We start from the raw sequence: 102,982 nt of genomic DNA on the forward strand, positions 1-102,982 counted from the left end.
ATTATATAAATCAGTAAATTAAAATAACATTCTAGTTTTAAAAAACATTAGAAATGTAAAAGATCTTTCAGAAACCTGACATGGTTAAAGATCAACCACTCCGATGTTTATCCACACTACTAAGTGAAAGATTCATTTTGAACCCCATTTGGCAAGCATTTTATCCACCATAAACCCCTGTTTATTTATCCACTAAATTAATATTTCAATTAATTACCTTTATGTCCTGTGGATAACCCTGAGTTTGATCCCTTTTCTCGCAAGGAGATCATTTCTTAACCAGTCGTCATTTGGTGATAACTTCTGATAAAATCATTTTTTTGATCATGCCTTTTATTATGAAACCAGAACCACAAACACAACAAGAGCTGTTAGAGCGCGCGTATGCCATCGCCGGAATGACCTTTAAAGAGCTCGCTGACGAAGCTGAGATGGTGATGCCAAACGACCTTAAGCGTGATAAAGGCTGGGTTGGGCAGCTATTGGAATGGCACTTGGGTGCACCTGCAGGCAGTAAGCCAGAACAAGATTTTGCCAAGCTCGGTATCGAGCTAAAAAGCATTCCGATTAGCTACTCTGGCAAGCCACTCGAAACCACCTTTGTGTGTGTTGCTCCTTTGATGGGTGTGCAAGGTATAACTTGGGAAACCAGCCACGTTCGAAACAAGCTGTCTAAGGTGTTGTGGATCCCTGTCGAGGGAGAAAGAGAGATCCCGCTAGCAGAGAGGCATGTAGGATCCCCATTATTATGGACACCTAGCCAAGCTGAAGACGAACTCTTGAAGCGAGATTGGGAAGAACTGATGGAGTTGATCGTTTTAGGCAATGTTGAACAGATAACAGCAAGACACGGTGAAGCACTGCATTTACGTCCGAAGGCTGCTAACAGTCGTGTGTTAACGGAAGCTTACGGTGCAAGCGGAAAACCTATCAAAACTAAACCACGTGGTTTCTATCTGCGAACTCAATTCACCCATAAATTACTGACAACACATTACGCATAGAGCGTTTAATCGAGCCTCGATAGCCAAAACTATCAGTGCGTTAAAAAACAGTCTGGAATTAGAATCAATATCTCGCTACCAACGCCTCTTAATGAGGTTTGAGCGCCAGTTCAATATCACAGTAGCTTTGGCTTGGCTCATTACCAAACTCATCATAGGCGTTGTGTAAGCGAAGATACGCCTTTTCAAAGCCGAGCCGGAGTAACTCCTCTTTCACTTGCTCCAAGGATCCAAAGTGAAGCGGCTCGCCGTCTTGCTTTACCGGTTCTAGCTTATGTTTGTACTCCACCGCCAATAGATATTCTGAAATATCAGAACAGCCAATAACGTACACTTTGGGTGTTTGATAAGAGTCTTTGTGCTCTCCATGTAACCACATGTCTAACTGATGCTTTTGCATAACCGGCCTCCCTTGCTCTCTATAGCTTAGTAGAACTCTATTTCTTTACTAGGGCACGTTGATTTTTCTCGATTAAAAAAACAAAAAAGAGAAGCCAATGCTTCTCTTTTTTGTCCAGTTCTAGTTCAAAAGCGCTCACTTTTGACACCTAACTATCACCGTCAATGATTTAGGGGGTTGAAAGGTGCGATCAACCCCGAAAGATTACGTCGGTATTCGCGCGCTAAGAACACGACGAAGATGACGAACGCGACGTTCAATGGTGACAACTTCAGGCTCAGAGAAACCAATTGGACGACCATCGGCTTCAAGGCCAATATCTCTTAGCAAATGAGTGTTGTGCCAAGGTAGGTCTAGTGAACTACGACGTACTTTTCGCTGCCATTCCCGCTCTTCACGACGAAGATCGGCACGGATAAGGACTGTTGCTAATTTTAAATATACTGAGTGACGCATAATAACTCTCCAGTTGTTGAATCAACTGAGGAAAAATAGCGTGTTAGATAGTATGAGGGCTTCTCACTTAGCTGCTATTTTTCCGCAGCCAAATAAGGGTACGGATCTATTAGTTAGGTTTATCTTGGGTGTTTCGATCGGCTATGGCTGATGTGAGTGACATATCAGTCACCATGTCAGTACACGGCTCAAACGACGCGCAAATATGCTGTATAAAATCGAAATGTTTCATTTGCGCCTCCAAGCTAACTAAAAAATCCAAAAAAAATGGGGAAGTAAAAGCAGACAAGTCTTTGTTAAATCGTTGCTTTAACGGTTAAAGTCTAACCAAGTGAGTATATTATTCAACCGCTAATTGATTAACATTTTTAAAACAATGCATTCGCCTAAAATATCAGTTGCATATTCATTTACATATAACATATTCACTATGCTTATATAAAATCACAGCATATCTCTCTTAGGGTCTAACTAGAAAACAACGGACTACCCTTCAGAAACAAAAAAGCCACGTAGATACGTGGCCTTTAATTTACGGTGACTGAATAAAGTCATGTAGAGAAGAGTCTAAACAACACCTTCAGAGATTAGGCTGTGTTTATTCAGCAAGCGGTACATCGTCGCTCGTGATACACCGAGCTCCTTAGCCGCCAATGAAACCTGACCACCGTAAGATTCCAATACAATCAGTAACGCATCGCGCTCTGAGCGCTCTCGAATACTCTTCAAGCTTCGGCGTTCATCATTCTGTTTTGGTAAATCCAGTTGGTGATCCTCAATGATCACAGCATCAGACATCAACACAACACGCTTAATCTGATTCATCAGCTCACGCACATTTCCAGGCCAATGGTATCGATTCATCGAACGGATAGCATCGTCTGAGAAGCTCTTCGCTTGAGCATTAAACTCTTTCGAGTACTCACGCAGAAAATGATTCGCCAGTACTGAAATATCGCTCACACGTTCTTTTAAGCTTGGAACATGAATACGCAGAACATTGATATAGTGATAAAGCTCTTCATTGAAGTCGCCCTCGATCAACGCCTTCTCGATATCAGAGGAGTTCGCGGCCAGAATACGCACATCGACAGATTTAGGTCCATTCGCAGTTTCAATCTTACCTTCTTGTAGAAAGCGCAACAGGTTCAGTTGTTGATTGCGTGGCATCGCTAAAACATCATTAAGCAAGATGGTTCCGCCATCGGCTTCTTCCAACATACAAGGCGCAGTCGCTGACTGTGCTGATATGCCAAACACCTCGGCCTCTATTCTCATTTCAGACAAGGCACGACAGTTAACCGTTAAAAATGGTTTCTGTGCTCGCGACGAATTTTGATGAATCGAGCGTGCAATCGTCTCTTTACCAGCCCCACTCTCGCCATAAATCAAGATACTGACATCAGTCGGCCCAATACGCTTTACTTGGTCTCTCAAGCGCTTCACAGCCACAGAGTCGCCCAGCAGGCCCATATTGTTGTTAATGCCGTAGTTTGGCCATACTTTCTGCTCAAGCTTGAGCATACCCAACTGGTGACCAATAGTACTCAGTAGCTGAGCATCAGGGATTGGTGCCGTGAAAAAGTCGATACAGAAGTTGACGATAAACTGGCAGATCGTATCAGAGCTTAATTGAGATTCACGGATAAAGGCGAGCCATCTCACCTGCTTGTTATTGCTCACAAGGTTAGCAATACCGTTGAGACTGAACTCATCATGACTAAGATCGACAATACCAATACATGGGCCAATATCAGCAATCAAGGCATCGGCTTTTCGTAAATCTGCACACTGGGTACACTGCCAACCCACTTGTTCTAACACTGATAACCAGGGTTCGTACGCACCACCAACGACGATAAGAGAACCTGGTAAGGAATCCATCTTAAATTGAGTTCCCATCCTTCTTCCTTATTCTATTTTTATTTAAATCAGACTAATACGAGTCACTGCTTCATCGTTCGACAAAATGCCGCGAGAGCGTATTCAGCGCAGAGACGTATAGTAGTGAGACTATCTTAGATTTTATGTCTCAATAGTAAGACTATGTCAGAAATAACGATTTTTCGAATCAAGAGTGCGGTACAGACTAGGTTTTGAAGCCCCAAAACAGAAAAAGCCACCCGAAGGTGGCTTTTTAATTACATAGGCTGTTACGCCCTATAAGCGAGAATTACGCCTGTGGGCGCATTGCCGGGAACAAGATCACGTCACGGATTGTGTGCGTGTTTGTAAATAGCATTGCTAGACGGTCGATACCGATACCTTGACCCGCTGTTGGCGGTAGGCCGTGCTCTAGTGCAGTAATGTAGTCTGCATCGTAGTACATCGCTTCGTCATCACCCGCGTCTTTCGCGTTAACTTGCGCTTTGAAACGCTCGTCTTGGTCTTGTGCATCGTTAAGCTCAGAGAAACCATTCGCAACTTCACGGCCACCGATGAAGAACTCAAAACGGTCTGTGAAGAACGGGTTGTCATCGCTACGACGAGCTAGAGGAGAGATGTCCGCTGGGTAGCCAGTGATGAACGTTGGTTGAATTAGCTGAGGCTCAGCCGTTTCACCAAAGATCTCTTCTAGAAGCTGACCACATGTCCAGAACGTTTCTACGTCTACGTGTACAGATTTTGCGATAGCAACCATCTTTTCACGGTCTTGTAGGTCTGCTTCTGTTAGCGCTTGAATCTCAGCGTGCTCAGGGTTGTAGTGTTTGATTGCATCGAACATGCTCATGCGAGCGTAAGTGCCACCGAACTCAACCGTTTCGTCACCGTAAGGCATAGAAGTAGAACCAAGAACGTCCATTGCTGCCGTGCTTAGCATCTCTTCTGTCAGATCCATAAGGTCTTTGTAGTCAGAGTACGCTTGGTAGAATTCCATCATTGTGAATTCTGGGTTGTGACGTGGAGATAGACCTTCGTTACGGAAGTTACGGTTGATCTCGAATACACGGTCAAAACCACCCACCACTAGACGCTTAAGGTAAAGCTCTGGTGCAACACGTAGGTACATGTCGATGTCTAGTGCATTGTGATGAGTGATGAACGGACGTGCAGTTGCGCCACCCGGGATCACGTGCATCATTGGCGTTTCAACTTCTAGGTAGCCTTTCGCGCTCATGAAGTTACGGATTGAAGATACAAGCTTAGAACGCACGATGAATGCATTACGAGAATCTTCGTTCACGATTAGGTCAACGTAACGCTGACGGTAACGCATCTCTTGGTCAGTTAGACCGTGGAACTTCTCTGGTAGAGGACGAAGTGCTTTAGTCAGCAATTCAAACTCTTCCATGTTCACGTAAAGGTCGCCTTTACCTGATTTGTGAAGCGCACCTTTAACACCGATGATGTCACCGATATCTAGGCCTTGGTACTTCTCTTTCAGTACTTTTTGAACGTCTTTCGCTGCGTATGCTTGGATACGACCAGAAGTTTCTTGAATCGCAAGGAATGGACCACGCTTCGCCATAACACGACCAGCGATCGCAACGATGTGGTTAAGCTCTTCTAGCTCTTCCTTAGTCTTCTCACCGAATTCCGCTTGAAGATCGCCAGCTAGGTGCTCACGACGGAAGTCATTTGGGTGACCGTTAGCTTTGCAGTTTTGGCGGATGTGATCCAGCTTGCTGCGGCGCTCAGCGATTAGTTTGTTCTCTTCAGGTGAAGAAGCTTCTTGTGCGTTTTCGTTTTGAACAGCATCAGTCATTAGAGATGTACCCTGCTTTTAAAATTTGGACCGCTATATTTTTGTAAATATAGGCATTTTTACCAATATTATTGGTAAAGCTTAATAGTTGATAAAGCTTACAGACCTGATTTCAGGCTAGCTTCAATAAACTTGTCTAAGTCACCGTCAAGAACCGCTTGAGTATTACGGTTTTCGATGCCGGTGCGTAAATCTTTGATTCGAGAATCATCCAGCACGTAAGAGCGGATTTGACTTCCCCAACCGATGTCTGATTTCGTCTCTTCGCTCGCTTGTTTTTCAGCATTTTGTTTTTGAATCTCAAGTTCAAAAAGCTTAGCACGTAGCTGCTTCATCGCTTGATCTTTGTTCTTATGCTGCGAACGGTCATTCTGACACTGAACCACAGTGTTAGTCGGAACGTGAGTAATACGTACCGCTGATTCCGTGGTGTTTACGTGCTGACCACCAGCACCAGAGGCACGGTATACGTCAATACGTAGGTCAGAAGGATTAATGTCGATCGTAATGTTGTCATCAATCTCAGGATAGATAAACGCAGATGCAAATGAAGTATGACGACGACCACTTGAATCAAATGGTGACTTACGAACTAGACGGTGAACACCAGTCTCTGTGCGTAACCAACCGTAAGCATACTCACCAGAAATACGTACCGTTGCGCCTTTAAGGCCAGCAACATCACCATCCGACACTTCGATAACTTCAGTCTTGAAGCCTTTCGAATCTGCCCAACGTAAGTACATGCGCAACATCATTGAAGTCCAGTCTTGAGCTTCTGTACCGCCCGAACCTGACTGTAAATCGATGTAGCAATCTGATGCATCGTGATCACCAGAGAACATACGACGGAATTCCAGCTTCTCTAGCTTAGCTTCAAGCTCGGCCAGTTCTGGTTCAATTTCATCGAACGTTTCTTGATCTTCTTCTTCAACCGCAAGCTCTAATAGGCCATCAACATCCTCAACACCTTGGTCAAGTTGGTCGATCGTTTCTACTACCGCTTCCAATGCAGAACGTTCTTTACCTAGCGCTTGAGCACGCTCAGGTTCGTTCCATACATCCGGTTGTTCTAATTCTGCGTTTACTTCTTCTAGACGCTCTTTCTTAGCGTCATAGTCAAAGATACCCCCTCAGGATATTTGTGCGCTCAGACACATCCTGCAGACGGTTTTTTATAGGATTGATTTCAAACATTTTAGCTCATCATTTATGAGTAGAATTTAACCGAAGAATTGTACTCAAAAGTGTGACGGAGATACAGAATTTTTTAGAGTGGTGAACCAAGATTCAACAACTTAATGGGATATAAAATTGACAGGCATAAAAAACACGTAAATTTTGTAAGGGCAGGAAGGAAAACAAGCCCTGTTTTTGAACAGAGCTTGTTGAATTTGGCACTATATGATGAGCATTATTGAGCCCAAAATCACTATTTGGCTTCGATATGATCAATCATCAGCTGCAACGATTGGTTGCCGCGAAATTCGTTGATATCGAGCTTAAATGCAAGATGAACGGTTTTTACTGATGCATCAGGCCAGCGACGTAGGTCGACGTTAAAGGCAATACCGTCAATCATCACATTGGTTGGGTGGCCTTTGTAGAGCGGCTCAAGCATCAGCTTAAGGTGCTTTTCACCCACCAGCTTTTGGTGCAGCACTTTAAACTCACCATCGAAGATTGGCTCAGGGAAAGCTTGTCCCCACGGGCCACCTGAACGCAGCGTTTCAGCGGTGTGCATCGAGAACTCTTCTGGTAACAGCTCACCATCAGACAAGATAATGCCCTTCAGTGCTGTTTCTCCAAGTTCATTCTTCACCACATCATTGAACAGCTTGCTGAAGCGTTCAAAGTCCTTTTCCATGATGGTTAAACCAGCCGCCATTGCGTGGCCACCAAATTTAAGAATCAAGCCAGGGTTTTGAGTATCAATTCGGTCCAATGCATCACGCATGTGCAGACCCGGAATTGAACGACATGAACCTTTGATACTGCCTTCGCCGCCATCTGCAAACGCAATCACTGGGCGGTGGTATTTGTCTTTGATACGCGAAGCCAAAATACCAATCACACCTTGGTGCCAATCACGTTGGAATAGTGCCAAGCCAGAAGGTAGGTCGCCTTTACCAAATTCAAGGCGCTCACAAAAAGCCATCGCTTCTTGCTTCATACCCTCTTCGATCTCTTTACGTGTTTGGTTCAAGCCATCTAACTCACTCGCCATTCGACGAGCCGCATGGATGTTGTTACTCATTAGCAGCTCAACACCAAAAGACATGTCGTCTAATCGACCAGCTGCATTGATACGAGGACCAAGAGCAAAGCCAAAGTCAGACGCCACCAAACGCTTAGCGTCTCGCTTAGCAATTTCGATCAAGGCTTGAATGCCCGGACGAGCTTTACCCGCACGAATACGTTGCAAACCTTGATGAACTAAAATTCGGTTGTTTTCATCGAGTGGAACCACGTCGGCAACCGTACCCAGCGCCACAAGGTCAATCAGTTCCATCAACTTAGGTTCTGTCATGCCGCGCTCTGCAAACCAACCCAACTTACGCATGTGAACACACAATGCCATCATCAGATAAAAAGCGACACCAACACCCGCTAGGGCTTTCGAAGGAAAAGCACAGCTCTCAAGGTTTGGGTTAACCATAGCATCGACCATTGGCAGTTCATTGCCCGGCAAGTGATGATCGGTAACCAGAACCTCTAGCCCTTTCTCTTTAGCAAAGCGAACACCTTCAATTGAAGATACACCGTTGTCGACCGTCATGATCACTTCAGCACCAAGCTCGATTGCCTGTTCAACAACCTCAGGGCTCAAGCCATAACCATCTTCAAAACGGTTTGGTACCAGATAGTCGACGTTAGAGCTGCCGAGCATACGTAACGCTAAAACAGACAGCGCCGAGCTGGTCGCGCCATCGGCATCAAAGTCACCAACAATGATGATGCGTTTTTGCTGCTGAATAGCTTTGAACAACAGCTCAACCGCAGCATCAATGCCGCCCAGTTTTTGATAAGAGTGCAAGCCTTTCGCTGCTGTCTCTAGTTGGTCGGCACTGTCGATTCCACGACTCACATAAATGCGCTTTAACAAGTCAGGTAAGTGAGCAGGTAAGACTGAAATGTCGACCTCAGGACGGCGTTGGATCTCTATCATATAAAAATGGGCCCGATATCAATCAGGCCACTCCTTAAATCAAAAACATGGGGGATAAATTGGCAATACAGAAAACGAGATTATTGCTCTAAACGTTGAAGAAGTTGTGCTGGCGGTAAGTAACCACTCACCAACTCACCACTTGCTAGCACGATAGCCGGTGTGCCATTGATGCCAAGCTCACGACCCAGTTGGTATTGTTTAGCAATGATCTGCTTTTGCTCTGCTAGGTCTTTACCAGACGCTGGCATTTGACGGTTTACTTTAGCGTCATGCATCGCTGTTTTTGGATCATCTGACGCCCAGATTGCTGCCATTTGATCGGCAACTTGCCCTGTCGCACCTTGGCGTGGGTAAGCCATGTAACGAACGGTGATACCCAAATCGTTGTAGCCTTGCATTTGGCTGTGCAGACGAACACAGTAGCCGCACGTAATGTCAGTAAATACCGTCACAACATACTTTTCGTTATCGGCTTTGTATTCAATAACCGTATCCGACATCGCTGCCACTTTTTCAGCATTCAGCGGAGCTTGACGCTCAGCCAAAACATCACTGAACTTTCCGTTTTCATCCAAAGAGTAAAGTGTACCGGCTAGAAAGTGATCGCCCTCTGGAGAAGAAAAGATAATGCCGCTGTTGGTTTGAACTTCTAACAAACCATCGATATCCGAAGGAACAATCTTATCGACCTTAATACCGATTTTTTCAAAACGCTTAGTTAACGCAGCTGTATCAATAGCTTGAGCTGGAGCAGCTTCTACGGCTGTTGATGTTGTTTCTACTTTCGCTTCTGATGCATTACATGCAGTAATCATAAGAGGAAGCGCTAGTAGAGGAAGACGGCGTAATACGCTCATTAAGTTCACCTTAAAAATAAATGGATTTAAGCACGTGGGTGATGCTGCGCATGAATTTGCTTGAGCCTTTCAGTCGCCACGTGAGTATAAATTTGGGTAGTCGATAAGTCACTATGCCCAAGTAACATCTGTACGACCCTGAGATCTGCGCCATAGTTCAGTAAATGCGTCGCAAAAGCGTGTCTCAATACGTGTGGTGACAACAATTCTGTGTCGATACCAGCGACGACCGAGTAGTGCTTAATACGATACCAGAACGTCTGACGGGTCATTTGCTTGGCGCGTTTACTCGGAAAAACCACATCAGAACTGTTTTCGCCAAGTAGATGTGGACGACCCTGTTCAATAAAAGTCTCTATCCAATCCACCGCATTTTCGCCCATTGGTACTAAGCGCTCTTTGCCACCCTTACCAATAACACGCACCACGCCCTGTCTTAGGCTGATGTTTTCCATCGTCAAGCTAACCAGTTCTGTCACACGCAAACCGGTTGCATAGAGTAACTCAAGCATCGCCTTATCGCGAAGCTCAATCGGATCGTTCGGATCTGGCGCATCGAGCAAAGCATCAACCTGTTCTTCGCTCAAATCTTTCGGCAAGCGTTGCGGCAGCTTCGGACTGATCAACAAGGCACTTGGATCATCGCCTCTGATTTTCTCGCGGTGCAAATATTGGAACAAGCGACGAATCGCCGACAACATACGGGCACGAGAGGTCTGCTTAAAATCGGCGTCGGCTAACCAGCCTTGATAATCCTGTAAACCTGAAAGGCTAATGAAGTCGAGGCGGTAATTGTTCTTTTCCATCCACGCTAATAACTTGGACAAATCGGTACGGTACGAGACAAGCGTATTCTCCGATAATCCTCGCTCCATCCACATAGCATCTAAAAACTGCTCAACGAGACCGTGGTCTGCGCTCTGCCCTTGAGGCGACTGCATAGTGTTACTCACAATATTGGAAACTGTTTTGAGAGTATGCCAGAGCAAATATGAATGCCATAAAAATTACGACTTGAGCGGATAATCGCTGCAATCGAAGTCGATTTATGGTTAGAATTCGCCATCTGAAATTAAAATCGAACGTTTGCTATGAAAATTGGATTATTTTACGGCTCAACCACCTGCTACACAGAAATGGCAGCAGAGAAAATTCGCGGCATTATTGGTGAAGACCTAGTTGATATCCATAACGTGAAAGAAAGCCCTCTTTCATTGATGGCGGACTACGACCTTTTATTGCTGGGCATCTCGACTTGGGACTTCGGTGAAATCCAAGAAGATTGGAATGAACTGTGGGAAGACATCGCAACCACGCCTATGAAAGGCAAGGTTGTGGCTCTGTTTGGTTTGGGTGACCAAGAAGGCTACGGCGAATGGTTCCTAGATGCGATGGGTCTATTGCATGATGAACTGAAAACCGCGGGTGCAGAGTTTGTTGGCTTCTGGCCAAACGATGACAGCTACGAGTTCGAAGCGTCTAAAGCGTTAACCGAAGACAAATCTCAATTCGTTGGTTTGGCGCTTGATGAAGATTCACAATACGAGCTAAGCGACGACCGTATCGCAAGCTGGGTTGAGCAAGTACTGGTTGAGTACAGCGAAAAGCTATAACCAAACAGAAGTACTCCCGGCTAAGTAGCTAACCAAGTAACTAGCTGGATATAAAAAGACCACAGAATACAAAAAGGCCTCATTACTGCGAAGTAATGAGGCCTTTTCTATTTCATCTCGAAGGACAATCTAATCTCAACGGAAGATTAAACAGTCTCTTCAGCCATCTCTTGTTCTGTTGACTTGCCAACAAAGAACATACAGATGATTGCAGCCGTTGTTGGAAGCAACCAACCCATACCGATCTCAAACAGTGGCAGCATCTTAAGTGCAGACACGTCTACACCCGCTACTTTAGCGCCATCAATAAGAGCAAACAGCAGTGACACTAATACCACTACGCGGTAAGCCGCTTTTGGATTAGGGAAACGGCTACGTAAGAATGTCAGAGCAACCAACGCGATAGCGACTGGGTACAGTGCAAACAGTACTGGAACAGACAGAGAAATCAGTTGAGAAAGACCAACGTTCGCAACGGTTGCACAAGCTACACCATTGATGATTACCCAAGTCTTGTAAGACAGAGGCGTTAGCGAGCTGAAGTAATCAGAACATGCTGACACAAGGCCAATCGCCGTAGTTAGACATGCTAATAGTACGATCACAGAAAGCACTAGCTGACCAGAAGGACCAAACAACGATTGAACGTATAGGCTTAAAATAGCACCGCCATTGTCTGCACCAGCTGCGACTGTTGCACTTGTTGCGCCTAGGAAAAATAGAGAGATGTAAACAAACGCCAGACCCGCTGCGGCAATACAACCCGCGCTAATTAGGTACTTAGTCGTCGCTGCACGGTCAGTAATGCCCTTGCTACGAATCGCATCAACAATCAGCATACCAAACATCAAAGAAGCAAAAGTATCCATGGTGTTGTAGCCTTCAAGGAAACCTTTGGTTAGTGGTTGAGTGATGTACTCACCGTGAGCCGCAAGAATATCGCCTTGAGGGTTAACGAATACAGCAATCGCCAGCACAACCAAACCAACGAACAGTGCAGGTGTTAGCACCTTACCAATGACGTCAATAAGCTTACCTTGCGACCATGAGAAGAACATCGCTACTGCAAAAAATGCAATCGAAAAGAGAGTTAGGTGAGCTTGAGAGGCATCGATGAAGAACGGTTTCACCGCCATCTCATAGGCAACAAGGCCAGTACGCGGTGCAGCAAATGCAGGACCGATAATGATAAAGATCAGTACAGCCATGATGGTTGCTGCTTTCTTAGGAAGATCTTTAGTTAAGTGACCCCAAGAGCCACCAGCCACTGCGACCGCGACGATAGTGATTAACGGCAGACCAACGGCAGTCAGCAGAAAACCAGACATCGCTGGAAGGAAGTGATCACCGGCTAATTGGCCAGCTAGAGGTGGGAAGATGATGTTACCCGCACCCAAGAAAAATGCAAAAAGCATAAAGCCCAATGCCATTATATCTGTTAGTTTTAGACTCTGTTTCACAGATAATCCTTAATTATATTTATGAATTTATGTTGTGCTTACATGAATGTTACAGCTCAAAGCTGCCAATCAATCTATAAAATAGTCGCGCATAATGACGAAACAACTGGCTAGCTGCAAGTCACCACACAAAAACACCATATAAATTTGCATATGAGAACAAAAAGCAGTGGATTCCACTAGCTATAGAAAAATAGCCACAATTATAAACTAACCATAATGCACAACAATATTCTTCCAAGCAGAACATTGATTCATACAAGCGGTTAACATTAGAGCTAATCACTTAAAATATCTCGATACTCAGAACATTAATGAAAGACAAAACAGTGCAAACTAAAAGCTTTAATTTTAAGCAATTCTCAATTTACGGCGGGAAAAGCGGTATGCCAGTCAGTACCGATGGCGTATTACTTGGCGCTTGGGTAAGCCTGCCACAAAGATCATGTGTACTCGATATTGGAACCGGGACAGGTCTGCTGGCTTTGATGGCTGCGCAGCGTTTTGAAGATGCTTCAATCTCTGCGATAGATATTGATCAACACGCTATTGATGCTGCCACTGTCAATATTGAGCAGTCGCCTTGGCAAAATCGTATCTCCCTTGATCACGGCAGCGTGTTAACAACCGACTTTCCACAAAGGTTTGATGCGATCATCTGTAACCCGCCCTACTTCAACTCTGGAGAACAGGCGCAGCAAAGCCAAAGAGCCACCGCCAGGCACACCGACAGCTTGGATCATTTAGCGCTTGCCCAGCGTTGTTTCGAGATAACAACCGACGCCGCGACTGCCAGTTTCATCCTACCGACGCCTGAGGGGGAAGGTTTTATCAAGCTTGCCGAGCAATGTGGTTGGTATCTAGCAAAACGCCTTGATGTAAAAACAACAGATAAAAAGCCAGCTAGCCGAATTTTATTCGAGTTATCTAAAGATCCTGCTTGCGAGCAAGATTTGCAGCGCGAATCGCTTACAATTCACCATCAAGGTGGTTATAGCGAAGCATTTATTGCGCTCACTAAAGATTTTTATCTCAAGATGTAGCAAATACCATGTGATCCTAATCACTAATGCTTCTATAATGTCCGACTACTCTTTTTTATCGTCTGCTTTTTGAGGCAGAAACATTTATTGCTTGTGGAGAAACAACAGTGATCAGAACCTTTGCAGAACTCGATCTAAACCAAGAGCTGCTTAAAGCAATTGACGAAATGGGCTACGAACGTCCAACACAGATACAAGCTGAAGCAATCCCACAAGCGTTAGATGGAAGAGACGTTTTGGCTTCTGCGCCAACAGGTACTGGTAAAACAGCATCATTTGTATTGCCAGCACTGCAATACCTACTGGATTTCCCACGTAAGAAATCTGGCCCTGCACGTATGCTTATCCTGACGCCAACGCGTGAGCTAGCAATGCAGATCACCGAACAAGCACGTGAGCTTGCTAAATACACCAGCCTAAATATCTTCACGATCACGGGCGGTGTGATGTACCAAGAGCACGCAGATATCTTAAGTACCACTCAAGATATCGTAGTAGCAACACCTGGCCGCTTGATGGAATACATTGAAGGCGAGCGTTTTGACTGTCGCGCGATTGAATGGCTGGTTCTAGATGAAGCCGACCGCATGCTAGACATGGGCTTTGGTCCTGTTGTTGACCGTCTGTCTGCAGAGTGTCGCTGGCGTAAACAAACTTTACTTTTCTCAGCAACGCTAGAAGGTAAAGGCATTGAAGGCTTCACCGAGGATCTACTTAAAAACCCAGCGGAGATCGATGCGAAATCATCACTTCGTGAGCGTAAGAAGATCACTCAGTGGTACCACCGCGCAGATACAGCAGAGCACAAGCTGAACATCCTAAAGCACATCATCACCGAGCAAGCTGAGCGCAGCATCGTGTTCTTGAAGACACGTGATCGTCTTGGTGATCTACGAGCTCAACTTGAAAGCGCGCAAATCCCATGTGCGTGGATCCAAGGTGAAATGCCTCAAGATCGTCGTAACAACGCGATTGCTCGCTTCCGTGACGGTTCTGTAAACGTACTGCTAGCGACTGATGTTGCAGCTCGTGGTATCGACCTTCCAGACGTAAGCCACGTAATCAACTACGACATGCCACGTACGGCTGACGTATACCTACACCGCATTGGCCGTACTGCTCGTGCTGGTAAAAAAGGTAACGCGGTTTCTATCATTGAAGCGCACGATCAACTGATGATTGAGCGTGTGGCTCGTTACACAGACGAACCAATCAAAGAACGCTTCATCGAAGGCATGCGCCCTACGCATAAGAAAGCGGCCGTGACTAAGAAAAAGAAGCCGAAGAAAGAAGATAAGAAAGCGGTAGAGAAACAAAAAATAGCGAAAAAGAAAAAAATCGCGAAGAAAAAGAAAGCAGCAAAGAAGAAATAATCTAACTGCTTCAACGATTCAATAAAAAGCCCCATGCAGTTCGCTGCATGGGGCTTTTCTCTATCTGGTTGGCATCTCGCAATAGAGCGTGACGACCATTAATCAATAACGTCTAGTTTTGCTCTTCACGTTTGAAGACAAGCTCTTTCGCGTTCGACTCTTCTTCAACGAAGTAGTAACCCGCTGTATCAAACTGAGTGAGTGCCTCAACCGAGTCGATCTTGTTCTCGATAATGTAGCGAGCCATCATGCCACGCGCTTTCTTCGCGTAGAAACTGATCACCTTGTACTGACCGTTCTTGCAGTCTTTGAATACAGGGGTAATCACTTGGCCATCCAAGCTCTTCGGCTTCACAGCTTTAAAGTATTCGTTAGATGCTAGGTTGATCAACACATTGTCGCCTTGAGCATTCAACGCTTCATTCAGCTTGTCTGTAATGATGTTGCCCCAGAACTGGTACAAGTTAGTACCACGAGCATTCGCCAAGCGTGTGCCCATCTCTAGACGGTAAGGCTGCATCAAATCTAACGGCTTAAGCAAGCCATATAACCCAGAAAGCATGCGCAGGTGATTTTGTGCGTAGTCAAAATCTTCATCCGATAGCGTCTCAGCATCTAAGCCAGTGTATACATCGCCCTTAAAGGCTAGGATGGCTTGGCGTGCGTTGTCTTGGGTAAAGGTCTCGCTCCACTGCTCAAAGCGCGCTACGTTCAACCCTGCGATCTTATCGCTCACCTTCATCAGTGCAGAAATATCGACTGGCGTCAGTTTACGGCACTCTTCAATCAGTTCAGCAGAGTGTTCAACAAACTCAGGCTGACTAAAGCGTTCAGTCGCTAATGGTGATTCGTAATCAAGTGTTTTGGCTGGAGAAACGACAACTAACATAACTTTACCCTAATCGGTTATCTAACTGGATGCTGCTAGAGTATAGAAAAAACATCAACTTGTCTTTATGACTCTTCCTATTACTTTGATAGGGAGAATGAGCTTCGATAGGGAGAATGAGCTTCGATAGACAGAATGAGACAAATGACAGGCAAACAAAAAGGCTAAGGTCGAAACCTTAGCCTTTCTAATCACTTTAGGATGAGCCGTTTATCGCTCCAACAAGATTACTTCTTGTTGTTGTCCCAAATACCGTCTTCCAGCTGAGACTTAAGCTCTGGGAAGTCATTCGAATCGAATGTTGGTACTTTACCCGCGTCTAATTGACGGTTGTAGTCTTTCGCTAGCTTAATCACGATGCCCGATAGCAAGATGATCGCTACCAAGTTCACAATCGCCATTAGACCCATCGATACGTCAGCCAATGCCCATACCGTTGGCAGTGTCGCGAGAGAGCCGAACATAACCATACCCAGTACAACGATACGGAACAGCACTAGGCCCTTCTTGTTGTTGTGCTCAAGGAAGATAAGGTTCGTTTCAGCGTACGAGTAGTTTGCAATGATTGAAGTGAAAGCGAAGAAGAAAATCGCTACCGCTACAAAAATGCCGCCCCATTCGCCCACTTGTGCTGTTAGTGCACGTTGCGTTAGTTCGATACCCGTTACTTCACCGTGTGGTACATACTCACCAGACATCAGGATGATTGCGACTGTTGCTGAACAGATAACAATGGTATCCATGAACACGCCTAGCATTTGCACGTAACCTTGTGATGCTGGGTGCGGTGGGTAAGGCGTAGCAGAAGCTGCTGCGTTTGGCGCAGAACCCATACCCGCTTCGTTCGAGAACAAACCACGTTTGATGCCGTTAATCATCGCTTGTGCGATTGCGTAACCTAGGCCACCCGCTGCTGCTTCTTGCAGACCGAATGCACTCTTGAAGATAAGAGCCAGTACTTCAGGCACTTTCTCGATGTTCGCGAACATCACGTACATAGCGATCGCTAGGTAAGCCAATGCCATGATTGGAACGATGATTTCTGCTGTGCGTGCAATCTTACGGATACCACCGAAGATAACGAACGCAGAGATGATTACGATACCAACACCAACGTAGCTACGCTCAAGGTCGAATGCCGTATTCATTGCGCTTGCAATCGCGTTCGCTTGAACCGCGTTGAATACAAGACCAAATGCAATGATGAGGAAGATAGAGAATAGAACCCCCATCCAACGCATGCCTAGGCCTTTCTCCATGTAGTATGCAGGGCCGCCGCGGTAGTTACCGTCGTTATCACGCGTTTTGTATAGCTGTGCCAGTGTGCTTTCTGCAAACGATGTTGCCATACCTAGCATTGCGATTAGCCACATCCAGAAGATAGCACCAGGGCCACCAGCGGTTAGTGCTACAGCAACACCTGCCATGTTACCCGTACCTACACGAGCAGCGAGACTAGTACAAAGAGCTTGGAAAGAAGAGATACCAGCACTATCTGCTTTACGGCTGTTTCTAAGAACAGAGAACATGTGGCCGAAATGGCGGAATTGAATGAAGCCTAGTCGTACAGTGAAGTAGATACCCACACCAACCAGTAAGTAAACTAAGATAGATCCCCAAAGGAGATCGTTCATCAAATTGATTAAGTCTGTCACGTGAACCTCGTAATTGAGTTTAAGCACCGATCATGCTTCCTAGCCTTCCTCTTAATCGCCTATGCCTCTGTCAATGTTGTGTCGGCACTCTTGTTATATTCTTGCGGCGATTGAGACTGTAAATGTCGCTTCATGCATCCATTTTACGTATCAGTGTATTTTTTGACGGGCGGATAATGCAGCGAGACGGCCTAAAAATCAATATGCAGATACACTCATATTAAAATGACATTTCACTAATAACACACCTTTTGTTAACACAACTTTCAACAATGCAGCCCAATAAAAGTCACATTATCGGGACATAATATCAACAACAGCCACGGCACTACTCCAACAAGAACACCATCCTATAAAAATGACGTCAGCCTAGGTTTTACAAGGTATAGTGAAGATCTTCGTTTTTTTCTAGGCCAATGAGATCCCTATACCGCACGGCACCATGTGCACTTCAATGCATTGTAGTCAAAAGGCTATTCCATTCGCACAATGAATTAACATTCAATAACCCCCAATTTAATCGTTTACTTAGGTTTGTTTGCCTGTTTTTTATACATAATAATTCTCACAATGTGTGAGCATGCATAAGAAAATAGAACAAAAGCTTCATGGATTTGATACAAATGAGAAACAAATCAAAGTTATTGTGAACCTAAATATGATATTTATTGGTTCGTAAGAACTAGTCCCACGGAAGGAGATATGGCTTATGGATAGCTTTCAATTCGATGAAGTATCAGAACTAGAAATGCCTCGTGTAACTCAAAAATCACGCTCGAAACCACTCAAGCGTAAGTGGCGTGAAATCGAAGCCATCAACGATCGTAGGCAGCTTGAGAAAGAGCTGAGAGAGATGAACCTAGGTCTTGATTTTAGCCTTGACGATATAAAACTTTAATCAGCACGATAAGAAATCAGATAGCAAAAGGCACCTATATAGGTGCCTTTTTTATTTTTTGAGGTAGTTAATCCGCTCAAAGCGCCATTTGGAAACCAACCCTCTAATATAGAGGACACCTAAAATAGGTGCACCTCAACATTACAACGGGCTAAACACACTCTTGTTCATTTTGTCGAACCCGAGCCGCGAGTTGGCGATATTGATCGGCGATGGTCTCTCCAAAAACAGGGTCATCTTCCGGTTGAAGCCATTGAGACTCCACTTCTTGCCAATCTTTCACCGTGAACGCCTCAACAATCATGGGTAGCACATGCTTCTCTTCATATTCCATGTGCTTTCGCTGAGCCTTAACAAACGCTTCAAGCTGCTCAATAAAGACTTGCTGAGGAACCACCGCATCTTGAAGGATCATATCGACCAAACCTAAAAAGTCCGCCGTTTTCTCAGAAAGCAATTGATGCTCTAACTCCAAGTCTTCAATCGCTTGCTCGCTGCCATATTGCTTAAGATAGTAGCGATAAATGACGTCTTCTTTAGGGTGATGCACTTTGTCTGAATGGTTCATAAGGTAATGAACCACCTCTGCGATCAGGCTATAGTTTATTTCTCGCTCCTGTTTCAGAAACTCTAACTTACTGTTGAGTATCGCGAGTAAACGAGCCATATAGCCATGCTCTCGTCTTATCCTTTCAATCATCATAGTATTGCACTCCATTACACCTACTATTTATAAGTGTATACGAATATGCTGATTTATGATTTGACCCTGCTCAGAAAACCACCAACCTACACTTCTGTTGGTAAACGCCAGTCAATAGGTTGTTGATCCATAGAAGAAAGCAGCTTGTTGGTTGTAGAGAAATGCTGACAACCGAAGAATCCACGGCGTGCCGATAATGGCGATGGGTGAGGTGCAACCAACACATGATGCTTGTCGTCATCAATCGCTTGACCTTTCTTCTGGGCGTGTGCGCCCCACAACAAAAAGATGATCGGTTCAGAGCGCTGATTGAGCTCAGCAATAATGGCATCGGTAAAGGTTTCCCAGCCACACTTAGCATGTGAGTGTGCTTTTGCCTCTTCGACTGTAAGGACTGTGTTCAACATCAACACCCCTTGCGATGCCCAAGAATCGAGATAACCATGACTAGGAATCTCAAAGCCCTCTATATCTTGTGCAAGCTCTTTGTACATATTGCGTAGAGAAGGTGGGATTTTCACACCAGGAAGCACTGAGAATGCTAAGCCGTGAGCTTGGTTAGCACCGTGATAAGGATCTTGCCCTAAGATAACCACTCGCACGGATTCGAAAGGCGTCATATCAAAGGCACTGAACACCTGTTCTTGTGGCGGGTAGACGGTTTTACCACTATTACGTTGCTGTTCAACAAACGCGAGGACACTCTGAAAGTACTCTTTATCACGTTCATCATTAATAATGGATTCCCAAGTCTTTGGTGCGCTCATCGTTTTACTTCCCAATCATCAAGGTTTCTAGCGGCTTTCGCCAGACAAAAAAATAGCTGTATCGGCTAACTGTCCTAAATAAGGCTCTAGTTATACCTCATACAGCTATCAATAAACATGATGTGTAGGGTTCACTTGTTGATGAATCATAATAATCAGTTCAAGTTGTGCTTATCTCGATTAACCACTTTTCTGCTGTGTACGATGGTGGCCGTGGTTATGCACGTGACGGTTTGGTGTAGGTAAACGGCGTGCGACAGCAATAGTTGAAGTTTGGGTGATTGAATACATAAAGGCACCTCCTCTAAGACATCGTGAACTACATATTCACTTTAATACTATGAAAGAAAGGTGCCAATTTTTAGAAATAGACGGAAATAAATTTCCCCCTCTATTATTACGCTTGTTCGCTCGCTAGCGTTGCTGAGCGATGAAACATTCTAAGTTGTTGAATTTCCTCTTTCCAGATCGTCGAATCAATGGTTTCCAAGATAAGAGGGATACCATTAAAGCGAGAATCAGAGGCAATATACTCAAAACAATCCCAGCCAATTTCGCCTTTTCCTAAAGAATGGTGTCGATCGACTCGGCTCGCGAACTCAGCTTTTGAATCATTGATGTGCATTGCTCTTAGATAGTGCATACCCACGATGCGGTCGAACTCAGCAAAAGTATGCTCACACGCCTCTTTTGTACGTAAGTCATAGCCAGCAGTAAACGTATGGCAGGTGTCTAAGCACACACCCACACGTGACTTATCTTCTACCTGCTCGATAATCTCGGCTAGATGTTCAAACTTCCAACCCAGATTAGTGCCCTGCCCAGACGTATTCTCGATCACTGCGATTACGTCAGGTACCGCTTGATGAGCTAGGTTGATCGATTCAGCGATCTTCGCCAAACATTCGCTTTCTGAGATTTTCTTTAAATGACTCCCAGGATGAAAATTCAAAAGCGTTAGTCCAAGTTGATTACAACGCTCCATTTCATCAATAAAAGCCGCGCGTGATTTCTCTAGCTTCTCTTCTTCTGGCGCTCCTAGGTTAATCAGGTAGGAGTCATGAGGAAGAATGTGCTCAGCACCGTAGCCCAACATTTTGCAATTGGCTTTAAAGGCACTAATGGTTTTCGCTTCTAGTGGTTTTGCCGCCCACTGTCTCTGGTTCTTGGTAAACAGTGCAAACGCATTGGCACCTATTTCACGTGCACGCATAGGCGCCTGATCAACACCACCAGCAGCCGACACATGAGCGCCAATAAACTTAATATTTGTTTCCGGTTTTGAGGATGAATTATTGTTTGTCATTAAATCACTTTACACTTTCAGAATGCTTAATAAATAAAGGGTCGTATCGGTTGTAGTTCAATAAAAACACAACAAATGTAGTAAACTTACAACAAATATGACTGTTAAATATTTTTTATACTTTAAAATATTTTGTAATTACTTTGTTTTTAAAGGTTTTATTGATTTACCTCAATATAATCACCTTTGTAAAAATATGGTTTTTGGTTGTTTTTTGACTTAAATCAATGTTAACCTTACTAATATTAGGTATATATTACCCAGCTCAATAAAAATCGAAAGTTAACACCATAATCAAACCACATTCAGTGGACTAGGAGATAGTTATGATCCAAGGTATTCAAATTACTAAAGCAGCAAACGATGACCTACTAAACTCAATCTGGCTACTAGATAGCGAGAAGAATGAAGCTCGTTGTGTTGTTGCTACTGCAGGTTTCGAAGCTGACCAAGTTATCTCAGCTGCAGACCTAGGCGAGTACGAAAGCCGTGAAGTTGCAATCGAAGCAGCACCACGCATCGAAGGTGGCCAACACCTAAACGTTAACGTTCTTAAGCGTGAAACGCTAGAAGATGCAGTTGCTCACCCAGAGAACTACCCACAGCTAACTATCCGTGTATCGGGTTACGCTGTACGTTTCAACTCTCTAACAACTGAACAGCAACGTGACGTTATCGCACGTACGTTCACTGAGTCTCTATAATTTTTAGAGCTTAAATTAGAATACAAAAACGGCGCTCATTGAGCGCCGTTTTTATTTGTTCGAAAAACAAATGGACGTTACGGTTGAACTCGACGAAGCACAGCTTTTAGCGCTTCAAAATCGTTATCAAGATCTTCAGACAACAATTCCATCGCCGCGTGTTTTGCTAGCGGGCCAGGCAGTTCGATATCAGAACCTAGGATGTCATCAACCACTTCTTTGAATTTCGCTGGGTGTGCTGTACACAGGAACAAGCCAGTTTCGTTCTCTTGCAGTTGCTCTTCCAGTAGACGGTAAGCAATCGCACCATGTGGTTCACATAGGTAACCTTGTGCTTTTAGGTCGCGAACTGACTCAGCGCTCTGCTCGTCAGATACTTTACCTTTGCCTAGTGTATCTAAGCCCCAACCTTTCAGTTGGCAAAGCTCTTCGATACGAGGCCAGTTGTTTGGTTGGCTTACGTCCATCGCGTTCGATGTTGTCGCAACAGTCGGTTTTGGATCCCATTGACCTGTTTCTAGGTAACGAGGAACAGTGTCATTTTCGTTAGTTGCTGCGATAAAACGCTTAACAGGTAGACCTAGCGCTTTAGCCAATAGACCAGCCGTTAGGTTACCAAAGTTACCACTTGGTACAGAGATAACGAGGTTTTCACGTTGCTCTTTAGTCAGCTGAGAAGCCGCCTCAAAGTAGTAACAGATCTGAGCCATTAAACGGCTGATGTTGATCGAGTTTGCCGAATTAAGACCGATCTCTTTACGCAGTTCAGCGTCATCAAATGAGTCTTTAACTAGAGCCTGACACGCATCAAAGTCACCATCAATCGCCACAGTGTGGATGTTCTTGCCAAGCGTACAGAACAGCTTCTCTTGCAGTGGGCTGATCTTGCCTTTCGGGTAAAGAATCACAACATTGATGTCTTCCATGCCGTAGAAAGCATGCGCAACCGCCGCACCAGTATCACCTGATGTTGCCGTTAAGATAGTGATTTGACCACCATCAGAAACAGCTGCTAAAGATTGAGCCATAAAGCGGCCACCGAAATCTTTAAACGCCAGTGTTGGACCGTGGAAAAGCTCAAGCGCGTAAACGCCGTCTTTTACTTGGTTGATTGGTGCAGGGAATTGGAACGCTGCATCCACCATTTGGTCGATCTGTTCTTTTGGTAATTCATCACCAATCAATGCTGACAGAATCTTTGAGCTACGAGGGACAAAGTCCTCTGCTAGCAGCGCATCGATATCATCAAACTTTGGCAGTTCAGATGGGAAAAATAGACCTTGATTACGGCCTAAGCCTTGACGAACGGCTTGGCCAAAAGAGACTTGTTCATCATTTTCTTTGATGTTGTACAGTTTCATAACTCACTTCCTGTAACGATCGAACCCTGCTTATCTAGGCGACAAACGTGAACGAATCCTTCTTCATTTTGTACGTAATTTTGTTCTAACCAGCGTGCAACACGCTCGGCGACATCTTGTTCTTTGCAAATGCTAAATAGAGTTGGACCACTACCAGAAATACCAGTAGCCAGTGCCCCAGCTGACAGCGCGTATTTACGAGCATCAGCAAACCCTGGAAGCAGTTTCTCACGATATGGTTCAGCGATCACGTCTTTGATCATCTTCGCCGCCAGTTCAGGTTGACCTGAATGACACGCGTGGATAAAGCCCGCTAAGTGACGACCATGAGCAATAATATCCTGACGACGATATTGAGATGGTAGGATCTCTCTCGCTTCAGCCGTTGAAACCTTAATACCCGGATAAGCCATTACCCAGTACCAGTCGTCAAAACACGGTACTTCTTGGCTGATGATGCCTAGCTCTTCAAGCATGAGCTGCACACCACCAAGGTAACATGGCGCAACGTTATCGTAGTGGATACCACCTGAAATCTTGCCTTCCATTTCACCCATCAGAGCAAGCAGTTCAGTTTCATTCAGGGGCTGACCGTGAAAACGGTTTAGCGCATCCAGTGCCGCGACGATTGAACAGGCACTAGAACCCAAACCTGAACCGATAGGCATGTTCTTTTCTAGCGTCATTTCCAAAGGCTTTAGCGTAACGCCTTTTTTATCAAGCTCTCTCGAAAACACAACCCAGCAGTCGTAGACAATGTTTTCTTTGGTTTCAGTTGGCAGCTTAGAAACAAAACTGCCTGCTGTTTTTAGTGAGAATGATTCATCACCTGCTTTAACCATAACTCGGTCACCTAGCAGCGTGCCATCCACTGGAGACACAGCTGCCCCCAGCACATCAAACCCTACACTGACATTGCCGATTGATGCAGGCGCATAAACAACAACATCCATATCACTTGAACTCATTCCTAAACTCCTAATTTCCAACCAAGAGTACGCATCACATCAGAGAATACGCCAGCTGCTGTTACTTCAGTACCCGCGCCGTAGCCACGCAGTACTAGAGGGATTGGTTGGTAGTAACGGCTGTAGAATGCTAATGCGTTCTCGCCATCTTTAATCTTGAACATTGGATCGTCGCCATCAACAGCAGCGATACGAACCTTACACTTGCCTTCAGCGATTTCGCCAACATAACGAAGTACTTTGCCTTCTTCAGCGGCGATAGCTGACTGCTCTTTGAAGTAAGCATCCGCTTCTGGCAAGCGAGCCATAAACTCTTCAACCGTACCTGAATCATCAAAACCCGGTGGCAGAGCTTGGTCTACTTCAACATCTTCAAGTTCAAGCGCCATACCTGCTTCACGAGCAAGAATAAGCAGCTTACGCGCCACATCCATACCAGATAGATCATCACGAGGATCCGGTTCTGTGAAGCCGTTATCTTTTGCAATGTTGGTTGCTTGGCTCAGTGTCATACCTTCATCAAGCTTGCCGAAGATGTAAGACAGTGAACCCGAAAGAATGCCGTTGAACTTCTCCAGTTCATCACCTGCAGAGATAAGGTTCTGTAGGTTTTCGATGACCGGTAGACCTGCACCTACTGTTGTCTCGTACATCAGCTTACGACGTGAGTTGCGTGCAACTTCACGAAGCTGATGGTAGTAAGCCATGCTTGCTGTGTTTGCTTTCTTGTTTGGTGTTACTACGTGGAAACCAGCCGCTAGGAAATCAGCGTACTGCGCCGCAATACCTTCGCTAGACGTACAATCAACCAATACTGGGTTGATGATGTGGTTACGTTGAACCAAAGCCGCTAAACGCGCTAGGCTGAACTCTTCAGTCGCACTCGACATACGGTCACGCCACTGCTCTAACGGTAGACCATCGCTGTCTAGCAACAAACCTTTACTGTTTGCTAAACCACATACGCGAATCACGATGCCTTTTTCAGCCAGTTTGCCTTGCTGACGTTGGATCTGGTCAACAAGCTCGCCACCAACACCGCCGACACCCACAACGAATACATCTAGGAAGTGCTTAGAGTTAAATAGGTTCTCGTGACACGCTTTGATTGCTTCAGAGATTTTGTCTTCAGGGATAACCGCTGAAATAGCGCGCTCTGAAGAACCTTGAGCAATAGCAACAATGTTGACGTTCACTTCAGCTAAAGAAGAGAAGAACTGAGATGCTACGCCACGTGAAGTGCGCATACCGTCACCCACCAGCGTTACAATCGCAACGTCATCCATGAACTCAACCGGCTCTAACAGGCCATCTTTAAGTTCAAGTTCAAACGCGTCTGACAACACTTGTTTCGCTTTCACCTTATCAGCCGATTCAATACAGAAGCTGATGCTGTACTCAGAAGAAGATTGAGTAATAAGGACAATAGAAACGCCAGCAGAAGACATCGCGCCGAATACACGACTCGCCATACCTACCATGCCCTTCATGCCTGGGCCTGATACGTTAACCATGGTTAGGTCACTTAGCGTCGTAATACCTTTGATTGCTAGGTTATCTTCGCCAGTGTCTTGGCCAATCAAAGTACCTGCGCCTTGTGGGTTGAAGCTGTTTTTGATCAGACAAGGAATGTGGAATTGCGCAATAGGAGCAATGGTTTTCGGGTGTAGAACCGAAGCACCAAAGTAAGAAAGCTCCATCGCTTCTTGGTAGCTAAGCGATTTAAGAAGACGAGCGTCATGCACCAAACGTGGGTCACAGTTGTAAACACCGTCTACATCTGTCCAGATTTCACAGCAATCAGCACGTAGACACGCCGCTAACACAGCCGCTGAGTAGTCAGAACCATTACGACCTAGTGTGACTAGCTCACCTTTTTCATTACCCGCAGTAAAGCCAGGCATGATGTTAACGTGACCTTTAGGAAGTGGAGATTGTTGGAAGTTCTGAGTAGAGACATCCACATCGACCATAGCTTCAAGGTGATCGCCTTTAGCGTATAGGTATTGGACAGGGTCAATCAGGCTTGCTGGTTGGCCTTTCGCTTCCAGTACCGCTTTCATTAACTGGATAGAGATTCGCTCACCTTTACTGATGATGCGAGCATTAACGTGGTTCGGGCACATACCAAGTAGGTTGATGCCATTCACGAACTGCTTTAGCTGAGCAAGAGAGGTATCCACCTGCTCTTGAAACGCGGCACCATCGATAGAAGGCACGACCGCTTTGATCTCTGCAAACAGTGTGTTAAATGAAGATTCGATCTCTGTAATCTGTGCGTCAGCTTCACCATTTTTCAGTGCAGCTTCAATAACAGCGACCAACTTATTGGTTGTTTTTCCTGGAGCCGATAGTACAACGGCTAGCTCTTCTTGCTGGGCATTATTAGCGATGATATCAGCCGCTCGTAAAAAACGATCTGCATCAGCTAATGATGAACCTCCAAACTTTAAAACGCGCATCCCTTTCTCCATAAGTCATAAAAATGGTACAAAAAAAGGCCTGTATCTTGTTGGATACAGGCCTTTTTTTTAAAATCCGTTACTTAGCAGCCTGCCCCAACAATGTTAATGTCGGTAATAATAATGGTTGTGGTCATTACTAGGTGGCTTACGTGCTGCATATCAAATTCTCTGCTTGTGCTTTACTCTACGTGTATCAATTTTTACCACTGGACGTCAATGAAAAGTTGCGTTTTTTTTACATTCGCACCGTTTTTCAGAGCAAACCGTCATTTAAGGGATAAAACACCCTGTATAAACCTTCACTTAAGATACTGGATTTACTCATTGAACAGGCAAGAGTGATCAATTGCATATATAGTCATAACAAAATGCTATATCGATTGTGCAGCGAACGTACAAGTTCTGTGCTTTAATTGAACGATAACGTTCGAAGAACAATAATAATGACATCAGGAGTGGGAAATGAAGAGATTACTTATTCTTTTGGCTTTTGCTATGCCTGTTGTTTGTTCAGCGAATAGCTTGCCTCTACTACCCAGCCAGATCGATAGTTCTTCTCATAAATTCTTTATCTCCACACAAAACGCGTCGAGTGAAAGCTTCGATACTTGGAAGATAGACAGCGGCTACTCTTATAGCTTGTTTTCAGATGTGGATCTTTACGTCGGTACACGTATCAATAGTGCGGCACTGAAACAGGAAAGTGGATTCTTGAGTGGTGTCAGTTATCAGTTCTCAGAAAGAGTCTCTTTTAACAGTTCTCTACACACCTATAAAGACGAGACCGAAGACAATGAGAAATCGGTAGCCGCAGAGGTTTCCAGCCGAGTGCAACTAACAGATAACCTAGATTTGCATGCCACCCTTGATTATGAAGAGTGGCAGCAAGGTGTTGAAGTGGGACTAGGGTTTCGCTTTTAGTCTCTTTAGCTTGTTCTTTATTAACAGATTAGTGCGGATTGAGATCCAAACTTTTAGTACATCACAAACCATTCCCCGTTCTAATCTATCAACGGCATTCAATTTGAGTCAGTTACGATTCAATTAACAGCTCAGATGAAATTAACACGCCATTCCAATCGGCATAAATATAGTCACCAGGCTGAATCAGTTGATTATGTATAGAGAGTGTCACATTCACTTGGCCGACACCGCGTTTCTCTGTTTTGAATGGCGATGCACCTAACGCCTGAACGCCAAGGTCCATTTGCGACATCATGCCTACATCACGCACCGCACCGTTTACAATCACGCCTTCCCAACCGTTTTCTATCGCGAGAATAGCGAGTTGATCGCCAAGCAGCGCCTTCTGGCATGAGCCATTTCCGTCAACGACAAGCACTTTGCCACAGCCGTCGGTCTCTAAAACCTCGCGAACCTTGGAATTATCGTGATAACAACGAACTGTTACAATTTTTCCAAAGAACGCACCACGTTGGCCGAAGTTCTGCAATGGCATGTTCAGTAGGGTGACTTCGCTTTCAAACTCATCACACAAGTCGGGTGTTATATCGTGCATATATCCTCCGTGAGTAAGGCGTTACCAGTTATGTCAGGCTAGCCTCTATGCTTTTATATGTTATTAAAATTAATCCTTTGTTTTCATTGTTCTATGCTCAATTTATTACTCAATAAAGGTTGATTGAGCATATTTATCTACTAGACTCTTAAGACAGCTTTCAGCTTCCTTGGTTCATAATCCGGTCTTTAGCAGGCAAGATGTGCGAAGCATCTCGAATAATCATTCTTGTTTTGGTGCTAAATAGTCACCATAACATTGGTTAAGTTGTAGCCATACTATTAAAGTTTGTTGCGATACGGCAATTGATGTAAATCAACAAAGTGAATGGAATTAACATTCTCGCGTTGTTAGCATGCTGTTAACATTATAGAATCCACTCCAATCACTAAAAGAATGATTGAAAGGCGTACTGGATCTACGTTATTGGGCAATACTTCAAGGAAGGCAGATAGCTGGAAGTAAGTGTTTTTTTGAAAACTTTAAGTTATCATCAAAAATACATTACCTGTATGTTATGTTTTTGCCTAGAATTTATTCTATTAGCACAGTTTCGTCACAAATTTAGGTACCGCCAAATGCAAACCCCGCAGATTCTTATCGTTGAAGATGAGCAAGTAACTCGTAACACTCTAAAGAGTATTTTTGAAGCAGAGGGATATGCTGTTTTTGAGGCTAGCGACGGTGAAGAGATGCACCAAGTGCTATCTGACAACCAAGTTAACCTTGTAATTATGGACATCAACCTTCCAGGTAAGAATGGCCTACTACTTGCACGTGAACTACGTGAGCAAGCAAACGTAGCGCTTATGTTCTTAACTGGTCGCGATAATGAAGTTGATAAGATCCTTGGCCTAGAGATCGGCGCTGATGACTACATCACTAAGCCTTTCAACCCTCGTGAACTGACTATCCGTGCACGCAACCTTCTGAACCGTTCTATGAGCACAAGCTCTGTTCAAGAAGAGAAGCGTAGCGTTGAGAAGTACGAGTTCAACGGTTGGGTACTAGATATCAACAGTCGTTCTCTGGTTAGCCCAGATGGCGAAGGCTACAAGCTACCTCGTTCAGAGTTCCGTGCTCTACTTCACTTCTGTGAGAACCCAGGTAAGATCCAAACACGTGCAGACCTTCTTAAGAAGATGACTGGCCGTGAGCTTAAGCCACACGATCGTACTGTAGACGTAACAATCCGTCGTATTCGTAAGCACTTTGAATCTGTTTCTGGTACGCCAGAAATCATCGCAACGATTCACGGTGAAGGCTACCGCTTTTGTGGTGACCTAGAAGACTAATTCGATTCGCGCTTCTTACCATTTAGCACTACTCACCAGTAAGTGTTATTAACAATAGAAGCGTCATCAATAGTTATTAAAAAGGGAGAATGCCAACGCATTCTCCCTTTTTTATTGTTCTTAATTGGATAAGGTTTTAGTAAACCGTATCCACCTTAACGTCTTTCTCTACTAACCACTTCACGGTTTCGCCATCTTTAAGTTCAACCGCTACATCAACAGGCTTGTCGCTGTCGATCTCTAGCTGCCATACAAACGCGACTTCCCATTGAGTTTCACTGTGTGTTCTTAAATCAAGATCGTCAGCCGTTACCAACAAGGTGTCTGCACCCTGTTTAACCGTAACACTCTCAACCGCAAGCGTTGCTGGCAGTTGTGAATCTGACTCTAGGTAGATAGAACCATGCAGGGTCTTATCTTGAGTCTCGCCAATCGTTGGCATCTTGTTGTGCCAAAGGTTGCTTTTCATGGTAACTGTTACTGCAGATACTTCGACTTGATTATCTTGCTGCCATTCTACTTGTGGCGCAGAACAACCCGCTAATGCCACTACACATGCGGCGAATGCTAATTTTTTCATTATTCTTCTACCTTTGATTTAACCAACTCTTTAAAACTTCAATGTCATTCTGGTATTCGTTATTTATCTCATCAACCCAATCTGAAATGTTCTCCCACCACGCAGGCAAATCTGGAGATTGAGCTTTCTGGGCAACTTGTTGGATGCGTTTCAGACCAATAGAACCTGCAGCACCTTTAATCTTATGTGCCTCAGAAACGATACTGGCTTTATCTTTCGCGACCATGTTGGAGTTCAATATTTCCATATACTCCGGCATCATATCTTCGAACATCGCGATGCTATCCAAAACCGGTTTCGGTCCAACAATATCAACATAAGACTCTAGCATATCAATATCAAGCAAAGTGGTATCAATTTCTGAAAGAACAGGCTTACTCGCGTCGACTTTATCAATGCTCTCAACCTTATCGGTGCCCGCTACCTTCTCAATTACCTCTGGTGCATCTTCGATAAGTTCACTGATGACATCTTGGATAGCTCGAACCGACAAAGGTTTACTGATCGCTTCGTCCATGCCTTTCTGGAAGTACTCTTGCTTGTTGTTTAATACGTTCGCAGTTAACGCCACCAAAGGCGGTAGCTGGCTGTATTTCTCGCGGTAGTATTGAGCAATATCGAAACCCGTCATATCTGGCAGTTGGATATCCAACAACACCAAATCATAGTCTTCAGGATTGAAAGCAATTTGCGCCTCTTTACCCGTCATCACGACTGTCACTTCATGGCCAAGGCTTTCAAGTAGAGAGCGAGCCACTGTGATATTGAGTTCAATGTCTTCGACCATAAAGATCTTAAGATTCGACTGTTTTCTTGGCGTTTTGATCAGAGCCTGAGTATCGTGATTCACTGGAACTCGAATCGAAACCGTAAAGGTACTGCCAAAGCCCTCTTCACTGATGACTTCAATGTGGCCATCCATCATATTAATTAGCTGTTGAGAGACAGCGAGACCAATACCCGTGCCGACAGCGTGCAAGTTGTCCGTGCCCGATTTCACCTGATAGTACATCGCGAAGATCTTCTCGATTTCACTTTCAGGGATACCAATACCAGTATCTTCCACTTCCATCGTAATGTTGGCAAAGTCACCATCAATGTCGGCGCTGACTGTCATCACCACTCCACCATCTTTGGTGAACTTCATCGCGTTACTAACAAGGTTCCACAGTACCTGTCTAAGACGAGTACCATCCACCTCAACAGCAGCTGGAAGATCAGACAATCTTTCTAGATCGAACCTTAACCCTTTCTGCTCAGCCATCAACGCAGAGATACTTTCGATCTCGACAACGAAATCTTCAAAGTTAATAGGCGTAGGGAAGAGTTCAAGCTTACGGCGGTCGAACTTATCCATATCAATAATATCGTTGAAGATATTACCCAGTGTCACCGCGCTCACCTTGATGGTTTGCATCTGCTTGCGCTGTTCGGTGGTCAGTTGGCTATCAAGCAGCATGCGGCTCAAGCCAATGATGCCGTTGAGCGGCGTTCTTAACTCGTGGCTAATAGTTGAGATAAAGGTGGTCTTATCGCGGCTGGCTTTTTCTAACGACTCTTGATGCTCTTTACGTTCAGTAATATCGCGGCCAAAACCAACCAAGCCCAAGTGACGACCATCTTTGCTGTAGAAAGGCACTTTACGCAGTTCGAAGTAACTCTTGCGGCCATCTGGGTATTCAAGCCATTGGTCATAAGTCAGTGCTTGGTTGTCAGCAAATACTTTCTTATCGGTTTCAACAACTTGCTGAGCGACCTCTTTACTGTAAACATCCCAAGGAGTTAAACCAACTAGCTCTTTTTCTGTTTTACCAGTGAGCTCTTCAACCGCACGGTTACAACCAGAGAACACACCATCTTCATTACGGTAGTAAATAAGGTCAGGCGAGGCATCGATAAACGAGCGTAACAGTGCAGTACGTTCTGCGAGTTCAAGCTGAGTACGCTCGCGCTGGAACACCTCGTTTTCGAGATCTTGCATTGCTTCTGCGCGCGCTTCTTCCGCTTTTTCACGCTCTTCAATTTCTTGATTAAGCTTCTCGATATTGAGCTGCATTTTATTGTTGAGTTCTTGGTCTCGCTCACGCATGTCGCCAAGTTTAGAGACCAATTTCGCTAACCTTTGACGTGATTCTTCCAACTGGTCCACGACCACTGACAGAAAATAAACCGCCCAAGGCGTGATCACTAAACCGAAGAAAACTGAACGGACAATGTCGATGTCATCAACATTGCCTTTGAGTGCAAGGGTGATACCGACTTGCACAACAACAGCGAGGGCAACAAGCGCTAGGGCGAGTAAGATAGAAAAGCGGACAATCCCCAGTTTTACGAGTAGATCCACGTAATACTGGGCAAGATTTTTCATGGGTTTCATTTAGCGCTCCATGCGATAAGACTAGCAACATTCTACCCTGTTTGAAGATGGGAGGTAAGCTAGCTACATCACACGCAGCAAGTGTTCAGCGGTAATTTCGAAGGTTAATTAACCAATACAAATACTAACTAAGCAAAAATAGCCGGGGATAATCAAATTGCCAATTTTATAGCGTTAGCGAATTGAGTATGGATGCACCATTGAACGGTTGCGACCGTCTGATTTCGCTTGATACAACGCACTATCAGCCAAGGCAACAGCCGATTCCATTTCATCATCAGGTGTAGGAATGTAAGAGATAATACCAATACTCACCGTGATGAATTCAGAGACTGTCGACTTCTCATGCGCAAGTTCCAATTTTAGGACTTCATCATGAATACGCTGCGCCACCAGCTGAGCACCTTCGGTCGTTGTATTTGGCAGAATAAAGCCGAACTCTTCACCACCATAACGAGCCACACAATCAGATGAACGATTCAACACCTGCTTAAATGCCTGAGAAACCTGAATCAAAGCATCATCGCCTTGTTGGTGTCCGTAAAAGTCGTTGTAGCCTTTAAAGAAGTCGATATCACATAGCATGATCGTCAGTGGCAGCTTCTCACGCACATGATAATGCCACAGTGTAGAGAGCTGTTCATCGAAACGACGTCGGTTAGACACTTTAGTCAGGCTATCCATAAAGCTGAGGCGTTCAAGTTCAAGGTTGGCTTCTTCAAGCTTTTGTTCTGCTAGATAACGCTCTGTAATATCACGCGCCATGATCAACACACCATTAGTGCTCGATGCTGGATCTCTAAACGGTGATTTGACTACATCATACCAAGTAAATGTTCCATCACTTGAGACCACTTTGTCGATATAACGCAGTGATTTACTTTGATGAAGCACTTGATGATCGGTTTCTGATATTCGCGTATAGATGCTATGTGGCACCACATCTTGTAAACGTTTACCGATCAAGTCACTGACTTCAGAGATACCCAGCGCAGCCACAAATGGTTTATTACACGCTTGATAAACCATGTTTTCATTAAAGATACCAATCGAGTCTGGGCTGGCCTCCAGGAGGTTTTGCAAGATGGTGTCACGCTGCGCAAGTGCCACTTCGGTATCTTTTCGCTTCTCCATCTCGCCACGCAGTTTCTGCTGCATGTCATGCCAATCGGTCACATCATGACTAATAGAGAGCGTGCCGATGGTTTCTCCATCTTGGGAAAGCAGCACACTTTGGTAGGTTTCAAGCAAGCAGCTTTTTCCATCTTGATCTGTAGTCCAAGAGCGTTCACTTACACGACCTTTTAATACTCCACCAGAAACACTCAGGGTGCCCTCTTCAGCACGACCATGCCAAAACTTTTTAAACGAGCGATTACTCGTCACTAACTGACCTTTCTGATCTTTCACGTAGATCAGCTCAGACAAAGAATCCAAAGCGGTACGAGCAACATTCAGTTCTCGAACTTCTTGGGACAGTTCTTCGTTAGTGTTTTTATAAGGTGAGGCGTGAATCATCCAAGCCTGCTTATTTCTAAAATGGATCTTACGACCGATCAAGTTGATCTTGAACGACTCAAATTCAGAAAGCGCCCACAGGGAGACCTGCTCGAAGGCTCGAGAGTTGATGTGGTTGGTTAAGTAGTGACGAAAGCTGTTCTCGCTTTCCACAGTAGGAAAGCGAAAATTAACACCGATTTGGCGGATACCAAGCAACTGCATGGCTTGGCGATTGGCATAGAGTATTTCGCCACTTCGAACATCAACAAAGTAGAGTGGCGACGGGGTAGCAAGTAGAAGCGTTTCGATATGCGACTGATAACGAGAATAGAGATGCCAGCAGATGAGAGCAATCAGCAATACAACAACGATATAAATACCGTAGCCATACGCCCTGTCCCACAACCAAGTCATTACCAGTTCCATTTACTCTCAATCTATACCATAAAATCTGTTAGGGAAATGTTACCACTATTTATTGGTTTTATCTGCTGTTACCTACAGTCACCCATTTCTATTAATTGGCCGCGTTTAAAACAGGCAACGTGTACTCGAATGCACAGCCCGTTTTGATGCCTTGAGCACCGGTTTTATCCAACGAACGACCTATTTCAGTCATCGCTAACCAGCGGTTCTCACACCATAAAGGAGAAAGTAAGGTTGGGCGTCTCGCCGCTGAAGAAACACGGTGATAAACCACGTCCGCAGGCGTGCGTTGAATGATCTCACTCGCGATATCGATGTACTCTTCAAGGCTTGGGGCTTCTAGCTTTCCTGCCTTCCACGCCTTAGCCATGGTACTGCCCTCTACTATATGAAGGCCGTGCAGCTTAATACCATCGGTGCCAACGGCTAATACCTTGTCTAAGGTTTCAAGGTTATCCGCTTTAGTTTCTTTTGGTAGACCAACAATCAGGTGAGTACACACCTTGATACCTAAAGCGCGTGCGCGTTGGGTGATCGTTTCATACACCGCAAAATCGTGGCCGCGGTTAATTCGCTTGAGGGTTTTATCATTGGCGGTTTGCAGGCCAAGCTCGAGCCAAATCTCATAGCCTTGTTTAACGTAGCCCGCTAACAGATCCAACACCGCATCAGGCACACAGTCTGGTCGCGTACCAACACAAAGGCCGACGATCTCTGCACCGGGTGCTTTTAGCGCCTCTTCATACATATTCTTGAGCACTTGCACCTCAGCATAAGTGCTGGTGTACGCCTGAAAGTAAGCCAGGTACTTCTTGGCACGAGCAATCTCACCCGCACGATCTTTTAGCTGGTCAGCAATACTTTGAATTTGAGTTTGTTCATCGGCAAAGGAAGCCACGTTACAAAACGTGCAACCTCCACGGCCAATTGTCCCGTCTCGGTTTGGGCAGCTGAAACCACCATGAAGCGTCAGCTTGTGAACCTTCTCGCCATAACGGCGTTGAAGGTCTTGGCCGATAGTATTGACCAACTCGTGTAATTGCATATTTTCAAAGCACTCAAGTAAATAAGAATGAATATCAGTCTTTTTTGAAAAAAAATTACATCCCTGCAAAATTCGACCAATTAGTTTACTCAAGGCTTTTTGCGAGCAACCTAACAAATATCAATAAACATGCAAAAAATCGGCTCTATTTGCCTAATGTTGCACATTTGTTAGGCATTAAATTCAAAATAAAACGAAAAAAATGGTCTACATGGGTCAACTTTCATTGCAATTCGCCTAGACAAAATTGTAGGATACTTACACATATTGGCTATTTTTGAGTATTTACTTACAACGAAAACTTGCTAATAAGTCGGTGATATCTAACTCCCACCTATATAAACCACTAGTTTGTGGTTAAAAATAAACAGGTATCACTAAGGATTGTTTTTCTCGCAATACTTTTCCTGCGAGATACGGAAAGGATTCAAACCGCCAGCATAGGCAGGTTTAGACCCATAAATATAAAAGGACAAGGCTGACTTTATACAAATAAGTTGCGCCTAGATTTAACTGGAAGGATGTATCTATGGTAGATCAAGAGCAGAACTCACAGGGTCTGTATACTCCTGAATTGGAGCATGACGCTTGTGGTATCGGTTTTGTTGCGCATCTAAAGAATCGCAAATCTCATGATGTAGTAACTCAAGCACTCGATATGCTTGCACGTATGGAACACCGTGGCGGCCAAGGCTGCGATCCGTGTTCTGGTGATGGTGCAGGTATCCTGCTACAGAAGCCGCACGAATTCTTACTAGAAGAAGCCGTAAAGCTTGGAATTAAGCTGCCATCTTTTGAAAAATATGGTGTTGGTGTTGTACTTTTCCCTAAAGATGAACACAAACGTGCACAGTGTCGTGACATTCTAGAACGCAATGCACAACGCCTTGAGTTAGAAGTTATCGGTTACCGTGAACTTCCAACGGACAATTCAATGATTGGTGCTGACCCACTAAGCACTGAACCTCAATTTGAACACGTATTTATTTCTGGCGGCCCTGGTATCACACCAGAAGAGCTTGAGCGTAAACTGTATGTTCTACGTAACTACACGGTTCGTGTATGCCTAGAAAGCGTTTCAAATATCGGTGATGACTTCTACATCAACTCTATGTCTTACAAGACATTGGTGTACAAAGGTCAGCTAACAACTGAACAAGTTCCTCAGTACTTCCTAGATCTGCAAAACCCAACCATGGTGACAGCTCTAGCACTAGTACACTCTCGCTTCTCTACCAATACATTCCCACGTTGGCGTCTAGCTCAGCCTTTCCGTTACATCGCGCACAATGGCGAAATCAATACGGTTCGCGGCAACCTGAACTGGATGAAAGCACGTGAAGCAATCCTAGAATCGGATCTGTTTACACAAGCTGAAATCGACATGCTGCTTCCTATCTGTCAGGAAGGTAGTTCGGATTCATCAAACTTCGATATGGCACTTGAGCTACTTGTTCTTTCAGGTCGTACTCTGCCACACGCGTTGATGATGATGATCCCGGAAGCATGGCAAGAAAACAAAAACATGGATCCAACTCGTCGTGCGTTCTACCAGTACCACGCGAACGTAATGGAACCATGGGATGGCCCAGCATCAGTATGTTTCACCGATGGTGTTCAAGTAGGTGCAACACTTGACCGTAACGGTCTGCGTCCTTCTCGCTACACAGTAACTAAAGACGACTTCCTAGTAATGGCGTCTGAGTCTGGTGTTGTTGAGATTGCACCTGAAAACGTTGAGTACCGTGGTCGTCTACAACCAGGTCGTATCTTCGTTGCTGACCTTGAGCAAGGCCGCATCATTTCTGATGAAGAAGTGAAAGACAGCATTGCTAAAGCACAACCTTACGAAAAGTGGGTTGAAGAGAACCTTCTGAGCCTGAAAAAGCTACCGGATGCGAGCAACGAATTTAGCCAACCTTCTCCAGAGAAACTACTACACAAACAACAATCGTTTGGCGTGAGTTCTGAAGAAGTAAACGAAATCATTCTACCTCTTGCGAAAACAGGCTACGAGCCACTTTCTGCAATGGGTGCTGACTGGCCGCTAGCGATTCTTTCTCACCAATCGCAGCACCTTTCAAACTACTTCAAACAGTTGTTTGCACAAGTAACTAACCCGCCGATCGACCCGATTCGTGAGCGCATGGTTATGTCTCTGAACACTTACCTAGGTAAAGACCAGAACTTACTTGCTGAAACACCTGAGCACTGTCAAAAAGTAGAACTTGAGTCTCCAGTACTGTCTAACTCTGAGTTAGAAAAACTGCGTGCAATCGATAACGAGCACCTTCAGGCGAAGACGCTGGATATCGTATTCCAAGCAAATGGCGACCAAGGTAAGTTAGAGCGCGCACTTAAGCGTATCTGCCAATACGCAGAAGACGCAGTGATTGATGGCTACTCTATCATCCTACTGACAGACCGTGCGGTTAACTCTAACCATGCCGCTATTCCAGCAATGCTGGCGGTTGGCGCGGTTCACCACCACCTAATCCGTAAAGGTCTACGTGCTAAGTGTGACATCGTTGTTGAAACGGGCGACGCTCGTGAGACACACCACTTTGCAACGCTTATCGGTTATGGTGCAAACGCAGTTAACCCATACCTAGTGATTGAAACGATTGTTGAACTGCAACGTACTAAGAAGCTAGATCCAAACGTACACCCACGTGAGTTATTCGATAACTACCGTAAAGGTGTTAACGGCGGTCTACTTAAGATCTTCTCTAAGATGGGGATCTCTACGCTGCAGTCTTACCACGGTGCACAAATCTTTGAAGCACTTGGTGTTAGCAAATCAGTGGTTGAAAAATACTTCACAGGTACTGTTTCTCGTATCCAAGGTCTAACGATCGACGATATCGCGCGAGAAGTATTGGTTCGTCACCGTGTTGGTTACCCAGCTCGTGAAATTCCAGCTCAGATCCTTGATGTTGGTGGTGTTTACCAGTGGAAACAACGTGGTGAGAAACACTTATTCAACCCAGAAACTATTTCTCTACTTCAAGAATCGACGCGTAACAAAGATTACGGTCAGTTCAAGAAGTACGCAAAAGCAGTTGATGACCAAGGCGACAACGCAGCAACGCTACGTAGCCAACTGGACTTCATCAAGAACCCTGCAGGCTCTATTCCTCTAGCAGAAGTAGAACCAATCGAGAACATTCTTAAGCGTTTCGCAACCGGCGCAATGAGCTTTGGTTCAATCTCGCATGAGGCTCACTCAACACTGGCTGTTGCGATGAACCGCATTGGCGCGAAATCAAACTCAGGTGAAGGTGGTGAAGATCCAGCACGTTTCGAACGTAAAGAAAACGGCGACTGGGAACGTTCAGCAATCAAACAGGTGGCTTCTGGTCGCTTTGGTGTAACGTCTTACTACCTATCTAACGCTGATGAGCTACAAATCAAGATGGCTCAAGGTGCGAAACCGGGCGAAGGTGGTCAACTACCTGGTGATAAGGTTGATGACTGGATCGGCGCAACGCGTCACTCGACTCCGGGCGTAGGTCTTATCTCGCCACCGCCACACCACGATATCTACTCAATCGAAGATTTGGCTCAGCTGATCTACGATCTGAAAAACGCGAACCGTAACGGTCGTGTCAACGTGAAGCTAGTATCAGAAGCTGGCGTAGGTACGATTGCATCGGGTGTAGCGAAAGCGAAAGCTGACGTGGTACTTATCGCAGGTTTTGATGGTGGTACGGGTGCATCTCCGATGTCTTCTATCCGTCATACCGGTCTGCCTTGGGAGCTGGGTCTAGCGGAAACGCACCAAACACTACTGAAAAACGGCCTACGTAACCGTATCGTTGTTCAATCTGATGGTCAGATGAAAACACCACGTGATCTTGCAGTAGCAACGTTACTTGGCGCTGAAGAATGGGGCGTAGCAACAGCAGCTCTAGTGGTTGAAGGCTGTATCATGATGCGTAAGTGTCACAAGAATACATGTCCTGTTGGTATCGCTACACAGAACAAGACTCTGCGTGAACGTTTCGACGGCCGCGTAGAAGACGTAGTCACTTTCTTCCAATACATGGCTGAAGGTCTGCGTGAAGTAATGGCTGAACTTGGCTTCCGCTCTATCGATGAGATGGTTGGTCAATCGCACAAACTTAAAGTTCGTGATGACATCGGCCACTGGAAGTACAAGAACCTAGATCTAACACCTGTACTGCACATTGAGCAGGCACGTGAAGAAGATGGTATCTACAACCAGACGCAACAAAACCACAACCTAGAAGACGTTCTAGACCGCAAGTTGATTCAAGCTGCGATTCCAGCTCTTGAGAAAGGCGAAGCCGTGAATGCGAGCTTCCCTATCATCAACACGGACCGCTCTGCTGGTACCATGCTGTCGAACGAAATCTCGAAGGTTTACAAAGACCAAGGTTTACCACAACCAATGAACGTTAAGTTCCACGGTAGTGCTGGCCAATCTTTCGGTGCGTTCCTTGCGAAAGGCGTTAAGTTCGAAGTAGAAGGCGACGCGAACGATTACTGGGGTAAAGGTCTGTCTGGCGGTACTTTGGTACTGTACCCAGATGCGAAATCTTCTATCGTTGCTGAAGATAACATCGTGGTTGGTAACGTATGTTTCTACGGTGCGACCTCAGGTGAATCTTTCATTCGCGGTATGGCAGGCGAACGTTTCTGTGTTCGTAACTCAGGTGCGAAGGTTGTTGTTGAGGGCGTTGGTGACCACGGTTGTGAATACATGACTGGTGGTGTTGCCATTATCCTTGGTTCAACAGGTCGTAACTTTGCTGCGGGCATGAGTGGCGGTGTTGCTTATGTTTGGGACAAAGCGGGTGACTTCGAAACCAAGCTCAACCCTGAACTTGTAGACCTAGATCCAATTGAACAAGAAGATAAAGATCTTCTACTGGATATGCTAACTAAGCATGTTGAATTCACAGGAAGTGAAGTTGCTCAATCTTTCCTAGACAACTTTGAAGCAAGTGTTGCATCGCTAGTTAAAGTAATGCCACGCGACTACAAAGCTGTTCTTGAAAAGCGTAAAGCTGAAGCACAACAGGCACAAACGGAAGAAGTGGAGGCAGTATAATGGGTAAGCCTACTGGATTTTTAGAACACGGTCGTGAGCTTCCAAAGAAGCTCGACCCGTCAGTTCGAATTGAAGACAACAAAGAGTTCGTACTTAACGAAGAGTTTGGTGAAAAGATCAATACTCAAGCCTCTCGTTGTATGGACTGTGGCGTACCTTTCTGTCACAACGGCTGTCCGATTGGTAACATCATCCCAGAATTCAATGATGCGGTTTACCGTGACAGCTGGGAAGAGGCTTGGAATATCCTAAGCTCTACCAACAACTTCCCTGAGTTTACCGGTCGTGTTTGTCCTGCTCCTTGTGAAAGTGCCTGTGTTCTTGGTATCAACCAAGACCCAATCACTATCTGTAATATCGAGAAAACGATTGTTGAAACTGCGTACCGTGAAGGGTACGCAAAACCTAAAACACCACGCTCTCGCACAGGTAAAACTGTCGCAGTTATCGGTTCAGGTCCTGCTGGCTTAGCCGCAGCGGAGCAGCTAAACAGCGCTGGTCACTCGGTAACGGTATTTGAACGTGACGAGAAAGTCGGTGGTCTACTTCGCTTCGGTATCCCAGACTTCAAACTGGGTATGGACGTGATTGATCGTAAGATCAACCTAATGGCTGAAGCGGGCGTTGAGTTTAAAGTTAACCAACACATCGGTGTTGATGTTAACGCTCAGCAGCTACGCCAAGAGTTTGATGTGGTATTGCTAACGGGTGGTTCTACGGTTCCACGTGACTTGCCAATCCCTGGTCGTGAGTTGAAAGGCGTTCACTTTGCCATGGAATTCCTTGGTCAAAACAACCGCCGTGCTAACAACCTAGATCTTAAAACAGAAGAGATTCACGCTAAAGATAAGCACGTTGTGGTTATCGGTGGTGGTGATACTGGTTCTGACTGTGTGGGCACATCAAACCGTCATAAGGCAGCGAGCATTACTCAGGTTGAGATCATGCCGATCCCACCAGAGAAGCGCCCTGCAAACATGCCTTGGCCTCAATACCCAATGATCATGAAAACCACCACTTCTCACGAAGAAGGTTGTGAACGTCACTGGAACATCTTAACCAAAGAGTTCATCGGTAACGAGCAAGGTCAAGTGACGGGTCTACGTATTGCTGACATCGTTTGGCAAGATGCGAAACCAGGTGAGCGTCCAGGCTTTGATGAAGTCGCGAACTCTGAACGTGTTATTCCTTGTGACATGGCATTCCTAGCAATGGGCTTCTTACACCCGGAGCCAACCGGCGTGCTTGCTCAACTAGACATTAAACTGGACGAGCGCGGTAACGTCGCTTCTGAAGGTTTTGCAACGAACCAGAAAGGCGTTTTCGCTGCTGGTGATATGCGTACTGGTCAATCTCTAGTTGTACGTTGTATTAATGAAGGTCGTGAATGTGCAATTGCCATTGATGACTTCTTAATGGGTAACTCAAACTTAGAAGCGAAAGCTGATTCACTCATGCTTTCCGCATAATATTTCTCGGGCTAACGTCAATTACGTTAGCCTAGAGGAAAAGCAATACCCTTCCTAACTTTTATATTTGGCTAGCACTCGATGCTAGCCTTTTTTCTATCTGGCCTTTGTCGTTTTCAAAATCATCCTGTTGTATATGTTAAATCTCGTTAACATTCACCTTATATATCTCATTGATATCCATCGACTATTTTAGATTATTAAGTGGCTAATCGCGTTTATGCATGATAATTAACCATGAACTTGACCTTAAACACAATTAGCTATACGTTGTAAAGCTGATGAAAATAAAATCAATCGGTTTTGTTAACACAACCAATAACGTTTTAACTGGCTAAAGCAAACTATCAGTTTATAAAAAACAACAAGTATATGAATAGTTAGTCATTTACTGTCTGGATGACAGAGAAGCAAAAGGGAGAATTGCAATGGCTCTATATGATCCTAGTCTTGAAAAAGACAACTGTGGATTTGGTTTAATAGCGCAAATGGAAGGCCAACCTAGTCATAAGTTGGTAAGAACTGCTATTTCAGCCCTAGATCGCATGACACACCGTGGTGGTATCGCCGCGGATGGTAAAACCGGAGATGGCTGTGGCTTATTACTACAGAAGCCAGACTCTTACCTCAGAATTATCGCAGAAGAGAATAACTTCAACCTCGGCAAGCAATACGCTGTCGGCATGATTTTCTTCAGCCAAGATCCAATCAAAGCGCAATCCGCGCAAGACATCGTCAATAAAGAGCTCGCTCAAGAGACCTTAACGGTTGCAGGTTGGCGCGTAGTACCGACCAACACCGACGTATTAGGTCCGATTGCCAAAGATTCAGTTCCCAATATTCAGCAAGTGTTTATCTCGGCCCCCGCGGGTTGGCGTGAACGCGATATTGAACGACGCCTTTATATCGCTCGTCGCAGAATTGAAAAACAGATCACCGAAGACAAAGATTTCTATATTTGTAGCCTTTCGACACAAGTCATGGTTTACAAAGGTCTGTGTATGCCGGCCGATCTTCCGCGATTTTACCTCGATCTTGCAGACTTACGCATGGAATCGGCGATATGTCTGTTCCACCAGCGTTTCTCAACCAATACTCAGCCACGTTGGCCACTGGCTCAACCATTCCGCTATTTAGCGCACAATGGTGAGATCAATACCATTGAAGGTAACCGACAATGGGCTAAGGCTCGTGCCTATAAATTCTCTTCGCCGTTGCTGCCAGATTTACAAACCGCCGCACCCTTTGTGAATGAGACAGGCTCAGATTCATCAAGCCTAGATAACATGCTCGACCTGTTCCTTGCCGGTGGTATGGATGTGTTCCGAGCGATGCGCATGCTTGTGCCGCCCGCTTGGCAAAACCACCCAGATATGGACCCAGATCTACGTGCATTCTACGACTTCAACTCCAAGCACATGGAACCGTGGGATGGCCCTGCAGGTATCGTACTTTCTGATGGTCGTTACGCTGCGTGTAACCTCGATAGAAATGGCCTGCGTCCAGCGCGTTATGTGATTACCAAAGACAATCTAATCACGCTCGCATCAGAAGTCGGTATCTGGAACTACGCACCGGATGAAGTCGCAGAGAAAGGCCGTGTTGGCCCGGGCGAACTGTTGGTAATAGATACTCGCCGCGGCAAGCTATGGCAATCTAATGAGATCGACAATGACCTCAAAGGCCGCCACCCATATAAAGAGTGGATGGAAAAGAACGTTCACAAGTTAACGCCATTTTCTGCGCTGCAAGATGACCAAGTGGGTAAGCGTAGCTTTGACGATGATACGCTCAAGACCTACCAAAAACAGTTTGCGATGAGCAACGAAGAGTCCGACCAAGTGCTGCGTGTGCTTGGTGATATGGGGCAAGAAGCAGTAGGCTCAATGGGCGATGATACGCCAATGGCTGTGCTCTCTTCAAAAGAACGCTTGGTCACTGATTACTTCCGTCAAAAGTTTGCACAAGTCACCAACCCACCGATTGATCCATTGCGTGAAAAACACGTGATGTCTTTGGCGACCAGTATTGGGAAAGAGATGAACGTGTTCTGTGAAACAGACGGTCACGCCTATCGTGTCACGTTTGATTCACCAGTACTGCTTTACTCAGACATGCAGCAGCTTCTGCAGTTGAGTCAAAAACATTATCGTCATGTCATTCTCAGCATGCACTACGACCCGAATAACCAAGATCTAGAACAAGCAATCAAAGCAGTATGTGATAGCGCCGAACAAGAAGTCAGCGAAGGTGCGGTTTTAGTTGTGCTGTCGGACAAAGGTTTAGAGAAAGGAAAACTACCGATCCCTGCAGCCATGTTGGTTGGTGCGGTGCAAACAAGGCTTGCTGATACCAACCTGCGTTGTGATGCCAACATCGTTGTTGAGACAGCAACAGCTCGTGACCCACACCAGTTCGCAGTGCTACTTGGCTTCGGTGCGACTGCGGTTTACCCGTACCTTGCTTATGAAGCATTAGGTAAAATGTTGGATGATGGCTCTTTAGATAAAGATTATCGTGCCGCAATGCAAAATTACCAAAACGGCATCAACAAAGGTCTGTACAAGATCATGTCGAAGATGGGAATTTCAACCATTGCCTCTTATCGCTGTTCACAGCTTTTCGAAGCCGTTGGCCTTCATTCCGATGTTGTTGAGCTCTGTTTCCGCGGAGTTACCACTCGAATCCAAGGCGCAAGCTTTAGCGATTTCCAGCAAGATATCTATAACTTATCTCGTAAAGCCTGGACTAAGCGTAAGCCAATCGAGCACGGTGGTTTACTCAAATACGTACACGGCGGCGAATATCACGCCTATAACCCTGATGTGGTTGGCACTCTGCAAACTGCAGTAAAAACAGGTGAGACATCGGATTATCTCTCTTTTGCTAAGCAAGTAAATACTCGTCCAGCTGCGATGTTACGCGACTTAATGAGCCTCAAAAAAGCCGATCAGCCTCTACCACTAGAGCAAGTCGAGCCTAACAGCGATCTGTTTAAACGCTTCGACTCTGCGGCAATGTCGATCGGTGCTTTGAGCCCAGAAGCGCATGAAGCATTAGCAATGGCGATGAACCGCTTGGGTGGTTACTCAAACTCTGGTGAAGGTGGTGAAGACCCTCGACGCTTTGGTACTGACCGTAACTCTCGTATCAAGCAGATAGCTTCCGGTCGTTTTGGTGTGACGCCACATTACTTAACCAATGCGGATGTTTTGCAGATCAAGGTCGCGCAAGGTGCGAAGCCTGGAGAAGGTGGTCAACTGCCCGGCCATAAAGTTACCGCAGAAATCGCTAAGCTGAGATATTCAGTTCAAGGGGTGACACTGATCTCCCCTCCTCCACATCACGATATTTATTCTATCGAGGATCTAGCGCAGCTGATTTTCGACCTTAAACAAGTGAACCCTAAAGCCTTGGTTTCAGTAAAGTTAGTATCGGAACCGGGTGTAGGCACGATTGCAACTGGTGTAGCGAAAGCCTATGCCGATCTGATCACCATTTCTGGCTACGATGGCGGTACCGCGGCAAGCCCTCTAACCTCGGTAAAATACGCAGGTTGCCCTTGGGAGCTTGGCTTAGCAGAAACTCAACAAGCACTGGTTGCTAACGGGCTTCGTCATAAGATCCGCCTGCAAGTCGATGGTGGTTTAAAAACTGGCCTTGATGTGATTAAAGGTGCGATTCTCGGTGCAGAAAGCTTTGGTTTTGGTACCGCGCCAATGGTCGCTATGGGTTGTAAGTTCTTACGAATTTGTCACCTAAACAACTGTGCGACGGGTGTTGCGACTCAAGATGAAACACTACGCCGCGAATACTTCAAAGGCCTGCCAGACATGGTGGTGAACTACTTTACAGGCCTAGCCGATGAAGTTCGCCAATACCTTGCAGAACTCGGCGTAGAAAAACTCACGGACCTGATTGGTCGTACTGACTTACTTGAAGCCGTTCAAGGCCTCACCGCGAAACAGAACAAGCTCGATCTCTCTTCAATACTCGAAGCTCCGGTATCTCCAGAAGGTCACCCTCTGTTTTGGACCGAGCCAAACGCACCATTTGATAAGGCTCAGCTCAACCAGCAGATCCTTGATGATGCCATTGATGCGATTGAGAAACGTCAATCCACCAGCCTTTACTACAACGTAATCAACACCGATCGCTCGGTTGGCGCTCGTATCTCTGGCGAAATCGCGAAACGCTACGGTAACCAAGGCATGGCGGGCTCACCAATTAAGTTGTACCTCGATGGTACAGCAGGCCAATCTTTTGCGGTTTGGAACGCCGGTGGCGTCGAGTTATACCTAACGGGCGATGCCAATGACTATGTTGGCAAAGGCATGGCTGGCGGCAAAGTGGTTATCAAGCCTCACCAAGGCACTGCATTTGTTTGTAACGAAGCGACCATCATCGGTAACACCTGTTTGTATGGTGCAACCGGAGGCAAGCTATTTGCAGCAGGAACTGCCGGCGAGCGATTTGGCGTGCGTAACTCAGGCACGGTTGCTGTGATTGAAGGCGCTGGTGACAACGCCTGTGAATACATGACCGGCGGTATTGTTGCCATTCTTGGCGCAACTGGCGTCAACTTCGGTGCGGGTATGACAGGTGGCTTCGCTTATGTCATGGATAAGAACGAAGACTTCCAAGGTCGAGTAAATAACGAGTCGGTCGAGGCACTTTCTCTGTCTGACTTATTTATCCACCAAGAACATCTGCGTGGCTTAATTGCAGAGCACTTAGAAGAGACTGGCTCAGTACACGCTGAAGCTATTCTGGCGAACTTTGATGAATGGATTCCGAAGTTCTACCTAGTGAAGCCGAAGACGGCGGACCTTAATACCTTGCTCGGTCATCAAAGCCGCAGCTCTGCTGAACTTCGTGTTCAAGCGCAATAATTGGAAGGAGCCAATAATGAGCCAGAATGTATACCAATTTATTGATGTGAATCGCGTAGATCCAGCGAAGAAACCAATCAAAATTCGTAAGATTGAGTTTGTAGAGATCTACGAACCTTTCACGAAGCAACAAGCTAAGGCGCAAGCTGACCGCTGCTTAGATTGCGGTAACCCTTACTGTGAATGGAAGTGCCCAGTCCACAACTACATCCCTCAATGGCTCAAGCTTGCCAATGAAGGGCGCATTATCGAAGCGGCTGAACTTTCCCACCAAACCAACAGCTTGCCTGAGGTTTGCGGACGAGTTTGTCCTCAAGACCGTTTGTGTGAAGGCTCTTGTACCCTCAACGACGATTTCGGCGCAGTAACCATCGGCAACATTGAAAAATACATCAATGACAAAGCGTTTGAGATGGGTTGGAAGCCAGACATGTCGCATGTCGAATGGACCGATAAAAAGGTCGCAATCATTGGCGCAGGCCCCGCTGGCCTTGCTGCTGCTGATATCTTAGTTCGAAACGGTGTGAAAGCCGTAGTATTTGACCGCTATCCGGAGATCGGTGGCCTGCTCACGTTTGGTATCCCATCGTTCAAACTAGAGAAAGGCATCATGGAAAACCGTCGCCGTATCTTTAGTGGTATGGGTGTCGAATTTAAGATGAATACCGAAGTCGGTAAAGACGTTCAACTACAACAACTGGTCGATGACTATGATGCTGTTTTCTTAGGTGTCGGTACCTATAAAAACATGCGTGCAGGTTTAGACAACGAAGATGCACCGGGCGTTTATGATGCTCTACCCTTCCTTATTTCCAATACCTACAAGGTCATGGAACTGGATAACCCAACGCCGTTTATCGACATGAAGGGTAAAAAAGTGATCGTGCTCGGTGGTGGTGATACCGCGATGGACTGCGTCCGAACCTCGATTCGCCAACACGCAGCTAATGTTGTCTGTGCTTATCGCCGAGATGAAGCGAATATGCCGGGCTCTCGCCGTGAGGTGAAGAATGCGCGTGAAGAGGGGGTGAAGTTCAAGTTCAACCTACAACCTATCGGCTTAGAGCTTAACAGCGCTGGTCATGTGGTTGGTGTGAAATTCGTGAAAACCGCTTTGGGTGAGCCTGATGAAGCAGGCCGTCGTCGTCCAGAACCTGTCGAAGGCAGTGAGCATGTTCTTGAGGCTGATGCCGTAATTATGGCATTTGGTTTCCAACCTCATACGATGGAATGGCTAGAACCTTTCGGTGTGGAGCTCGATCAGTGGGGTCGCATCAAGGCTCCTAACAAACAAGAGTTTCAATACCAAACCACCAACAGCAAGATATTTGCAGGTGGCGATGCGGTTCGAGGATCTGACTTAGTGGTGACCGCTATCGATGAAGGCCGTAAAGCCGCAGAAGGGATCTTGGACTACCTAGAAGTGTGACTAATCTAAGGTTTCCTTTATTACTCAGGCCGTTACTATAAAAAAGGGATCCAATGATGGATCCTTTTTTGAATTAGATACGTTTATCACAAGCATATCGAAAAATACGTAAAACAATCGCAAACAAGCCAATACCTATAACTAAAATTAAAACAACGCCATAGGAAACATTATGAAAAAAGCAGCTCTCCTCTCGTTATCACTTTTAACGTTAACCGCTTGCAGCCAAGGAATCACGGACATGAAAGACAGAACTTCATCACCTTGTGGAGACAAACCAAACTGCGTATCAACTCAAGATGATCGTGAGCAACATGCATTGGCCGCGTTTGAGTTGTCAGATTCAGCGAGCTTAGATGCGATTGAGCAGGTTGCGCTAACCTTACCGGGATCAAAAACCGCGAGTAAAACAGAAGATTATCTGCGTGTTGAATGTACTTCGCGCATCATGCGTTTTGTCGATGACTTAGAACTTAAAATCACGGATGGCAAACTGATCGTGCGTTCAGAGTCTCGTACTGGCCATTCTGATTTTGGCGTAAACCGAAAACGAGCTGAACAACTTCGTGCTAGCTTGAAAAGCGAAGGCCTAATCAAATAGATAAAAGAATACGCAGATAAATCGCTACTATTCGGATGAGAAGTGCCTCTGGGCAGTCGCTCGACACTTCTTATCCATGCTACAATTTCGCTCTACTGTTTAAATATTATTTATTAAGAGACTACACATGAAAATCGGCATCATTGGCGCAATGGAGCAAGAAGTTGCGATCCTAAAAGCAGCAATTTCAGACATTACTGAAGTTAATAAAGGCGGTTGTACCTTTTTCTCTGGTCAGCTAAATGGTGTTGACGTTGTTTTGCTTCAATCTGGCATTGGTAAAGTAGCAGCGGCTGTTGGTACTTCAATCCTACTAAGCGAATACCAACCAGATGCCGTTCTGAACACGGGCTCTGCTGGCGGTTTTGATTCAACACTGAACCTTGGCGATGTGGTTATCTCAACTGAAGTTCGACACCACGATGCAGACGTTACAGCTTTCGGTTACGAAATCGGCCAAATGGCAGGTCAACCTGCAGCGTTCAAAGCTGACGACAAACTGATGGCTGTTGCTGAACAAGCACTAGCACAAATGGAAGACAAGCATGCCGTTCGCGGTCTTATCTGTACTGGCGACGCATTTGTTTGCACAGCAGAACGCCAAGAGTTCATCCGCAAGCACTTCCCATCTGTTGTTGCTGTAGAGATGGAAGCATCGGCTATCGCTCAAGCTTGTCACCAATTCCAAGTACCATTCGTGGTTGTTCGTGCAATCTCTGATGTTGCAGACAAAGAATCACCAATGAGCTTCGAAGAGTTCCTGCCACTAGCAGCGCAAAGCTCTTCTGAAATGGTTATCAAGATGGTTGCCCTACTAAAGTAAGCGACTAGACATGCAAACACTGTTTGATCAGGTATTTGCAAATGGCGTGCTCCTTGTGATGTGGGGAGCACTGCTTTTTCATTTAATTTTACCTATCCCCCATGTCGCACACCCCACGACCTTATGGCATAAGTTTGCTGAGCTTTTAGCAAGCAAGGTTAATAACAACCACAACTATTCCCAAAGTTTAATCTCAGGCACATTAGCCTGGGGGTTAATGGTACTGCCAACTCTGGTTATTCTATTGGCACTGCAACCATTGGTTTGGCAATCTCAACTGTTTGAATTGGCACTGTTATTACTCGCGATTGATTGGCGCAATAATGAAAAGCTGGCTAACCAACTGATCAAAGTACTTGGCCGAGAAGATAAAGCGGCCGCTCGTCAGTTACTGGCTCCGATTGTCAATCGTCAAACCGAATCACTTTCGTCACTTGGCCTCGGCAAAGCCGCCACAGAAACCATAATCATGGGTTACGCTCGTAACGTAGTTTGTGTGTTGTTCTGGTACGCCATTGGTGGTGGAATCGCTGCGTTAATGTATCGCCTTGTGGTCGAGTTAGCTCGAGCTTGGTCGCCAAGTCGCAAGCAATTTTCTCCGTTCGGCTCAACGGCGATCAAGATAGTCGCGATTCTCGAATTTATACCGATGCGTTTGTTTGCTTTGATGATCGTATGTGGTGATAAAGCAACGCACACATTTAAGATGATGCTAGTCCAAAGTCGCTCTTGGCCACTACCCGGCCCAGCCTGGTTAATCACGGCTGTTGGCAACAAGCTGGAGTTATCATTAGGTGGTCCTGCGATTTACGACAACACTAAAGCCATTCGCGCAAAATTAGGCGGAAGAATCGCACCGTCAGCTCTGCATCTATCTCAGGTTCAGAAACTACTCTTTGGTCGCATCGCTATCTGGATCTTTTTACAAAGCCTAGCCTTACTATTTATTCACCAAGGGATTTAGAGTGGAATCTTCAGCACTTGTTACAAGCCTTACTATTTTGTCTTCCAGCTTATGGCTGCCTTTATCATTTGCAGAAGAAGTACCACTGACTCAAGAACAAGTACAGCCGGCTCAACGCGTGGTCAGCCTTGCTCCTCATGCCACTGAACTCGCGTACAGCGCAGGTTTAGGTAACAACCTTGTCGCCGTAAGTGAACGAAGTGATTACCCACCACAAGCCGATAAGCTTGAAAAAGTGGCAAACTATCAAGGCATCAAGGTTGAGAAGATCATCGCACTTCAGCCTGATTTGATTCTTGCGTGGCCAGCGGGAAACCCGCCCAGAGAGCTCGCGAAACTAGAGCAATTTGGTTTTAATATTTACTACTCCAAGACCAAAAGCCTAGACAGTATCGCAACCAATATTGAACAACTGAGCAAATACGCTAGCGATCCAAGCATTGGCGAAAATAACGCTCAGCAATACAGAGAGCAGCTCAACGCGTTGAGACTAGAATACAAAGATGCCGAGCCAGTAAACTACTTCTACCAGCTCAGTGAAAAGCCGATCATCACTGTTGCTCAAGGACACTGGCCAAGTGAGGTGTTTGAGTTTTGTGGTGGCCACAATATTTTTGAAGACAGCGCCTCTCCCTATCCGCAAGTTGGTATTGAACAAGTTGTATTAAGAAAACCGCAAGTAATCTTCACTTCTCAGCACGCGATTGAGAATGGAACCATGTGGCAAACATGGGAAGATGAGATCCCAGCTGTCGCTCAAAATCAGATTTGGTCCCTCAATTCTGACTGGATTAATCGCCCGACAACGAGAACTTTGAAAGCGGTCCAACAAGTGTGCGATTTCTTTGATAGAGCTAGGCAAAATCACTAACTATTTGCTGCGTTTTTTCGTACAATTCGCCACCGACCTGTCCCTACAATTTTAACTATAAGAGCACCAGTATCATGGACTCCATGCTGCTTTATATTATCGATTTATTTGGCACTGCCATCTTTGCCGTCTCAGGCGTATTTGTCGCTGGCCGTCTTAAGATGGATCCCTTTGGCGTCGCCGTTCTAGGCAGTGTAACCGCGATTGGCGGCGGCACAATTCGTGACATGGCATTGGGTGCAACTCCCGTGTTTTGGATCACCGATACCACCTACCTTTGGGTCATCATCATCACCTGTTTGCTGACCATGATTATTGTAAGACGCCCGAAACGTCTGGCTTGGTGGATATTGCCGGTATGTGATGCGATTGGCCTAGCGGTGTTTGTTGGCATTGGCGTGGAAAAAGCGCTTATCTATCAAGATTCAGCACTAGTGGCCATCATCATGGGTGTCATCACCGGTTGCGGTGGCGGTATTATCCGCGACGTGCTTGCCCGTGAAGTGCCAATGATTCTAAGAAGTGAAGTCTACGCGACCGCTTGTATCATTGGTGGCGCTTTCCATACCGTGGCGATCAGCATGGGGCACGACTCAGAAACTGCATTTCTGGCCGGCGTGTTCTCAACACTATTGATCAGGCTTGGCGCTATTCGTTGGCATTTATCATTGCCGACCTTCGCCATCAAATAAGCTATCGTTACAAAGTGAAAGGCTCCGTAAAGGAGCCTTTCTTAATTTGAGCTCCCCAACACAATTATTATGCTCTCGCGCTACACGTGCGAGCATAGCTAAAAATACCTAACTTGGTTCAAAGCTTTAGTTTCAAGACTAGAGAATGAATGTTGTTTGAGGTAAGTTGAAACAATCATTCCCAACTTTCATGAATATAACCCAATGCTACTCGAAGGAATCGAAACTCTACTGGTATTGAGTAAAGCAAAGACCATGAGCCGCACAGGCAGTTTGCTTTATATCAGCCAATCAGCGGTCAGCAAACGGATTGCGAATTTAGAAAAGAAGCTAGGTAAAAAGCTCATTGAACCGAGTGGCCGACAGATAAAACTCACGCCAGATGCGATAGCATTAATAGAGAGTATTGGCCCGACATTCAATGAACTTCGCGGGCTTATTTATGAACAGCAAGAGTTGGAAGATACTACTCTCATCACCCTAGACAGCACTAAGTCTCTGATAGCCGGTTATTTAGGTGAGATGATGGGCCAGTTCATCCAGCAAGATAAGTACATCACCATTACCACCAACCACACGCCGAGAATCATAGAGCGAGTGCAATCTGGTAAGGCGACCTTGGGGTTGTGTGCTGGCTTACTGCCACCGCATCATGGGTTGATGACCTTCCATCTATTTGATGAGCCGTTTTACATAGTGAGTAAGTCACCGCTAACGGAGCTTCCTCCAATGGTCATCACTAACGACATGACCAACCCTGCCAATTCTTATCAACTTTCTGTATTAGAGAAGTTTGGTATCAAACCCTTGATGGAGATGGATGCCTACACCGCAGCGGCGCAACTTGCATTGGGCGGGACTGGGCCAGCGTTAATACCGCTCTCTATCGTAAAAACACTCAATATTGAGCCTCAATATCTGTATAGCTTCACCGAATTAGCAGGCTTGATTCGGCCGATTCATATCTGTGTCAGACCAAATAGTTACCAGTCTCCACGAGTTAAAACACTGATAGAATCGATTGTTGATGCTGTTCCCAAAGCAGTTTAGACGCCATTAGCATCGACATCACGATCACAAGGGGGCGAATCCATTTCTGCCCTTTTGTCACCACCACTTTAGCGCCAAGCTGAGCGCCCATAAATCCACCGACCGCCATCACTAATCCCAACTCCCAAATAGGCAAACCAGCCAAAATAAAGAAAATTAAGGCAGCGATATTCGAGGTAAAGTTAAGTACTTTAGTACGCGCCGTAGCATCGACTAACGAGAAGTGACCAATAGCAACAAAGCAGACGGTGAAGATAGAACCTGTTCCTGGGCCAAAAAAGCCATCATAGAAACCCACGCCGCCACCAATACACAGAGCAAACATGGCCTCAGAGATCTTCTGTTTTCCTTCAGACGCTCTAGTTTGGGGTGCCAACAGGAAATAGAGAGAGATAGCGATAAGCAGCAGTGGGATAACACTGGTCAGTAGGCTCGCATCAATGTGCTGGACTAACTCAGCGCCAATTGCAGAGCCAATAAAGGTACAAAAGATAGCAAGGCGCATCTCTTTGATGCTGACGATACCGTTGCGCACGAAATACCAACTCGCGGAGAAGCTGCCAAATGAGCTTTGGAGTTTGTTGGTTGCCAGTGCCTGCGTGGGTGGAACTCCAGCCGCTAGCAATGCAGGTAGAGTCAGTAACCCACCGCCGCCAGCCATTGCATCAATAAAGCCTGCTGCCGTTGCAACAACAAACAAGATAGCCAATATTTCTAGAGTGATTTCCATATACCCAACGCCTTAAAATCCTGTGTAGCGACAAGTTACCACTCACAGCAGACGAGCAATAACGAAACACAAGATTCTAACCTATTCCAAATATTCATCATTAAGCTACCGCGGAATAACAGACATAAAAAAGCCCACTCCGAGGAGTGGGCTTTGAGCATTTATATCCGCATATCAGCGATACACTTTAGGCGATTAAGCTTGAGAAGCTTTAACCTGAGCGTGTAGCTCTTGAACTGAAGTTACTGACGTTTTCGCGTCTGCAGTGTGCGCCATACAAGTCGCGAATGCAGCGTTTAGCGTAGTCGTGTAGTTAACTTTCTCAGCAAGTGCACCACGACGAAGAACTTTAGAATCTTCAATCGCTTGACGGCCAGCTGCAGTGTTCACGATGTACGTGTACTCGTTGTTCTTGATACGGTCAAGAATGTGAGGACGACCTTCGTGTACCTTGTTTACTAGACGTGGGTTGATGCCCGCTTCGCCAAGGATAACCGCAGTACCGTGAGTTGCGTCTAGCTGGTAACCAAGCTTAGATAGCTTAGATGCTAGGTCAACAACACGCTCTTTGTCGCCTTCGCGAACAGAAAGAAGTGCACGACCGCCTTCTGGGTAGATGTTACCACAACCCAATTCAGCTTTAGAGTATGCTTCTGCGAACGTCGCACCAACACCCATAACTTCACCAGTAGAGCGCATTTCTGGGCCTAACAGTGGGTCAACACCAGGGAACTTGTTGAATGGAAGTACAACTTCTTTCACTGAGTAGTAAGGTGGGATGATTTCTTTCGTAAAGCCTTGAGACTCTAGAGATTGACCCGCCATTACACGAGCGGCAATCTTAGCGATTGGCGCACCAGTTGCTTTAGATACGAATGGAACCGTACGTGCTGCACGAGGGTTAACCTCGATTAGGTACACTTCATTGTTCTTAACAGCAAACTGCGTGTTCATCAGACCACGAACACCCAACTCGAACGCTAGCTTTTCAACTTGCTCGCGCATTACGTCTTGGATTTCTTGGCTTAGCGTGTATGCAGGAAGAGAACATGCTGAGTCACCAGAGTGAACACCCGCTTGCTCGATGTGCTCCATAATACCGCCGATTACAACGCGCTCACCGTCACAAATCGCATCTACGTCTACTTCAACAGCGTCATCTAGGAAGCTATCAAGTAGTACTGGAGATTCGTTTGATACGCTAACTGCTTCGTTGAAGTAGCGACGCAGGTCTTGCTCGTCGTATACGATTTCCATCGCACGACCACCAAGTACGTAAGAAGGACGTACAACCAGTGGGAAGCCGATTTCACGAGATTTCTCTACCGCTTGCTCCATTGTTGTTACTGTCGCGTTTTCTGGTTGAAGTAGGCCTAGACGGTCTACAGCAACTTGGAAACGCTCACGGTCTTCTGCACGGTCGATTGCGTCTGGGCTAGTACCGATGATTGGTACGCCAGCAGCTTCAAGAGCACGTGCCAGTTTAAGTGGCGTTTGACCACCGTACTGAACGATAACGCCTTTTGGCTTCTCAACACGAGCGATTGCTAGTACGTCTTCCAGAGTTACTGGTTCGAAGTACAGACGGTCAGACGTATCGTAGTCTGTAGAAACTGTCTCAGGGTTACAGTTAACCATGATAGTTTCGTAGCCATCTTCACGTAGCGCTAGTGATGCGTGTACACAACAGTAGTCAAATTCAATGCCTTGGCCGATACGGTTTGGACCGCCGCCTAGAATCATGATTTTTTCTTTGTCTGTTGGGTTTGCTTCACACTCGTCATCGTAAGATGAGTACATGTAAGCCGTATCTGAAGAGAACTCAGCTGCACACGTATCTACACGCTTGTATACCGGGTGGATATCGTATTGGTCACGTAGACGACGGATTTCGCTTTCCGCTACACCTAGAATCTTAGATAGGCGCGCATCAGCAAAACCTTTACGCTTAAGCTTGTTTAGCTCGTCTTTATTTAGACCAGCAAAGCCTTTCGCTTTAAGTTCTTGCTCTAGCTTAACGATGTCTTCGATTTGAACTAGGAACCAACGGTCGATTTGCGTTAGGTTGAATACACCATCTACCGACATACCAGCACGGAATGCGTCAGCGATGTACCAAATACGCTCTGCGCCAGCTTCTTTAAGTTCGTGACGGATAGTCGTTAGAGCATCTGGTGCGTCTAGGTCTACCATTTCGTCAAAACCAGTCGCGCCAACTTCTAGGCCGCGAAGTGCTTTTTGTAGAGATTCTTGTTGGTTACGGCCGATAGCCATAACTTCACCAACCGACTTCATTTGCGTCGTTAGGCGGTCGTTAGCACCTGCAAACTTCTCGAAGTTAAAACGAGGAATCTTAGTTACTACGTAGTCGATTGTTGGTTCGAATGATGCTGGAGTTGCGCCGCCAGTGATGTCATTCATTAGCTCGTCTAGCGTGAAGCCAACAGCCAGTTTCGCTGCAATCTTAGCGATTGGGAAACCTGTTGCTTTAGAAGCTAGTGCAGAAGAGCGAGATACACGTGGGTTCATCTCGATGATAACCATACGGCCATCTTTCGGGTTGATACCAAACTGTACGTTTGAACCACCTGTTTCAACACCAATCTCACGCAGTACTGCTAGAGATGCGTTACGCATTAGTTGGTATTCTTTATCTGTCAGCGTTTGAGCTGGAGCCACAGTGATTGAGTCACCTGTGTGAATACCCATTGGGTCGAAGTTTTCAATCGCACATACGATGATGCAGTTGTCGTTTTTGTCACGAACCACTTCCATCTCGTACTCTTTCCAACCGATAAGTGATTCATCGATAAGAAGTTCATTAGTTGGAGATAGATCCAAACCACGACGACAGATTTCTTCAAATTCTTCTTTGTTGTAAGCGATACCGCCACCAGTACCACCCATCGTGAACGATGGACGAATGATACAAGGGAAGCCAACCATGTCTAAAACTTTGTAAGCTTCTTCCATCGTTTTCGCTGTATCAGCAGTTGGACACTCAAGGCCAATTGCTTTCATTGCTTTATCGAAGCGTGAACGGTCTTCTGCTTTATCGATAGCGTCAGCCGTTGCACCAATCATTTCAACACCGAACTCTTCAAGAACGCCGTGCTTTTCTAGGTCTAGAGCACAGTTCAATGCAGTTTGGCCACCCATAGTAGGTAGAACTGCATCAGGCTTCTCTTTAGCGATGATGTTACGCACAACTTCCCATTGGATAGGCTCGATGTAAGTTGCATCTGCCATATCTGGGTCAGTCATGATTGTCGCTGGGTTCGAGTTCACAAGAATAACTCGGTAACCTTCTTCGCGAAGCGCTTTACAAGCTTGAGCACCAGAGTAATCGAACTCACATGCTTGGCCGATAACGATCGGGCCAGCACCTAGAATAAGAATACTTTTAATGTCAGTACGTTTTGGCATTGTCTACTACTCCGAATTACGCTGTGTGCTGTTTGATTAGTTCAATAAAGTGGTCGAATAACGGCGCTGCGTCTTCTGGACCTGGGCTCGCTTCAGGGTGACCTTGGAAGCTGAATGCTGGTTTGTCTGTACGGTGAATACCTTGTAGAGAACCATCAAATAGTGATTTGTGCGTTGCACGTAGTGTCTCTGGAAGGGTTTCTTCGTCAGCAGCAAAGCCGTGGTTTTGCGAAGTAATCATCACAACATCACGATCTAAATCTTTAACCGGGTGGTTTGCACCGTGGTGACCAAACTTCATCTTCACTGTCTTAGCGCCTGACGCAAGAGCAAGAATCTGGTGACCTAGACAGATACCGAAGATTGGTAAGCCTTTTTCTAGGAACACTTTTGTCGCTTCAATTGCGTAAGTACATGGTTCTGGGTCACCAGGGCCGTTTGAAAGGAAAACACCGTCTGGGTTCAGAGCAAGTACTTCTTCAGCTGAAGTCTCAGCAGGAACAACCGTTAGGCGGCAGCCGCGGTCAACAAGCATTCGTAGGATGTTTCGTTTTGCACCGAAGTCATAAGCAACAACGTGGTATGGCAATTCTGAGTCTGCTTTCGCTTCAGGAAGTCCACCCGTAAGCGTCCACGAACCTTGTTTCCATTGATACGCTTCTTTTGTTGTAACTTCTTTCGCAAGGTCCATACCTTTCAGGCCAGGGAATTCTTTTGCTTTAGCAAGAGCTAGAGCTTCGTCTAGGTTTCCATCGTTTATTGAAGAGCCAGCTACGATACAACCGTTCTGTGCGCCTTTTTCACGAAGAATACGCGTCAGCTTACGAGTATCGATATCAGCGATACCAACAACGTTTTGCGACTTAAGGTAATCAGAAAGGGATTGTTCATTACGGAAGTTAGAAGCGATTAGAGGGAGATCGCGAATCACAAGGCCTTGAGCGTGGATTGAAGAAGATTCTTCGTCTTCGGAATTGGTTCCGGTATTGCCAATGTGAGGGTAAGTAAGGGTAACGATTTGTTGAGAATAGGAAGGATCAGTGAGGATTTCTTGGTACCCCGTCATCGAGGTATTAAAAACGACTTCACCAACTGCAGAACCTACAGCGCCAATGGCTTCACCGTGAAATACTGTCCCATCTTCTAGGACGAGTAGTGCTGACTTCTTCAAGACAACCTCCAGAAATAAAAATGCATTAAAATTGATTTAATTTGCAAATCTACCTTCCTGCAACACCAAAAACTGCGTGTTTATGGAAATTAGACAAATTGGCGGTATTTTAGTGATCTGCGTGATACGTGTCAACATTTAACTCAAAAGAAATTAAACATTTGTAAGGACTAATTCAATTTACCCCCTCAAAGCTCCAAAAGTTCAACTTTCATACGCATTTAGCTCGAATATTACGATTTTCTAATTTTCACCCCTCATTTTAGCCAACCATAGAGTGATAAAAATATCAGCAACAAAACGCAATCGATAAATACCAAGAGAAAACATGACAATTTAAAGATCTAAAACAAAAAACATACTAAAGACCACATAAACAGCATAGAAATGGAGTCAAAAAGGCGATAAGAAGAAAGTAGAAGGAAGATCGGAGAAGTGAGATTACTAAGGAAAAGGCACCAAATAAAGAAAGCGCCGGCAATTGCCAGCGCATAAATATCTATTTATAGGTCATTCAAACCAAGCACATCCGTCATGGTATAAAAGCCTGCTGGTTTATCATTTAACCAAACCGCGGCCTTGATTGCGCCATTAGCAAAGGTCATTCGATCAGTGGCTTTATGGGTAATTTCCACTCGTTCACCGATATCAGCAAACATAGCGGTGTGTTCACCAATAATGTCACCGGCACGAATCGTCGCGAAACCAATCTCATCTTTAGTGCGCTCGCCAGTAATACCCTCGCGTGACCATACAGCTACATCGTTCAGCTCGTTGCCCATAGCACCCGCAATAGCTTCGCCCATACCAATCGCAGTACCTGACGGTGCATCGACTTTATGACGGTGATGAGCCTCAACGATCTCGACATCACAGTAATCGCCCATCACTTTAGCGGCCTTCTCTAGCAGCTTAAAGACCAGGTTCACACCAACGCTGTAGTTAGGTGCCATTACGATAGCCATCTCTTTTGAAGCAGCATCAATCACCTGCTTCTCTTCTTCAGAGAAGCCCGTTGTACCGATGATCAGTTTTTTACCGTGACGTTTACAAAGTTCAATATTCGCTAATGTGCTAACAGGGGCAGTAAAATCGACAATCACATCAAACTCTTCGATGGCTTTAGACAAATCATCGACTAAAGCAACATCAAAACGACCTTCACCGCATAACTCGCCGACATCTACGCCGACCAAAGATGACTCTGGACGCTCTGAACCAGCTCCAACACTTGCTTCTGAATTATGATGAGCGGCTTTCACCAAGTTGCGGCCCATGCGGCCCGCTGCTCCTGCAATTGCAATTCTTACCACTGCGAATATCTCCATTGTTTTGGTTACCGTTGCCACTTATCTCTTGCAGCAACGTTCAATCGATTAATCTCTTTAAACTAACAACAATCTCAAACTCAGGCTAGCAATTACGAAAACTCTTTTATTACTCGCTCTAAAATTGGCACATTTGCCTCTGGGAAGGCGTATTGATTCAATGATTCTAGGCTTACCCATTCACCTTGCTGACCTTCTTTACCATAAGGCTGCTCTTCAAAATCAGTCACGAGAATGAAATCGAACTTAAGTGACTTATCCGTGTAATCAAATTCAAGATGCTCAAACAGAGACTGCTCAGTCACCTTGATACCGACCTCTTCATCAAGCTCGCGAGTCATCGCTTGCTCAATAGTTTCGCCCTCTTCAACCTTGCCACCTGGAAATTCCCAGAAGCCACCTTTGTGCTTGTCATCTGGACGCTTAGTGATAAAGACCTGTGACTTATCTTGATTGAAGATAATACCCGCTACGATATGGATTCTTTTCATTGATGGTGTTCCTTAATAAAACGCTGAACTCACATAGTCCCTAAATACGTCATCCTCAAGAAAGAGGAACGACTGAGTTGGGGATCTAAAACTACGCGAGCCTAACTAAACAAGATTCCCTACTACGCTCGCTCCTCGCTATAGGGAATGACAACTTCCTTGCGTAACAAAGTAAGCCATGAAATTTACATACAAAAAGAGCCGCCTAAGCGACTCTTTATATTCTATTTGTCAGTTTTATGAAGCTAAGTTGTAGTGTATGAGAGCAAGGCGGTGGCACGGAGCTTACGACTGTAAGTGAGTACCACCAACGCAGCTATCATGCGCTACAACTTAGCTTCATTAAACTTACGCGATTTTACCGTGACACTGCTTGTACTTCTTACCGCTACCACATGGGCATGGCTCGTTACGGCCAACTTTACGCTCGTCACGCACTACCGTTTGTGGAGATGCCGCTTCAGCTTCATCGTCAGCTAGCTGGTTTTCAGCTGTTGCATGTTGCGCTTGTGCACGACGCGCCGCTTCTTCAGCTTGAGCTTGACGTTGAGCTTCCATCTTTTCAACTTCTTCTTGTTGCTGAACGCGCACTTTAGAAAGGATGGTAACAACGTCTGTTTTCAGTACATCTAGTAGGCCTTCAAACAGTTCAAACGACTCGCGCTTGTACTCTTGTTTCGGGTTCTTCTGAGCATAACCACGTAAGTGGATACCTTGACGAAGGTGATCCATCGCAGCCAAGTGCTCTTTCCAAAGGCCGTCTAGCGTTTGTAGCATCACAGATTTCTCGAAGTTACGCAGTACTTGAGCACCAACCACTTCTTCTTTCTGTTTGTACGAATCAACCGCCATAGCAAGAATACGCTCACGCAATGCTTCTTCATAAAGCTTGTCGTCTTCGTCTAACCAACCTTGAATATCAAAGTCTAGATCGAAGTCATTCTTCAGACGATCTTGCAGACCCGCGATATCCCACATATCTTCAAGAGACTGAGGTGCGATGTATTCATCAATCACTGATGCCAATACATCTTCACGGTTGTGTTCGATCATCTCGCTGATATCGTCAGAGCTCATCAGTTCATCACGAAGCTCATAAACCACTTTACGTTGGTCATTGGCTACATCATCGTACTCAAGAAGCTGCTTACGAATATCGAAGTTACGACCTTCAACTTTACGTTGTGCTTTTTCAATTGAGCGAGAAAGCATCTTAGATTCGATCGCTTCGCCTTCGTCCATACCACTTTGGATAAGACCAGCCATACGATCCGATGTGAAGATACGTAGCAGAGAATCTTCCATTGATAGGTAGAAACGAGAAGAACCCGCATCACCTTGACGACCAGAACGACCACGTAGCTGGTTGTCGATACGGCGAGATTCATGACGCTCAGTACCAATGATGTGCAGACCACCTGACTCAAGCACTTTATCGTGGATTACTCTCCAGTCAGCTTTGATCTTCTCGATCTGCTCTTTGGTTGGATTCTCTAGCTTCTCAACTTGTGCCTGCCAACTACCACCTAATACGATATCGGTACCACGACCAGCCATGTTAGTTGCGATAGTTACCGCACTCGGCATACCAGCTTGTGCAACGATCTCTGCTTCCATTTCGTGGAATTTAGCATTTAGAACGCTGTGCTTAATTTTTGCTTTTTTCAGTGCGTTAGACAGTAGTTCAGACTTCTCGATAGAAACCGTACCAACCAATGATGGCTGACCAGCAGCTACACGGTCTTTGATGTCTTCAATGATCGCATTGAACTTGTCTTCTTCGGTACGATAAACCACATCTGGCATATCGTTACGAACCATAGGCTTGTTGGTTGGGATAACCACTGTTTCTAGGCCGTAGATAGACTGAAATTCGAAAGCTTCTGTATCGGCTGTACCTGTCATACCTGACAGTTTTTCGTATAGACGGAAGAAGTTCTGGAATGTAATCGATGCTAGCGTCTGGTTTTCATTCTGAATCTTCACACCTTCTTTAGCTTCAACAGCTTGGTGTAAACCTTCAGACCAACGACGACCTGGCATAGTACGACCAGTATGTTCATCAACGATAACCACTTCGCCTTCTTCAGTAACGATGTAGTCGACGTCTTTCTCAAACAGTACGTGTGCACGCAGCGCTGCATTAACATGGTGCAATAGGCTGATATTAGTTGGAGAGTAAAGCGTGTCACCCTCTTCCATCAGGCCGTTTTTGACCATTAGCTCTTCTACAAATTCTTGACCGTTTTCAGTCAGGTGAACCTGTTTCGATTTCTCGTCCATGGTGTAGTGACCTTCACCACGGTACTCTTCAGAATCTTCTTTATCTTGGCGCTCAAGGTTAGGGATCAACGTGTTAATACGCGTGTAAAGATCTGAACTATCTTCAGCTGGGCCAGAGATAATAAGTGGAGTACGAGCTTCATCGATTAAGATTGAGTCAACCTCATCGACAACAGCAAAGAAGCGCTCACGTTGAACACGATCTTCAGCACGGAAAGCCATGTTGTCACGTAGGTAATCGAAGCCAAACTCGTTGTTTGTTCCGTATAGGATATCCGCTTGGTACGCTTCTTTCTTCTCTGGTGGAGCCATGTTTGGCACGTTTACGCCAACAGTCATACCAAGGAATTCAAATAATGGGCGGTTTGTTTCCGCATCACGCTTCGCTAGGTAGTCGTTCACCGTTACTACGTGAACACCTTTGCTAGGTAGGGCGTTAAGATAAGCTGGTAGGGTTGCTGTAAGAGTCTTACCTTCACCAGTACGCATTTCTGCAATTTGGCCAGCATTTAGAACCATGCCACCAATCATTTGCACGTCAAAGTGACGCATGCCGTAAACACGCTTAGACGCTTCACGTACCGTAGCAAATGCTTCAGGTAGAAGTTGGTCTAGCGATTCACCTTTATCTAAGCGCTCACGAAATTCAACCGTTTTTGCTTTTAGTTCTTCGTCTGAAAGTGCTTCAAACGTTGGTTCGAAGTTATTAATTTCTTTTACAATTTTTCTAAGGCGGCGCAGTGTTCTGTCATTGCGACTGCCAATTACCTTTGTCAGCAGCTTAGTAATCATGTGCTTGGAATCTCTTCGTTCTCAGATCGTCCGCGATCTATTTTAAATGCCGTCAGTGTCTCTACTAGCTATGAACTAGTCTTCAGTTACTAACCAAGGATACTGAGATAAATCTAGTATCTTTGATATTGTACTTGAGAGTAGAGTTTTCAAGGCTTGAGTTAAAATTAATGCCCTTTAGTGTAAGTAATTTTCACACCAACAACCATTTATAACCCCATTTGTTTGATGTGCTTGGAACTTTTCTTTCTAATTGCTGATGGATTAGCCAGACTGCAGCTCATTGGGAGACAACTTTCGGATGTTGACGACACTGTATCTGGAAAATAGATACAAAAAAACCAGGTCAATGACCTGGTTTTCGAAATCTTATATTGCTGTAAACAACAATTACGCTAGAACCATTCCTGGTTCAGCAAATGCAACAGGAGAGCCTACTTCTTCTTCGAATGTTGCCCATTCCCAAGCTTCTGCGTCAGCAAGTACTGCACGTAGTAGTTGGTTATTTAGGCCGTGACCTGATTTGTATGCACGAAACTCACCAATAATAGCGTGTCCACACATGTACAAGTCACCAATCGCATCTAGTACTTTATGAGTTACGAACTCATTGTCAAAACGTAGACCCTCTTCATTAAGAATTCGGTATTCGTCAAGTACGATAGCATTATCAAAGCTACCACCAAGTACTAGGTTTTGAGATTGTAGATACTCAATGTCGCGCATGAAGCCGAAAGTACGAGCGCGAGAGATTTCTTTCACAAAACCTTGTGAAGAGAAATCAAACAACAAACGTTGCTCATCAGATTCAATTGCTGGGTGGTTAAAGTCGATCTCAAAGTCCATACGGAAGCCGTTAAATGGAACAAACTCTGCCCACTTATCGCCATCTTCAAAACGGATAGGCTTTTTGATACGAATAAAACGCTTCGCTGCATTCAGTGTTTCTACACCCGCTTGCTGTAGCAAGTATACGAATGGGCTTGCGCTACCATCCATAATTGGGATTTCAGGAGCATCTACTTCAACAATAATGTTGTCGATGCCCATACCCGCTAAAGCTGCGTTAAGGTGTTCCACTGTAGAGATACGTACGCCTTCGTCATTAACAAGAGCTGTACATAGCATAGTGTCACGAACTGACGCTGGATCAGCTGGGAAATCTACAGGTGGATTTACATCTGTACGACGATAAACAATACCTGTATTTGCAGCTGCCGGGCGAAGAGTAAGTGTGACTTTACGACCAGAGTGGAGACCCACACCAGTTGTTTTCACAATTTCTTTCAGAGTACGTTGTCTGATCATCTGCTTGCCTCGTTATCAGTGCTACAAATCACGGTCAGTATTTACCGACCGCGAATTTTACCATTAATTCGACGATAGTCAAATTTTGGGTATTTGTTAATCAGCCTGACGTCGTAAGAATGCTGGAATATCTAAGTATCCACTCTCTTTCTCAGCCTTAGGTGCTGCACTTTGGCTAGCGCCTGTACCTGAAGAAACAGGTGACGTTGTTGGTTGCGGCTTAACTTGAGGTTTAACCTCAGTTTTTTCTTGCAATGGTTGTGCCACTTTCTCTTCCACTTTTGGTGCAGTTTGAGCCGCTACCTGTGGTTGAGGAGTTGGTGCAACCTTAGCTTTACCACCAGCAACTAATGTAATGTCTGGTTTTTTCTCTGTGCCGATACCTGTTGCAACAACAGTTACGCGGATTTCATCTGTCATATCAGGGTCTAGAGAAGTACCAATCACAACTGTTGCATTATCAGATGCGAATGCCTTAACTGTATTACCTACTGTTTCGAACTCATCTAGACGCATATCTAGGCCTGCAGTGATGTTCACAAGAACGCCACGCGCGCCAGCTAGGTCGATGTCTTCTAGTAGTGGGCTAGAAATTGCTGTTTCAGCAGCTTCTTCAGCACGGTCTTCACCTTTTGCGATACCGCTACCCATCATTGCATGACCCATCTCAGACATTACGGTGCGAACATCCGCGAAATCGACGTTAATCATACCAGGGCGAGTAATTAGCTCAGCGATACCTTGTACAGCGTTTTTAAGTACATCATTTGCACTTGCGAAAGCTTCTAGCAGAGTTACGCCGCGGCCAAGTACTTTAAGTAGCTTTTCATTTGGAATCGTAATTAATGAATCCACATGTTTAGAAAGCTCTTCAATACCTTGCTCAGCAAACGCTAAACGCTTTTTGCCTTCAAAGCTAAATGGCTTAGTTACAACAGCAACCGTCAGCACACCCAACTCTTTCGCAACTTCAGCAATAACTGGAGCAGCACCTGTACCAGTACCACCGCCCATACCAGCTGCGATAAATACCATATCGGCGCCAGTTAGAACTTCTTTAATTCTTTCTCGATCTTCGAGAGCTGCATCACGGCCTACTTGTGGGTTTGCACCAGCGCCCAAACCTTTAGTGATATCACCACCAATTTGGATCACGCTGCTCACGCTTGTTTTACGAAGTGCTTGTGCATCAGTGTTAACACTGATGAATTCTACGCCTTCGATTGATTCACGTACCATGTGCTCAACAGCGTTACCGCCACCGCCACCAACTCCAACGACTTTAATTACTGCATCGTCAGACATTTCCATCATCGGTTCAAACATGTGTTATCTCCGTTTTTTCCTGCAACTCAGGTTAAAACTCTTTTTGTATCCAATTACGCAATTTGCCAAATAAACCAGACATAGAAGGTGCTGAACGCTTAGGTTCGCTGTAATCACCTTCATCACTGATCTGACAATCTCTTGCGTAATGAAGTAAACCAACCGCCGTAGAATGATACGGCTCTTTAACATAGTCAGTTAAGCCACTAACTTCTAACGGCTTACCAACTCGAACTTGATTGCGGAAAACACGTTCCGCACACTCTACCAATCCGTCAATTTGTGCCGCTCCACCAGTGAGAACGACGCCAGCTGCAAGGTGGTGTTTAATACCTTCATCTCGTAGCTGTAATTGAACCGTATCAATAGTTTGGTTAACGAGACCCATAAGTTCAGTGTAACGTGGTTCAATCACTTCCGACAAAGTTTGTCGTTGCAAACTTCTCGATGGGCGACCACCAACACTTGGGACGTTAACAGAGTCATCCTTGCTTACAAGTTCACTCAGAGCGCAACCATGGTTTACTTTTATCTCTTCAGCATCGCTCACTGGCGTGCCGAAAGCGAAGGCAATATCACTGGTTACTGCATTTCCTGCGTAGGAAAAGACTTCTGTGTGTCGAAGTGCGCCGCCAGTCCAAATGGAAATATCCATTGTACCCGCACCAATATCGACAACACATACTCCAAGCTCTCTCTCGTCTTCAGTAATTACCGCATTGCTTGAGGCAAGTCCTGAAAACACGATTTGTTCTACTGTGAGACCACATCGTTCAACAGCTTTAATAATGTTTCTCGCCATGTCGCTATGGCAAGAAATTAGGTGAACACTGACTTCCATTCGAACACCAGATAAGCCAAGTGGGTTCTTAATCCCTTCTTGATAATCAATGGTAAATTCTTGTGGGATCACGTGCAGAATTCTCTGCTCATCACCTATTTTAATTGATTTCGCGGTATGGATCGCTCGATCCATATCGTCTTGAGACACCTCTTCATCAGAGATAGTGCCCATGCCTTTTTCAATTCGGCTTGCGATATGTTTACCCGATAGCGAGATAAATACATTGCTGATTTGGCATTCCGCCATCAACTCTGCTTGATCAATAGCTCGCTGAACCGACTTAACTACCGACTCTAGGTCGTTTACACCACCTTTATCCATACCTCTGGATGGGCTTTGCCCAGAACCAATGATATTGATTTGACCATCAGGCAATATTTCACCAACCAGAGCTGATATGGTCGCAGTGCCTATATCAAGACCAACGATTATGTTGTCATCTGCGGTCTTAGTCATCTGTGCTCTCTTCTAACTCTTGCTCTGGAAACCAGCCTACAGCGGCTCCCGTATCATACCTGAGGTCGATGTAGCTCACTTGATTCGCTTTACTACCAAGTTCGTTGTAAAGCGAAATGAAGCGTTCAACACGCTCATCTAAAGAATCTTTACCTAGTTCTAAACGGATACCGTTATCTAGGATTATTTGCCAAGCGCGACGCTCATTGAGAACGAGAGAGGTAACGGTTAACCCTAGACTGTTAATCAAAGGGGTTATCTGTCGCCACTTTTCTATCACTTCTTGGCTGGTGCCGTCTGGGCCGTAAAGCTTAACTCTATCGCCCTTCAACAGGCCGATATCACCATTAAACACCTGACCATCGTCATTCAGCAGCATGTTACCGTTCCAGATTGCTGCCGCATGGTACTCAGTCAAAAATACTTTTATTGTGTCTGGCCACTGCTTACGAATGGAGACCACTGAAACCCAAGGTAACGCTTCTAAACTGTCTTGCAACACACCGATGTCTTGCGACATGAAGGTTCCAATGTGCTCTAGCTCGCTAAAGGCATGTTGAACATCACCAGCGGTTACGTAAGTTAAGTCGCCTTGAAGTACTATTTTGGAGAGAGGCAATCGCTGATCGTCCCACATCCAAGTTAGTGTGGTATAGAAAAGAAACCCAATGAATAGCAATACCATGACAAAAAAAGACCCGCCTAAGGCGTGTTTCTTGAGTGACGGTAAACTGAATAGGTGGCGGTTTTCGCTAAAAGTACTTTCTACCAAAGCCCGCATTCCCTGTCGTTGGTTCGCAATTCTATTCCCTATCTTCGTAATAGAGGTAAAAGCACTTACTTTAACCTATGAATTATACTGAGCAAAATCAAACTATCAAACGTTGATAATAAGATTTTTGGTCAATTTTAGGTCAATCGCAAGAAGTGAGCGATTGACCACAGTCTGTAGACAGTATTCTGTTACGCGTTCTGCATTTTATTAATGTCTAACTGTAACGATTCCAACTGCTTCGCTACTCGACCAACATCGCCTGCACCCTGCGTTAAAACAAGGTCACCGCCTTGAATTACGTTGGCTAAAGCCGATGGCAGTGCGTTGATATCGGCAACAAAGATTGGGTCTATCTTACCACGCCCACGAATAGTTCGACTTAATGAACGTCCGTCAGCCCCTGCAATAGGTTTCTCACCTGCAGAATAAACATCTAACAGAATTAGGACATCAACCTGCTCAAGAACGTTCGCGAAATCATCATACAGATCGCGAGTACGGCTATAACGGTGCGGTTGGAAGATCATAACAAGACGTTTATCAGTCCAGCCACTACGAGCAGCTTGAATCGTCACATCAACTTCGGTTGGGTGATGACCGTAATCATCGACTAGCATTGCAACGCCTTTACCTGTTTCATACTCACCTAGGTGATCGAAACGGCGACCCGTGCCTTCCGTTCCCGCCATCGCTTTGAGAATCGCTTCATCGCTGATGTCATCTTCTGTTGCAACAGCAATCGCAGCCGATGCATTCAATGCGTTGTGGCGACCTGGAATGTTCAACGTGATATCTAAGTTAGCTTTACCTTCACGTACAACCGTAAACTTGCCTTGTTGACCTTCTTGTACGTAGTTTTTAATACGAATATCTGCGTCTTCAGAGAAGCCGTAAGTAATCACTTGGCGGCTCACCTGAGGGATAAGTTCACGTACAACAGGATCATCTACACACATCACAGCCTGGCCGTAGAACGGCAGGTTGTGTAGGAAATCGATAAATGTCTGCTTTAGCGTTTCGAAATCGCCGCCATAGGTATCCATATGATCCGCTTCAATGTTTGTCACGATACTAACCATAGGTTGCAGATGTAAGAATGACGCATCACTTTCATCAGCTTCAGCGATAAGGATACGGCTTGAACCTAAACGTGCGTTTGTGCCTGCACTTTTCACCAAACCACCGTTTACGAAGGTTGGATCTAGGCCGGCTTCCGAGTAAATCTGTGTCACTAGCGCAGTCGTGGTTGTTTTACCGTGCGTACCTGCCACAGCAATACCGTGACGAAAACGCATCAGCTCAGCCAGCATTTCTGCACGACGAACGATCGGTGTGCGCGCTTCACGAGCTGCAATAATTTCTGGGTTTTCTTCGTTGATAGCGGTTGAAACAACCACCACACTTGCGTCGGCAACGTTACTCGCTTGGTGACCGATATAAACGGTCGCACCCTTGCTAACTAAACGATCAGTCACTGGGTTTTGAGCAATATCAGAACCCGTGATCTGGTAGCCTTCATTTAGCAAGACTTCAGCAATCCCGCTCATTCCGGCACCACCAATACCAATGAAGTGGATAGATTTAACACGGCGCATCTCTGGCACCATTGCACGGATTTGCGCTAAGTCTTGGGTATGTTCAATCGTCATCAATTCAATCTCATTATTTTGCTAAAGCTTTAATCGCTTCAGCGACGGTCACATCAGCATCAAGCTTGGCGGCTTGACGAGCTTTTGTTGCCATCATTTTTAATTCATTTCTATCAAGCTGCGCGATAGTGTTCGCTAGCTTATCAGCCGTTAGTTGAGGCTGTTCAATCATTAACGCTGCGCCACATTCAACTAAATGGTCGGCATTCAACGCTTGTTGTCTGTCTTTGTGCATAAACGGAACGAAGATAGAACCGACACCTGCCGCAGACACTTCTGATACGGTTAATGCACCTGAGCGACACACTAATAGATCTGCCCACTCATAAGCTTGCGCCACATCATCAATAAATTCAGTCACTTGAACATTACCAACAGAATGTGATTTGTATTGCTCAATAACTTGTTGTTGATTGTTCTTACCCGCTTGGTGCATCACAGTGAAGCCTTCACCAAGCTGCGCCATCGTTACTGGCAAGGTATCGTTTAGGATTTTTGCGCCCTGACTGCCGCCCATAACCAAGATGCGGATGTCACCATCACGCTCAGCCATGCGTTGCTCGGGTTCAGCTAAGGCAACCACATCTTCGCGTACTGGGTTACCCACCACTTCTGCGGTAGGGAAAGCACCAGGGAAAGCTTGGAAAACCTTTTTAGCAATCTTAGACAGCCATTGGTTGGTTAAACCTGCCACTGCATTTTGTTCATGGAGAACCACTGGAATGCCAGACAACCATGCCGCGATACCACCCGGGCCACTCACGTAGCCACCCATACCAAGTACCACATCAGGCTGCCATGCTTTGATGTGTTGCCTTGCTTGAAGTATGGCATTAATAATCTGGAACGGCGCTTTAATTAACTTGCTAATGCCTTGACCACGCAGGCCTTTCACTTTGATGAAGTCGATTTCAATGCCATGCTTTGGCACTAAATCCGCTTCCATTCTGTCTGCTGTGCCTAACCAGCGAATTTCCCAACCTTGTTGCTGAAGCTTTTTCGCTACTGCTAACCCTGGGAAAACGTGACCGCCAGTACCACCAGCCATCACTAAAAGTTTTTTGTTTTGTTTCATCACGTTAGATTCTTATTCTACTAATTCGTTTTGACTATCAGCTTGTTCTTTTTGTTGCATTCGGCATTCGTGGTCAATGCGCAGCAGCATTGATACCGCCACAGACATAACAATTAAACTCGAACCACCATAACTGATTAGCGGTAGGGTTAGACCTTTGGTCGGAACGATGCCAGATGCAGCACCTACGTTAACAAGCGTCTGAAACGCAAACCAAATACCAATACCAAAAGCCAGATAGCCGCTGAACACTTGATCGTGTTCAAAGGCTTTTTTGCCAATAAAAATGGCTTTAAAAACCAAGCTAAAGATGAGTATCAAGACCAAGGTCACGCCAACAAAACCCAATTCTTCTGCCAACACAGCAAATACAAAATCGGTGTGCGCTTCGGGTAAGTATTCGAGTTTCTGAATTGAGTTACCGAGCCCTTGCCCCATCCAATCACCACGGCCAAACGCCATCAATGACTGAGTTAACTGGTAACCACTGCCGAACGGGTCGTTCCAAGGTTCCCAGAATGAGGTAACACGTCGAACACGATAAGGTTCTATAACAATCAAACCGACGACCGCGGCAATACCTGCCACCATCAAGGCGATAAACTGTGAAAGCTTGGCACCAGCAATGAATAGCATGCCGAACAGGGTCACTAGCATTACGACCACAGTACCTAAATCGGGCTGGCCTAGCAGCAGCACGGCAAAAGCGCCGAATACCATGATCGGTTTACCAAAACCACCGAAGAAGGTTTTTCTCACTTCATCTTGCTTCCGAACCAAGTAGCCCGCCATAAAGATAAACAGCGATAACTTGGCGACTTCAGCGGGTTGTAAGTTAAATAGCCCTAATGGGATCCAACGCGATGCGCCGTTAACCGACTTACCGACGGCTAATACCACAATCAGCAAGAAGAAGGACAAGCCCAGTAGATACATACTGTATTGAAACCAGCGTTGCATCGGGATTTGCAATATGACGCTAGAGACACCTAACGCCAATACAAGGAAGATGGCATGACGGAACATAAAGTGAAACGGCTGATCGGTTAAACGAGCACTGATGGGGAACGAAGCAGACGTCACCATCACCAAACCTGTCAGCATTAGCCCAAGAGCAATCCACACCAATTGACGATCGTAAAGCGCCTCGGGAGTAGCACGGTTTAGCCACTGCCAGATGGATTGATTAATCTCTTTGACTCTTTGCACTGAATGTTAGTCCTTCAACACGTTAAGCATACTCATGAGCAAGCTCAGTGAACGCATCACCTCTTGCCATGAAATTATTAAATTGATCGAAGCTTGCGCACGCCGGAGACAGCATCACCATATCTCCAGCCACCAGCTGTGGCGAGATAGATTCGATTATCTGCTGCATGGTATCGAACTTTTGTGCCGATGGGTGCAGAGGCATGAATTGATCTGCATCTTCACCGAAACAACACAGCTGAACACGCTCAAGTTGCGCCAATACTGGTTCAAGCTCACTAAAGTCAGCACCTTTACCAACGCCGCCAACCAAAAGATATAACGTACCTTGATACTCCAACCCAGACAGGGCTGCCAATGTGCTGGCTACATTCGTTGCTTTGGAGTCATTAACCCATTTGATTTCGCGCTTGTCAGCCACGACTTGGCAACGATGCGTCAAACCGTTATAGGCCTTCAAAGCATCAAGACTTTTGCTGTAGTCGATACCAACTTGCTTCAATAGTGCAAGTGAGACTAACGCATTCGCCACATTGTGACGTCCAACCAATGTTAAATCTTGGGTAGCAAGGACAGGTTTACCGTTGTCCATTAGCCATTCGGTACCATCAACTGTCGCGACACCAAACTCTTGATCGTCGAGTCCGAATGTTACTAATGACATGTTGTGGTCTGGATACGTCTCTTTGTCGTCGCGGTTAACAATCGCACACTGCGCGTTATTAAAAATTCTTAACTTGGCTTCACGATAATCAGCCATACCCTGATAGCGATCCATGTGATCTTCTGACAGGTTCAAAAAGGCTGCTGCTACAAGGTTTAGGTTCGATGTGGTTTCTAACTGGAAGCTTGAAAGCTCAAGCACATATAAATCTGCATCAAGCTCAAGAAGGTCTAAAGCCGGAATACCAATATTGCCACCGACACCAACGTTAAGGCCAGCCGCTTTAGCAAGTACGCCTGTCAAATCCGTCACGGTACTCTTGCCGTTTGAACCAGTAATCGCCACAACAGGCTTATCTACAGCCCAACCAAACAGCTCGATGTCGCCAACGACAGGCGTACCCGCTTCAAGCACATCTTGAATTTCTGGCGTCGCTAAAGCAATGCCTGGGTTAGCAACCACCAGATCAGCCTCAGCTAGCCATTGGCCATTCCAGCTTCCAGAATGCAGCTCTACCGACTCAGGCAAAGATTCCTTTCCTGGCGGTAGCTCTCGCGTATCAATGACCTTCACATGCGTATGAGGTTGATATTTTACGAGATGTTTAACGACAGAGAGCCCGGTAATACCGAGCCCCACAACCACTACATTTTGAATATTTTGCCAACGTTCCATTTAAACAAGATGCTCTTAATAGTTTTAAAGAACCTCTAATACAGAGGCTCGCATAGGATTAACGAACTTTCAGTGTCGCTAGGCCAATCAGTACCAATACCATTGAGATGATCCAAAAGCGCACGATAACACGCGGTTCTGGCCAGCCTTTCAGCTCATAGTGGTGGTGAATCGGTGCCATACGGAAAATACGCTGGCCACGCAATTTGTAAGAGCCCACCTGCAGGATTACTGACAAGGTCTCCATTACAAACACACCACCCATGATCACTAGTACCAACTCTTGACGAACGAGTACCGCAATCACACCTAACGCACCACCCAGTGCTAGAGAGCCAACATCGCCCATGAATACTTGTGCTGGGTAAGTGTTAAACCATAGGAAGCCAAGGCCTGCACCAACGATAGCAGTACATACCACAACCAGTTCAGAGGTGTATGGGATGTATGGAATGTGTAGGTATGCTGCAAAGTTAACGTTACCTGTCGCCCAAGCGATAACAGCAAAACCCGCTGCAACCATAACCGTTGGCATAATCGCCAAGCCATCTAGGCCATCAGTTAGGTTTACCGCGTTACTGGTACCCACAATAACAAAGTAAGTTAGAACAATGTACAGTAAACCAAGTTGTGGCATCACATCTTTAAAGAAAGGCACCACTAATTGTGTTGCTGCAGTGTCTTGCCCGTGAGCATACAGAGCAAATGCCACTACCAAAGCAATCGCCGACTGCCAAAAGTACTTCCAACGAGCAATCAGACCATCAGTGTTCTTACGAACAACTTTACGATAATCATCAACAAAACCAACTGCACCGTAACCGCCTAGCACGACAAGCACCGCCCAAACGTAAGGGTTTGATAAGTCAGCCCAAAGCAAGACTGTAATAATGATCGCAGCAAGGATCATCACACCACCCATAGTTGGTGTGCCACGCTTACTAAAGTGAGACTCTGGGCCGTCGTTACGAACAACTTGGCCAATTTGCAGCATTTGCAGACGCTCAATTAAACGAGGTCCCATCCACAGCGACAGACATAAAGCCGTCAAAATGCTCGCGATTGCACGAAACGACAAGTATTCGAACAAACGGAAAAAAGAAAAGTGTGGCTGTAGTAGCTCTGCAAGCCAAATTATCATGAAAAGTTCTCCTTTAAAGCAGCGGCTATTTTACTCATTCCTGCACTATTGGCGCCTTTTACCAACAAGGTATGTGGCGCGTTTTCTGGCAAGCTCAAGTGCTGCTCTATGTGCGCGATCATCGCTTCATGCGTTGCAAAGTGAGTGCCGTTACACACTTCACTAATCACCTTGGTATCATCACCGTAAGTGAGTACATTCTCAAAAGCGAATGGGGCAGCATATTCACCGACTTGACGGTGAAGTGCAAGGCTTTCATCGCCTAATTCAGCCATATTGCCTAAAATCAACCAACGCTGACCTTTGAAGCTCGACAACAATTTAGCTGCCGCCTTCATTGCCGGTACGCTGGCGTTGTAACTGTCATCTATCAGCTTGATATTCTGACTTAATTGTTGAACCTCAACTCGGCCTTTAACTGAGATAAGATTCGCTAAACCGCTTTTTATTTCTGCAAGCGTGGCATCGAATTGAATGCTCAGTGCAGCTGCCGCTAATGCGTTTGCTACATTGTGCTGACCAATAATGCCAAGTTCGACATCGATAGCGCCTTGCGGGGTCTGCATATCAAAGCAAGCTTCACCCTGCTCGTTGATGCGAATATTCGTCGAAAAGTAATCCGCCGTGTCATCACTTTCAGAAAAGGTCAGTACGTTTTTGTCTGCAAGCACATCTTTCCAGAAGTCACCACCATTGCTCTCTAGGTTAACAATAGCAGTATCACCAGCAGCAAGCCCCTGAAAAATTTCGCCTTTCGCTTGTTTAACACCATCAATTGAGCCAAAGCCCTCTAGATGCGCGGCAGCAACGTTATTCACTAAGGCCACCTGTGGTTTCACAAGCTGCGTGGTATAGGCAATTTCACCAATGTGGTTCGCGCCCAGTTCTATCACGGCATAGTCGTCATTGGGTTCACTGCGCAGCAAGGTTAGTGGTACTCCAATATCATTATTGAAGTTACCCGCTGTAAACAGCACTTTGCCACGTTGTTGTAGAATACTCGCGACCATCTCTTTGACGGTCGTTTTGCCACAGCTTCCTGTTATCGCCATGGTTGGCACGTTACATTGTTTGTGGATCCAAGCACTTAGCTGACCTAAAGCAAGTTTAGTGTCTTCAACAACAACTTGAGTAATATTTAGGTCAAGTTTTCGTTGAACTAATAACGCACTCGCATTGGCCTCAACAGCCTGACCACAAAAATCATGCGCATCAAAACGTTCACCTACAAGAGCAACAAACAGTGCACCTTCTTCAACGGTGCGAGTATCGGTAGAAACCGCATTGATCAAACTATTGCTCGATTTGCCAGCCTCTATCAGCTGACCGTACACCGCTGAGCAGATCTGCTCGAGTGATACATCAATCATTATGAAATACCTAAAAGTTGTAGTGCTGACTCTCGATCCGAATAGTGGATCGTTTTGTCTTTCAATACTTGGTAATCCTCATGGCCTTTACCTGCCAGAAGAATAATGTCGTTATTACCCGCCTGCTCTAGAGCAAACTTAACCGCCTGAAAGCGATCGTGTTCAACAAAGGCGACTTCAGGCTCACTTAAACCTGCCAGCATGTCTTTAACAATCAATGCCGGGTCTTCACTGCGAGGGTTGTCATCTGAAATAATAATGTTATCGGCGAACTGCTCTGCAGTAACCGCCATCATAGGGCGCTTGCCTATATCTCGATCACCACCGCAGCCAAAGATTGCCCATAGCTTTCCAGAGCAATGTACACGTAGTGCTGCCAATGCTTTCTCTAATGCGTCAGGTGTATGCGCGTAGTCGACAACCACTTTCGCTTTGTTTGGTACTTGGAACAATTCCATACGGCCAATCACAGGTTGCAATTGAGGTGCTGTGTCGATCAAGGTTTGCTTGTCGATGCCTAGTACAAGTAGGGTCGCGAAAGCAACCAATACATTTGATGCGTTGAACTGGCCAATTAAAGGAACAGACAGTTGTCCCTGCCCCCAGCTACCATCAAAAGCGAGTTTGATACCCGTCTCTGCATAAGCAACATCCGATGCCCATACTGACTGCTGGTAGCCCGATAACGGAAGCAATGACACAGCTACTGCATTGGACAGATCAGCCATCCAAGCTTTACCGACTTCATCATCAACATTAATCACAGCGTGCTTACACTTATGCTGAGTAAACAAGCTCTTCTTAGCCAGAGCGTACTCTTGCATCGTGCCGTGGTAATCCAAGTGGTCACGGCTCAAGTTAGTAAATACACCAGCCTCAAAATCCAATGCCTTAACTCGGCCTTGAACCAAACCATGAGACGAGATTTCCATCGCGGTATAAACAGCGTTTTCTTCAGCCAACTCACTCAGCGTACGTTGTATTTCAATCGCACTACCGGTCGTATTCGCCGCCGTTTTAAGGTTGTCTAGAAAACCGTTACCCGTGGTGCCCATTACCGCAGAGCGTTGGCCGACTAAATCTAGCCACTGAGCAATCAATTGGGTGATAGTGGTTTTGCCATTGGTGCCGGTAACACCAATCAGCTTAGTCGCCTGAGACGAGTAAACACGACCGGCCAACTCAGATAACACCAAGTTAAGGTCTTTAATGTAAACAACCGGAACAGCATCCAACCACTCAATCAGACCATGGGCCTTTTCAGCATCAGCTTGTGCGATAACGGCATTGGCTCCCTGTGAGACCGCTTTGTCAATGAAACGACGGCCATCAACAGCATGCCCAACTACAGCAACAAAAATATCGCCGTCTTTGATGGCACGACTATCCAACTCCAACTGTTCAACGGCAATCGCATCCAGCTCAGGTGAACTAAAGTCACCCCAAGGAGAAAGTAAAGATGACAGCGTGAGGCTATTACTCATATTGAATCCTGATTGGCTCTATTCTTGAAACTTGTTTTCATCAGCAGGGACATTCAGAATTTGCAGTGCGCCCTTCATGATTTCAGAAAAAACAGGGGCTGCGACCGAGCCACCATAGTAGAGGTCACCTTGAGGTTCATTGATCATCACAACCAAAGAGACTCTTGGGTCACTCACTGGAGCAACACCTGCGGTATAGGCGAAGTACTCGTCTCCATAACCACCGGAAATCGCTTTTCTAGATGTACCTGTTTTTGCTGCTACTCGGTAACCCGGCACGGCAGCTCTTGTCGCTGTACCGCCCTTTTGGGTTACGCCTTCTAGCATGTTCAAAACCAACTCAGCATTTTCGCGCTTGATGCTCTGTTTTGAGAAATCTTGGTCGTTGCTTTTAACGATATGGATAGGTTCGTAAACACCGTGATTCGCTAACGTCGCATAGGCATGAGCCAATTGCAGCGGAGTAATCGCTAGACCATAACCAAAGGATAAGGTAGCGATTTCAAACTTAGACCAGCGTCGACGGTTCGGGAAAATACCCGCGGTCTCACCGACTAGATTCAGCCCAGACATCTCGCCAAGACCAACAGAACTGTACATGCCCAGTAGCGCTTCAAGTGGCATATCCAGTGCTAACTTCGCCACACCGATGTTACTCGACTTCTTAAGGATTAACGCCAAGTCTGCCTTACCAACTTTGGAAGTATCACGTACACGGCTACCACCGATTTGCATGATGCCGTTACCCGTATCAATTACAGTATCAGCATCCGCGGTACCATTTTCGAGAGCGGCAAGAACAACAAACGGCTTAACCGTCGAACCTGGCTCAAAAGCATCGGTGATCACGCGGTTACGCATCTTAAAGCTTTGTAAATCAGCACGATTGTTTGGGTTGTAAGACGGTGCGTTAACCATGGCCAAAACCGCACCCGTTTTTACGTCTAATAAGATGGCAGATCCAGACGTCGCCTTGTGATCGGCTACCGCCTGTTTAATCGCTCGATAAGCGATGGCTTGTAAGCGCTGATCGATGGTCAATTCGAGTGGTTTACCTTCTTCACGCTCTTCTAGTGCAATGTTTTCAACTACTCGCCCGTAACGGTCTTTACGGATTGTACGTTTACCTGCTTCACCCGTGAGCCACTTATCGTAGCTGCGCTCGACACCTTCTAGGCCGTGTCCATCAATTCCGGTCACACCAATAAGATGCGCGCTGACTTCACCGGCTGGGTAATAACGACGTGATTCTGCTTTAAGACCAATACCCACCAGCTTTAAGTCGCGGATGTATTTCGCCATTGCTGGGCTAACTTGTCTTTGTAGGTAGATAAAACGACGAGATTTGTCGCTGGAGATCTTGTTGATCATCGATTGTCGATCTAAGCCAAGTACATCAGCTAGCGCATACCAACGATCAATTTGGGCCATGCCATTTTTATCGAAGATGGTTTTCGGGTCAGCCCATACCGCCTCAACAGGCACACTGACGGCAAGTGGTTCGCCATTGCGGTCTGAAATAATACCGCGGGCAGAAGGAATAGCCTTAACACGTACAGAACGAAGGTCGCCCTGACGAATTAAGTTATCTGGTTCAATGACTTGGATGTAAGCCACACGACCTACTAGTACAGAAAAGGCAACCAACACAAAAGCAATAACGACGTTGAAACGCCATTTAATCAGAATTGGATCCGAGTCCTTTTCGCTCTTCACTCGCTCTTTCGTTGGTTTCTTAACGGCTTTCGCGGGGGCTTTTTCCTTTTTTCCGGTCATTTCAGTGTGATCACAACTTCTTTGTCGGAGTCTGGACGTTTCATGTCTAGCTCTCGTTTTGCCGATGCTTGAACGCGGCTATGTTCAGCCAGAGCCGTCTCTTCAAGCATTAAATTTCGCCATTCATTATCAAGCTGTTCACGCTCACTCAATGCCATGTCTTTTTGCGTGATTGCCTGACGTGACATGTGTGTCGTGAGAACGACCCCCATCGCGCTCGCGAAGATACAGATAAGCAGCACCAATGGGACTTTACCCACGGAGATCAAATCAAAAAATATTATCTTGGCTAAGTTAGGTTTGGAGGTCTTCATTGACTATAGCTTTTCTGCGATTCGTAATACTGAGCTACGCGAACGAGTATTCTCATCCACTTCATCTTTAGAAGGCTTGATCGCTTTACCAACAGGCTTAAGATCAGCACTGCCTAGCGCTTTGATCTGCTCTTCTGTTAGTGGCAGGCCATGTGGTACTTGCGGACCTTGGCTCTCTTTACGGATAAAGCGCTTCACCATGCGGTCTTCAAGAGAGTGAAAGCTAATAACAGACAAACGGCCTTGAGGAGCAAGAATGCTTGCTGCGCCTTTCAGGGCTGTATCGATCTCTTCAAGTTCACTGTTGATGTAGATACGGAAGGCTTGGAAAGCACGTGTTGCTGGGTGCTTTTTCTCTTTGAAGCTTTTTGGAGCTACATCCGAGATAAGCTTAGCCAACTGACCGGTACGCGTTAGTGGTTCGTTCTCTTCATTCTCTTGATAAGCAATGATGCCTTTCGCGATACGACGAGCGTGTTTGTCTTCACCGAACTCACGAATAACCCATGTGATGTCATCAAGATCGGCTTCAACTAACCACTGAGAGACAGGAATACCGGTTGTTGGGTCCATACGCATATCAAGCGGACCGTCTTTCATGAAGCTAAAGCCACGCTCAGCGTCATCTAGCTGTGGTGAAGAAACACCTAGATCCAGTAACACACCATCCACTTGACCGACTAAGTCATAACGCTCTGCATATTCAGCCATACCTGAGAACGGGCCGTGAATAATCGTAAAACGAGGGTCATCAATCTTTTGCGCTTCTGCAATCGCTTGTGGATCGCGGTCAATACTAAAGAGTCGTCCATTCTCGCCCAGTTTAGACAGGATTGTACGGCTGTGACCACCACGGCCAAAAGTACCATCGATGTAGGTACCGTCAGGTTTGATCGCAAGTCCGTCAATAGATTCGTTAAGCAATACTGAAATATGTTTGAATGCTTCTGTCATAGTCTTCTCAGTGAGTGGATTGAGCCATTAGTTCGGCAATAATTTGTTCTATTAACGTTTTAGTGTACTGATTTCACGCCGTATCTCCACCATATTGTGTATAGGCTTTGGGAATTTTTGACCCAAGCTCATATCAGGGTGAAGGATTCTAAGGAAATCTAAATAATTTACGTCAATATAAAGCAAAAAACCCATCACTACCGTTAAGTAATGATGGGTTCTTTATATAGGTGGAGTTGACACATACGCCGGGTTCTGTTCCGCTTGCGCGGCGGTAACCATTCGTCTAGGCCTGCAATCGCTCACAGGCTCAAGCAATCTACCCGCCCCCATACGCGAGCAACGCAATGTGAGGGCCTATTTGATCTTGCTCCGGGTGGAGTTTACCTTGCTACGAACTGTTGCCAGTCGCACGGTGCGCTCTTACCGCACCCTTTCAGCCTTACCTGTGCCCCTTCCGAAGAAATGAGGCCATCGGCGGTCTTCTCTCTGCTGCACTTGTCGTGGGCTCGCGCCCCCCAGACGTTATCTGGCACCCTGCTCTATGGAGCCCGGACGTTCCTCCCCTCTGCCAGTCTCCCGAAGGACTTCAACGTCAGTTTCCCGAAGGACCTCAACGTCAGTCTCCCGAAGGACATCAGCAAAGCAGCGATTACCCGTTCAACTCCGAGGGCGGATTGTATAGAGATTAGAGTGCAGTGTCTAGCGAGATCACAAATATGCTGCAAACCGCTAAGTAAACGCATGAATTTCACACAATCCAGACAAAAAAAGAGGAATGAAGGGACGACCTTCATTCCTCACAAGCTTTAAAATAGCACTCTAGCGACTTATACACTGAGCAGCTATTTATCTATTCAGCGTTAACCATCTAGGTGCTCAAGGCCCCACTTGTACAGCGCGTTCTTTTTCAGGTTGTAGATTTCAGCTGTCATTGCCGCCGCTTTTTTAAGAGGTAACTCTTTAGTTAGGATACCCAGAGTACGAGTCGCTTCGTCTGGCAGTTCTGTGCTCGCTTCTTCACGATGACCATGAATCAGTAACACCATCTCACCGCGCTTACGGTTCGAATCTTCTTCAATCCACTCAATCAACTCACCCAGTGGCAATCCTTGAATTGTTTCGAATGTCTTAGTCAGCTCACGTGCCAAGACAACTTCACGGTCTGGGCCTAAGATCTCAAGCATATCTTGTAGAGAATCTGAGATTCGATGTGGTGATTCGTAGAAGATACACGTGCGCTCTGCTTTCGCGATCTCTAGGAACTTATCTTTACGACCTTTGCTCTTTGGCGGCAAAAAGCCTTCAAAGCTGAAACGATCAGACGGTAAACCAGACGCACTCAATGCCGTAATCACTGCACAAGCACCAGGAAGTGGCACAACTCTCACACCCGCTTGACGACATTGTGAGACAAGATGGTAACCTGGGTCACTGATTAAAGGTGTACCCGCATCAGAGACTAATGCGATAGACTGACCTTCTAATAACCTTTCGACTAGAACTTGCGCTTTAGTTTGTTCATTATGATCATGTAAAGCGAACGTTCTGGTTGATATATTGAAGTGAGCAAGCAGCTTACCCGTGTGGCGTGTGTCTTCGGCTGCAATAACATCGACACTTGATAAAATTTCAATTGCTCTTTGAGTGATATCTCCCAAATTTCCGATTGGGGTTGGCACAATGTAGAGAGTTGGGCTCTCTGTGAGCAAGGTTTTGTTATCTGTCATTTGTTTACCATCACTTCAACGATTAATATAGATACAAATTTATACGGAATTTAAAGAACTCATGGCAACGATGAACCATAAGAGACTCAGTGTACCACGCTTACTAACTCCAATTGCATTAGCAATTACATTGGCGGCTTGTTCTTCAGGTCCTCAAGCACCAACGAGCGTTGATATTACACTAGATCCAGCGCAATCAACTGAAAGTTACATGATGCAGGCGGATAGTAGCAAAGGAAGTCTACAAAACGACTGGTTAATCATGGCGCTTAAGGCTTCTGTGCAAGTTGGAAAAACCGATCAAGCAACTCTGCTGATTAAACGCTTAGCAAAACAAGAGCTGAGCGAAACGCAACAAGCGGAATGGCAATTAGCGCGCGCTCAGCTGCTGGTGAATAACTCACAGCCAGATCAAGCTTATAGCCAACTAAACTTCCAGCCTTGGTGGAAGCTTCCGAACGAGCAGTGGAAAGATTATCACGAGCTACGCGCGAACATCTCAGAGATGAAGAGTGAGTATTTCGAGGCAAGCCGTGAGTTAGTGCTCTATTCAGAGTACCTAGAGGCTGACGACGAGCTTCAACAGCAAACTGCCGACCGTATTTGGCAAAACCTGAATAGCTACTCTCAATACGAGATTCTAGAACTGAAAACATCACCGACAGAAGATGTGCTTTCAGGTTGGTTACAACTGGCAATCTACATGAAGACGCTGAACTCAAATCTTCCAAACCTGCAGGAAACCTTATCGGATTGGTTAGCCGAGAATCCTCAGCACCCAGCTGCTACTTACACACCTCAGGCGATCACTGACGTCTTGGCACTAGAGATCAGCAAGCCAACCAGCACTGCACTATTACTGCCTCTAACCGGTAAGTACGGCAAGCAAGCACAACTTGTGCGTGACGGTTTCATCTTTGCGATGATGAATGACAAAGAGCGCGAAGAAGATGCAACGCTGACGGTAATGGATACCAACGTGCAAAGTGCCGCTGAGATTAAAGCGACACTGGAAGAGAACAACGTTGATTTCATCGTTGGCCCGCTGATTAAGAGCAACATAACTAAACTTCAGCAAGCGCAGAAAAACCACGAGAACTCGATTCCAGCTTTAGCTCTGAACATTCCAACGCAACTAGAACCAGATACTAACATTTGTTATCTCGCTCTATCGCCAGAGCAAGAAGTCGCTCAGGCAGCGAAGCACCTATTTGCTCAAGGCTACAAGTACCCGCTTATCCTTGCGCCAAGAGGACGTTTAGGTGAGCGAGTTGAGCAAGCGTTTAAAGAAGAGTGGAAAAAATACAGCAGCAACGATGTGGCTATCAGCTTGTTCTCTGACAAACGCCAACTGCAACGTAATGTGAATCAGGTATTTGGCTTGCAAGAGAGCCAACAACGTATCGCTCAAATGGATGGGTTACTGAACCTAGACCTAGAAACAGAGCCACGCAGCCGTCGTGATATCGATTCTGTCTACATTGTGGCTAAGAACTCAGAGCTAACGCTAATCAAACCCTTCATTGAAGTTGCAATTAACCCTGATGCTAGCCAGCCCGCTCTTTTCTCAAACTCACGCAGCAACAGCGGTGATAAGCAGTATGAAGACCTAACCGGCGTGTTCTACAGCGACATCCCACTATTGGTTGAGAACAAAAACGAGCTTAATAAAGAGCTAAACGACCTATGGCCTGCACACTCAAACGGCCAAAAGCGTCTGCAAGCACTGGGAATGGATGCATACTACCTAATGGATGCACTGCCACAGATGAAAGCCGTACAGGGTTACAGCATTCCAGGTGAAACGGGTGTGCTAACCATCGATAACAACTGTGTGGTTCAACGTGAAATCAGCTGGGCAGAGCATGGGGCTTTTTAGCCGAAAGTTCCTATCCAAACCAACCATCACCCACAAACAAGTGGGTGATAAATACGAGGCCGTGGCAAAATCTTATCTGATTAACCACGGTTTATCGTTAATAGAAGAAAACTTCATAGCAAAATGTGGCGAGATTGATCTTATAATGCGCCATAACAATACGGTTGTGTTTGCTGAGGTAAAATACCGCAAGCAAACCCGCTACGGACATGCCGCTGAAATGGTGACTGCCAAGAAGTCACAGAAACTGCTCAAAACAGCCAATGTTTGGCTTATGCAGCAAGGCTTGTCGGTGCACTCTACAGATTTCAGGTTTGATATTGTTGCCATTGAAGGGCCGAATGACACTATCGACTGGATTCAAAACGCGATTACCCAAGGATAAACATGCTAGACAGCATTAAAGAAAGTTTCACAGAAAGTATTCAAATCCAAATTGCGGCTGCAGAAGCTCTGCCTGACGCAATCACGCATGCCGCTCAAGCAATGGTTGCGACCTTGCTTAACGGAAACAAAATTCTTTGTTGTGGTAATGGTGGTTCGGCGTCGAATGCTCAGCAATTTGTATCGTGCCTACTCAACCGGTTTGAAACAGAGCGCCCTAGCCTTCCAGCAATGGCACTCACAGCAGACAACACCACGCTAACGGCTGTGGCTAACGACTACCACTATGAAGAGATCTTCTCTAAGCAGGTGCGTGCATTCGGTCAAACTGGCGATATTCTGTTGGCTATCTCGACTAGCGGTAACAGCAAGAACATCATCAAGGCAATGGAAGCGGCGGTAACTCGCGACATGACCATCATCGCCTTTACCGGTAAAGATGGTGGTGAGATGGCAGGTTTGCTTGGTGAACACGATGTAGAGATTCGTATCCCGTCACACCGTACAGCGCGCATTCATGAAGTACACATGGTGACACTGCACTGCCTATGTGACCTAATCGATCAAGTACTCTTCCCTGCCCACGAAGAGTGATATACGGAGCATCACAATGAAATCATTAACCTCTATGAGGCTGTTTAAGCTGATTAATGTTTCGCTACTTACACTGTCTCTGTCTGGTTGTGCTGGCATTTTCATTGCTGGTGCTGCAACTACTGCAAACCTAGTCACAGATACGCGAACAACCAAAGAGATTTGGAACGACAACAACATCGAATTTGAAGTTGCAGCGATTACCAATAAACAACCATTCCGTGGCAATGTACGTGTCACCGCAAGCTCATACCGAGGTTCAGTGGTGTTGATGGGGCAAGCAACCACAGATTCAGAACGTCGCGCTTTTGAAAACCAAGCCAAAGAAGTGGCTGGCGTTGAGAGCATCCACAATCAAGTTCGAGTGAAAGAACCTTTGTCTGTAAGTGCTATCAGTAAAGACAGCTGGATTACCACTAAGGTGAAATCAGCTCTGCTTGCGAATGCTGAGCTTAACGGCATCAAAGTAAAAGTGATTACTGAGGATTCAGAAGTATTCCTACTTGGACTCGTGACTAGAGAGCATGCCGATATCGCGACAGAAGTTGCGCGTAACATATCTGGCGTAAAACAGGTTATTCGAGCGTTTGAATACGGTGAAGAAGAGACGGCTGTTAACTAGCCGTAAGCCAGTCAACTAAATGCGATATAGCAGAAAAGAAAAAGCAGCGACTCGTCGCTGCTTTTTTATTTGGTTCGTTATCTAATACCAATCGTAGTAAATAATCTATCATTCTAGCTTGTTAAAAATTTCGATAACTGCGTTAGAATTTTTGATTGTAGAATAACTACTTATCAAAAAATTCCGCCTTGCTCTCAAGCTTTTTTCCTGCGCTATTTCTGATCACTTACTTACTGTGATTGGTATAACTAACGTTATTTGATAACACGAAGGCTTGGGCGACCTTTCGCTGGACGAGGTGGCTCAGGATCTGAGTCTGGCTCTTCAGCATCTACGTCTGCCGTTGCTACGCTCAAAGATGGGCCTTTTTCTGGTTCTTCAAAAGGACTTTCTTCAATCCCTTCTTCAAACGCTTCCATGTAAGCCTCTTCAGGTTCAAACATGGTACCAGCACCATTTTCACGAGCATAAATCGCTTGTACTGCGTAAAGCGGAACGATCACAGAGTGTGGACGACCACTAAAGCGAGCACTAAACGTCACAGCTTCGTTACCCAGTTCAAGTTGTCCAACCGCACGAGGCGCGATGTTCAGAATGATCTGACCATCTTGAACAAACTCTTCTGGAACTCGCACACCCGGTAATGTTGCTTCAACAACAAGGTGTGGAGTTAGTTCGTTATCAACCAGCCACTCATAAAATGCACGAAGCATGTATGGTCGGCGTGGAGTCATATTAGAAATATCCATAAACGCTTAGCGAACGAGTCGCATCTCACGCTCAGCTTCAGTTAGAGAAGCTAGGAATGAATCACGTTCGAATACGCGGTTCATGTAAATCTTAAGCTCTTTAGAACCAGGACCAATTAGTTCGATACCAAGCTCAGGTAAACGCCATAATAGCGGAGCTAGGTAACAATCAATTAGGCTAAACTCTTCGCTCATGAAGTATTCATACTCAGCGAAGATAGGAGCAAGAGTCAGTAGGTCGTTGCGCAGTTTAACGCGAGCTGCTTCAGATTCTTCAGCGTTGCCTTTAACGATCTTCTCTGCAACTGAATACCAGTTACGCTCAATGCGGTACATCATTAGACGGCTGTTACCACGAGCAACCGGGTATACAGGCATCAACGGTGGATGAGGGAAACGCTCATCTAGGTATTCCATGATGATCTTCGAGTCATATAGAGCAAGCTCACGATCAACAAGAGTAGGTACTGATTTGTACGGGTTCAGTTCAACAAGCTCTGCTGGTAGATTTTTTTCATCAACCAACTCAACTTCAACACTTACGCCTTTTTCAGCAAGAACGATGCGCACCTGATGGCTATACATATCAGAAGCACTTGAGAAAAGAGTCATTACAGAACGTTTATTGGCAGCTACAGCCATGGAGCCCTCCAGTACACTTTAAATAAAAACAATGGAGGCCTAAAGCCTCCATTGAACATTAACATAATTTGGGAATTAGCACGGTATTATAGCACAATTAGTGCACATCACGCCAATACTCTTTCTTCAGCAAAATCACGATGATAGTGAAGATTACTAAGAAGGCCATTACCCACCAACCCATAGCGTGACGCTCAAGTTGAACTGGGTCGCCCGAGTAAACCAAAAAGTTAACAAGGTCACGAACTGCTTCGTCGTATTCACCAGCACTTAATTCGCCAGAGCCGTCAGTCTCAGTGCCAACAACAACCGTCACTTCCTCGCCATCTACCATATGAGTATCGTAGATTGGTGTTGGGATACCTTGCAGTTCTTCAAGAACGTGCGGCATACCAACGCTTGGGAAAACAATGTTGTTCACGCCAAATGGACGAGACGGATCTTCATAGAAAGTACGAAGGTAAGTGTACAGCCAGTCTGCGCCACGAACACGAGCAACCAATGTTAGGTCTGGTGGCGGAGCACCAAACCAACTTGCCGCTTGATCAGAAGGCATAGCATTAACCATCAAGTCACCGATTTTCGCTTCAGGATCGAAAATCAGATTTTCCTTCATAAGATCAACGGGGATCTCTAAATCATTCGCAACACGTTCATAGCGCTGGTACTGCGTTGAGTGACAAGCGAAACAGTAGTTCATGAACATCTTAGCGCCATTTTGCAATGAAGCTTTGTCTGTTAAATCATTGTTCGCTTTGTCTAATGGTACGTTTGCACCCGCTGCCATCACCAGTGACGGCAACATAGCAAATAAAATTACAATCCACTTTTTCATTTGAATGTCACCCTTTCTGGTAATGGTTTCGTCGCTTCATTTTTACTGTAGAACCACAGTAGAACGAAGAACATGAAGTAACCTAAGCTAAAGATTTGAGCCAGTAGCGTGTATGTTGGCGTTGCTGGAAGCGCACCAAGTACACCAAGCGCAATAAAGCTTATTGTGAATTGGATGATGTTAATCAAATGCAGTTTGCTACGGTAACGGTAAGAACGCACTTTACAACGGTCGAACCATGGTAGTAGGAATAGCACAACAATAGATGCGCCCATTGCTACAACACCTAGCAACTTATCAGGAACAGCACGCAGAATTGCGTAAAACGGCGTGAAGTACCATACCGGAGCGATGTGCTCTGGTGTTTTCAGTGGGTTAGCAGCTTCAAAGTTTGGCGGCTCAAGGAAGAATCCACCCATCTCTGGGTTAAAGAACAGCACATAACAGAAGAAGAATAGGAAACCGGCCACACCAACCATATCTTTCACGGTCCCGTATGGGTGGAAAGGAATAGAGTCAATGATGTCGTATTTCTTAGTGTAATCCTTGTGGAATGGGAACTGCGTTTTGTAGTCGTCGCCCATTGTGCCTTTAGGAAGTTTCGTCTCAATACCGTCTGGGTTGTTCGAACCCACTTCGTGCAGTGCTAGTACGTGAAGTACGATAAGCAGCAGAAGTACAATTGGTAGAGCGATAACGTGCAGTGCGAAGAAACGGTTCAGCGTTGCACCAGAGATGATGTAGTCACCACGGATCCAAAGCGTTAGGTCATCACCGATAACAGGGATCGCACCAAACAGAGAAATGATTACCTGAGCACCCCAGTAAGACATTTGACCCCATGGTAGTAGGTAACCCATGAAAGCCTCAGCCATAAGCACTAAGAAGATCAACATACCGAAGATCCAAAGTAGCTCACGAGGCTTTTGGTAAGAACCATAGATTAGGCCACGGAACATGTGCAGGTAGATAACAACGAAGAATGCCGAAGCACCTGTTGAGTGCATGTAACGTAGTAGCCAACCGTATTCCACATCACGCATGATGTATTCAACAGAAGCAAATGCACCCTCACCTGACGGTACGTAGTTCATTGTTAGCCAAATACCCGTAAGGATTTGGTTAACCAATACCAACATTGCCAAAGAACCGAAAAGGTACCAAAAGTTAAAGTTCTTAGGCATTGGGTATTCAGATAAATGCTTTTTATACGCATTCATCGCGGGTAGACGTTTCTCTACCCAATCAAGCAATCCTTGCATTACGCGTCTCCCTCGTCCACACCGATCATGATCTTAGTGTCACTCAAATACATATGCTTTGGTACAACAAGATTCAATGGAGCTGGTACGCCTTGGAATACTCGACCTGCCATATCAAACTTTGAACCATGACAAGGACAGAAGAAACCAGACTTAACACCCTGAACTTGTTCTGCAAAAGAATCCGGCAGGTAAGTTGGAGAACAACCTAAGTGCGTACAGAAACCAACAGCAACGAAGAATTCCGGCTTAATTGAACGGAACTCGTTCTGTGCGTATTCTGGTTGTTGTTCAGCTTCAGATTGAGGGTCACGAAGTTGACCACCGATCGATTTTAGGTTTTCTAGTACCGACTCAGCACGGCGTACAACCCATACAGGTTTACCTTGCCACTCGACACGAACCATTTGTCCCGGTTCTAACTTACTGACTTCCACTTCCACCGGCGCGCCCGCAGCTTTCGCCTTGGCACTCGGATTCCATGATTTAATAAAAGGCACGGCTACAGCAGCTGCTCCTAAACCACCAACAACGGCTGTTGTTGCGGTTAAGAAACGCCTGCGACCGTTATTTAAAGGCGCGTTGCTCATCCAAACATTCTCCCATTTGCTCCTTGTGGATTGAAATAATTCCGATTAAAGAGCATGGCTAACAAAATATGTATTTAGTTCTATTTATTGACGGCAAATGATAAATAAAACCCTACTTTTTGACAAGATAAAGCTACCTTTTTGTAACAATCATGAGGCAAAGCGCACATTGGGTTACAAAAGCTTTCAAAATATAAGAATTTGGAAATAAAACGAGGAAGGGAAAGCGTTTAGAGGGGGTATAAAAACAAAAAGCCCGGCATATAGCCGAGCTTTGAACCACAATTCCAGTCGTAAAACTGGGGGCGTGTACTTTTTCGTAAAGAAAAATTAACGCTTAGAGAATTGAGGTTTACGACGTGCTTTACGTAGACCAACTTTCTTACGTTCAACGCAACGAGCGTCACGAGTAACGTAGCCAGCTGCACGTAGAGCAGGACGTAGAGTTTCATCGTACTCCATAAGAGCGCGAGTGATACCGTGGCGGATTGCGCCAGCTTGACCAGAAATACCACCACCAGAAACAGTGATGTAAAGGTCAAGTTTCTCAGTTAGTTCAACTAGCTCAAGAGGTTGCTTAACAACCATACGAGAAGTTGGACGACCGAAGTAAACATCAAGGCTACGCTTGTTGATTACGATCTCACCAGAGCCTGGTTTGATGAAAACACGAGCTGCTGAGCTTTTGCGACGACCAGTGCCGTAGTATTGATTCTCTGCCATTTTCATAATCCCCTTAGATGTCTAGTACTTGTGGCTGTTGAGCAACATGGTTGTGCTCAGTACCAGCGTACACTTTAAGCTTACGGTACATCGCGCGGCCTAGAGGACCACGTGGAAGCATACCTTTAACTGCTAGTTCTAGAACCATTTCTGGTTTCTTAGCAATTAGCTTTTCAAAAGTGATAGTTTTAAGACCACCTGGGAACTCTGAGTGACGGTAGTAAACCTTACCCTTAGCTTTGTTACCAGTTACAGCAACTTTCTCAGCGTTAACAACGATGATGTAATCACCAGTGTCTACGTGAGGAGTGTATTCTGCTTTGTGCTTGCCGCGTAGGCGAGAAGCGATTTCACTTGCTAGACGGCCAAGAGTTTTGCCTTCAGCGTCTACAACATACCAGTCGCGTTTTACAGTTTCTGGTTTAGCAACGAAAGTTTTCATGCTAATAATTACCTATTTAAAAAATTTACACTTAAGGAATACTCGCGTATTCCCACTGTCTAAGAGTTACCATTCATCACCCCTTCGAGTGTTGGAAAACTCTTGGCATAACGTGATTTTACTCATCGCTAGAGGCCCGCAGTAACGGTAGGTCGCAGGATTATAGAGAAGAGCGAAGAAAAAATCACCTCTTTTTGAACAAAATCACGATTTTTTTAATTCTATTTCTTATTCGAGATAATCAAAGCTAACTTAAGTGTTCTTTTGCCAAATATTCATGGCTCTGCATTTCAATTAAACGCGACTGACAACGTTTAAATTCAAACTCTAGCTGACCATGGGTGTATAGCTTTTCTAGCTCCACTTCCGCTGAAATAATCAGCTTCACATTGCGCTCGTAGAACTCATCAACTAATGCAATGAAGCGCCTCGCAGCGTCATCTGAAGTCGCGCCCATTTGCAATACATCCGCCAATAGAACTGTGTGATAAACCCGAGACAACTCAATATAGTCGTTCTGGCTACGAGCCGACTGACAAAGCTGAGCAAAGGTACCATGCAGTACGCCATCACTCGCTTCGACTACATCTAATTGACGGTGGTTAACCTCTATCTGCTTAAGCTTCTCTTTATCTTCACCAACGAGCTGAGCGTAATACTTTTCGAGATTAATATTCGCTTGGCTATCTAGCGGGTAATGGTAAATCTCAGCCTGTTCTAAGGTACGTAGACGATAGTCAATACCACTATCGACATTAAGGATATGACAGTTGTCTTGAATGAGCTTGATGGCAGGTAAGAAACGCGCTCGCTGTAACCCGTTGCGATACAGATCCGCAGGTGGAATATTAGAGGTCGCAACCAAGATAGCGTTTCGAGCGAATAACTCTTGGAACAAGGTTCCTAGGATCATCGCATCGGTGATGTCTGAAACAAAGAATTCGTCGAAACAGATAATGTCCGCTTCTTCCTTCAACTTGTCTGCGACTAAAGGCAATGGATCACTCACATTACCTAGCGCCTTTAGCTCATCATGAACTCGATACATAAAGCGGTGAAAGTGAACACGCATTTTTTTAGTGGTCGGTAAGGCATCATAGAACGTATCCATTAGGTACGTTTTTCCTCGCCCTACGCCACCCCAAAAATAGAGACCTTTCGGTGGTTGTGGCAGTTCTGGCTTTTTGCCTAGTAATTTCTGGAAGCGAGTCAGTTGAGGAATGGGCGTATTCATGTAATCTTGAAATTGATGAAAGAGTTCATCTAAAGATTTTACGGCTTGCTCTTGTGCTGGATCTCTTTGAAATCCATGTTCTTTTATATCTTGTTCGTATTTTTTAATGGGATTCATGACGACATTTCCACAATGAAAGCAATATCAGACAACAACTAAAAATGAGCCCAAACAGTACGAGGAATAACGTGATGTGGTGAATAATTCAGCATCAAACTGCTAACTAGCGCACACGCATTTCTCTTTATACTGCGGCTTTCTCATAGTACCATGGAGCCGTATCACGTGTAACTAAGCAGTAACAAACATGTTAAAAAACAATAATAAGGAGCTGTTATGCCTTGGATGTATGCCGTTGCCGGTTTACTAGTCGGAGTTATTTTAGGGGTCGCTATTTCTCGTCTCATGACACCTGAATACAAAAAACAAAAGAACGTACAGAAAGAATTGGATAGCGCAAAGTTTGCCCTTGAGCAGCAGCGACAAGAGCTGGCTGATCACTTTGCGAAATCAGCAGAAATGTTGGACACATTAGGTAAAGACTACACAAAACTGTACCAACACATGGAAAAAACAAGCTCAGAGCTGATTCCTAACCTGCCAGAGCAAGATAACCCGTTTGTGAAAACAGCCGCTGCCCATTCGGACAAGCCACAAGAGAAGCCTTCAGTAAAAGAGGCGACACTTGAGGAACAACCGAAAGATTACGCTAATGGCGCAACCGGTTTATTTACAGAGCAGAAGAAAGAAATCATGAATGCTCCCGATGTTGTTACAGCAAAAGCATCGTAAACATTTAACACTTCTGTGAACTTTACAAAGGTTTTTGAGTCATAACTTTCACTCAGGTCATTTGAAACTTATCATACTTATTAAACGTATAAGAGGGTTAAGACCTTAACTAGAGAGGAGTTTATGATGAAAAAACCTTTGCTTGCTTTATCAGTGCTAACTTTAAGCTTAAGTTCAATCATCACCCCCATTAAAGCAACAGCCGCACTGCCATTAAGTGTGGGTAATGAACAATTACCGAGCCTTGCTCCTATGCTTGAACAAGTGACCCCCGCTGTGGTTAGTATTGCCGTAGAAGGCAAACAGGTACAACGTCAGCAAATCCCTGAACAATTTCAATTCTTTTTTGGTCCAGAACAAACACGAGAGCGTCCCTTCCGCGGATTAGGCTCTGGTGTCATCATTGACGCCGAGAAAGGTCATATCGTGACCAATTACCATGTCATTAATGGTGCGGACGATATCAAAGTAAAACTGCATGATGGTCGAGAGTACGATGCTGAGCTAATCGGCGGCGACCAGATGTCTGATATCGCACTGCTAAAATTAGAAGAAGCCAAAAACCTGACCCAGATAAAAGTCGCAGACTCAGACAAACTAAGAGTTGGTGATTTTAGTGTCGCGATCGGTAACCCATTCGGACTTGGGCAAACCGTGACATCCGGTATTGTTTCTGCACTCGGCCGTAGCGGCCTGAATCTAGAAAACTTTGAAAACTTCATTCAAACCGATGCAGCAATCAACAGCGGCAACTCTGGTGGTGCGCTAGTGAACCTTAACGGTGAGCTAATTGGTATCAACACCGCCATTCTTGGCCCTAACGGAGGTAATGTCGGTATCGGCTTTGCAATCCCTTCTAATATGATGACAAACCTGACAGAACAAATTCTCGACTTCGGTGAAGTAAAACGCGGCATGCTTGGCGTTCAAGGCGGAGAAGTGACCTCTGAATTGGCAGAAGCACTCGGTTATGAATCAAGCAAGGGCGCCTTTGTTAGCCAAATCGTCCCTGACAGCGCAGCCGATAAAGCAGGACTGAAAGCGGGCGATATTATTGTCTCTATTAATGGCAAACGCATTGATACCTTCAGCGAGTTAAGAGCTAAGGTCGCAACACTCGGCGCTGGTAAGCAGATTGAACTGGGTGTGGTTCGTGACGGTAAGAGCAAAACCTTTGATGTGACGCTTGGTGAATCCACCAATAATAAAACACAAGCTGAGAAGCTCCATGAAGGACTAGCTGGTGCTGAGTTAACCAACACAACAGAGAGTGACTCTGCAACGGGCGTCAAGGTATCGAATGTTGCTCAAGGTTCACCAGCCGAAGCCTATCAACTCCTGAAAGATGACATCATCATCGGAGTAAACCGCCAGCCCGTTAAGAACCTTGCTGAGTTTAGAGAGATTCTTGAAAAACAACCTGGTGTACTGGCGCTTAATATCCAGCGAGGCGACCGAACTATCTATCTTGTGATTCGATAGTCTTACGTCAGCGCAATTACAGGGAGGCTCAGTAAGTTTGCTTTAAACTTACTCAGTCTCCCTTTTCTTTAGATCAATCAAAATGCTATGCTTCACTTGTAATCAAATCAGTCATCCATTGATGGAGGCTTCACACCTTACTTGTTGAAGAGGGAAACATGCTGTCCTTTCTATTTCGTTCTATTTCCCTTGGACTCGTTTCAGCGGCGCTTATTCTTCTCGCCTTCCCGAGCTTAAGACCAGCGATTGTCGCTGACGTCACTAGCCCTAAAGTCGATAATATTGGCTCTCTTCAGATTTCATTTAACCAAGCAGTTCGCCGCGCGGCGCCTGCAGTGGTTAACATTTATAGCCGTAAATACGCTGAAAGCGATCGAAACAAACTGCTCACACAAGGTTTGGGCTCTGGGGTGATTGTTAGCGAGAAAGGCTACATCATTACCAACTTCCATGTGGTGGCTCAAGCAGACCAAATAGTTGTGGCACTTCAAGATGGCCGAGTAGCAGCTGCGCAACTTGTCGGTTCAGACAAACGCACCGATATCGCGATACTTAGAGTCAGCGGTGATAATCTACCGGTGATCCCACTCAATCCTAATTACAAAGCCAATGTCGGTGATGTTGTACTGGCTATCGGTAACCCATACAACCTAGGTCAAACAACAACCTTTGGTATCATCTCTGCAACCGGCCGTTCTTCGATCAGTGCCGATGGCCATCAAGCCTTTATCCAGACCGATGCGGCAATCAATGAAGGTAACTCAGGTGGCGCACTGGTGAACTCACAAGGTGAGCTAGTCGGTATCAATACCGCCTCTTTCCAGCAAGCTACCGACATGGAAACCTATGGGATCTCATTCGCTATCCCCTATCCGCTTGCTAATAAAATCATGGAAAAGATCATCGCCGATGGTCGTGTGATTCGTGGCTATATTGGTATCGATGGACAAGACATCAACTCAGTCACCTCACGCATGTTGGGTACTAAGAATATCGGCGGGATCGTTGTGTTGGGGATAGACCCTAATGGTCCGGCTGCCGATGCGGGTTTTGAAGCTCAAGACATTATTGTCAGTATCAACGATAACCAAGTAAATGGTCGCCAGAGTGTAATGGACATCGTTACCGACCTGCGACCTGGTACAGTTATCGATGTGGGTATATTGCGCCAAGGTGAAAGCAAAACCTTAAAGGTGACCATCGCCGAAGATACTCGCCTGTAGAGCAAACTCTGTAAGCAATGATTCAAGCTGCTAATACACAAGTACAAAAAACCCAGCTCATAGGCTGGGTTTTCTTTTATCTAAAGATTGTTTCAAGTATCTCTACGATTCACTTTGCTCTTCGATATCGATGCGAGTCACTCGCTGTAGTCCTCTAGGCAGTAGACCACCACGACGACCACGTTCACCACGGAAGTTTTCAAGATCCGCAGGTTTCAAACCAAGCTTACGTTTACCGGCGTAGATAGTCAGCGTCGCATTCTCTGGGATAGCCATAAGATGTGAGACAAACTCTTCACGCTCTTTTGCTTTCGCAGAAGGGATGTTGATGATCTTGTTGCCTTTACCTTTGCTCAGCTGAGGGAGATCTTTAATCGGGAACAACAACATACGACCTTGGTTAGTAATCGCCAGAATCTGATTACTGTCCAAGTCAGCAATAGGGCTTGGCATCATCACTTCAGAAGCTTGTGGCAAGTTAACCAAGGCTTTACCGCTCTTGTTCTTGGACAGCAGATCGCTACCCTTACAAACAAAACCATAACCTGCATCAGAACCGACTAACCATAATTGTTCATTCTCTCCCATCACCACTTGGCGAATAGAAGTACCTGGGCTGACGTTCAAACGGCCTGTAATTGGCTCACCTTGGCTTCGCGCCGACGGTAATGAATGTGACTCAAGGGAGTAGCTTCGACCATCACTGCCGAGGAACACCGCTTGTTGGTTACTCTTACCCTTAGCACTCGCTAAGAATTTATCACCCGATTTGTAGTTCAAACCTTCAGCGTCAACTTCATGCCCCTTGGCATGACGAATCCAACCTTTCTCAGACAACACAACCGTGATTGGTTCGCTTGGTACTAAGTCGCGCTCTGTTAGCGCTTTCGCTTCAGCGCGCTCAATCAGAGGTGAACGACGATCATCGCCGTATTTATCCGCATCTGCTTGGATTTCTTTCTTGATCAGCGTATTCAAGCGACGCTCTGAACCGAGTAGCTTTTCAAGCTTCTCACGTTCAGCTTCAAGCTCTTCTTGTTCCGCTCGGATTTTAAACTCTTCTAACTTAGCTAAGTTACGAAGTTTAATATCAAGAATCGCATTGGCTTGAATTTCAGAAATGTTGAAACGGCTCATTAGGACAGGACATGGTTCGTCTTCTGTACGAATGATCTCAATCACTTCATCGATATTAAGATAAGCAGCAAGCAAACCTTCTAAGATGTGCAAGCGTGCCAGTACTTTATCTAAACGGTACTGCAAACGACGGCGAACCGTTGTGCGACGGAACTCGATCCACTCTTTCAGGATTTGAACTAAGCCTTTAACTTGAGGACGATTATCTAAACCAATCATGTTCAAGTTAACGCGGAAGTTTTTCTCTAGATCCGTCGACGCGAACAGGTGACTCATCAATTGGTCACAGTCGATACGATTCGAACGAGGAACGACAACGATACGCGTTGGGTTCTCGTGATCCGATTCATCTCGCAAGTCGTCAACCATTGGCAGCTTCTTAGCGCGCATCTGGTTAGCGATTTGCTCAAGTAACTTCGCACCTGACACTTGATGAGGTAAAGCCGTGATAACAATATCAGAGCCTTCCTTGTGCCAAACCGCGCGCATCTTGATGCTGCCACGTCCAGTACGGTAGATCTTTTCGATGTCCGATTTCGGGGAGATAATCTCAGCTTCAGTCGGGTAATCTGGACCTTGAATGAAACCCATCACGTCTGAAAGCTCAGACTTAGGCGTATCAATTAGGTGAATGGCTGCATTCGCGACTTCACGCACGTTGTGTGGTGGAATATCGGTCGCCATACCTACCGCGATACCAGTGATACCGTTAAGTAGGATGTGAGGTAGGCGAGCAGGCAACATTTGAGGCTCTTTCATCGTGCCATCAAAGTTTGGTTGCCAGTCAACAGTGCCTTGACCTAGTTCACCTAGAAGAACCTCAGCAAACTTAGATAATTTCGCTTCGGTATAACGCATCGCAGCGAACGATTTCGGATCATCAGGTGCACCCCAGTTACCTTGACCATCTACCAATGGGTAGCGGTAAGAGAAAGGCTGCGCCATCAATACCATCGCTTCGTAACAAGCAGAGTCACCATGTGGGTGATACTTACCTAATACGTCACCAACGGTACGTGCTGATTTTTTGTATTTCGATGCAGCCGATAAGCCTAGCTCAGACATCGCGTAGATAATACGACGCTGTACTGGCTTCAAGCCATCACCGATATACGGCAATGCACGATCCATGATCACGTACATTGAGTAATTTAAGTAGGCATCTTCGGTGAACTTGCGCATTGGCAGCTGTTCAACGCCATCATATGTAATTTCGTTAGACATCCATTATACCTCGGCCATATCACCGTTAGTCTGTAGCCATGTACGGCGATCATCTGCACGTTTCTTACCAAGCAGCATGTCCATCATCTCGTTGGTTGCTTCGCTGTCATCAATCGTTAACTGCACAAGGCGACGAGTGTTTGGATCCATGGTGGTTTCACGCAACTGAAGTGGGTTCATTTCACCCAGACCTTTGAATCGTTGCACGTTGATCTTGGCTTTCTTCTGCGATAGTCGCTCAAGCACACCGTCTTTCTCTGCGTCATCAAGTGCGTAGAACACTTCTTTACCGCAATCGATACGATACAGAGGAGGCATTGCCACATAGATATGACCCGCTTCAACTAATGCATGGAAATGGCGAGTAAACAAAGCACACAGCAGTGTCGCGATATGAAGACCATCCGAGTCCGCATCGGCAAGGATACAGATCTTACCGTAACGCAGGCCGGATAAATCATCGTTGTCCGGGTCGATGCCTAGAGCCACCGAGATGTCGTGCACTTCTTGCGAAGCCAATACTTGGTCTGCTGACACTTCCCATGTATTTAGGATCTTACCGCGAAGTGGCATAACTGCTTGGAACTCACGATCACGTGCTTGTTTAGCAGAACCACCCGCCGAGTCCCCTTCCACGAAGAAGATTTCGGTACGGCTTAAGTCTTGAACTGAACAGTCAGTTAGCTTACCCGGCAGTGCTGGGCCTGAAGCGATTTTCTTACGCACAACCTTTTTGCTTGCGCGCATACGGCGGTGGGCATTCGCAATACAAGCTTCTGCTAGCTGTTCTGCCAGTTGTGGCTTTTCGTTCAACCACAGGCTAAACGCATCTTTTACCACACCAGACACAAACGCAGCAGTTTGACGTGAAGACAAGCGCTCTTTTGTTTGACCAGCAAACTGCGGATCTTGCATCTTCACCGACAGTACGTACGAACAGCGATCGAAGATATCGTCGCCCGTTAGCTTAACGCCACGCGGCAGCAAATTACGGAATTCACAGAACTCACGCATTGCATCAAGAAGACCTTGGCGAAGACCGTTTACGTGTGTACCACCTTGTTTAGTCGGTACTAAGTTCACGTAACTTTCGGTGATCATGTCGCCGCCTTCTGGCTGCCAGATGATCGCCCAGTTTGCCATTTCTGTTTCAGCAACGAATTCGCCAACATACGGTTCTTCAGGCAGCAAGGTGTAACCTTTCACGCCTTCGGCAAGGTAGTCTTTTAGGCCATCTTCATAGAACCATTTATGCTCTTCACCACCGACTTTGTCGATAAAGGTAATTTCTAAACCTGGGCAAAGCACTGCTTTTGCACGTAGGTTGTTAATCAGACGAAGTGTCGAGAATTTAGGGCTATCGAAGTACTTAGGATCAGGCCAGAAATGTACTGATGTACCACTGTTACGATGACCACAAGTGCCCGTCACAGTAAGCTCTGTTACTGCATGACCGCCTTCAAGTGCGATCTCGTGAACTTGACCTTCTCGGCGTACGGTCACTTCAACACGTTTTGACAGCGCGTTTACAACCGAGATACCTACACCGTGCAGACCACCAGAGAACTTATAGTTGTTATTCGAGAATTTACCGCCAGAGTGGAGCTTAGTTAAAATCAGCTCAACACCTGAGATCCCTTTTTCAGGGTGGATATCGACAGGCATACCACGGCCGTCATCGGTAACTTCTAACGATTGGTCTGCATGAAGTACCACTTTGATCTTCTTAGCGTGTCCCGCTAGTGCTTCATCGACCGAGTTATCAATGACTTCTTGGGCAAGGTGGTTAGGTCTTTCTGTCTCGGTATACATTCCCGGGCGGTGTCGCACAGGGTCGAGACCTTCAAGTACCTCGAGGTCTTTTGCATTATATTGTTCAGTCATAATACGGAGTTTACTCAAAAAGTTTGCGTCAGTTCGCTGGCTCCAGTTTCACTAAAGCAGAATCATTACTATGAACCGTCATAGTAGAGCGAACGAGCGAAGTATTGGGGAATATAGTCTGGAAGCTGAGTAATGATGTCAAGCTAGTTCAAAAACTAAGACATCAAACTATGATATTTCACCATTGATAGATGAAATAACAGGCAAACAAGAGAAAATCACTTGGTTGGTGGAACAGATTAAAGATTTAGAAAGGTGATGATTTGTTGTGGGTAGCGTTCAAAATCAACAAAGCTATGATCCCCGCCCTCTTCTACTGTCTGTGTTGCACCTTGGTACTTCTCTACCGCTTGTCGGTAATCCAGAACTTCGTCTTCCGTTTGCTGAAGTAACCAGAAGTCGCTCGGCTTAGCGATAGCCGAAACCTCTAACGCCTTCAGTTCATCAATATGTTTTGTTTCCAGTACATATCGTTCATCTGTGTATGGGTTTACTTGTTCACCTAAATAGTCAGCAAGAAGCTCATACGGCTTCACTGCTGGGTTTACAACCACCGCTTTAAAACCATAGTGGCTATTCAGCCATGTTGAAAGATAGCCACCCAGCGAGCTACCGACCAACGCTATTTGATATTGCTCTTTGTATTGCTCCACCAGCTGCTGTAAATGAAGTGCCGCTTGTTGAGGGAAACTCGGCAGTTGAGGGGTTACGACTTTAATATCAGCGCGATGCTCCGCACAGTAATCTGCCATCACATTCGCTTTATGAGAACGTGATGAGCTGTTAAATCCGTGAATATAGAGAAGCAGCGATGGCTTATTAGCTTGTTGATTAGAGCCTGGCATCAATAACCGCCTTCATTAGTAACCAGCAGCCTTAAAATCAGGCAAGAACTGCCCATGAGGCAGACGACGAACTTGCGTGCTAACGGTACCGTCTTGATGTAATTCAATCTCTCTCCAGCCCGGAGACAAAGTATCAACCGCGAAGTCATCTGAGTTAGGTTTGAATTGCACACAAGTCGACGGTGTTGCCATGACTTGTACACCATGATGATCTCGGTTCATGTCTTGATGAACGTGACCACACAGTACGGCTTTAACATTGGTGTGCTGTTGAACCACATCCCAAAATTGATCGGCGTCTTTTAGGTTATGTTGATCTAACCATGCGCTGCCAACCAACAATGGATGGTGGTGCAATAGAACCAAGGTATTACGTTCAGGGAACTCCGTCAGCTTCTGTTCTAATAGGTCAAGCTGTTGATCGCTGAGGCGACCATGAGGCACACCAACCACCTGCGAGTCTAGCATCACCATCTGCCAGTTATCGCCTAGCAAGACATGCTCAACACACTGTATTTGTGGTGATGGTAAAACACTGCCCATATTAGGCTTAAAGTCATGGTTCCCTGGCAGCCAATAGCATGGCTTTTCCAAAGGCTGAATCCCTGACTCAAATTTCTGGTACGACTCAGCACTGTGATCTTGAGATATATCACCGGTTGCTAAAATCGCTTGATAGTCAAAGCCCTGACTAACAATGCCATCGACTACAGCACGAAAGCTATCTTGAGTGTTGATGCTTAATAAGCTGCCATTGCTCGGCGCAAATAAATGCGTGTCCGTTAGCTGCACAAGCTTAATAGTGCTCTCATCAAATTTTGAAGTGTGTGATAATTCCAAAATAACAAATCCAGATACGTTACTGTTTAGACTTTAAAAGTGTTGATAAATAGGCTCAATTAAAAGGCAATTGGGGTTCGGCTGATACCCGTTTTTAAACAAAACGTTAACCATTCCCCAAGAAATTTATTCAATTGAAATTTCTCGTCCTTTTGCAGAAGCTTAGTGTTGGGGTAGTCATATTTCGCTTTGACTCGCGAAAAATCCCCGCTAGCGCACACTTCTGCAACTCGAGCGTCGTGATATAGCCTGACAGACATTTTTGGCAAAGGAAACACTGGCATCGCATCACTCTGACATATATCTATTAATGTGGTGTATTTTGTGACCTCATTCACTGTCAATTGATACACCATATTAACGGCTTGGTAACAGCGAACGTCACCAACCTCATGCCCAACCGGTAACAAAGCGTTCAGTTTGGCATAGTTAGTCTCGTAAACTCGCATCAATTCAGCAAGATCAACATGATACGGTTTTTTGACCGCGATATTTGGCATGACGTTAATCTATCCACTCTGACTGTAATTCTTGGTAGTTCAATTGTAGCCACTGTAGCGCAATGATCGTGGCTCCATTTTCAAATACACCATCTTTTACCAACTGATAAGCAGCTTCGCGACTCATCACTTGTACACGAATGTCTTCACCTTCGTAGTCCAATCCGTGTACCCCTTTGGCTGTCGTTGCATCAACACAGCCAACAAAGACGTCGAGCTTTTCAGAGCAACCACCAGATGAAGGATAATACGAAGTAATAGGCAATACAGATCCGACTTCGACTCCGGCTTCTTCCATTGCTTCACGACGAGCGACGTCTTGTGGCGATTCGTCCGTATCAATGATCCCAGCAACAATTTCGTATTGCCATGGGTTCTCATGCTCTAGGGCTCCGACACGGATCTGTTCGACGATCACCACTTCATCACGCACAGGATCATAAGGTAGCAAAGCGGCAGCATGTCCACGCTCAAACATCTCACGCTCTATTGGTTGGCTCCAGCCTCCCTCAAATAGTCTATGTTTAAATGTGTACTTGACCATTTTGAAAAAACCACGAAACAGCGTCTCTTTTGAGACTATTTCCACATCTTGCGGAGTAAACTCATGTCGTTGATTGTCATACTGTTGCATTTGGTACCTCACTAAGTGATCTTTATAGTTTACTCATTGTCCGAGTTAACTACCAAGGATAAGGTTCAACTTTTTATATAAAAT

General features: G+C 45.6%; 82 protein-coding genes, 1 other RNA gene, 1 pseudogene and 1 other annotated feature. Of the genes and pseudogenes, 26 read left to right on the top strand and 58 right to left on the bottom strand.

Features of this window, described 5'->3' with window-relative positions; all coding sequences use genetic code 11:
• The first annotated feature begins 338 nt into the window (after nt 1-338).
• Nucleotides 339-1,004, top strand: a complete 666-nt coding sequence (gene mutH / locus AB4558_RS04510) for a DNA mismatch repair endonuclease MutH (RefSeq protein ID WP_032546406.1) — start codon at nt 339-341, stop codon at nt 1,002-1,004.
• 88 nt (nt 1,005-1,092) lie between these two features.
• Here the strand turns inward: mutH and AB4558_RS04515 are convergent, their stop codons facing one another.
• The 8 genes from AB4558_RS04515 to xerD form a co-directional block, all read right to left on the bottom strand.
• Nucleotides 1,093-1,404: a DUF6482 family protein gene (locus AB4558_RS04515; RefSeq protein WP_372074515.1), complete on the bottom strand. Its 312-nt coding sequence runs from the start codon at nt 1,402-1,404 to the stop codon at nt 1,093-1,095.
• 204 nt (nt 1,405-1,608) lie between these two features.
• Nucleotides 1,609-1,860 (bottom strand): hypothetical protein, encoded by a 252-nt coding sequence (locus tag AB4558_RS04520; RefSeq protein ID WP_008224444.1) that lies wholly within the window; start codon nt 1,858-1,860, stop codon nt 1,609-1,611.
• Nucleotides 1,861-2,427: 567 nt separating this feature from the next.
• Nucleotides 2,428-3,762, bottom strand: a complete 1,335-nt coding sequence (vpsR, locus tag AB4558_RS04525) for a cyclic-di-GMP-binding transcriptional regulator VpsR (protein ID WP_017062873.1) — start codon at nt 3,760-3,762, stop codon at nt 2,428-2,430.
• Nucleotides 3,763-4,033: 271 nt separating this feature from the next.
• Nucleotides 4,034-5,566 carry a lysine--tRNA ligase gene (lysS, locus tag AB4558_RS04530; RefSeq protein WP_017059330.1) on the bottom strand — a complete coding sequence of 511 codons (1,533 nt, stop codon included), beginning with the start codon at nt 5,564-5,566 and terminating at the stop codon, nt 4,034-4,036.
• Between the two features lie 98 nt (nt 5,567-5,664).
• A protein-coding gene (gene prfB, locus AB4558_RS04535; RefSeq protein WP_100208942.1) for a peptide chain release factor 2 occupies nt 5,665-6,763 on the bottom strand; the annotation gives its coding sequence in 2 pieces (ribosomal slippage) (nt 5,665-6,687 and nt 6,689-6,763; 1,098 coding nt in all).
• A 235-nt stretch (nt 6,764-6,998) separates the two neighbouring features.
• On the bottom strand, nt 6,999-8,735 hold the full coding sequence (gene recJ / locus AB4558_RS04540; protein WP_372072704.1) for a single-stranded-DNA-specific exonuclease RecJ: 1,737 nt from the start codon (nt 8,733-8,735) through the stop codon (nt 6,999-7,001).
• Nucleotides 8,736-8,815: 80 nt separating this feature from the next.
• Entirely contained in the window at nt 8,816-9,595 is a 780-nt protein-coding gene (locus AB4558_RS04545; RefSeq protein ID WP_017062874.1) for a thioredoxin fold domain-containing protein, read from the bottom strand.
• Nucleotides 9,596-9,621: 26 nt separating this feature from the next.
• A complete protein-coding gene (xerD, locus tag AB4558_RS04550) occupies nt 9,622-10,536 on the bottom strand; it encodes a site-specific tyrosine recombinase XerD (protein ID WP_017059327.1) in 915 nt (304 codons plus the stop codon).
• Nucleotides 10,537-10,686: 150 nt separating this feature from the next.
• Here xerD and fldB point away from each other — a divergent pair, with 150 nt between their 5' ends.
• Complete coding sequence (fldB, locus tag AB4558_RS04555) at nt 10,687-11,208, top strand: flavodoxin FldB (protein ID WP_017062875.1); 522 nt, start codon at nt 10,687-10,689, stop codon at nt 11,206-11,208.
• A 146-nt stretch (nt 11,209-11,354) separates the two neighbouring features.
• Here the strand turns inward: fldB and brnQ are convergent, their stop codons facing one another.
• Entirely contained in the window at nt 11,355-12,668 is a 1,314-nt protein-coding gene (brnQ, locus tag AB4558_RS04560; RefSeq protein WP_017059325.1) for a branched-chain amino acid transport system II carrier protein, read from the bottom strand.
• Nucleotides 12,669-12,982: 314 nt separating this feature from the next.
• On the opposite strand from brnQ, the gene AB4558_RS04565 reads away from it, so the two are divergent.
• A complete protein-coding gene (locus tag AB4558_RS04565; protein WP_017062876.1) occupies nt 12,983-13,711 on the top strand; it encodes a tRNA1(Val) (adenine(37)-N6)-methyltransferase in 729 nt (242 codons plus the stop codon).
• A gap of 107 nt (nt 13,712-13,818) precedes the next feature.
• Nucleotides 13,819-15,084, top strand: coding sequence for an ATP-dependent RNA helicase SrmB (gene srmB / locus AB4558_RS04570; protein ID WP_048658056.1), 1,266 nt, complete (start codon nt 13,819-13,821; stop codon nt 15,082-15,084).
• A gap of 112 nt (nt 15,085-15,196) precedes the next feature.
• Here the strand turns inward: srmB and yaaA are convergent, their stop codons facing one another.
• A complete protein-coding gene (gene yaaA, locus AB4558_RS04575; RefSeq protein WP_048662676.1) occupies nt 15,197-15,973 on the bottom strand; it encodes a peroxide stress protein YaaA in 777 nt (258 codons plus the stop codon).
• A 227-nt stretch (nt 15,974-16,200) separates the two neighbouring features.
• Nucleotides 16,201-17,628 (bottom strand): sodium:alanine symporter family protein, encoded by a 1,428-nt coding sequence (locus AB4558_RS04580; protein ID WP_032545312.1) that lies wholly within the window; start codon nt 17,626-17,628, stop codon nt 16,201-16,203.
• A gap of 709 nt (nt 17,629-18,337) precedes the next feature.
• Between AB4558_RS04580 and AB4558_RS04585 the strand changes: the two genes are divergently transcribed.
• Nucleotides 18,338-18,526 (top strand): DUF3545 family protein, encoded by a 189-nt coding sequence (locus tag AB4558_RS04585; protein ID WP_017059319.1) that lies wholly within the window; start codon nt 18,338-18,340, stop codon nt 18,524-18,526.
• Nucleotides 18,527-18,677: 151 nt separating this feature from the next.
• Here AB4558_RS04585 and AB4558_RS04590 read toward each other — a convergent pair whose 3' ends face one another.
• The 3 genes from AB4558_RS04590 to nfo form a co-directional block, all read right to left on the bottom strand.
• On the bottom strand, nt 18,678-19,229 hold the full coding sequence (locus AB4558_RS04590; RefSeq protein ID WP_017070073.1) for a hemerythrin domain-containing protein: 552 nt from the start codon (nt 19,227-19,229) through the stop codon (nt 18,678-18,680).
• Between the two features lie 86 nt (nt 19,230-19,315).
• Nucleotides 19,316-19,996: a uracil-DNA glycosylase gene (gene ung, locus AB4558_RS04595; RefSeq protein WP_102428207.1), complete on the bottom strand. Its 681-nt coding sequence runs from the start codon at nt 19,994-19,996 to the stop codon at nt 19,316-19,318.
• A gap of 397 nt (nt 19,997-20,393) precedes the next feature.
• Nucleotides 20,394-21,302 (bottom strand): deoxyribonuclease IV, encoded by a 909-nt coding sequence (nfo, locus tag AB4558_RS04600; protein ID WP_102319761.1) that lies wholly within the window; start codon nt 21,300-21,302, stop codon nt 20,394-20,396.
• 326 nt (nt 21,303-21,628) lie between these two features.
• Here nfo and grcA point away from each other — a divergent pair, with 326 nt between their 5' ends.
• Nucleotides 21,629-22,006 carry an autonomous glycyl radical cofactor GrcA gene (grcA, locus tag AB4558_RS04605; protein ID WP_017059315.1) on the top strand — a complete coding sequence of 126 codons (378 nt, stop codon included), beginning with the start codon at nt 21,629-21,631 and terminating at the stop codon, nt 22,004-22,006.
• 77 nt (nt 22,007-22,083) lie between these two features.
• Here the strand turns inward: grcA and thrC are convergent, their stop codons facing one another.
• The 3 genes from thrC to thrA are packed head-to-tail and all read right to left on the bottom strand — an operon-like array spanning nt 22,084 to nt 26,797.
• The gene (gene thrC, locus AB4558_RS04610; protein ID WP_017059314.1) at nt 22,084-23,367 is read right to left on the bottom strand and encodes a threonine synthase; all 1,284 of its coding nucleotides are present in this window, start codon (nt 23,365-23,367) and stop codon (nt 22,084-22,086) included.
• A complete protein-coding gene (gene thrB / locus AB4558_RS04615; protein ID WP_372072706.1) occupies nt 23,364-24,320 on the bottom strand; it encodes a homoserine kinase in 957 nt (318 codons plus the stop codon). The genes thrC and thrB overlap by 4 nt, the downstream gene beginning before the upstream one ends.
• Before the next feature lie 17 nt (nt 24,321-24,337).
• Nucleotides 24,338-26,797, bottom strand: a complete 2,460-nt coding sequence (thrA, locus tag AB4558_RS04620) for a bifunctional aspartate kinase/homoserine dehydrogenase I (protein WP_372072702.1) — start codon at nt 26,795-26,797, stop codon at nt 24,338-24,340.
• A gap of 29 nt (nt 26,798-26,826) precedes the next feature.
• Nucleotides 26,827-26,945 (bottom strand) — a sequence feature (Thr leader region).
• A 317-nt stretch (nt 26,946-27,262) separates the two neighbouring features.
• Here thrA and AB4558_RS04625 point away from each other — a divergent pair.
• Nucleotides 27,263-27,721, top strand: coding sequence for a hypothetical protein (locus tag AB4558_RS04625; protein ID WP_017070076.1), 459 nt, complete (start codon nt 27,263-27,265; stop codon nt 27,719-27,721).
• A gap of 112 nt (nt 27,722-27,833) precedes the next feature.
• Here the strand turns inward: AB4558_RS04625 and AB4558_RS04630 are convergent, their stop codons facing one another.
• Nucleotides 27,834-28,319, bottom strand: coding sequence for a putative 4-hydroxy-4-methyl-2-oxoglutarate aldolase (locus tag AB4558_RS04630; protein ID WP_017059310.1), 486 nt, complete (start codon nt 28,317-28,319; stop codon nt 27,834-27,836).
• 47 nt (nt 28,320-28,366) lie between these two features.
• On the opposite strand from AB4558_RS04630, the pseudogene AB4558_RS04635 reads away from it, so the two are divergent.
• Nucleotides 28,367-28,468: pseudogene (locus tag AB4558_RS04635) on the top strand (ribonuclease activity regulator protein RraA); the annotation flags it as partial.
• Nucleotides 28,469-28,897: 429 nt separating this feature from the next.
• A complete protein-coding gene (gene arcA / locus AB4558_RS04640) occupies nt 28,898-29,614 on the top strand; it encodes a two-component system response regulator ArcA (protein WP_004741534.1) in 717 nt (238 codons plus the stop codon).
• Nucleotides 29,615-29,750: 136 nt separating this feature from the next.
• Here the strand turns inward: arcA and AB4558_RS04645 are convergent, their stop codons facing one another.
• The 4 genes from AB4558_RS04645 to AB4558_RS04660 form a co-directional block, all read right to left on the bottom strand.
• Nucleotides 29,751-30,194 (bottom strand): hypothetical protein, encoded by a 444-nt coding sequence (locus AB4558_RS04645; protein WP_050644351.1) that lies wholly within the window; start codon nt 30,192-30,194, stop codon nt 29,751-29,753.
• A gap of 7 nt (nt 30,195-30,201) precedes the next feature.
• Nucleotides 30,202-32,571: an aerobic respiration two-component sensor histidine kinase ArcB gene (arcB, locus tag AB4558_RS04650; RefSeq protein WP_017062885.1), complete on the bottom strand. Its 2,370-nt coding sequence runs from the start codon at nt 32,569-32,571 to the stop codon at nt 30,202-30,204.
• 174 nt (nt 32,572-32,745) lie between these two features.
• Nucleotides 32,746-34,497, bottom strand: a complete 1,752-nt coding sequence (locus tag AB4558_RS04655; RefSeq protein ID WP_017059307.1) for a diguanylate cyclase domain-containing protein — start codon at nt 34,495-34,497, stop codon at nt 32,746-32,748.
• A 91-nt stretch (nt 34,498-34,588) separates the two neighbouring features.
• A complete protein-coding gene (locus AB4558_RS04660; RefSeq protein WP_372158199.1) occupies nt 34,589-35,542 on the bottom strand; it encodes a TIGR01212 family radical SAM protein in 954 nt (317 codons plus the stop codon).
• Nucleotides 35,543-36,071: 529 nt separating this feature from the next.
• On the opposite strand from AB4558_RS04660, the gene gltB (AB4558_RS04665) reads away from it, so the two are divergent.
• From gltB (AB4558_RS04665) to AB4558_RS04710, 10 genes are all read left to right on the top strand, one after another.
• Nucleotides 36,072-40,619, top strand: a complete 4,548-nt coding sequence (gene gltB / locus AB4558_RS04665) for a glutamate synthase large subunit (protein WP_017059305.1) — start codon at nt 36,072-36,074, stop codon at nt 40,617-40,619.
• Nucleotides 40,619-42,088: a glutamate synthase subunit beta gene (locus AB4558_RS04670; RefSeq protein ID WP_017066517.1), complete on the top strand. Its 1,470-nt coding sequence runs from the start codon at nt 40,619-40,621 to the stop codon at nt 42,086-42,088. The genes gltB (AB4558_RS04665) and AB4558_RS04670 overlap by 1 nt, the downstream gene beginning before the upstream one ends.
• Before the next feature lie 428 nt (nt 42,089-42,516).
• Nucleotides 42,517-46,980 (top strand): glutamate synthase large subunit, encoded by a 4,464-nt coding sequence (gene gltB / locus AB4558_RS04675; RefSeq protein ID WP_372158202.1) that lies wholly within the window; start codon nt 42,517-42,519, stop codon nt 46,978-46,980.
• A 16-nt stretch (nt 46,981-46,996) separates the two neighbouring features.
• Nucleotides 46,997-48,409 (top strand): FAD-dependent oxidoreductase, encoded by a 1,413-nt coding sequence (locus AB4558_RS04680; RefSeq protein WP_372158205.1) that lies wholly within the window; start codon nt 46,997-46,999, stop codon nt 48,407-48,409.
• Between the two features lie 172 nt (nt 48,410-48,581).
• Nucleotides 48,582-49,010 carry a DUF1499 domain-containing protein gene (locus AB4558_RS04685; protein WP_017059301.1) on the top strand — a complete coding sequence of 143 codons (429 nt, stop codon included), beginning with the start codon at nt 48,582-48,584 and terminating at the stop codon, nt 49,008-49,010.
• Between the two features lie 127 nt (nt 49,011-49,137).
• Nucleotides 49,138-49,833 (top strand): 5'-methylthioadenosine/S-adenosylhomocysteine nucleosidase, encoded by a 696-nt coding sequence (gene mtnN, locus AB4558_RS04690; RefSeq protein ID WP_017059300.1) that lies wholly within the window; start codon nt 49,138-49,140, stop codon nt 49,831-49,833.
• A gap of 10 nt (nt 49,834-49,843) precedes the next feature.
• A complete protein-coding gene (locus AB4558_RS04695) occupies nt 49,844-50,797 on the top strand; it encodes a cobalamin biosynthesis family protein (RefSeq protein ID WP_372158208.1) in 954 nt (317 codons plus the stop codon).
• Nucleotide 50,798: 1 nt separating this feature from the next.
• Nucleotides 50,799-51,668, top strand: a complete 870-nt coding sequence (gene btuF / locus AB4558_RS04700) for a vitamin B12 ABC transporter substrate-binding protein BtuF (RefSeq protein ID WP_372158210.1) — start codon at nt 50,799-50,801, stop codon at nt 51,666-51,668.
• A gap of 74 nt (nt 51,669-51,742) precedes the next feature.
• The gene (locus AB4558_RS04705) at nt 51,743-52,360 is read left to right on the top strand and encodes a TRIC cation channel family protein (protein ID WP_017070823.1); all 618 of its coding nucleotides are present in this window, start codon (nt 51,743-51,745) and stop codon (nt 52,358-52,360) included.
• A gap of 204 nt (nt 52,361-52,564) precedes the next feature.
• A complete protein-coding gene (locus AB4558_RS04710) occupies nt 52,565-53,410 on the top strand; it encodes a LysR family transcriptional regulator (RefSeq protein WP_137002421.1) in 846 nt (281 codons plus the stop codon).
• Here the strand turns inward: AB4558_RS04710 and AB4558_RS04715 are convergent.
• The 22 genes from AB4558_RS04715 to rsmI form a co-directional block, all read right to left on the bottom strand.
• Entirely contained in the window at nt 53,361-54,140 is a 780-nt protein-coding gene (locus AB4558_RS04715; RefSeq protein ID WP_017059295.1) for a TSUP family transporter, read from the bottom strand. The genes AB4558_RS04710 and AB4558_RS04715 overlap by 50 nt on opposite strands.
• Nucleotides 54,141-54,335: 195 nt before the next feature.
• Nucleotides 54,336-57,566 (bottom strand): carbamoyl-phosphate synthase large subunit, encoded by a 3,231-nt coding sequence (gene carB, locus AB4558_RS04720; protein ID WP_017059294.1) that lies wholly within the window; start codon nt 57,564-57,566, stop codon nt 54,336-54,338.
• Between the two features lie 16 nt (nt 57,567-57,582).
• Nucleotides 57,583-58,737, bottom strand: a complete 1,155-nt coding sequence (gene carA, locus AB4558_RS04725) for a glutamine-hydrolyzing carbamoyl-phosphate synthase small subunit (protein WP_372073203.1) — start codon at nt 58,735-58,737, stop codon at nt 57,583-57,585.
• A 503-nt stretch (nt 58,738-59,240) separates the two neighbouring features.
• A complete protein-coding gene (gene dapB / locus AB4558_RS04730; RefSeq protein WP_020628676.1) occupies nt 59,241-60,065 on the bottom strand; it encodes a 4-hydroxy-tetrahydrodipicolinate reductase in 825 nt (274 codons plus the stop codon).
• Between the two features lie 92 nt (nt 60,066-60,157).
• Nucleotides 60,158-60,556 carry an 8-oxo-dGTP diphosphatase MutT gene (mutT, locus tag AB4558_RS04735; protein WP_017062897.1) on the bottom strand — a complete coding sequence of 133 codons (399 nt, stop codon included), beginning with the start codon at nt 60,554-60,556 and terminating at the stop codon, nt 60,158-60,160.
• A 348-nt stretch (nt 60,557-60,904) separates the two neighbouring features.
• Nucleotides 60,905-63,631 carry a preprotein translocase subunit SecA gene (secA, locus tag AB4558_RS04740; RefSeq protein ID WP_017059292.1) on the bottom strand — a complete coding sequence of 909 codons (2,727 nt, stop codon included), beginning with the start codon at nt 63,629-63,631 and terminating at the stop codon, nt 60,905-60,907.
• 390 nt (nt 63,632-64,021) lie between these two features.
• Entirely contained in the window at nt 64,022-64,939 is a 918-nt protein-coding gene (gene lpxC / locus AB4558_RS04745; RefSeq protein ID WP_010434751.1) for a UDP-3-O-acyl-N-acetylglucosamine deacetylase, read from the bottom strand.
• A 96-nt stretch (nt 64,940-65,035) separates the two neighbouring features.
• Nucleotides 65,036-66,265, bottom strand: coding sequence for a cell division protein FtsZ (gene ftsZ, locus AB4558_RS04750; RefSeq protein WP_017059291.1), 1,230 nt, complete (start codon nt 66,263-66,265; stop codon nt 65,036-65,038).
• A 31-nt stretch (nt 66,266-66,296) separates the two neighbouring features.
• Nucleotides 66,297-67,565 (bottom strand): cell division protein FtsA, encoded by a 1,269-nt coding sequence (gene ftsA / locus AB4558_RS04755; protein WP_010434747.1) that lies wholly within the window; start codon nt 67,563-67,565, stop codon nt 66,297-66,299.
• Nucleotides 67,558-68,250: a cell division protein FtsQ/DivIB gene (locus tag AB4558_RS04760; protein WP_017059290.1), complete on the bottom strand. Its 693-nt coding sequence runs from the start codon at nt 68,248-68,250 to the stop codon at nt 67,558-67,560. Before AB4558_RS04760 ends, ftsA begins: the two co-directional genes overlap by 8 nt.
• A 278-nt stretch (nt 68,251-68,528) precedes the next feature.
• On the bottom strand, nt 68,529-69,989 hold the full coding sequence (gene murC / locus AB4558_RS04765; RefSeq protein WP_065584712.1) for a UDP-N-acetylmuramate--L-alanine ligase: 1,461 nt from the start codon (nt 69,987-69,989) through the stop codon (nt 68,529-68,531).
• Nucleotides 69,990-70,002: 13 nt separating this feature from the next.
• Nucleotides 70,003-71,064, bottom strand: coding sequence for an undecaprenyldiphospho-muramoylpentapeptide beta-N-acetylglucosaminyltransferase (gene murG / locus AB4558_RS04770; protein ID WP_017062898.1), 1,062 nt, complete (start codon nt 71,062-71,064; stop codon nt 70,003-70,005).
• Between the two features lie 12 nt (nt 71,065-71,076).
• A complete protein-coding gene (gene ftsW / locus AB4558_RS04775; protein ID WP_017059286.1) occupies nt 71,077-72,273 on the bottom strand; it encodes a cell division protein FtsW in 1,197 nt (398 codons plus the stop codon).
• 22 nt (nt 72,274-72,295) lie between these two features.
• A complete protein-coding gene (gene murD, locus AB4558_RS04780; RefSeq protein WP_372073200.1) occupies nt 72,296-73,612 on the bottom strand; it encodes a UDP-N-acetylmuramoyl-L-alanine--D-glutamate ligase in 1,317 nt (438 codons plus the stop codon).
• A gap of 58 nt (nt 73,613-73,670) precedes the next feature.
• Nucleotides 73,671-74,753 (bottom strand): phospho-N-acetylmuramoyl-pentapeptide-transferase, encoded by a 1,083-nt coding sequence (gene mraY / locus AB4558_RS04785; protein ID WP_008223690.1) that lies wholly within the window; start codon nt 74,751-74,753, stop codon nt 73,671-73,673.
• Nucleotides 74,750-76,123, bottom strand: a complete 1,374-nt coding sequence (gene murF, locus AB4558_RS04790) for a UDP-N-acetylmuramoyl-tripeptide--D-alanyl-D-alanine ligase (RefSeq protein WP_372073198.1) — start codon at nt 76,121-76,123, stop codon at nt 74,750-74,752. The genes mraY and murF overlap by 4 nt, the downstream gene beginning before the upstream one ends.
• A complete protein-coding gene (gene murE, locus AB4558_RS04795; protein WP_372158216.1) occupies nt 76,123-77,607 on the bottom strand; it encodes a UDP-N-acetylmuramoyl-L-alanyl-D-glutamate--2,6-diaminopimelate ligase in 1,485 nt (494 codons plus the stop codon). Before murE ends, murF begins: the two co-directional genes overlap by 1 nt.
• Before the next feature lie 18 nt (nt 77,608-77,625).
• A complete protein-coding gene (locus AB4558_RS04800) occupies nt 77,626-79,383 on the bottom strand; it encodes a penicillin-binding transpeptidase domain-containing protein (RefSeq protein WP_372131516.1) in 1,758 nt (585 codons plus the stop codon).
• Nucleotides 79,380-79,697, bottom strand: coding sequence for a cell division protein FtsL (gene ftsL, locus AB4558_RS04805; RefSeq protein ID WP_017062901.1), 318 nt, complete (start codon nt 79,695-79,697; stop codon nt 79,380-79,382). The genes AB4558_RS04800 and ftsL overlap by 4 nt, the downstream gene beginning before the upstream one ends.
• Nucleotides 79,698-79,700: 3 nt before the next feature.
• Nucleotides 79,701-80,651 (bottom strand): 16S rRNA (cytosine(1402)-N(4))-methyltransferase RsmH, encoded by a 951-nt coding sequence (gene rsmH, locus AB4558_RS04810; RefSeq protein WP_017062902.1) that lies wholly within the window; start codon nt 80,649-80,651, stop codon nt 79,701-79,703.
• A 228-nt stretch (nt 80,652-80,879) separates the two neighbouring features.
• Nucleotides 80,880-81,319, bottom strand: an RNA gene (gene rnpB, locus AB4558_RS04815) — RNase P RNA component class A.
• Nucleotides 81,320-81,514: 195 nt separating this feature from the next.
• A complete protein-coding gene (gene rsmI / locus AB4558_RS04820; RefSeq protein ID WP_017062903.1) occupies nt 81,515-82,381 on the bottom strand; it encodes a 16S rRNA (cytidine(1402)-2'-O)-methyltransferase in 867 nt (288 codons plus the stop codon).
• Between the two features lie 61 nt (nt 82,382-82,442).
• Between rsmI and AB4558_RS04825 the strand changes: the two genes are divergently transcribed.
• Genes AB4558_RS04825 through AB4558_RS04840 form a run of 4 tightly spaced genes read left to right on the top strand, consistent with a single transcriptional unit; the run spans nt 82,443 to nt 85,860 of the window.
• A complete protein-coding gene (locus tag AB4558_RS04825) occupies nt 82,443-84,260 on the top strand; it encodes a penicillin-binding protein activator (protein WP_372073193.1) in 1,818 nt (605 codons plus the stop codon).
• On the top strand, nt 84,247-84,645 hold the full coding sequence (locus AB4558_RS04830) for a YraN family protein (RefSeq protein ID WP_017059277.1): 399 nt from the start codon (nt 84,247-84,249) through the stop codon (nt 84,643-84,645). The genes AB4558_RS04825 and AB4558_RS04830 overlap by 14 nt, the downstream gene beginning before the upstream one ends.
• Before the next feature lie 2 nt (nt 84,646-84,647).
• Complete coding sequence (locus AB4558_RS04835; protein ID WP_004729817.1) at nt 84,648-85,238, top strand: phosphoheptose isomerase; 591 nt, start codon at nt 84,648-84,650, stop codon at nt 85,236-85,238.
• A 16-nt stretch (nt 85,239-85,254) separates the two neighbouring features.
• Nucleotides 85,255-85,860, top strand: coding sequence for a BON domain-containing protein (locus tag AB4558_RS04840; RefSeq protein WP_017062905.1), 606 nt, complete (start codon nt 85,255-85,257; stop codon nt 85,858-85,860).
• Nucleotides 85,861-86,114: 254 nt separating this feature from the next.
• Here the strand turns inward: AB4558_RS04840 and sspB are convergent, their stop codons facing one another.
• From sspB to zapE, 8 genes are all read right to left on the bottom strand, one after another.
• A complete protein-coding gene (sspB, locus tag AB4558_RS04845; RefSeq protein ID WP_017072808.1) occupies nt 86,115-86,609 on the bottom strand; it encodes a ClpXP protease specificity-enhancing factor in 495 nt (164 codons plus the stop codon).
• 6 nt (nt 86,610-86,615) lie between these two features.
• Nucleotides 86,616-87,251: a stringent starvation protein SspA gene (gene sspA, locus AB4558_RS04850; RefSeq protein ID WP_009848943.1), complete on the bottom strand. Its 636-nt coding sequence runs from the start codon at nt 87,249-87,251 to the stop codon at nt 86,616-86,618.
• Between the two features lie 97 nt (nt 87,252-87,348).
• Nucleotides 87,349-88,086: a cytochrome c1 gene (locus tag AB4558_RS04855; protein ID WP_017061436.1), complete on the bottom strand. Its 738-nt coding sequence runs from the start codon at nt 88,084-88,086 to the stop codon at nt 87,349-87,351.
• A complete protein-coding gene (locus AB4558_RS04860) occupies nt 88,083-89,348 on the bottom strand; it encodes a cytochrome bc complex cytochrome b subunit (protein WP_017061435.1) in 1,266 nt (421 codons plus the stop codon). The genes AB4558_RS04855 and AB4558_RS04860 overlap by 4 nt, the downstream gene beginning before the upstream one ends.
• The gene (gene petA, locus AB4558_RS04865) at nt 89,348-89,938 is read right to left on the bottom strand and encodes a ubiquinol-cytochrome c reductase iron-sulfur subunit (protein WP_017061434.1); all 591 of its coding nucleotides are present in this window, start codon (nt 89,936-89,938) and stop codon (nt 89,348-89,350) included. The genes AB4558_RS04860 and petA overlap by 1 nt, the downstream gene beginning before the upstream one ends.
• A gap of 330 nt (nt 89,939-90,268) precedes the next feature.
• A complete protein-coding gene (gene rpsI, locus AB4558_RS04870; protein ID WP_004740758.1) occupies nt 90,269-90,661 on the bottom strand; it encodes a 30S ribosomal protein S9 in 393 nt (130 codons plus the stop codon).
• Between the two features lie 13 nt (nt 90,662-90,674).
• The gene (rplM, locus tag AB4558_RS04875) at nt 90,675-91,103 is read right to left on the bottom strand and encodes a 50S ribosomal protein L13 (protein WP_010434689.1); all 429 of its coding nucleotides are present in this window, start codon (nt 91,101-91,103) and stop codon (nt 90,675-90,677) included.
• Between the two features lie 247 nt (nt 91,104-91,350).
• Nucleotides 91,351-92,454, bottom strand: a complete 1,104-nt coding sequence (gene zapE, locus AB4558_RS04880; protein WP_017061433.1) for a cell division protein ZapE — start codon at nt 92,452-92,454, stop codon at nt 91,351-91,353.
• Between the two features lie 219 nt (nt 92,455-92,673).
• On the opposite strand from zapE, the gene zapG reads away from it, so the two are divergent.
• The 3 genes from zapG to degS all read left to right on the top strand — a co-directional run bounded on the left by zapG (nt 92,674) and on the right by degS (nt 95,834).
• Complete coding sequence (zapG, locus tag AB4558_RS04885) at nt 92,674-93,129, top strand: Z-ring associated protein ZapG (protein ID WP_017061432.1); 456 nt, start codon at nt 92,674-92,676, stop codon at nt 93,127-93,129.
• Between the two features lie 126 nt (nt 93,130-93,255).
• Nucleotides 93,256-94,611 carry a Do family serine endopeptidase gene (locus tag AB4558_RS04890; protein ID WP_017061431.1) on the top strand — a complete coding sequence of 452 codons (1,356 nt, stop codon included), beginning with the start codon at nt 93,256-93,258 and terminating at the stop codon, nt 94,609-94,611.
• A 158-nt stretch (nt 94,612-94,769) separates the two neighbouring features.
• Nucleotides 94,770-95,834, top strand: a complete 1,065-nt coding sequence (gene degS / locus AB4558_RS04895) for an outer membrane-stress sensor serine endopeptidase DegS (RefSeq protein ID WP_017061430.1) — start codon at nt 94,770-94,772, stop codon at nt 95,832-95,834.
• 102 nt (nt 95,835-95,936) lie between these two features.
• Here degS and parC read toward each other — a convergent pair whose 3' ends face one another.
• The 6 genes from parC to nudF all read right to left on the bottom strand — a co-directional run bounded on the left by parC (nt 95,937) and on the right by nudF (nt 102,898).
• Nucleotides 95,937-98,195 (bottom strand): DNA topoisomerase IV subunit A, encoded by a 2,259-nt coding sequence (gene parC, locus AB4558_RS04900; protein ID WP_017067236.1) that lies wholly within the window; start codon nt 98,193-98,195, stop codon nt 95,937-95,939.
• A 3-nt stretch (nt 98,196-98,198) separates the two neighbouring features.
• Entirely contained in the window at nt 98,199-100,079 is a 1,881-nt protein-coding gene (gene parE, locus AB4558_RS04905) for a DNA topoisomerase IV subunit B (RefSeq protein WP_017061428.1), read from the bottom strand.
• Between the two features lie 239 nt (nt 100,080-100,318).
• Nucleotides 100,319-100,924, bottom strand: a complete 606-nt coding sequence (gene yqiA, locus AB4558_RS04910; protein ID WP_017061427.1) for an esterase YqiA — start codon at nt 100,922-100,924, stop codon at nt 100,319-100,321.
• Between the two features lie 15 nt (nt 100,925-100,939).
• The gene (cpdA, locus tag AB4558_RS04915; RefSeq protein ID WP_017061426.1) at nt 100,940-101,764 is read right to left on the bottom strand and encodes a 3',5'-cyclic-AMP phosphodiesterase; all 825 of its coding nucleotides are present in this window, start codon (nt 101,762-101,764) and stop codon (nt 100,940-100,942) included.
• Nucleotides 101,765-101,823: 59 nt separating this feature from the next.
• Entirely contained in the window at nt 101,824-102,264 is a 441-nt protein-coding gene (locus AB4558_RS04920) for a DUF1249 family protein (protein ID WP_008222561.1), read from the bottom strand.
• Between the two features lie 4 nt (nt 102,265-102,268).
• Complete coding sequence (nudF, locus tag AB4558_RS04925) at nt 102,269-102,898, bottom strand: ADP-ribose diphosphatase (protein ID WP_017061425.1); 630 nt, start codon at nt 102,896-102,898, stop codon at nt 102,269-102,271.
• Nucleotides 102,899-102,982: the final 84 nt, after the last annotated feature.

The sequence above is a fragment of the Vibrio sp. 10N.222.51.C5 genome, from assembly GCF_041474575.1.
GTDB classification, from domain to species: domain Bacteria; phylum Pseudomonadota; class Gammaproteobacteria; order Enterobacterales; family Vibrionaceae; genus Vibrio; species Vibrio crassostreae_C.

What these genes read in the sequence shown, in the direction of transcription:
- thrC (WP_017059314.1), bottom strand. Translation starts at nt 23,367, where the DNA reads ATGAAACTGTACAACATCAAAGAAAATGATGAACAAGTCTCTTTTGGC.
- murE (WP_372158216.1), bottom strand. Translation starts at nt 77,607, where the DNA reads ATGAGTAATAGCCTCACGCTGTCATCTTTACTTTCTCCTTGGGGTGAC.
- rplM (WP_010434689.1), bottom strand. Translation starts at nt 91,103, where the DNA reads ATGAAAACTTTCGTTGCTAAACCAGAAACTGTAAAACGCGACTGGTAT.
- AB4558_RS04695 (WP_372158208.1), top strand. Translation starts at nt 49,844, where the DNA reads ATGCAAACACTGTTTGATCAGGTATTTGCAAATGGCGTGCTCCTTGTG.
- arcB (WP_017062885.1), bottom strand. Translation starts at nt 32,571, where the DNA reads ATGAAACCCATGAAAAATCTTGCCCAGTATTACGTGGATCTACTCGTA.
- AB4558_RS04565 (WP_017062876.1), top strand. Translation starts at nt 12,983, where the DNA reads ATGAAAGACAAAACAGTGCAAACTAAAAGCTTTAATTTTAAGCAATTC.
- AB4558_RS04835 (WP_004729817.1), top strand. Translation starts at nt 84,648, where the DNA reads ATGCTAGACAGCATTAAAGAAAGTTTCACAGAAAGTATTCAAATCCAA.
- nfo (WP_102319761.1), bottom strand. Translation starts at nt 21,302, where the DNA reads ATGACAAACAATAATTCATCCTCAAAACCGGAAACAAATATTAAGTTT.
- AB4558_RS04685 (WP_017059301.1), top strand. Translation starts at nt 48,582, where the DNA reads ATGAAAAAAGCAGCTCTCCTCTCGTTATCACTTTTAACGTTAACCGCT.
- AB4558_RS04585 (WP_017059319.1), top strand. Translation starts at nt 18,338, where the DNA reads ATGGATAGCTTTCAATTCGATGAAGTATCAGAACTAGAAATGCCTCGT.
- mraY (WP_008223690.1), bottom strand. Translation starts at nt 74,753, where the DNA reads ATGATAATTTGGCTTGCAGAGCTACTACAGCCACACTTTTCTTTTTTC.
- AB4558_RS04715 (WP_017059295.1), bottom strand. Translation starts at nt 54,140, where the DNA reads ATGGAAATCACTCTAGAAATATTGGCTATCTTGTTTGTTGTTGCAACG.
- AB4558_RS04545 (WP_017062874.1), bottom strand. Translation starts at nt 9,595, where the DNA reads ATGAGCGTATTACGCCGTCTTCCTCTACTAGCGCTTCCTCTTATGATT.
- AB4558_RS04830 (WP_017059277.1), top strand. Translation starts at nt 84,247, where the DNA reads ATGGGGCTTTTTAGCCGAAAGTTCCTATCCAAACCAACCATCACCCAC.
- AB4558_RS04705 (WP_017070823.1), top strand. Translation starts at nt 51,743, where the DNA reads ATGGACTCCATGCTGCTTTATATTATCGATTTATTTGGCACTGCCATC.
- dapB (WP_020628676.1), bottom strand. Translation starts at nt 60,065, where the DNA reads ATGGAGATATTCGCAGTGGTAAGAATTGCAATTGCAGGAGCAGCGGGC.
- vpsR (WP_017062873.1), bottom strand. Translation starts at nt 3,762, where the DNA reads ATGGGAACTCAATTTAAGATGGATTCCTTACCAGGTTCTCTTATCGTC.
- lpxC (WP_010434751.1), bottom strand. Translation starts at nt 64,939, where the DNA reads ATGATCAGACAACGTACTCTGAAAGAAATTGTGAAAACAACTGGTGTG.
- secA (WP_017059292.1), bottom strand. Translation starts at nt 63,631, where the DNA reads ATGATTACTAAGCTGCTGACAAAGGTAATTGGCAGTCGCAATGACAGA.
- AB4558_RS04590 (WP_017070073.1), bottom strand. Translation starts at nt 19,229, where the DNA reads ATGATGATTGAAAGGATAAGACGAGAGCATGGCTATATGGCTCGTTTA.
- rsmH (WP_017062902.1), bottom strand. Translation starts at nt 80,651, where the DNA reads ATGACAGAAGCATTCAAACATATTTCAGTATTGCTTAACGAATCTATT.
- fldB (WP_017062875.1), top strand. Translation starts at nt 10,687, where the DNA reads ATGAAAATTGGATTATTTTACGGCTCAACCACCTGCTACACAGAAATG.
- zapG (WP_017061432.1), top strand. Translation starts at nt 92,674, where the DNA reads ATGCCTTGGATGTATGCCGTTGCCGGTTTACTAGTCGGAGTTATTTTA.
- AB4558_RS04645 (WP_050644351.1), bottom strand. Translation starts at nt 30,194, where the DNA reads ATGAAAAAATTAGCATTCGCCGCATGTGTAGTGGCATTAGCGGGTTGT.
- AB4558_RS04800 (WP_372131516.1), bottom strand. Translation starts at nt 79,383, where the DNA reads ATGACCGGAAAAAAGGAAAAAGCCCCCGCGAAAGCCGTTAAGAAACCA.
- AB4558_RS04860 (WP_017061435.1), bottom strand. Translation starts at nt 89,348, where the DNA reads ATGCAAGGATTGCTTGATTGGGTAGAGAAACGTCTACCCGCGATGAAT.
- AB4558_RS04760 (WP_017059290.1), bottom strand. Translation starts at nt 68,250, where the DNA reads ATGGTATTGCTATTCATTGGGTTTCTTTTCTATACCACACTAACTTGG.
- rpsI (WP_004740758.1), bottom strand. Translation starts at nt 90,661, where the DNA reads ATGGCAGAGAATCAATACTACGGCACTGGTCGTCGCAAAAGCTCAGCA.
- arcA (WP_004741534.1), top strand. Translation starts at nt 28,898, where the DNA reads ATGCAAACCCCGCAGATTCTTATCGTTGAAGATGAGCAAGTAACTCGT.
- mutT (WP_017062897.1), bottom strand. Translation starts at nt 60,556, where the DNA reads ATGAAAAGAATCCATATCGTAGCGGGTATTATCTTCAATCAAGATAAG.
- AB4558_RS04825 (WP_372073193.1), top strand. Translation starts at nt 82,443, where the DNA reads ATGGCAACGATGAACCATAAGAGACTCAGTGTACCACGCTTACTAACT.
- lysS (WP_017059330.1), bottom strand. Translation starts at nt 5,566, where the DNA reads ATGACTGATGCTGTTCAAAACGAAAACGCACAAGAAGCTTCTTCACCT.
- AB4558_RS04655 (WP_017059307.1), bottom strand. Translation starts at nt 34,497, where the DNA reads ATGGAACTGGTAATGACTTGGTTGTGGGACAGGGCGTATGGCTACGGT.
- AB4558_RS04920 (WP_008222561.1), bottom strand. Translation starts at nt 102,264, where the DNA reads ATGCCAAATATCGCGGTCAAAAAACCGTATCATGTTGATCTTGCTGAA.
- AB4558_RS04855 (WP_017061436.1), bottom strand. Translation starts at nt 88,086, where the DNA reads ATGAAAAAGTGGATTGTAATTTTATTTGCTATGTTGCCGTCACTGGTG.
- AB4558_RS04840 (WP_017062905.1), top strand. Translation starts at nt 85,255, where the DNA reads ATGAAATCATTAACCTCTATGAGGCTGTTTAAGCTGATTAATGTTTCG.
- gltB (WP_372158202.1), top strand. Translation starts at nt 42,517, where the DNA reads ATGGCTCTATATGATCCTAGTCTTGAAAAAGACAACTGTGGATTTGGT.
- yaaA (WP_048662676.1), bottom strand. Translation starts at nt 15,973, where the DNA reads ATGTTAGTTGTCGTTTCTCCAGCCAAAACACTTGATTACGAATCACCA.
- murF (WP_372073198.1), bottom strand. Translation starts at nt 76,123, where the DNA reads ATGATTGATGTATCACTCGAGCAGATCTGCTCAGCGGTGTACGGTCAG.
- thrB (WP_372072706.1), bottom strand. Translation starts at nt 24,320, where the DNA reads ATGGATGTTGTTGTTTATGCGCCTGCATCAATCGGCAATGTCAGTGTA.
- degS (WP_017061430.1), top strand. Translation starts at nt 94,770, where the DNA reads ATGCTGTCCTTTCTATTTCGTTCTATTTCCCTTGGACTCGTTTCAGCG.
- AB4558_RS04890 (WP_017061431.1), top strand. Translation starts at nt 93,256, where the DNA reads ATGAAAAAACCTTTGCTTGCTTTATCAGTGCTAACTTTAAGCTTAAGT.
- AB4558_RS04625 (WP_017070076.1), top strand. Translation starts at nt 27,263, where the DNA reads ATGAAGAGATTACTTATTCTTTTGGCTTTTGCTATGCCTGTTGTTTGT.
- sspA (WP_009848943.1), bottom strand. Translation starts at nt 87,251, where the DNA reads ATGGCTGTAGCTGCCAATAAACGTTCTGTAATGACTCTTTTCTCAAGT.
- murC (WP_065584712.1), bottom strand. Translation starts at nt 69,989, where the DNA reads ATGACGATTGAACATACCCAAGACTTAGCGCAAATCCGTGCAATGGTG.
- ung (WP_102428207.1), bottom strand. Translation starts at nt 19,996, where the DNA reads ATGAGCGCACCAAAGACTTGGGAATCCATTATTAATGATGAACGTGAT.
- rsmI (WP_017062903.1), bottom strand. Translation starts at nt 82,381, where the DNA reads ATGACAGATAACAAAACCTTGCTCACAGAGAGCCCAACTCTCTACATT.
- thrA (WP_372072702.1), bottom strand. Translation starts at nt 26,797, where the DNA reads ATGCGCGTTTTAAAGTTTGGAGGTTCATCATTAGCTGATGCAGATCGT.
- carB (WP_017059294.1), bottom strand. Translation starts at nt 57,566, where the DNA reads ATGCCAAAACGTACTGACATTAAAAGTATTCTTATTCTAGGTGCTGGC.
- yqiA (WP_017061427.1), bottom strand. Translation starts at nt 100,924, where the DNA reads ATGCCAGGCTCTAATCAACAAGCTAATAAGCCATCGCTGCTTCTCTAT.
- parC (WP_017067236.1), bottom strand. Translation starts at nt 98,195, where the DNA reads ATGTCTAACGAAATTACATATGATGGCGTTGAACAGCTGCCAATGCGC.
- mtnN (WP_017059300.1), top strand. Translation starts at nt 49,138, where the DNA reads ATGAAAATCGGCATCATTGGCGCAATGGAGCAAGAAGTTGCGATCCTA.
- grcA (WP_017059315.1), top strand. Translation starts at nt 21,629, where the DNA reads ATGATCCAAGGTATTCAAATTACTAAAGCAGCAAACGATGACCTACTA.
- xerD (WP_017059327.1), bottom strand. Translation starts at nt 10,536, where the DNA reads ATGCAGTCGCCTCAAGGGCAGAGCGCAGACCACGGTCTCGTTGAGCAG.
- AB4558_RS04660 (WP_372158199.1), bottom strand. Translation starts at nt 35,542, where the DNA reads ATGCAATTACACGAGTTGGTCAATACTATCGGCCAAGACCTTCAACGC.
- AB4558_RS04710 (WP_137002421.1), top strand. Translation starts at nt 52,565, where the DNA reads ATGCTACTCGAAGGAATCGAAACTCTACTGGTATTGAGTAAAGCAAAG.
- murD (WP_372073200.1), bottom strand. Translation starts at nt 73,612, where the DNA reads ATGGAACGTTGGCAAAATATTCAAAATGTAGTGGTTGTGGGGCTCGGT.
- AB4558_RS04630 (WP_017059310.1), bottom strand. Translation starts at nt 28,319, where the DNA reads ATGCACGATATAACACCCGACTTGTGTGATGAGTTTGAAAGCGAAGTC.
- recJ (WP_372072704.1), bottom strand. Translation starts at nt 8,735, where the DNA reads ATGATAGAGATCCAACGCCGTCCTGAGGTCGACATTTCAGTCTTACCT.
- zapE (WP_017061433.1), bottom strand. Translation starts at nt 92,454, where the DNA reads ATGAATCCCATTAAAAAATACGAACAAGATATAAAAGAACATGGATTT.
- ftsA (WP_010434747.1), bottom strand. Translation starts at nt 67,565, where the DNA reads ATGACTAAGACCGCAGATGACAACATAATCGTTGGTCTTGATATAGGC.
- nudF (WP_017061425.1), bottom strand. Translation starts at nt 102,898, where the DNA reads ATGCAACAGTATGACAATCAACGACATGAGTTTACTCCGCAAGATGTG.
- AB4558_RS04515 (WP_372074515.1), bottom strand. Translation starts at nt 1,404, where the DNA reads ATGCAAAAGCATCAGTTAGACATGTGGTTACATGGAGAGCACAAAGAC.
- ftsZ (WP_017059291.1), bottom strand. Translation starts at nt 66,265, where the DNA reads ATGTTTGAACCGATGATGGAAATGTCTGACGATGCAGTAATTAAAGTC.
- AB4558_RS04670 (WP_017066517.1), top strand. Translation starts at nt 40,619, where the DNA reads ATGGGTAAGCCTACTGGATTTTTAGAACACGGTCGTGAGCTTCCAAAG.
- mutH (WP_032546406.1), top strand. Translation starts at nt 339, where the DNA reads ATGAAACCAGAACCACAAACACAACAAGAGCTGTTAGAGCGCGCGTAT.
- AB4558_RS04520 (WP_008224444.1), bottom strand. Translation starts at nt 1,860, where the DNA reads ATGCGTCACTCAGTATATTTAAAATTAGCAACAGTCCTTATCCGTGCC.
- gltB (WP_017059305.1), top strand. Translation starts at nt 36,072, where the DNA reads ATGGTAGATCAAGAGCAGAACTCACAGGGTCTGTATACTCCTGAATTG.
- murG (WP_017062898.1), bottom strand. Translation starts at nt 71,064, where the DNA reads ATGAAACAAAACAAAAAACTTTTAGTGATGGCTGGTGGTACTGGCGGT.
- sspB (WP_017072808.1), bottom strand. Translation starts at nt 86,609, where the DNA reads ATGGATATTTCTAATATGACTCCACGCCGACCATACATGCTTCGTGCA.
- AB4558_RS04680 (WP_372158205.1), top strand. Translation starts at nt 46,997, where the DNA reads ATGAGCCAGAATGTATACCAATTTATTGATGTGAATCGCGTAGATCCA.
- ftsL (WP_017062901.1), bottom strand. Translation starts at nt 79,697, where the DNA reads ATGAAGACCTCCAAACCTAACTTAGCCAAGATAATATTTTTTGATTTG.
- petA (WP_017061434.1), bottom strand. Translation starts at nt 89,938, where the DNA reads ATGAGCAACGCGCCTTTAAATAACGGTCGCAGGCGTTTCTTAACCGCA.
- parE (WP_017061428.1), bottom strand. Translation starts at nt 100,079, where the DNA reads ATGACTGAACAATATAATGCAAAAGACCTCGAGGTACTTGAAGGTCTC.